The 81,457-nt window shown below is 63.3% G+C and carries 79 protein-coding genes and 1 pseudogene (1 of these 80 only partly in view); 46 read left to right on the forward strand and 34 right to left on the reverse strand.

All coding sequences use genetic code 11. The features are described 5' to 3' along the window. From NKI63_RS01710 to NKI63_RS01720, 3 genes are all read left to right on the forward strand, one after another. On the forward strand, positions 1-270 hold the 3' portion of the coding sequence (locus NKI63_RS01710) for a YeaH/YhbH family protein (RefSeq protein WP_352476946.1). 1,053 nt of this gene lie to the left of the window's left edge; 270 of the gene's 1,323 nt are visible here — the last part of the coding sequence; the start codon falls outside the window, past its left edge; the stop codon is at positions 268-270. Beyond that, positions 270-1,808 carry a SpoVR family protein gene (locus NKI63_RS01715; RefSeq protein ID WP_352686276.1) on the forward strand — a complete coding sequence of 513 codons (1,539 nt, stop codon included), beginning with the start codon at positions 270-272 and terminating at the stop codon, positions 1,806-1,808. The genes NKI63_RS01710 and NKI63_RS01715 overlap by 1 nt, the downstream gene beginning before the upstream one ends. 94 nt (positions 1,809-1,902) lie before the next feature. Next, on the forward strand, positions 1,903-2,394 hold the full coding sequence (locus NKI63_RS01720; protein WP_352820296.1) for a DUF1772 domain-containing protein: 492 nt from the start codon (positions 1,903-1,905) through the stop codon (positions 2,392-2,394). A 67-nt stretch (positions 2,395-2,461) separates the two neighbouring features. On the opposite strand, the gene NKI63_RS01725 is transcribed toward NKI63_RS01720, so the two are convergent. Then, the gene (locus NKI63_RS01725; protein ID WP_023720508.1) at positions 2,462-2,707 is read right to left on the reverse strand and encodes a hypothetical protein; all 246 of its coding nucleotides are present in this window, start codon (positions 2,705-2,707) and stop codon (positions 2,462-2,464) included. A gap of 49 nt (positions 2,708-2,756) precedes the next feature. Beyond that, entirely contained in the window at positions 2,757-4,757 is a 2,001-nt protein-coding gene (locus tag NKI63_RS01730; RefSeq protein WP_352820298.1) for a protein-L-isoaspartate(D-aspartate) O-methyltransferase, read from the reverse strand. A 305-nt stretch (positions 4,758-5,062) separates the two neighbouring features. On the opposite strand from NKI63_RS01730, the gene NKI63_RS01735 reads away from it, so the two are divergent. Both NKI63_RS01735 and NKI63_RS01740 read left to right on the forward strand, forming a co-directional pair. Then, complete coding sequence (locus NKI63_RS01735) at positions 5,063-7,474, forward strand: phosphoketolase family protein (protein WP_352820300.1); 2,412 nt, start codon at positions 5,063-5,065, stop codon at positions 7,472-7,474. Then, positions 7,474-8,655 carry an acetate/propionate family kinase gene (locus tag NKI63_RS01740; RefSeq protein WP_352820362.1) on the forward strand — a complete coding sequence of 394 codons (1,182 nt, stop codon included), beginning with the start codon at positions 7,474-7,476 and terminating at the stop codon, positions 8,653-8,655. The genes NKI63_RS01735 and NKI63_RS01740 overlap by 1 nt, the downstream gene beginning before the upstream one ends. Before the next feature lie 34 nt (positions 8,656-8,689). Here the strand turns inward: NKI63_RS01740 and NKI63_RS01745 are convergent, their stop codons facing one another. Both NKI63_RS01745 and NKI63_RS01750 read right to left on the reverse strand, forming a co-directional pair. After that, on the reverse strand, positions 8,690-9,772 hold the full coding sequence (locus tag NKI63_RS01745; RefSeq protein WP_352820302.1) for a sensor histidine kinase: 1,083 nt from the start codon (positions 9,770-9,772) through the stop codon (positions 8,690-8,692). A gap of 130 nt (positions 9,773-9,902) precedes the next feature. Further along, positions 9,903-10,118: a KTSC domain-containing protein gene (locus tag NKI63_RS01750; RefSeq protein ID WP_352476940.1), complete on the reverse strand. Its 216-nt coding sequence runs from the start codon at positions 10,116-10,118 to the stop codon at positions 9,903-9,905. A 128-nt stretch (positions 10,119-10,246) separates the two neighbouring features. Here NKI63_RS01750 and NKI63_RS01755 point away from each other — a divergent pair, with 128 nt between their 5' ends. Further along, the gene (locus NKI63_RS01755) at positions 10,247-10,864 is read left to right on the forward strand and encodes an alpha-ketoglutarate-dependent dioxygenase AlkB (RefSeq protein WP_352800983.1); all 618 of its coding nucleotides are present in this window, start codon (positions 10,247-10,249) and stop codon (positions 10,862-10,864) included. Between the two features lie 42 nt (positions 10,865-10,906). Here NKI63_RS01755 and NKI63_RS01760 read toward each other — a convergent pair whose 3' ends face one another. Further along, positions 10,907-11,371 carry an NUDIX hydrolase gene (locus tag NKI63_RS01760; protein ID WP_352820304.1) on the reverse strand — a complete coding sequence of 155 codons (465 nt, stop codon included), beginning with the start codon at positions 11,369-11,371 and terminating at the stop codon, positions 10,907-10,909. 125 nt (positions 11,372-11,496) lie between these two features. On the opposite strand from NKI63_RS01760, the gene ku reads away from it, so the two are divergent. The 4 genes from ku to NKI63_RS01780 all read left to right on the forward strand — a co-directional run bounded on the left by ku (position 11,497) and on the right by NKI63_RS01780 (position 14,818). Continuing rightward, entirely contained in the window at positions 11,497-12,330 is an 834-nt protein-coding gene (gene ku, locus NKI63_RS01765) for a non-homologous end joining protein Ku (protein WP_352820306.1), read from the forward strand. 93 nt (positions 12,331-12,423) lie between these two features. After that, positions 12,424-13,824, forward strand: coding sequence for a PAS domain-containing HWE histidine kinase family protein (locus NKI63_RS01770; RefSeq protein WP_352820307.1), 1,401 nt, complete (start codon positions 12,424-12,426; stop codon positions 13,822-13,824). A gap of 75 nt (positions 13,825-13,899) precedes the next feature. Further along, a complete protein-coding gene (locus NKI63_RS01775) occupies positions 13,900-14,271 on the forward strand; it encodes an avidin/streptavidin family protein (protein ID WP_352820309.1) in 372 nt (123 codons plus the stop codon). A gap of 130 nt (positions 14,272-14,401) precedes the next feature. Beyond that, positions 14,402-14,818, forward strand: a complete 417-nt coding sequence (locus NKI63_RS01780) for an HD domain-containing protein (RefSeq protein ID WP_254815772.1) — start codon at positions 14,402-14,404, stop codon at positions 14,816-14,818. A gap of 31 nt (positions 14,819-14,849) precedes the next feature. Here the strand turns inward: NKI63_RS01780 and NKI63_RS01785 are convergent, their stop codons facing one another. Continuing rightward, the gene (locus NKI63_RS01785) at positions 14,850-15,260 is read right to left on the reverse strand and encodes a DUF427 domain-containing protein (RefSeq protein ID WP_352820311.1); all 411 of its coding nucleotides are present in this window, start codon (positions 15,258-15,260) and stop codon (positions 14,850-14,852) included. Between the two features lie 180 nt (positions 15,261-15,440). On the opposite strand from NKI63_RS01785, the gene NKI63_RS01790 reads away from it, so the two are divergent. From NKI63_RS01790 to NKI63_RS01820, 7 genes are all read left to right on the forward strand, one after another. Further along, positions 15,441-16,256: an endonuclease/exonuclease/phosphatase family protein gene (locus tag NKI63_RS01790; RefSeq protein WP_302893445.1), complete on the forward strand. Its 816-nt coding sequence runs from the start codon at positions 15,441-15,443 to the stop codon at positions 16,254-16,256. 63 nt (positions 16,257-16,319) lie between these two features. Continuing rightward, the gene (locus NKI63_RS01795) at positions 16,320-17,720 is read left to right on the forward strand and encodes a phospholipase D family protein (RefSeq protein WP_352820313.1); all 1,401 of its coding nucleotides are present in this window, start codon (positions 16,320-16,322) and stop codon (positions 17,718-17,720) included. 472 nt (positions 17,721-18,192) lie between these two features. Then, positions 18,193-18,495, forward strand: coding sequence for a hypothetical protein (locus tag NKI63_RS01800; RefSeq protein WP_352507049.1), 303 nt, complete (start codon positions 18,193-18,195; stop codon positions 18,493-18,495). A 190-nt stretch (positions 18,496-18,685) separates the two neighbouring features. After that, positions 18,686-19,657 (forward strand): SDR family oxidoreductase, encoded by a 972-nt coding sequence (locus NKI63_RS01805; RefSeq protein WP_352820314.1) that lies wholly within the window; start codon positions 18,686-18,688, stop codon positions 19,655-19,657. A 4-nt stretch (positions 19,658-19,661) separates the two neighbouring features. Then, a complete protein-coding gene (locus NKI63_RS01810) occupies positions 19,662-21,377 on the forward strand; it encodes an HAD family hydrolase (RefSeq protein ID WP_352820315.1) in 1,716 nt (571 codons plus the stop codon). A 107-nt stretch (positions 21,378-21,484) separates the two neighbouring features. After that, positions 21,485-21,637 carry a peptide ABC transporter permease gene (locus tag NKI63_RS01815; RefSeq protein ID WP_254815765.1) on the forward strand — a complete coding sequence of 51 codons (153 nt, stop codon included), beginning with the start codon at positions 21,485-21,487 and terminating at the stop codon, positions 21,635-21,637. A 24-nt stretch (positions 21,638-21,661) separates the two neighbouring features. Then, positions 21,662-22,105 (forward strand): PPC domain-containing DNA-binding protein, encoded by a 444-nt coding sequence (locus NKI63_RS01820; protein ID WP_352507051.1) that lies wholly within the window; start codon positions 21,662-21,664, stop codon positions 22,103-22,105. Between the two features lie 10 nt (positions 22,106-22,115). Here NKI63_RS01820 and NKI63_RS01825 read toward each other — a convergent pair whose 3' ends face one another. Together NKI63_RS01825 and NKI63_RS01830 are read right to left on the reverse strand one after the other, a co-directional pair. Beyond that, a complete protein-coding gene (locus tag NKI63_RS01825; protein ID WP_352507052.1) occupies positions 22,116-23,378 on the reverse strand; it encodes a DUF763 domain-containing protein in 1,263 nt (420 codons plus the stop codon). A 103-nt stretch (positions 23,379-23,481) separates the two neighbouring features. Next, positions 23,482-24,186: an MgtC/SapB family protein gene (locus NKI63_RS01830; RefSeq protein WP_352476927.1), complete on the reverse strand. Its 705-nt coding sequence runs from the start codon at positions 24,184-24,186 to the stop codon at positions 23,482-23,484. A 225-nt stretch (positions 24,187-24,411) separates the two neighbouring features. On the opposite strand from NKI63_RS01830, the gene NKI63_RS01835 reads away from it, so the two are divergent. After that, a complete protein-coding gene (locus NKI63_RS01835) occupies positions 24,412-24,579 on the forward strand; it encodes a hypothetical protein (RefSeq protein WP_352507053.1) in 168 nt (55 codons plus the stop codon). Between the two features lie 30 nt (positions 24,580-24,609). Further along, positions 24,610-25,608 (forward strand): ATP-dependent DNA ligase, encoded by a 999-nt coding sequence (locus NKI63_RS01840; protein ID WP_352507054.1) that lies wholly within the window; start codon positions 24,610-24,612, stop codon positions 25,606-25,608. A gap of 135 nt (positions 25,609-25,743) precedes the next feature. On the opposite strand, the gene NKI63_RS01845 is transcribed toward NKI63_RS01840, so the two are convergent. Together NKI63_RS01845 and NKI63_RS01850 are read right to left on the reverse strand one after the other, a co-directional pair. After that, complete coding sequence (locus tag NKI63_RS01845) at positions 25,744-26,271, reverse strand: YciE/YciF ferroxidase family protein (RefSeq protein ID WP_254815759.1); 528 nt, start codon at positions 26,269-26,271, stop codon at positions 25,744-25,746. A 166-nt stretch (positions 26,272-26,437) separates the two neighbouring features. Further along, entirely contained in the window at positions 26,438-27,187 is a 750-nt protein-coding gene (locus NKI63_RS01850) for a Crp/Fnr family transcriptional regulator (RefSeq protein WP_502896173.1), read from the reverse strand. 498 nt (positions 27,188-27,685) lie between these two features. On the opposite strand from NKI63_RS01850, the gene NKI63_RS01855 reads away from it, so the two are divergent. Continuing rightward, positions 27,686-27,883: a hypothetical protein gene (locus NKI63_RS01855; protein WP_254815757.1), complete on the forward strand. Its 198-nt coding sequence runs from the start codon at positions 27,686-27,688 to the stop codon at positions 27,881-27,883. A gap of 291 nt (positions 27,884-28,174) precedes the next feature. On the opposite strand, the gene NKI63_RS01860 is transcribed toward NKI63_RS01855, so the two are convergent. Further along, positions 28,175-28,339: a DUF3309 family protein gene (locus NKI63_RS01860; RefSeq protein ID WP_023677107.1), complete on the reverse strand. Its 165-nt coding sequence runs from the start codon at positions 28,337-28,339 to the stop codon at positions 28,175-28,177. Positions 28,340-28,648: 309 nt separating this feature from the next. On the opposite strand from NKI63_RS01860, the gene NKI63_RS01865 reads away from it, so the two are divergent. Continuing rightward, complete coding sequence (locus tag NKI63_RS01865) at positions 28,649-28,960, forward strand: hypothetical protein (RefSeq protein ID WP_352820319.1); 312 nt, start codon at positions 28,649-28,651, stop codon at positions 28,958-28,960. A gap of 74 nt (positions 28,961-29,034) precedes the next feature. Here the strand turns inward: NKI63_RS01865 and NKI63_RS01870 are convergent, their stop codons facing one another. After that, entirely contained in the window at positions 29,035-29,271 is a 237-nt protein-coding gene (locus NKI63_RS01870) for a hypothetical protein (protein ID WP_352686251.1), read from the reverse strand. Between the two features lie 231 nt (positions 29,272-29,502). Here NKI63_RS01870 and NKI63_RS01875 point away from each other — a divergent pair, with 231 nt between their 5' ends. Further along, positions 29,503-30,057 carry a DUF4142 domain-containing protein gene (locus NKI63_RS01875; RefSeq protein WP_352820321.1) on the forward strand — a complete coding sequence of 185 codons (555 nt, stop codon included), beginning with the start codon at positions 29,503-29,505 and terminating at the stop codon, positions 30,055-30,057. Between the two features lie 233 nt (positions 30,058-30,290). Next, a complete protein-coding gene (locus tag NKI63_RS01880; protein ID WP_254815753.1) occupies positions 30,291-30,533 on the forward strand; it encodes a polymerase in 243 nt (80 codons plus the stop codon). A 117-nt stretch (positions 30,534-30,650) separates the two neighbouring features. Here the strand turns inward: NKI63_RS01880 and NKI63_RS01885 are convergent, their stop codons facing one another. Continuing rightward, on the reverse strand, positions 30,651-31,439 hold the full coding sequence (locus NKI63_RS01885) for a DUF1236 domain-containing protein (protein WP_352820322.1): 789 nt from the start codon (positions 31,437-31,439) through the stop codon (positions 30,651-30,653). A gap of 202 nt (positions 31,440-31,641) precedes the next feature. Between NKI63_RS01885 and NKI63_RS01890 the strand changes: the two genes are divergently transcribed. The 4 genes from NKI63_RS01890 to NKI63_RS01905 all read left to right on the forward strand — a co-directional run bounded on the left by NKI63_RS01890 (position 31,642) and on the right by NKI63_RS01905 (position 34,932). Then, positions 31,642-31,941, forward strand: coding sequence for a DUF1236 domain-containing protein (locus NKI63_RS01890; protein ID WP_352473090.1), 300 nt, complete (start codon positions 31,642-31,644; stop codon positions 31,939-31,941). Between the two features lie 307 nt (positions 31,942-32,248). After that, the gene (locus NKI63_RS01895; protein WP_352736901.1) at positions 32,249-33,097 is read left to right on the forward strand and encodes a MetQ/NlpA family lipoprotein; all 849 of its coding nucleotides are present in this window, start codon (positions 32,249-32,251) and stop codon (positions 33,095-33,097) included. Between the two features lie 100 nt (positions 33,098-33,197). Then, positions 33,198-34,295 carry a methionine ABC transporter ATP-binding protein gene (locus NKI63_RS01900; protein WP_352820324.1) on the forward strand — a complete coding sequence of 366 codons (1,098 nt, stop codon included), beginning with the start codon at positions 33,198-33,200 and terminating at the stop codon, positions 34,293-34,295. Continuing rightward, the gene (locus NKI63_RS01905) at positions 34,276-34,932 is read left to right on the forward strand and encodes a methionine ABC transporter permease (protein ID WP_352820326.1); all 657 of its coding nucleotides are present in this window, start codon (positions 34,276-34,278) and stop codon (positions 34,930-34,932) included. The genes NKI63_RS01900 and NKI63_RS01905 overlap by 20 nt, the downstream gene beginning before the upstream one ends. 37 nt (positions 34,933-34,969) lie before the next feature. Here NKI63_RS01905 and NKI63_RS01910 read toward each other — a convergent pair whose 3' ends face one another. Next, positions 34,970-36,712: a hydantoinase B/oxoprolinase family protein gene (locus NKI63_RS01910; RefSeq protein WP_352820328.1), complete on the reverse strand. Its 1,743-nt coding sequence runs from the start codon at positions 36,710-36,712 to the stop codon at positions 34,970-34,972. 1 nt (position 36,713) lies between these two features. After that, a complete protein-coding gene (locus tag NKI63_RS01915; RefSeq protein WP_352820329.1) occupies positions 36,714-38,798 on the reverse strand; it encodes a hydantoinase/oxoprolinase family protein in 2,085 nt (694 codons plus the stop codon). A 218-nt stretch (positions 38,799-39,016) separates the two neighbouring features. Here NKI63_RS01915 and NKI63_RS01920 point away from each other — a divergent pair, with 218 nt between their 5' ends. The 5 genes from NKI63_RS01920 (at position 39,017) to NKI63_RS01940 (ending at position 45,227) form a co-directional block, all read left to right on the forward strand. Continuing rightward, complete coding sequence (locus NKI63_RS01920; protein WP_352820331.1) at positions 39,017-39,844, forward strand: ferredoxin--NADP reductase; 828 nt, start codon at positions 39,017-39,019, stop codon at positions 39,842-39,844. A 163-nt stretch (positions 39,845-40,007) separates the two neighbouring features. Further along, a complete protein-coding gene (gene deoC / locus NKI63_RS01925; protein WP_352820333.1) occupies positions 40,008-41,057 on the forward strand; it encodes a deoxyribose-phosphate aldolase in 1,050 nt (349 codons plus the stop codon). Positions 41,058-41,070: 13 nt separating this feature from the next. Then, a complete protein-coding gene (locus tag NKI63_RS01930; RefSeq protein ID WP_352820334.1) occupies positions 41,071-43,443 on the forward strand; it encodes an aldehyde dehydrogenase family protein in 2,373 nt (790 codons plus the stop codon). Positions 43,444-43,620: 177 nt separating this feature from the next. After that, a complete protein-coding gene (locus tag NKI63_RS01935) occupies positions 43,621-44,352 on the forward strand; it encodes an SDR family oxidoreductase (protein WP_352507066.1) in 732 nt (243 codons plus the stop codon). A 29-nt stretch (positions 44,353-44,381) separates the two neighbouring features. Then, positions 44,382-45,227 carry a fumarylacetoacetate hydrolase family protein gene (locus NKI63_RS01940; RefSeq protein ID WP_352507067.1) on the forward strand — a complete coding sequence of 282 codons (846 nt, stop codon included), beginning with the start codon at positions 44,382-44,384 and terminating at the stop codon, positions 45,225-45,227. 41 nt (positions 45,228-45,268) lie between these two features. Here the strand turns inward: NKI63_RS01940 and NKI63_RS01945 are convergent, their stop codons facing one another. The 6 genes from NKI63_RS01945 to NKI63_RS01970 all read right to left on the reverse strand — a co-directional run bounded on the left by NKI63_RS01945 (position 45,269) and on the right by NKI63_RS01970 (position 51,572). Continuing rightward, positions 45,269-46,267, reverse strand: a complete 999-nt coding sequence (locus tag NKI63_RS01945) for an ABC transporter ATP-binding protein (RefSeq protein WP_352476910.1) — start codon at positions 46,265-46,267, stop codon at positions 45,269-45,271. A 15-nt stretch (positions 46,268-46,282) separates the two neighbouring features. Beyond that, positions 46,283-47,344, reverse strand: a complete 1,062-nt coding sequence (locus NKI63_RS01950; protein ID WP_352507068.1) for a Gfo/Idh/MocA family protein — start codon at positions 47,342-47,344, stop codon at positions 46,283-46,285. After that, the gene (locus tag NKI63_RS01955) at positions 47,341-48,180 is read right to left on the reverse strand and encodes a carbohydrate ABC transporter permease (protein WP_352507069.1); all 840 of its coding nucleotides are present in this window, start codon (positions 48,178-48,180) and stop codon (positions 47,341-47,343) included. The genes NKI63_RS01950 and NKI63_RS01955 overlap by 4 nt, the downstream gene beginning before the upstream one ends. 8 nt (positions 48,181-48,188) lie before the next feature. After that, positions 48,189-49,112 (reverse strand): carbohydrate ABC transporter permease, encoded by a 924-nt coding sequence (locus NKI63_RS01960; RefSeq protein ID WP_352507070.1) that lies wholly within the window; start codon positions 49,110-49,112, stop codon positions 48,189-48,191. Between the two features lie 238 nt (positions 49,113-49,350). Then, the gene (locus NKI63_RS01965; RefSeq protein ID WP_352686225.1) at positions 49,351-50,610 is read right to left on the reverse strand and encodes an ABC transporter substrate-binding protein; all 1,260 of its coding nucleotides are present in this window, start codon (positions 50,608-50,610) and stop codon (positions 49,351-49,353) included. A 2-nt stretch (positions 50,611-50,612) separates the two neighbouring features. Continuing rightward, positions 50,613-51,572: an N-acetylmuramic acid 6-phosphate etherase gene (locus tag NKI63_RS01970; RefSeq protein WP_352686222.1), complete on the reverse strand. Its 960-nt coding sequence runs from the start codon at positions 51,570-51,572 to the stop codon at positions 50,613-50,615. 199 nt (positions 51,573-51,771) lie between these two features. Between NKI63_RS01970 and NKI63_RS01975 the strand changes: the two genes are divergently transcribed. From NKI63_RS01975 to nagA, 4 genes are read left to right on the forward strand one after another with little or no spacing between them, the layout of a single operon-like run. Beyond that, positions 51,772-52,653, forward strand: coding sequence for a glucosamine kinase nucleotide-binding domain-containing protein (locus NKI63_RS01975; protein ID WP_352476905.1), 882 nt, complete (start codon positions 51,772-51,774; stop codon positions 52,651-52,653). After that, positions 52,650-53,432 (forward strand): GntR family transcriptional regulator, encoded by a 783-nt coding sequence (locus NKI63_RS01980; RefSeq protein ID WP_352507073.1) that lies wholly within the window; start codon positions 52,650-52,652, stop codon positions 53,430-53,432. Before NKI63_RS01975 ends, NKI63_RS01980 begins: the two co-directional genes overlap by 4 nt. Then, a complete protein-coding gene (locus tag NKI63_RS01985) occupies positions 53,429-54,460 on the forward strand; it encodes an SIS domain-containing protein (RefSeq protein ID WP_352686219.1) in 1,032 nt (343 codons plus the stop codon). Before NKI63_RS01980 ends, NKI63_RS01985 begins: the two co-directional genes overlap by 4 nt. Continuing rightward, the gene (gene nagA, locus NKI63_RS01990) at positions 54,457-55,629 is read left to right on the forward strand and encodes an N-acetylglucosamine-6-phosphate deacetylase (protein WP_352686216.1); all 1,173 of its coding nucleotides are present in this window, start codon (positions 54,457-54,459) and stop codon (positions 55,627-55,629) included. Before NKI63_RS01985 ends, nagA begins: the two co-directional genes overlap by 4 nt. Before the next feature lie 2 nt (positions 55,630-55,631). Here the strand turns inward: nagA and NKI63_RS01995 are convergent, their stop codons facing one another. The 3 genes from NKI63_RS01995 to NKI63_RS02005 form a co-directional block, all read right to left on the reverse strand. Beyond that, positions 55,632-57,155, reverse strand: a complete 1,524-nt coding sequence (locus tag NKI63_RS01995; RefSeq protein ID WP_352507076.1) for a malonate--CoA ligase — start codon at positions 57,153-57,155, stop codon at positions 55,632-55,634. A gap of 38 nt (positions 57,156-57,193) precedes the next feature. After that, positions 57,194-57,871: a ribulose-phosphate 3-epimerase gene (gene rpe / locus NKI63_RS02000; RefSeq protein ID WP_352686213.1), complete on the reverse strand. Its 678-nt coding sequence runs from the start codon at positions 57,869-57,871 to the stop codon at positions 57,194-57,196. 159 nt (positions 57,872-58,030) lie between these two features. Further along, positions 58,031-58,222: a hypothetical protein gene (locus NKI63_RS02005; protein WP_352507078.1), complete on the reverse strand. Its 192-nt coding sequence runs from the start codon at positions 58,220-58,222 to the stop codon at positions 58,031-58,033. A gap of 411 nt (positions 58,223-58,633) precedes the next feature. Here NKI63_RS02005 and dnaK point away from each other — a divergent pair, with 411 nt between their 5' ends. The 3 genes from dnaK to pmtA all read left to right on the forward strand — a co-directional run bounded on the left by dnaK (position 58,634) and on the right by pmtA (position 62,610). After that, entirely contained in the window at positions 58,634-60,550 is a 1,917-nt protein-coding gene (gene dnaK, locus NKI63_RS02010) for a molecular chaperone DnaK (RefSeq protein WP_023679851.1), read from the forward strand. A gap of 212 nt (positions 60,551-60,762) precedes the next feature. Then, entirely contained in the window at positions 60,763-61,899 is a 1,137-nt protein-coding gene (dnaJ, locus tag NKI63_RS02015; protein ID WP_254815727.1) for a molecular chaperone DnaJ, read from the forward strand. 111 nt (positions 61,900-62,010) lie between these two features. After that, positions 62,011-62,610, forward strand: a complete 600-nt coding sequence (pmtA, locus tag NKI63_RS02020; RefSeq protein ID WP_352686209.1) for a phospholipid N-methyltransferase PmtA — start codon at positions 62,011-62,013, stop codon at positions 62,608-62,610. 26 nt (positions 62,611-62,636) lie between these two features. Here the strand turns inward: pmtA and NKI63_RS02025 are convergent, their stop codons facing one another. Then, on the reverse strand, positions 62,637-63,632 hold the full coding sequence (locus NKI63_RS02025; protein ID WP_352686206.1) for an alpha/beta hydrolase: 996 nt from the start codon (positions 63,630-63,632) through the stop codon (positions 62,637-62,639). A gap of 128 nt (positions 63,633-63,760) precedes the next feature. On the opposite strand from NKI63_RS02025, the gene NKI63_RS02030 reads away from it, so the two are divergent. Genes NKI63_RS02030 through NKI63_RS02040 form a run of 3 tightly spaced genes read left to right on the forward strand, consistent with a single transcriptional unit; the run spans position 63,761 to position 65,382 of the window. Beyond that, on the forward strand, positions 63,761-64,357 hold the full coding sequence (locus NKI63_RS02030; protein ID WP_352507080.1) for an NADPH-dependent FMN reductase: 597 nt from the start codon (positions 63,761-63,763) through the stop codon (positions 64,355-64,357). Then, complete coding sequence (gene pyrF, locus NKI63_RS02035; RefSeq protein WP_352686202.1) at positions 64,354-65,067, forward strand: orotidine-5'-phosphate decarboxylase; 714 nt, start codon at positions 64,354-64,356, stop codon at positions 65,065-65,067. The genes NKI63_RS02030 and pyrF overlap by 4 nt, the downstream gene beginning before the upstream one ends. A 27-nt stretch (positions 65,068-65,094) precedes the next feature. Beyond that, positions 65,095-65,382, forward strand: coding sequence for a DUF1330 domain-containing protein (locus tag NKI63_RS02040; RefSeq protein WP_254815722.1), 288 nt, complete (start codon positions 65,095-65,097; stop codon positions 65,380-65,382). Here the strand turns inward: NKI63_RS02040 and NKI63_RS02045 are convergent. From NKI63_RS02045 to NKI63_RS02070, 6 genes are all read right to left on the reverse strand, one after another. After that, positions 65,379-66,437 carry a D-alanine--D-alanine ligase family protein gene (locus NKI63_RS02045; protein ID WP_352507081.1) on the reverse strand — a complete coding sequence of 353 codons (1,059 nt, stop codon included), beginning with the start codon at positions 66,435-66,437 and terminating at the stop codon, positions 65,379-65,381. The genes NKI63_RS02040 and NKI63_RS02045 overlap by 4 nt on opposite strands. Before the next feature lie 106 nt (positions 66,438-66,543). Beyond that, complete coding sequence (locus tag NKI63_RS02050) at positions 66,544-67,425, reverse strand: SMP-30/gluconolactonase/LRE family protein (protein ID WP_352686199.1); 882 nt, start codon at positions 67,423-67,425, stop codon at positions 66,544-66,546. Beyond that, positions 67,425-68,063 (reverse strand): 2-dehydro-3-deoxy-6-phosphogalactonate aldolase, encoded by a 639-nt coding sequence (locus NKI63_RS02055; RefSeq protein WP_352507083.1) that lies wholly within the window; start codon positions 68,061-68,063, stop codon positions 67,425-67,427. The genes NKI63_RS02050 and NKI63_RS02055 overlap by 1 nt, the downstream gene beginning before the upstream one ends. Then, entirely contained in the window at positions 68,060-69,010 is a 951-nt protein-coding gene (locus tag NKI63_RS02060; RefSeq protein ID WP_352507090.1) for a 2-dehydro-3-deoxygalactonokinase, read from the reverse strand. The genes NKI63_RS02055 and NKI63_RS02060 overlap by 4 nt, the downstream gene beginning before the upstream one ends. After that, positions 69,010-69,777 carry an SDR family NAD(P)-dependent oxidoreductase gene (locus NKI63_RS02065; RefSeq protein WP_254815718.1) on the reverse strand — a complete coding sequence of 256 codons (768 nt, stop codon included), beginning with the start codon at positions 69,775-69,777 and terminating at the stop codon, positions 69,010-69,012. The genes NKI63_RS02060 and NKI63_RS02065 overlap by 1 nt, the downstream gene beginning before the upstream one ends. A 132-nt stretch (positions 69,778-69,909) precedes the next feature. Then, positions 69,910-71,712 carry a GtrA family protein gene (locus NKI63_RS02070; RefSeq protein ID WP_352507084.1) on the reverse strand — a complete coding sequence of 601 codons (1,803 nt, stop codon included), beginning with the start codon at positions 71,710-71,712 and terminating at the stop codon, positions 69,910-69,912. A gap of 127 nt (positions 71,713-71,839) precedes the next feature. Here NKI63_RS02070 and NKI63_RS02075 point away from each other — a divergent pair, with 127 nt between their 5' ends. The 4 genes from NKI63_RS02075 (at position 71,840) to NKI63_RS02090 (ending at position 76,088) form a co-directional block, all read left to right on the forward strand. Next, positions 71,840-72,847, forward strand: coding sequence for a glycosyltransferase (locus NKI63_RS02075; RefSeq protein ID WP_352507085.1), 1,008 nt, complete (start codon positions 71,840-71,842; stop codon positions 72,845-72,847). Between the two features lie 8 nt (positions 72,848-72,855). Continuing rightward, the gene (locus NKI63_RS02080) at positions 72,856-73,230 is read left to right on the forward strand and encodes a GtrA family protein (RefSeq protein ID WP_352507086.1); all 375 of its coding nucleotides are present in this window, start codon (positions 72,856-72,858) and stop codon (positions 73,228-73,230) included. Positions 73,231-73,450: 220 nt separating this feature from the next. Next, positions 73,451-74,392, forward strand: coding sequence for a glutathione synthase (gene gshB / locus NKI63_RS02085; protein ID WP_352507087.1), 942 nt, complete (start codon positions 73,451-73,453; stop codon positions 74,390-74,392). A gap of 163 nt (positions 74,393-74,555) precedes the next feature. After that, positions 74,556-76,088 carry a YifB family Mg chelatase-like AAA ATPase gene (locus NKI63_RS02090; RefSeq protein WP_352686193.1) on the forward strand — a complete coding sequence of 511 codons (1,533 nt, stop codon included), beginning with the start codon at positions 74,556-74,558 and terminating at the stop codon, positions 76,086-76,088. A 223-nt stretch (positions 76,089-76,311) separates the two neighbouring features. Here the strand turns inward: NKI63_RS02090 and NKI63_RS02095 are convergent, their stop codons facing one another. From NKI63_RS02095 to NKI63_RS02105, 3 genes and pseudogenes are all read right to left on the reverse strand, one after another. Beyond that, the gene (locus tag NKI63_RS02095; RefSeq protein WP_352691908.1) at positions 76,312-78,486 is read right to left on the reverse strand and encodes a malate synthase G; all 2,175 of its coding nucleotides are present in this window, start codon (positions 78,484-78,486) and stop codon (positions 76,312-76,314) included. Between the two features lie 254 nt (positions 78,487-78,740). Beyond that, positions 78,741-80,768 (reverse strand): hydantoinase/oxoprolinase N-terminal domain-containing protein, encoded by a 2,028-nt coding sequence (locus tag NKI63_RS02100; RefSeq protein ID WP_352820343.1) that lies wholly within the window; start codon positions 80,766-80,768, stop codon positions 78,741-78,743. A gap of 168 nt (positions 80,769-80,936) precedes the next feature. Further along, positions 80,937-81,308 (reverse strand): annotated as a pseudogene (locus tag NKI63_RS02105) (endonuclease domain-containing protein). Positions 81,309-81,457 lie beyond the last annotated feature (149 nt).

Genomic DNA, 81,457 nt, shown 5'->3' on the forward strand with positions numbered 1-81,457 from the left:
TCCGAGCGCTGCATCGCCCTGCTCGACGAACAGATCATGCGGCTGTGCCAGTATTTCGCCTATGTCGAGATCCTCGACGAGCGCGAGAGCCACATCTTCGGCGCTACCGACAACGGCACGTCGCTATGGCGTGCCTACAGTGCGGTCAAGCTGAGATGGTCGAACTTCCAGATGAGCCGCATCGCCACCGCGGCCGACATCTACCCGGTTTTCCGCCAGCTCTTCGCCAGACAGCCGGGCTATCAAAAGAGCGGTGAAAGAGGGGGCTGATGGCGAGCAGATCCGGGCTGCTGTTTTCCGGTTCCGACTGGGATTTCAGGACGCTGTCGCGCGCCTACGAGACCATCGAGGCGATCGCCACCGAAGAGCTCCACCTCGACACCTATCCGGTACAGATGGAGATCATCTCGTCCGAACAGATGCTCGACGCCTATTCCTCGGTCGGCATGCCGCTGATGTACCGGCACTGGTCCTTCGGCAAGCACTACCTCTACCAGGAACTGCTCTATCGCAAAGGCGGGCGAGGGCTCGCCTATGAACTCGTCATCAATTCGAATCCCTGCATCGTCTATCTGATGGAGGAAAACACCATGGCCCTCCAGGCCCTGGTGACGGCGCACGCAGCACTCGGGCATAACCATTTCTTCAAGAACAATTATCTTTTCCGGCAGTGGACGGACGCCGGCGCCATCCTCAGCTATCTCGACTTCGCCAAGGGCTATATTGCCCGCTGCGAAGAGCGGCATGGCGTCGATGCGGTGGAAGAGATCCTCGATGCCGCACACGCGCTGATGGAACAGGGCGTGTTCAGATATCACCGGCCGCCGAAGCTGTCGTCGGAAAAGCAGCGCGAGGGCCTTCGCGAGCGCCTGGAATACGAGGAGCGCTCCTACAACGATCTGTGGCGCACGCTGCCGCCGTCCAAGGACGGCACCAAGGTTCGCGAGACGGACACCATGGCGGAGCGCAAGAAATCGCTCAACCTGCCCGAGGAGAACCTGCTTTATTTCCTGGAGAAGAACAGCCTGATCCTGGAACCGTGGCAGCGTGAGGTTATCCGGATTGTCCGCGTTATCGCGCAGTATTTCTATCCACAGCGCCAAACGCAGGTGATGAACGAGGGTTGCGCCACCTTCGTGCATTACACGCTGATGAACCTTTTGTTCGACCGCGGGCTGATCGGCGAAGGTGCCATGCTGGAGATCCTGCGCAACCATTCGAACGTGATCTTCCAGCCGGGCTTCGACGATCCGCGCTTTTCCGGTATCAACCCTTACGCGCTGGGTCTTGACATGATGCAGGACATCCAGCGCATCTCGACCGCGCCGACGGCCGAGGACCGCGACTGGTTCCCCGATATCGCCGGCAACGGCGACTGGCGCCAGACCTTGCTGGACGCCTGGGCCAACCATCGCGACGAGTCCTTCATCCGCCAATATCTGAGCCCTACCCTGATACGGAAATGGCGGTTCTTTGTGCTTGCCGACGCTGCCAACGACCCCCATTACGAAGTCGCCTCGATACACAATGAGCGCGGCTACGAGAGTATCCGCAGCGCACTCGCCCACAGCTACGACATCGGCGCCAGCCGGCCGGACATCCAGGTGGTGGATGTGGACCTGCTCGGCGACCGGCATCTGCGCCTGCAGCACAAGGTCAAGGACGGCATCGTGCTGGAAGGCGGCAGCCGCGACGCCACGCTGCGGCATATCCGCAAGCTCTGGGGCTACGAGGTCAGCATGGTCGCGGTCGACGCGCAGACCGGCGCCAGGCTCCACGAACGCTCGACCAGCCAGATCGGGGAATGACCGAACAGCCTGCCGGCGAAGTCGGGCGCCTTTTCAGGATCACCAACCACCCTATCTACGCGCGCACCACGAGCGCATGGTCGGGAGCAGGAACATGCGCGCATTGACGATCGCCACGCTTCTGTTGGTCGCCGTCTCGATGGCGCTCTCGCTCGCGCACGCTTTGGAATTGCCCGGCAAGTTGCGCCTCAAGGAGGCCACCTACAGATCAGTGCAGGCGATCTACTATCCCGGCTTCACGATCGGCGGGTTCGCCGAGATCGGCGGCCTCATTGCACTCGCCGTCCTGCTTTACCTGACGCCCTATCCAAGCGCCCGATTCTGGTGGACCTTGGCGGCGCTTGTCTTCCTGCTGGCGGAGCACGCGACCTATTGGTTGGTCACCCACCCCGTCAATAATTTCTGGGTGCAAGACACTGTCCTGCCGAAATCCGCCGCGACGTTTTTTTCAATGTTCTCTCGAAAGCAGACCGGCGACTGGAGAGATTTGCGCAACGTCTGGGAGGCTTCGCATGTGGTCAGGGCAGGCCTGGCAATGCTGAGCCTCGTCTCAATTGCTGTCGCCGCGACATTTTTTGCCGAATAGCCCCAGGGATTAAGGTCAAGGTACGGACCCGGCATCGTATTGTCTTAACGTCAAGCGATCCGGCCGTTCAGCGGTCGGCGCGATGCTTGTTGTGGGCGCTTTCCTGGTGCTCGCCGCGGATGATGTTGCGATCGTCGGGATCGGCAATATCCTTCGGGTCCGATCTGAGCTCGGCACCGCGCCGGAACGCCTCGCGCTCTTGCCTGGTCTTTTTCAAATCCGCTTCCGCGTCGAAATCCTTGCCGGCGTTTTTCGTGTTCTCGCGCTCTTCGATGATGCGCAATTGCTGCTCATGAGTCTTCTTTCCGGCCATTGGTGACCTCCTTCCTTTCGATTTTCCGCTTCCCCAAGTTCCAGATTCGCTACAGCCCGAAAGGATAAGTCTCGGGAAGGCCTGTCCCCGCATGCTCCGGCCCAAGCGGCGTCACGGCATTGGTCTCATCGAACCAGACGAAAGCATCGAACTGGCGGGCGAGCGAGGCGTCGGCATAGTGGCTGTGGAGCTCGGTCTCGGGCCGGTAGATGACGCCGATAAAGCGTTCCAGCCGGCGCTCCAGAAGCCGTTGGCGCAGCGTGTCGTCGCGCTCGAAATCGAGCAGGAAAGGCGAGACGCCGCTGTCGTGGCAAAGCCGCTCATAGCTGTCGTTGTGGGAAGGCCGAACCGGTTTCACTTCCATGTCGCCGTCCCAGTCGGTGGCAGCGGCCACCATCCCGGAATGCGTACTGAGCCCAATCAAGGCAACCTCGTCGCCAAGACGCTGGCGGCAGAGCTGGCCGATGTTCAATTCGTCCCTGACGATCCCCATCTCGGTATAGCGGGCATCGCCAATATGGGAATTATGCGCCCACACCACCGCCTTGGCGTTCGGGCCGCGGGCCTGCAGCAGGTGCTCCAGCGTTTCGAACATGTGGGTGTCGCGCAGGTTCCAGGATTGCGCGCCGCCATAATACATGGTGCGGTAATAGCGCTCGGCGGAGGCGACCAGGCGGGCGTTCTGGGTGGCGTCGAGGAAATCGAACCCGTCCTGCTGCGCATAGTCGAGCTCTCTGGCAAGCAGTTCCCGGCATTGCTCGAGCACGGCCTTCTCGCATTTCTGGTAGCCGGAGGTGAGTGCGACACGGCCATAGGTGGCCGGGTCGTTCTGCCACGGCGTCAGGCAGCCGTAGCGTTCGCGTGCGATCCTCGCCGCCTGCGGATCGACCCGGTCGAGATATTGCAGGACCGCCGCGATCGACCCGCCCATATTGTAGATGTCGAGGCCATAGAACCCGGCCCGCCGGGAGGATATCCTGATCCGCTCGTTATGCTCTCGCATCCAGTCGACGAACGCAGCGACGTCGGTGTTGCGCCACATCCAGGTGGGAAAGCGCTGGAACGGCGGATCGGCGCCCGGCCGTGGTGGCCGGTGGCGCACGTAACGGTCGATCGCCGCGGCATCGGGCCAGTCGGCCTCGACCGCGACGATGGTGAAGCCATGCTTCTCGATCAGCCTGCGAGTGATCGCCGCGCGCGCACGGTAGAACTCCGACGTGCCGTGGCTGGCTTCGCCGAGCAAGACGACGCGGCGGTCGGCAAACCGGTCGAACAGCGCACCGAAGGCCGGATCGTCGAAATCCGGAAGCGGTTCGGCGGCGGCCGCTATCATCTGCGGCAGGCTGCTCCTGCGCTGATGCCGGTGCGGAAGATCGGCCGCTATCTGGCTGTCGCTGCCTGGCTCGCCCCAGCCTTGCTCGCCGATCAGCGGAACAAACCGCACGCCGCCGAAATCCTCCTCGGTGTAAGTTGCTGCGCCGGTCCGGGTGACCTTGAGCAGGCGCTGCGCGTCGAATTCGTCGCCGACCGGGATGATAAGCCGGCCGGCGACGTCGAGCTGTTCCTGCAGCGCGAGCGGTGCGCCGGGTCCAGCGGCGGCAACCAGGATAGCATCGAAGGGTGCAGCCTCTGGCCAGCCCTTGGTGCCGTCGCCAGTGCGGACTTCAATATTGTCGTAGCCAAGCTTTTTAAACCGCTGCCTTGCCGCTTCAGCCAACGCGGCGTGGCGCTCGATGGTGTAGACACGTTCGACGATCCGGCTCATTACGGCAGCCGCATAGCCCGAGCCGGTGCCGACCTCGAGAACATGGTCACCGGCTCCGACTTCGGCCATTTCGATCATCAACGCAACGATATAGGGCTGCGATATCGTCTGACCTTCGGCGATCGGCAGCGGCCCGTCTTCATAGGCAAATTCTTCAAAACCGGGCTCGACGAAAGCCTCGCGCGGGACCTCGCGCATCGCCTGAAGGACATTGCGGTCGCGAACGCCACGGCGGCTTAGGTGAATGTCGACCATTTGGTTGCGGGCATGGGAGAGATCGAGCATTTTTTGCTCCTCCTACGGGCCTCCGCCACAATCGCCCAAGCTGCTCAAACGGCACTTTGGCCAGTCGATGTCCCCGGGGCCTCGGCAGTCCCCTTGGATTCATGCAATACGGTGCATCTTCCTAACCGTTGGCAAGCCCCGAGGTTCCTCAAAAGACCGATCCGCTTTTTATCGGGCGAGGCGGATTGCAGGATCGGCGAGCGGGAGCTGGCCGTGCCCGCCCAAACTTATTTCGAGGCAAATCCTTTCTCCGAGGCGACGCCACTCCAGATAACGACGGACGAGGGTATTCCGGAGGCATTTCCATGAACGACGAGGCCCGCACCACTGCGCAAACAACCGGCCTTGACCAGATGGATCTGATGGACCGCTACTGGCGCGCCGCGAACTACATTTCGGTTGGCCAGATCTATCTGCTCGACAATCCGCTCTTGCGCGAGCCCTTGCGGCCCGAGCACATCAAGCCACGGCTGCTCGGCCATTGGGGCACGACGCCCGGCCTCAATTTCATCTATGTGCATCTGAACCGGATCATCCGTGGACGTGGTCTCGATGTTCTGTTCATCTGCGGGCCGGGTCACGGCGGCCCGGCAATGGTCGCGAACACCTGGCTCGAGGGCACCTACAGCGAAATTTATCCCGAGATCGGCAGGGACGAAGACGGCCTGCGAAAGCTGTTCCGGCAGTTCTCGTTCCCCGGCGGAGTGCCGAGCCACGCGGCCCCGGAGACACCCGGCTCGATCCACGAAGGCGGAGAGCTCGGCTATGCGCTGGTCCATGCCTTCGGCGCCGCCTTCGACAATCCGAACCTTGTGGTTGCCTGCGTCGTCGGCGACGGCGAAGCCGAGACCGGCCCGCTCGCCGCGGCCTGGCATTCCAACAAGTTCCTGAACCCGGCATCCGACGGTGCCGTCCTGCCGATCCTGCATCTCAACGGCTACAAGATCGCCAGCCCGACGATCCTCGGCCGTATGGAAGACGAGGCGTTGCGCAGCCTGTTCCTCGGCTATGGCTACGAAACCTTTTTCGTGGAAGGCCACGAGCCTGCCCCGATGCATCGGGAGATGGCCCGCACGCTCGATACCGTGCTCGACCGGATCCACTCCATCCAGGAGCCTGCACGAGCCGCGGGCTGGAAGGGAGAGCGGCCGCTGTGGCCGATGATCGTGCTGCGCAGCCCAAAGGGCTGGACCGGGCCGAAAGAGGTCGACGGCAGACGAGTCGAGGATTCCTGGCGTTCGCACCAGGTGCCGGTGTCGAACGCGCGCGGCGACGCGGCGCACCGCCAGATCCTCGAAGACTGGATGCGCAGCTACGAACCGAAGACGCTGTTCGATGAAGGCGGGCATCTCCTGGCGGAGATCGCGGCGCTGGCGCCCATAGGGCCAAGACGCATGGGCGCAATCCCCTACGCCAATGGCGGCCTGCTGAAGCAAGACCTCGTGCTTCCCGACTGGAAAGGCCTGGCGCTCGACGTACCGCGTCCGGGCGGCACTGTTGGGGAGGCGACGCGGACCGTGGGGAGCTATCTTCGCGACGTGATCCGCTTGAACGCCGAGGCCAGGAATTTCCGGCTGATGGGACCCGACGAGACGTCCTCGAACCGCCTCGACGACGTGTTCGAGGTTACGGACCGGGTCTGGATGGAGCGGATCGAGCCTTACGACGTTCATCTTTCCCGCGGCGGCCGCGTCATGGAAGTGCTCAGCGAGCACCTTTGCCAGGGCTGGCTGGAGGGCTATCTGCTGACCGGCCGCCACGGCCTGTTCTCGTGCTACGAGGCGTTCGTCCACATCGTCGATTCCATGGTCAACCAGCATGCCAAATGGCTGAAGACCTCCGGCGAACTTGCCTGGCGCAAGCCGATCGCCTCGCTAAACTACCTGCTGACCTCGCATGTCTGGCGGCAGGATCACAACGGCTTCAGCCATCAGGATCCAGGCTTTGCCGATTTCGTCGCCAACAAGAAGGCCGACACGGTAAGGCTCTATTTCCCGCCGGATGCAAACACGCTACTGTGGATAACCGACCATTGCCTGAAAACCTACAACCGCATCAACGTCATCGTCGCCGGCAAGCAGCCGGCGCCGCAATGGCTGTCCGCCGAGGACGCGGAAGCGCACTGCAAGGCCGGCGCGGGCATCTGGGAATGGGCCGGGACGGTTGCCAAGGGCGAAGATCCGGATGTGGTCCTGGCTTGCGCCGGCGACGTGCCGACGCTGGAGACGCTTGCCGCAGCCGACATCCTGCGCTCGGGCGTTCCGGACCTGAAGATCCGCGTCGTCAATGTCGTCGACCTGATGATTTTGCAGTCGAATTCCGAGCATCCGCATGGCTTTGCCGACCATAGATTCGACGCGCTGTTCACCAAGGCCAAGCCGGTCATCTTCGCCTATCACGGCTACCCCTATCTCATTCACCGTCTGACCTACCGGCGCGCCAACCACGACAACATGCATGTGCATGGCTTTCGCGAGGAAGGCACGACGACGACGCCGTTCGATATGGTCGTGCTCAACCAGCTCGACCGCTATCATCTGGCGCTCGCCGCGATCGCGCGCGTGCCGGGGCTGGCCGAGCGGGCGAAGGAGCTTGCCGCGGCGCTGCATGGGAAATTAGCCGAGCACAAAGCCTATGTCCGCGAACATGGCGAGGACATGCCCGAGATCCAGAAATGGTCCTGGCCGCAGGACGGCGCGACAAGGGCCGGCGATTGATGCGACGATCGATCCTTGCGTTGAATGCCGGCTCGTCGAGCATCAAGTTCGGACTTTACGACCTTGCAGCATCCGCCGAGCTGGATCTTGCCTCGCGCGGCTCGCTGGATCTGGGCGATGCGCCAAGGCTGACCGCGAAAGCCGCCGATGGCGAGTTGCAGTGCGATCGGCCACTTGCCGCTGACGCATCACGCGACATGGGCCTCGGCCAGATGCTGCAATGGATCGAGAACGAACTTGGCGGAAGGAAACTGATCGCCGGCGGCCATCGCATCGTCCATGGCGGGCGCGAGTTCGTCGAACCTGTTCGCCTGACGCCGACAGTTATCGAGGCTCTCGACAGACTGACGCCGCTTGCGCCATTGCACCAGCCGCGCAGCCTCACACCAATCCGGGCGCTTGCCACGCTGCGGCCCGACCTGCCGCAGGTCGGATGCTTCGACACGGCCTTCCATAGGACCATCGAGCCTCTGGTCAGCCGTTTTGCGCTGCCGCGCCGCTATGAGGCAGACGGCATCCACCGCTACGGCTTTCACGGGCTTTCCTACGAATATGTCACGGGCCGGCTCAAGCAGATATCGCCCGATCTGGCGGCGAAAAGAACCATCGTCGCCCATCTCGGCAACGGGGCGAGCCTGTGCGCCATGCGCGACGGGAGAAGCGTCGATACGACGATGGGCTTTTCGGCGCTTGACGGCCTGGTCATGGGCACACGCTGCGGCGCCATCGATCCGGGCGTGCTTTTGTACCTGCTGCTGGAAAGAGGTGTTTCGGGAGAGGCGCTGCAAGACATGCTCTACGAGGAATCCGGCCTGCTCGGCGTGTCCGGCATTTCCGGCGACATGCGCACGCTGGAGGCCAGCGACGACCGCCGGGCGCGCGAAGCGGTGGAGCTTTTCGCCTTCCGCGCCGCCAGGGAAGTTGCCGCCCTCGCCAACACGCTGGGCGGGCTGGAATGCCTGGTGTTCACCGGCGGCATCGGCGAGCACTCTGCCGCGGCCCGCAAAGCGATTTGCGGCAGGCTTGGCTGGCTCGGCGTGGCGATCGACGAAGCCGACAACAACTCCCATGAAGCGCTCATAAGCCAGGCGGACAGCAAGGTCGAAGTCCGCGTCATCGCGACCGACGAAGAAGGTGTCATCGCCCGCCACACGCGCAAGGTGATCGACGGGCCTGGCTGATGCGGATGGCCTTGAATGGCGCTTGCTCGGCCGGCTACGTCGCGACGGCGGCCGATCTGTTGAACACGATGGTCACCCGCGTTCCTTTGCCGGGGGCACAATCCACCTCGAACCGGGCTTTGGCATTTTCAATCAGCGATTGAGCGATCAACGCGCCGAGCTTGCCGGGTTTCGGCCAGGTCTCGCCTTCGGGCAGGCCGATGCCGTCATCGGCGACTACGATGCGAAAACCGTCTCCGTCGACGACGCTGCGCAGCGTGATCGCCCCGCCTTCGCGACCCAGAAAGGCGTGTTTCAGCGCGTTCGTCAAAAGCTCATTGACCACCAGACCCGTTGGCATCGCCACGTTGATGGACACGGGATAGGTATCGACCTTCATGTCCAGCCGGATGCCCTGCATGGCGTGCGACGTCATCACGGCGGAAGCGATCTGGCTGAGATAGACGCCAAGGTCCACTTCGGCCTTCTGTTCGTCGACCGACAGCGTCTGGTAGAGAATTGCGAGCGCATCGACGCGGCCGGCGAGGCGCTCGAAGCGTTTCTGATCGGGTGACGCCGCACTGCGGGCCTCCAATCTGATGAGAGCCGTGATCATCTGGAGATTGTTCTTCATCCGATGCTGCAACTCGCGCAGCAGCATGTCCTTTTCCCGAATGCGTTGTTCGATGGCCTCGCTGTCGCTTGCCTTGTGCGCGGTAACGTCGACAAGGGCGACCAGTCGAAAGGACCGTCGCCCGCGCTCGTCCTCGATCAGGTTCGAATAGACATCGACGATGGCTGGCGCTGCGGCAGCACGTTGTATCCTGAATGTTCCCGCACGATCGATATCCTCGACGATGGCCCGGGCCAGCGGCCGGTCCTTGTATTCGCTCAAGCCTTCTCCGCTCAGTGCGGCCCAGTTCCAGCGCTCGAGCTCGGCGACGGATACGCCTGACAATTTCTGGAACTCGGAATTGACATAGACGACACGTTCGTCGCCGCTGAGATTGGAAATTGCGATCGCGATCGGCAGCTGGTCGAGAAATCTCTTGAATTGTTCGCTATCCAGCACGCCCGCCAGATGCGGGGTATCGAGCAATTGCTGGAGCTGCTCGGTTTTTTCGACTTCGGCGGGCATTCCAGGCTTTCGATGTTTCCGGTGAAACCATGATCAATATCAGGTCGCTCACCAACTGCGAAGTCCGCTCATTGCCGCGCGGCTACGAATGGCGGAGAGCCGAGATCATGGTTGAGAAGCGTCGGAAGACTCAGCTCGAATGGCTCTGCTCGACCAGATGGTATTTATACCGGTCGCGAATATGTTCGTTGAAGAACCGGCCCTTCGACGAAGCCTTGCGGAACGCGGCGTGGACCTGCGGCGGAACGTCCTCGTAATCATAGCGGTTTCCGCTCGGGACGAACCACACCGAGAGTACCCTCGTCGCCGGCTGGTAGTCGATGTTTCTGATCGCAGTTGAAGGCATCTCGACAGCTCCAATGCTCGGCAGTGCTCCAATCCACGCCATCGTGTGAATAACCCTGCACGGAGAGCGAGGTTCCTTGCTGCCGAAGCAGCCTTGCCGCTACGGGCCGGCTTCACCAAGTACAGTTGATGCCACCGCTCAAGACATCGGCTGCAGCCCGTCAGGGCGATCTCTTTGCCGCCACCGACGACCTGCCGGAAGGATTCCGCTACCGGCCCGAACTGATCACGCCGGACGAGGAAGCAGCGTTGGCAAGCCAGCTCGACGGCCTGCCTTTTCAGCCCTTCGACTTTCACGGCCATCTGGCAAACCGGCGGGTGGTCGGCTTCGGGCTGCGTTACGACTACGACCGGCGCGAAGTCGTCGAAGCACCGCCGATACCCGGCTTTCTGCTGCCGCTCAGGGACAAAGTTGCAGCCTTTGCCCGCCTGCCGGCCGAAACGTTCGTGCAGGTGCTGATCAACGAGTACCGGCCGGGCGCCGGTATCGGCTGGCATCGCGACAAGCCTCATTTCGAAGTGGTCGCCGGCGTTTCGCTGCTGGCCGCCTGCAGCTTCCGCCTGCGCCGGAAAAACGGCACGCGATGGGATCGCAAGACGGTCACCGTCGAGCCAAGATCAGCCTATTTGATGACGGGTGCTGCGCGCAACGAATGGGAGCACAGCATTCCGCCGGTCGCCGAGCACCGCTATTCGATCACATTACGCACGCTGCGCGCTCAAAATTCGCTTGGGATAGCGCCGTAAGGCAAGCCAGGCGCCGCCCTGAAGTACTGAGCCGATACGATTTCATGGGTCGCCATGCCGACCGGCCAAATCCGCCAGCATGGCGCGCTGGCCTTTCAGTATCTTGAGGTTGGCTTCAGGCACGGAGAACCAGCCCGCTCTGTCGACTTCGGCAAATTCCTTCATCGAGCCGGACCTTGGCGGCCATTCCATGACGAAGGTGTTGCTGCTTATGGCGTCGCTGTCGAAGTCCGCTTCGACGCACCATGCGACGACGAGCTTGCCGCCCGGCTGCCGGTAGCTGCCAAGGTGTTCGAAAACTCCATCGATGGCGACCCCGAGCTCCTCTTCGGCTTCGCGTTTTGCCGCCGCTAGTTCGTCCTCGTTCTCGTCGACCAGGCCCTTCGGGATCGACCATGCGCCGTCGTCCTTCTTCGCCCAGAATGGGCCGCCGGGATGCACCAGCAGCACCTGAAGTGAACCTCGGCTTTGGCGATAAATGAGCAACCCTGCGCTGCGTTTGGCCATTCCGCTATTCCCCTGACGAAAATGAACCGAATGTTCTCGTCCGGGCCGGCGTATGGACCAACCTGCCACGGCGGAACGATTTCGGCTCGCAGCCGTTCCGTCCGTTCGGCAAATGAGTGATTGACATGGCGACGCCGCGAGCTGCCTGGAAGGGCTTTATGAAAGTCGGATCGGTTTCCTGTGGCGTCAAGATCATCGGCGCCGTCAGCGAGGCCGAGAAAGTGCATTTCAGGATCCTGAACCGCAAGGACGGTCTCCCGGTCAAGAGCGCTTATATCGACGAGGAGACCGGCGATACGGTGGAGGCTGCCGACCAGGTAAAGGGCTATGAAGTCGAGAAGGGCGAATTCATCCGCATAGAGCCGGACGAAATCAAGAAACTAAAGATGGTATCGCAGCACACGCTCGAGATCGGCGAGTTTGTGCCCACCGCCGAAATCGACGCACGCTACCTCGAAAAGCCCTATTATCTGGTTCCGGCCGACGCGCCCTCCACTGAGGCCTTCGCGGTGATCCGGGACGCCATGGCCAGGAAGAAAGTGGCAGCCCGCTCCTGCGTCGTGCTGTACCAGCGAGGCCGAGAGGTGCTGATCCAGCCGCTGGGCAAGGGCATGGTGATGACGGAATTACGCAACCACAATGAAGTGGTCGCAACGGACGCGGTGTTCGAAGGACTGAAGGCTCGCAAGGTCGATCCCGAGATGCTGGAAATCGCGCAATTGCTGATCGACAAGAAGCCCACCAAATTCGACCCGTCAAAGTTCGAAGACACTTATGAACAGGCGCTGGTTGCGATGATCGAAGCCAAGCGCAAGGGCAAGAAACCGCCCAAGCCGGCACCTGCGCCGAGGACGAATGTCGTCAACCTCGCCGATATTCTGCGCAGAAGCCTGGCGCAGGAAGGCGGCAAGGCTCCTAACAAAGGTCCGGGAACGGCCGCGAAACGCAGATCAGCCTGAATGTCCGAAAGCGGATCGAACGGAACCGAAAACGCTCGCGCGCATTTAGATGACGTAGCAATCCGTCGGCAAGCCAAGCGGAGCGGGGGACTGGTGGACGTCGTTGATCTAAAGACTGGCGGAATCCCGCAAGTTTCCTCCGCCGATCTGATGCAGGCGTTGCCTGTGGCTGTCTACACCACCGACAGACAAGGCTACATCTCGTTCTTCAACGAAGCCGCTGCCGATCTCTGGGGATATCGTCCGGTTATCGGCCAGGACCGCTGGTGCGGATCATGGAAGCTTCGCCACCTCGACGGACGGCCGATGGCGCACGACGAATGTCCGATGGCCGTTGCCTTGCTGGAGGAGCGGGACGTTCCTGGGGGCCGGGCGATCGCCGAGCGGCCGGACGGCCAGTTCATCCCGTTCAGCGCGCATCCGGTCCTGCTTCGCGATGCGAACGGCGAGGTCGTCGGCGCCATCAACACCTTGCTCGACCTGCGCACCCAGGCGCTGGCTGACGACGCCAACATAAGGCTCGCTGCCATCGTCGAATCCTCGATGGACGCGATCGTGTCGAAAGACCTGAACGGCATTATTACCAGCTGGAACGACGCGGCACAACGCCTGTTCGGCTACACGCCCGCGGAGGCGATCGGTCGCCCGGTGACGATGCTCATCCCGCCCGACCACCTGGATGAGGAAGCCATGATCATCAGCCGCATTCGCGCCGGCGAACGGATTCCTTCATATGAGACTATCCGGCAGCGCAAGGACGGCACCCTGGTTCCGGTTTCGCTCACCATCTCGCCGATACGCGACGGCATTGGGCGTATCGTCGGCGCTTCCAAGATCGCGCGCGACATCAGCCCGCACAAGGACAGCGAACGGCGTATCCGCACACTCATGCGCGAAGTCAACCATCGCGTTAAAAACCAGTATTCGGTGATCGTCTCGATGATCCGCGAGACCAGCAAGCTGGCGGGTACGCCAGAGGCTTTCCTTTCCCAAGTCCGGGAACGCATCATGGCACTTTCGGAATCACACGACCTGCTGGTCGATGCCGAATGGCGTGGCGCGACTATCAGCGAACTAATCCATGCCCAGACCAAGGCCTTCGCGACACAGGACAGGCTGTCGATGAGCGGGCCGATGATCATGCTGCAGCCGAATGCGGTGCAATATCTCGGCATTGCCTTTCACGAGCTGGCCACCAATTCGGTAAAGCACGGAGCGCTGTCGCGCCTTGACGGGCGGGTCGAGGTCGAATGGACCGTGACGCCAGCCGCCGATGGCAGCGACGGCTTCCGCCTTGTCTGGCGGGAACTGGACGGACCATTGGTCGATGAAAACACGCGACGCGGTTTCGGAACGGTCGTGCTCAAACGCGTCACCCCGCAGGCGCTCAGCGGCACCGGCCGCCTGGAATTTGAGAGGCACGGCATCACCTGGACGCTGGAAGCGCCGCTGCGCTTCGTTCAGATGTCGATGGCTGGCATTGCGGCTGATTGAAAGCCGCTATCTCGGCCGCGGCTTGGAGGCCGTGTGGCAACGCAATCGCTATGGCAGCAATCAGGAGGAGCAGCGATGAGTTGGCTGGGCACCTGGCGGAACCAGTACGGGTCGGTCGTCGAACTGACCAGCGAAGAGGGCGGACGGATCAGCGGAACCTTCAGGACAGCGCTAGAGGACAGCGCCTTCTTCGGCACGACGGTGCCGCTGTTCGGAGCCTGCCATGGAGATGTCATCGGATTCACCTGCGCGGCCGAAGGGCGTGTCGGAGCCGCAGCGGTGAGCTATACCGGCATCCTCAGGGAGGGGAAGCTGGAGATGCTATGGCACACCGTTGCGGATGCCGCTTTGTCGGCGGAAAAGGAAGGCGCGCCGGCCCGAGCCAGGAAACTCCCCGCCTGGCGTGCCTTTGGAACCAGCCTCGACAGTTTTGAACGCGTCTCCTGATTATCGCGCCCGCCACCGCGGCATTCAGCTCGCAAGCGAGGCAGCAGGATCCCGCGGCGCGTAGGAACTCGCACTGACAATGGCGCGTTGGTGCGCCAGGACATGCGCTGTTCGTTACGGGATCGACCCAATGAGCGTGCTTTATCGCGCAGCGAAAATCGCCGAACAGGCTCATGCCGGGCAGACGGACAAGACAGGGCGGCCTTATATCGAACATTGCCGCCGGGTCGTCGATGCCGTCGAAACGCTCGACCAGAAAGCCATCGCCTATCTTCACGACGTCATCGAAAAAGGCGACGGTTGGAATCGCGACCGGCTTGAGGCGGCCGGGTTCGGGCCGTCCATCGTATCGGCCGTCGACGCACTGACACGGCGGCCGAACGAGGACGATGCCGTGTTCGTTCGCAGGGCTGCGGCCAACCCGCTGGCGTTGCCGGTCAAGCGCGCCGATCTCGCCGACAATCTATGGCAGGCACGGCAGATCGGTGCCTCGACAGCGAAATACGAAGCCGGCTTGCGCATTCTCAGAGAAGAGTTCGCGAGCTGACGGAAAGCTGACGGCTGTCGCCGATGTGGGTCTATTCGGTGACGTGCGGCGTATGCCGCTTGTCCTCCGCGGGATCGGCCTCAATCCGCGCCCGGCCGGGATCAAACGCACCGTGGCGGGCGATCGCCAGTGCCGCGGTGTCGGGCGTCTCGTAGGCCCACATGAAGTCTTCTGCCGACGAGCCGACCGCATGAACACGCCAATAACTTGCCGTGCCCTTCAGCGGGCTGTGGCTCGTTGTGTTTGTCTTCTCCAGAAGGTCGAAATAGATGTCCTCGAAGGGTATGTAGAAGACAGGATCATGACCGTCTTCGTAGAGCAGCTTTGCCCGCGCGCTCGACGCAATAATGGCGTCGGAGAACCGAACGGTTACGGTTCCATCGAACGGGACAATCCTGAGCGGGCCTGAGCGGGGGGCGGAATTTGCGGCTAAGGGCTGCATTCGACTTCTCCGTAGACTGCGCTGCCCTCCCGAAACGTGTTGTTGCCCGTCAGGGTTCCAGACTCGGGCGCGCCGACGCCGGCGGTGGAACGGTTTTACAAGGTCGTCGTTGTTTCAGACCTCCGCACGCGCCATAATCGCAATGGCCGCCACTCGCCGACTCAACAGCAAATGGATCACATGCTGGATCGATCGCCTACCCTTCCAAGGTCGCTTGGCGCTGCGCTGCGAAGGGAAGTGCCGCGGTTTACGGCGCCCGGCAATGAAATTTCGTGCACCACGGTTGCATCCTACAATGTGCATAAATGCGTCGGCACCGACGGCAGGTTCGATCCGGAGCGGGTCGCGGCCGTGGTCAAGGAACTCGACGCCGATATCATTGCCTTGCAGGAGGCCGACGAAAGAACCGGAAGCAGGCAGGGTTTGCTCGATCTCGCAGCGCTCGAGCGGGACAGCGACCTCGTCCCCACACATGTCCCGGAAAACCGCCGCAGCCATGGCTGGCACGGAAATCTGATCCTGGCGCGCCGCGGCGTGGTCGAAAGCGTGAACCAGATCCGGCTGCCCGGCCTTGAGCCGCGCGGTGCGGTCATCGCGGATCTGGAGCTGAAGGGCGTCTCGCTCAGGATCATAGCCGCACATTTTGGCCTGCTGCGGCGGTCGCGCTCGCAGCAGGCCAACGCGCTGGTCGAAGCCACGCACCCGGTTCTGCGGCCGACAATCCTGCTTGGCGACCTCAACGAATGGCGCGTCCGCAACAGGTCTTCGCTGCTGGCCTTGCTGCCGCATTTCGGTCCGATCGATGCGGTTCTGCCGAGCTTTCCGTCGCGCTTTCCACTGTTTGCGCTCGACCGCATCCTGGCCAGGCCGCCCCACCTGATTTCCAGCATCGAGGTGCACAAGACGCCGCTGGCGCAGCGCGCTTCCGATCATCTGCCGATCAAGGCCCGACTGAACCTGGACGCGATACGGCAGCCGCGACTGCAACCAGAATGAACCTGAAGGGTTGTTAGTCAGATTTCAGATCGTTTGCTTCGCTGATGTTTGCCGGTGCACTTGATGGATACAGCCATTTCGCGGTTTGCCCGGGACAAGATCGCGGCCGGCAATAGCGGGTTGCTGCTGATCGCCGACAATTATGACGCGTTTGCCGCGCGAATCCTTGCTGCGCGCAGTGCCACAAGCAGCCTCGACCTGATGTACTATCTCTGGCACGACGACCATAGCGGCCGGCTGCTGATGCAGGAGGTCGTCAAGGCGGCGGAGCGCGGTGTCCGCGTCCGCATGCTGCTGGACGATATCAATCCGCGCAACAGCGACGCCGCTTACCTGGCGCTCAACAGCTACAAGAACATCGAGCTGAGGCTGTTCAACCCCAGCGGCATGAGGAACGGCAGCATCTTTCGCTCGCTGGAGATGGTCGCCCGGCTGTTTGCGATGACCCGCCGCATGCACAACAAGGCCTGGATCGCCGATGAGGGCCTGGCCATTGTCGGAGGAAGAAACATCGGCGATGCCTATTTCGACGCTGCGGAGACGAATTTTCGCGATCTCGACCTGTTGCTTCTCGGTCCTGCCGTAGGGCAGACGATGCGTATCTTCGAGGCGTTCTGGAATTGCGAGGCGGCAAAGCCGATTCAGCTGCTCAACCCGGCTGCGGTGGGTTCGCGCGCCGATTTCCTCAACAATCTCGATGCGACCACGGATGGCCAGCTTCTGAACAGCCTCAGTGCCTGGCGCACGATCACGGAGTTCGTTGCGGCGCATAGCGACGTCTGCTGGACGAAAGGGGTTCGCGTCATTTCCGATCCGCCGGAAAAGGTGCGCGGCAAGAGGCGCAGGAATTGGCTGACAAAGGAGCTGCTTCCCGCTATCGCGGCGACCAGGCAGCGCCTCGAAATTGTCTCGCCCTATTTCATCCCCAGCCGCACCGGGTTGGCCATCCTGTCGAAGCTGGTGGACCGTGGCGCCGAGGTTGCAATCCTGACCAACTCGCTCGCCGCGACGGACGTCGCCGCCGTGCACGGCGCCTATGCCAAATACCGCCGCAAGCTGCTTAAAAAAGGTATCCAGCTTTTCGAATTGCAGCCCTTCGACCGCCAGGCCAACATCTCCGTTTTCGGCTCAAAGGGAGCCAGCCTGCATACCAAGGCCTTTACGGTCGACGACACGCTGGGGTTTGTCGGTTCCTTCAATTTCGATCCGCGTTCGGTGTCGTTGAATGCGGAAATGGGGGTGCTTTTCCACGATACCAATCTGGTGAGGGAGTTGCGCCGGCTGTTCGAGCACGAAAAGTCACCGCAGACGAGCTACCAGCTGGTCCTGGACAAAGGCGCCTTGCGGTGGCTCGGCTTGGCGGATGGCGAGATGCGGCAATATTCGCGTGAACCGGAGGCCAGTCTCTATCGGCGCATCGTTGCAGCGCTGGTTGGGTGCCTGCCGATCGAATCGCAATTGTAGAAGCGACGGATTTGTCGGAACGCAACTCTTTGCTGGAACGGAACTCCGGGATGACGAGTTGTAACCGTTGTCCGGAGCATGCCGATGAAGACCACGCTATACAGTTTTCTTGCTGAGCTCTTGCCGTTCTGGATGGCGCATAAACGCAAAATGCGCGCCGACCGTGTCGCTGAGCGGCCGACACGATCTGCCGCAGGTGACGATGTTCGGCCGTCAGGCGACCCGAACCGCGCAACACCGGCGCGACGGCGCAACGCGTCTTAGGGCGGGATGCCTGCAAATTACACCCCGCCCCAAATGTCTGGTTAGCGACATTCTGCGACGCCAAATGATTTCGCTTGACTGCAAAGCTCTAGCTCTTTGGCGATCACGCTATCGTTAAGTATCGCTGTTTGAAATTCGGCGTTGCCAAGCATCCATTTTGCAGCACGTACGTTAATGACACTACAGTTTGCCGTTACAGGTGAGCACCATGAGTGCTAATGCGATAGAATTCTTGCAGGACTGGATTCACGAAAACGTTCATGTGCCGCCGCCTCCGATCAGGCTTGAAAAGGAGGCGGAAATCCTCGCCAAGGAATGCAAGCAAGAGGCGGCCAACGCCGGGGTACCCATCGAAGACATCGAGGAAGAGGTTGGCGACCTCAAGGATCTGCTCGTCGCCAAGCTCGAAGACGCAGCCGAGGACGAGGCCAGGCAACTCAATGGCAAGGGCAGCGACATGAATAGAACGGCTGAAGCCAGCGGTCGGGCGACACTGCAGAACAATCTGTGATTCAGGGCGGGCCGAACAAATGCGCCGCTGAGGACGCCGCAATCTCCTGGGCATTTTCAGCGGGTTCGTACTGCAGCGGGTTGCCGTGGCTCAGACTTCGCACGATCCGCTCCGGACTGAAGGAATGACGCCATGGCATAAACCTTTTCGCCGGACATGCGTTGTTGGGTTTCAAGCCAGGGAGATGACCATGCAGATGAAATCGGAAATCGCCGGCGAGGCCGCCAAGCAGCGGCATATCCAGCGCCGTATCGACGAGAAGGACAAGTCCAAATCCAATGGCAAGCAAAAAGGCGCTATGCAGGCCGGCGCCCGCAAATATCCCGAGCCGCCCTTCCCCGAGCAGCACCAGCCCAAGCCGGGGCATGAATGGGCGATCGAGCCGGCGCCGCTTTATGATGCGCCATTTTATATCGGATCGAAAAAGCTCGACGGCAAAGTGGCCGTCATTACCGGCGGCGATTCAGGCATCGGCCGTGCGGTGGCCGTGCTCTATGCGCGTGAAGGCGCCGATGTGGCGATCGTCTATCTCTCGGAGGACAAGGACGCCGAAGAGACCAAAAGGGCCGTCGAAGCCGAAGGCCGGCGCTGCATCCTGATCAAGGCCGATGTCAGCGAACGCGACCACTGCCACAACGCGGTGGCTGAGATCGTGCAGGAGTTTGGGCGCATCGACGTGCTGGTCAACAACGCCGCTTTCCAGATCCACTCCAGCGATTTCAGCGAGCTGACCGAGGAGCATTTCGACACGACGCTGAAGACCAACCTCTACGGCTATTTCCACATGGCGCAGGAAGCGGTACCGCACATGAAGCCCGGTTCGGCAATCATCAATACCGGTTCAGTGACCGGCATCGAGGGCTCGAAGCAACTGGTCGACTACTCCATGACCAAGGGCGGCATTCATGCCTTCACCCGCGCGCTCTCGGGCAACCTTGTCGACAAGGGCATAAGGGTCAACGCCGTGGCGCCGGGGCCGGTTTGGACGCCGCTCAACCCCTCGGACAAGGAAGCCGGCGATGTTTCGAAATTTGGCGCCGATACGCCGATGAAACGGCCCGCCCAGCCGGAGGAGATCGCGCCGGCCTACGTGTTCCTCGCCTCGCCGCACTGCTCGAGCTATATCTCCGGCGAGATATTGCCGATCGTGGGCGGCTACTGACGGCATGTATTTCATTGCCCTGGCCACTGACTATGACGGCACGCTGGCGCATGAGGGGATCGTTGCCGAGAAGACGCTTGCGGCGCTTGAACGCTTCAAGAAGAGCGGCCGCAAACTCATTCTCGTCACCGGGCGCGAGCTGCCCGACCTCAAACGCGTCTTTCCCGAAGTCGCGATCTTCGACAAGGTCGTCGCCGAAAACGGCGCGTTGATCTACACGCCGGCCAGCGAGGAGGAGCGGACGATATCTCCGCCGCCCGCCCCCGAGCTCATCGCCAAACTCAGGAAACGCGGTGTCAAACCGCTTTCGGTCGGACGCTCGATCGTCGCAACCTGGGAACCGCATCAGGCTACCGCGCTCGAGGTCATCAAGAAATTGGGGCTGGAGCTGGAAATCATCTTCAACAAGGGCGCGGTGATGATCCTGCCCAGCGGCATCAACAAGGCGACCGGCCTGACAGCCGCGCTTCAGGACCTCAGATTGTCGCCGCACAACGTCGTCGGCGTCGGCGACGCCGAAAACGACCACGCCTTCCTGCGCGCCTGCGGCTTCAGCGTCGCCGTCGACAACGCACTGCCGGCAGTCAAGGAAACGGCGGATCTCGTGACACGCGGCGCGCGCGGAAAGGGCGTCGAGGAACTGATCGCCAAGGTGGTGGAGCGCGATCGCGAGCTTGTGCCGAGCCGCGACGGCATTGTGCTTGGCTCGGAGGACGGCAAGGAGGTGTATCTGTCGCCAACCGATACGGTGCTGATCGCCGGGAGCTCCGGCATCGGCAAATCGACCCTGGCGACCGCACTGACGGAGCGCTTCGTCGAGAGAAAGTTCCAGTTCTGCATCTTCGATCCGGAAGGCGACTACGATGGCCTCGAAGGCGCAGTCCGGCTGGGCGACGGCTCGAACGCGCCGACGAAAACGCAATTGCTCGATCTCCTGGAGAAGCCTGACAACAATCTTGTCGTGAATGGCCTGGCGCTGCGCGTCAACGAGCGGCCGGACTTCTTTGCCGACCTGCTGCCGGGCCTCGGCAGTCTTCGTTTCCGTACGGCACGACCGCACTGGCTGATCATCGACGAGGCGCATCACCTCCTGCCGAAGCGGCGCGACGATACTCCAATGGTGCTGGCGATGGAATTGCCGGGCACGATCCTGATCACGGTTCATCCGGACGCGATCTCAACCGAGGCATTGCGGCTGGTCACCGCCGTCATCGCACTCGGCCCCAAGGCGAAAAAGGTCATCAAGACGTTCTGCCGCGAGACCGGCACCGAACCGCCAAAGGACAAGGATCTGAGCTCTCCAAAAGACCAGCGCGTGCTGTTCTGGCGGCCGCAGGCGCACAAGAAACCCGCCATGGTCGAGCCAATCGAGCCGCGGCAGTCGCTCAAGCGCCACAGCCGCAAATATGCCGAGGGCCAGCTCGACGAGAAGGGCAGCTTCTATTTCCGCGGTCCCGACAATGCAATGAATCTCCGCGCCCATAATCTGATGATTTTCGCCCAGATCGCCGAGGGCATCGACGACAGGACCTGGGAACATCATCTGCGCGCCGGCGACTATTCCGAATGGTTTCGCCACCAGATCAGGGACAAGGAACTGGCGCGCGAGACCGCGGAGGCGGAGAAAGACGGCACACTTTCGGCGCTGGAGAGCCGCAACCACATCCTGGACGCAGTGCGCCGCCGCTATACCGCGCCCGCCACCGCGCCAAAGGAATAGATGCAAACGGCGCCCAGCCGTGGAACCTCATCCGCCAAACGAAATTGTGTTCTATCGGGCGCCAGATCCAATCAATGCCGAATAATTGCCCCGGAAAGAGACGATGGATGAGCAGCGACCCGGACAAGAATGGTCCTGTCTTTTCGGCGGAGCAGGCGCGGCAGGGCGAGATCATCCTGCGGACGCGGGCGCGCCGGATCATTTTCATCGCCGGCCTGGTGGGTCTCGTCTTTCTGGCATTGCTGGTGTGGTGGGTTTGAATTCCTGACGGCTGGAGCGAAATCATGAAATCACAACTTGTTGCCGAAAGCGCCGGGCAGAGAACGTTTGTGGTTGTGCTTGATCCCGGCGAAGAGGCGTTTGCGCAGCTGACGTCGTTTGCGGTCGAGCGTGGCGTCGGCGGCGCGTCGCTGACTGCGCTCGGCGCTTTCGAAAGGGCAACCGTCGGCTGGTTCGACCCTGGAGAAAGAACCTACCGGAAGATCCCCGTTCGAGAACAGTGTGAAGTGCTGAGCGCGATCGGCGATGTTGCCATCGGCGACGACGGCAGGCCCAGCCTGCACGTCCACGCAGTCCTTGGATTGAGTGACGGCACCACGAGGGGTGGTCATCTGCTGGACGGAATCGTGCGGCCGACGCTCGAGGTCACATTGGTGGAGACGCCTGGCCATCTGCGCCGCAGGCATCATCCCGAACTCGGCGTCGCCCTGATCGACCTGGAGCCTTGATCCGAGCCGATCACTTCGTTGATTTGACTGCGGCCGTTTCGGGTACACCCTCCCAACCGAAGGCGCTGCGGCCGCCGAGCAGATGCGATTGCTCGAACTCCCCGGCGACGATTTCCTTCAGGCTTGGGCCGGTGACATAGCGCTCGACCTGCCGCGACTGGTCGTCCAGCCGCCGCAAGGCGCCGATCTCTTCGTCACGGCCGAGCCTGGCCTTGTGGACAGCCGACTTCAGCACGCCGATCGTCTCGTCATAGACTTTCAGCGGCACAGGGAACGGGTGCCTGTCCTTGCCGCCATGCGCCAGCGAGAAGCGTCCTGGATCGGAAAAACGGCACGGCGCGCCATGCACGACTTCGGCGACCAACGCCAGCGCCCGCACCGTGCGCGCGCCGACATTGGGCACGAGGAGAAGCTCGGCGAAATCCGTCGGACCGCGCTCAGCCGCCGCGGCGATATTGCCGTGCAGGCGGCGCATGACGACATCACTTTCGCGCACATCGTGGTGCGCCGGCATGACCAGATGCGGCAGCAGCTTTTGTGCCGGGTCCGGCGCTGGCGCCGAACCCCGCTCCAAAGCGGCAAGTTCCCTCACGATGCGATCCGGTCCAAGGTCGTGCAGAAGGTCCAGTTGTCCCTGGCGCGACGCTTCGGCGCGGCGGTCGGTCAGGTTGACGATCTCGCCCTGATTGGCGCCCTCGATGGCAGCATGCGGCTGGTCGACAAAGCTCTTCAGGCCCTCGGACAGCCAGTGATAGCGGCGCGCCACCTTGCTGTCGCCGTTCATGCCTTGCTGCACCACCACCCACTTGCCGTCGTCGGTGACGATAAAGCCGTGCAGATAGAGATCGAAACCGTCCTGGACCGCGGCGCTGTCCACCTTGGCGACAAGCCGGCTGGCAGTCGCGAGGCCTTGCCCGTCGAGACCGACACGCTCGCCGATCAGGGCGAGCTCATGCGGGGTCTTGCGCGAATGCGCGCCGCGGCCGCCGCAAACGTGGATGCCGAGTTCGCCGGAAAGCGGCGACAGACCGCGCTTCAACGCTCCGACGACGCTGGTGGTGATGCCGGAGGAATGCCAGTCCATCCCCATCACGGCGCCAAAAGACTGGAACCAGAACGGATGCGCCAGCCGGCGCAGCAATTCATCGCGGCCGTAATGGTGGATGATCGCCTCGCACATGACCGCGCCAAGCCGCGTCATGCGGTCGCCAAGCCATTTCGGTACGCGCCCGCCGTGAAGTGGGAGATCAGCACTTCCCGATCGCTGTGCCACGGTCTTTTGCTTGCTCCTTGAGTCCTGCCTCGACAGATAGGTATCGAAAGGGGTGTGGAGAAGCTATGGCCTGATTCAGGCCGCGATCGTTGCAAGCCGCCAGCTACCGGGCAGGTTCGCTGAGGAGATCAAACTTCTGGATCTCGCAATGCTCGCCCACCGATTCCAGCAGATCTATTGGCGGTGCGCCAGTGTCCGGCCGCCTCCAACTGATCTCGAACGAGAAAACAGGGTCTTTGATATCCGGGCGCCTCTCTATCGCGACGAGGCGTGCCCGGTAACCAAGCGGCCCGATCATCGTATCGAGTTCCTGTCGGGCTGCGGCCTTCCAGGTCACTGCCAACTGGGCGTGGTGTTCGCGCGAAATTCGAAGATCCACCCATTTCAGGACGAGCAAGGTGGCCAGCGTCAGTGCCGTGCCGGCCGCGCCCAAGCCGTATTGGCCACCACCGAAAGCCAATCCGATCGCCGTCATCACCCACAATGTGGCCGCCGTGGTGACGCCGCTGACAAGACTGCCACGGCGAAGAATGGCGCCACCGCCGATAAAGCCGACCCCGGTCAGCACGCCCAGCGGAAAGCGCAAGACGTCCATCGATGCAAACGAATCCGGGTGCTTGCCAACGGTTCCCAGCAGAATGCTGGCCTGGACCATTGCGATGGCAGCCGCCAACCCTACCAGCACGGTGGTGCGTAGCCCCGCCGCGTGCCCGCGCGCCTCCCGATTGAGGCCTATCAACAGGCCGGCGAGTGCGGTCAGAAGCAGTCGTGCCGCGATGTCCTGCCAAACCGGAACAACGAGGAGCATCGCGGTCACCCGTCGGGCCAGGCGCTGCTGGCCAGGAATAGCGCCATGGTCAAAGCGAACAAGGGCAAGAGCGTCTTCATCGCAAATTCTTTTTGTCGATAAGCAACAAACGATGCGCCTGGATTTTGGTTGCGCCGCCGACGATTCACCCGGCGATGGGCAGCGGCGGAACAAAACCTTCGGCCTGCGGGTTGGTGGGTTCACGCCAACGAAGGATTTGCAGTCATGGTCCGCTTGCTGCTTGCTGGAGCCGTCGCTTATCTGGCCTATCGCATCACCAAGGAGATCGGTGGGTCTGGCGAGGTCGATCCGCTGTCGCCTTCAGCCGACCAAGCCGGCCGCAAGGCGCCGAGGCAGCAAAGCGGGGCACAGAGGAATGGCCGACGGCGGTAGCGAATGCCGTAGCGGCGGCGCGGGCCAGCCATGACCGCATTTCCGTTGCCGCTCGACCTTCGTCCGATGGAAGCCAAAGCCGCCGATGCAATTCCTGGCGACGACGGGCTTTGGCAATACGAGCCGAAATGGGACGGGTTTCGCTGCCTCGTGTTCAAGGGCGACGATGCCGTCGATCTGCGTGCAAAATCGGGCAAGCCGCTCGGCCGCTATTTTCCCGAGCTCGTCGGGGTGCTGCGCGATGTGCGCTCGCGACGGTTTGTTGCCGACGGCGAGATCGTCATCGAGGTCGACGGATCGTCCTCGTTCGAGGCCCTGCAAATGCGCCTTCATCCCGCCGAAAGCAGGATCCGCAAGTTGAGCCTTGAGACGCCCGCCAGGCTGGTCCTGTTCGATATGCTGGCCGAACCCGGCGGCAGGATCATCATCGAAGAGCCTCTCACCACCAGGAGGCAGGCGATTGAGGCCTTTGTCGCGACGGCGGCACGGCCCGAACTGCACCTGTCCAAATATACGCACGACGCCGCCACCGCCGAGCGCTGGCTGCAGGGCGCCGGCCACGGCTCCACCGACGGTGTTGTTACAAAACTGATAGCCGGGCCATACCGGCCCGGCGAGCGCGCCATGGTCAAGGTCAAGCGACTGCGCACTGCGGATTGCGTGGTCGGCGGCTTTCGCTATCTCGCCGGCAGCAACGAAGTCGGATCCCTGCTGCTTGGCCTCTACAATAACGAAGGCAGGCTGGACCATGTCGGGTTCACCTCGACCATCGGCAAGGACGACAGGGCAGCATTGACCAGACGGCTGGAAAAACTGCGGGCCAAACCGGGTTTCACCGGCAAGGCGCCGGGCGGACCAAGCCGCTGGAGCACGGAGCGGAGCGGACAATGGGAACCGATAAAGCCTGAACTGGTGGTCGAGGTTCGGTTCGACCATGTGACAGGGGACCGGTTCCGGCACGGGACAAAGCTGTTGCGCTGGCGGCCGGACAAGGAGCCCCGGCAATGCACGTTCGAGCAGATCGAGTAAGTCCGCTCCGAGGCACCGCTTCAAGGCTCTAGCTGCCCGCTCTATCGTTCATGACGGACCAATGCAAAATTCACCGGTTCGCCGCGGCCAACCGAGCCTTGGCAACATTTCCGAGGCTCGGTTGCGGTTTTGAAATCAAGCGGCTTCTTGCATTGCGCGTTCGTTGACACCGCTTTCGCCGAGCTTGGAAAGCGCTTCGTCGGTCGCGACCTCTTCCTTGAGAGTTGCCCTGAGCAGCTCGACAACGTCGCTCTTGCCAAGTTCTTCCGCCCACGCGATCAAAGTGCCGTAGCGAGCGATCTCGTAATGTTCGACAGCTTGCGCCGCACCGACAAGCCCGGCGTCGAGCGCGGGAGCACCATTATACTCCTCGAGCATTTCCGAGCCCTCTTCGATGATGCCGTCAATCGCCGGACAGGTTTTGCCGCGGGCCGGCTTGCCGAATTTCTCGAACACCTCCTCGAGGCGGTCGACATGTCCTTCGGTTTCCATGCGGTGTTTCTCGAAAGCGGCGGTCACTTCTTCCGACTCCGCGCCCTTGGCCATTTTGGGCAGCGCTTTCAGTATCTTCTTCTCGGCGTAGTAGAGGTCTTTGAGCCCGTCGAGGAACAGATCCTCAAGGCCCTTGCTTGCCGCCTTCGCGGCCTTTTTCGTGGTCGCCATGATCCTCTCCCGAATGGTTGGTGCCGCCTCGCAAAGTGGAGGCGTCCGATAACCCTCCGACGGGAAACAAGTTCCCTGAAGCGACGGGAGCTTTGAAAATTTTTCCGACCCGCGTGTGGTGTCGCAAGGGCTCGACCTGCGGCAGCAATCGGCCAGGAAAGCGCCGTCAGCGCTCGCCGATATGCTCGAACAGGCGGGTGTATTCGGCCTCGGCCAAGCCGTAGCCGCCATCTGCCAGTGCGACGAGACCATCGCGGTCGCGGATGATAATTTCGCCGCGGCGGGACCGGATGAGCCCTCGCCCCTCAAGCAGCTGCAGCGCGACCGTGACACCCGGGCGCCTTACGCCAAGCATGATCGACAGGAATTCGTGAGTGATCGTCAGCCGGCCGCCGTCCACCCGATCGTCACACATGAGCAGCCAGCGCGCCAGCCGGTCTTCAAGTTTCGATCGCGCGTTGACCAGCGCGGTAAAGCCAGTCTGTACATGCAGATATTGCACGTAGCGCAGCAAGAACAGCCGCAGCGTCGGGCTTTGTGTCAGCGCCGCTTTGAACGGCTCGGCGTCGATCTTGGCGGCTTCTCCCGCCAGCTGCACATAGCAATCATGGACCGTACGGTCGTCGCCCATTATCAGGGCCGAGCCGGTCATACCTTCCAAGCCGACAAGGCCAACTTCCGCATCGCTGCCGTTCGGCATTTTCGCAACCACGGAACCGATACCCTCCTCGAGGAAATAGATGGCCTCGATCGGCGATCCGGACACTTCGAGCGATTGCCGTAACTCCAGCGAACAGCGCTCGATGTGCGGCTCGAGAGATGCGAAATCGCCGGCGCTCATTCGGCGCAACAGCTTGTTTTTGTATGGATTTCTATTGGAATATGGATTCTTATTCGAAGTTGCTGGATCAGACATAGCTGGGCCCAAAACAGGGCAAGAGCTTTTTTATCTCCCAGCCGTCCGCGCCCGGTATAACCTGCGAACGATAGCGCTTATATAAGCACTGAAAGGTATGGAGCCTACTAAATAAAAAAATGAATCGATGCACGGCAGTTCTCCTGCCGCTTGCCTACGAAAACATCCGACTGAAAGTTAGAGTCGGAAACGTACCAAAGACGGTTTGGTACGAAAACGACAATTGAGATCGCCGGGCGCAAAAGAGCCCGTCGCGAGGGATGCAACGGGCTCCATTCGGGCGTCGTGGGCTACGCCCAGTGATCCAAATGAGGGTGGGTTGGATCGCAGCAACAATGCAGGTGCGAGACAGTCGTTCCCAAACTGTCTGCTTGGTAATTTCTGTACATTGAGTTTGGACGAGAGCGGCGCTAATTGAATTGGAGTCGTCCACACAGGCATGGCGAGTGGACGCTAGAAAGACGCTTCGCGCTTTCGCCCTTTTCAAGGGAGGATGGCATGTCGATGCAAGGTGCAGCAACTCCAGCCGAACTGAGCGTGCTGAGAAAAGCGCTCGACGACTGCTGCCGCGAGTTGGGTGTTGCGGACGACAGTCCTGTCCGCGAGCGGTTGGCAGCCCGTATCATGTCGCTGTTCAACGAGGGTGTGCTCAGCGCCGATCTGAAAGAAGCGCTGGCCGCCGATCGCCAACACTAAGCTGCTGCTATGGTGGCGTCCTCGGCGCCGAAAGGTTCGGCACCGAGTCGCCCTTTCTGGCCAGGGCCCCGGTTTGCCAAGGATACTTGGAATCTTGTCTTTTCACGACAAAACGCCCGGCGCTTATTACCAGGCGGCAGGCGTTTTTGTCGCGAGCGTGACACTAACGCGTGTCGCGCTTGACCGGCCTCATGCGATGCACTTTAGGTTCCTGTTTTATGCATGTCGTTATCACAAAACCGCTGCACACCCTCGGGTCAAGCCCGGGGGCATGCTTTTGCGCGACATGCCTCAAATGCGCCCAAGCAGGACCAGGATAATGACGATAAGCAGCACCAGGCCGAGGCCGCCACCACCGTAATAGCCGGTGCCATAGAACGGTCCGCCGCCCAAGCCGCTGAAGCCGCCAAGCAAGGCAAGGACCAAGATGATGATGAGAATGGTTCCAAGGCCCATGATGTCTGCTCTCCTTGTTTGCGCTGCCGCCATTCGCATCAGCGCGTCGCATTGTACAAAGGTATGAACTCGCAAGGAGCATTCCTGTTCCGGCGGGACGGTAAGGCGTACACTCATGCGGCAAGCAAAATGCCGGGCCGTGCCGTCAGAAAAGTCCACAGATGCATGCCTGCAGAGAATGGCATGGCGGCCGCCTTGAACACCTGAGAACATGCTGAAATTCATGGGGAATTTGTCGGAACCTTCGCCCGCCCGAACGGTTGTTTTCTTAGTCGCAACGCGACGACCCTCGTAAAAAGGAGAAGCATCATGTTCACGAAAATTCTCGCAGCTTCCGCGCTTACGATCGGTCTGGCCACGTCAGCGATGGCCCAGAACGTCGGCGATCCCTCCGGAGACGCTACCGACGGCAGCGGGCGGACGATCGTGGTCCCGGATAATGGCGGCCCTGACAGGGGCACGGATTCGACCATCACCAACAGCATTCGCGATTTCTCAACGACGAATTCGAATGCCGACCGGAATTGCCCGCCAGGCCCGCAGGGGGCTCTGCCCGATGCGACCGGCAAGGCTCCTGGCACGATGGCCCCGACGCTGAACGACAACCACTGCGGCAAGTAAGCGCCCGGTGATCACAGCACCAGGCCGCGGAGCATAGGCTCCGCGGCCTGTTGGTTTTTGCCGCAAATTAGCGCCTAACGGCCGCGGTGGTCAAAACTGACCGCGATCTCCCGACCGTCCAACGCGCGAACGATGAAGCCAACCAGCTCCTCGTCGGTTTGCCGGAACCAGGGAAAGCGTCTGCGCAAATCGGCTATGACGACGGTGGTCGAGAGAATATCGCCGGAATGGTAGTCGGCCATGACGGTATGAATGGCTTTGTCGGTATCCATACCAAGCGGCGACTTGATCTGCCCCACGGAAGCCTCCACCCATCTCTCCCGGCCAACGATAGCAAGACCGCGGCAAAGCGAAAGAGCTTGTACGATTGCGTACGATCTCGCCGCGTGCGTTGCAATTTGCGGGACGCAGCCGGCGTCCTTTGTTTTGCGTTTCCAAACTATTGTCTGGCGTCGCGGCGGCTCTGGCGCCACGACCAGGCAACCTCGCTGCAGCTTCCGCGTTGAGCCATCGAGGGATGACATCAGCCTCGGAGAGCTCCCATGAAAACACTTCTATCCATCACTGCGGCAGCGATGATGGCCGGCGCGCCTTTGGTTGCTTTTGCCCAATCGGCGACGCTGACGCCTCTAACGACCGACACCATGAGCAAGGTTGACACCGCGACGTTCGTCAAGACCGTGCCCATCGCCAATACATTCGAAATCGAATCGAGCCGACTTGCGCAGACGCAGGCGACTGCCGACGACGTGAAGGCATTCGCGGCGCAAATGGTCACGGACCACACCAAGGCCGGCGAGGACTTCAAGGCGGCGCTCAGCAAGGGTCAGACGACTTCGGCCACCGCGCCGGCCGGCCCGTCGCTGGACACCAAGCACCAGGCGCTGCTCGACCAACTCAAGGAGGCCAGCGGGGACAGCTTCCAATCGAAATATATCGACATGCAGACCCAGGCGCATAAGGAAGCGGTGGCGCTGTTTTCCGCTTACGCGAATTCCGGCGACGATCCGGCGATGAAGGAATTTGCCAAAAAGACGCTGCCGGTGCTGCAAATGCACGAACGTCACGTGAAGGATCTCGCTGCCGCGCATCAATGAGGGCGACGACCGCCAGCGGTTTCGCCAACGGAGACGCCGGGCTTGAAGGGAGCGGCTGTCGTCGGCCCCGGGAACAAAGTACCGAGAGTGCCGTTATTCACTTGGCCTATTCCCGGGAGGATCCAATGGGAGGCGGCATTCGCGAGGCGCCGAGGGCAGTAGAGCTGGGTTTCGGCGCCGTTCCGATTGCCGCTGTCACAGGCTGAATCGATTTCCGGCCGGGACAGGTTACCATGCGCTACGGCGAGATATTTGCAAACGCAACGGCGCTCTTGTTGCTGGCGCTGATGGTTGGCGGCATCTTCATCTTGTTTGGAGAACCGCTGTGGCCGCGGCACTACGCGAGAATGGTGCTGGTCCCGAATATTGATGCCATGGCCACCGCGTCATTCCGAACAAGGTGCGCTCCAAGTCCATGCCTGCCCGACACCATCGATCAGACCATGCTGGCTCCTCGCCCCGAGGACGGACCGTGATCTGCGATTTGCAGACGCTGCAACGCTGTGGAGCGGGATGCGGTAAGGCCCGCCGCGCAAGTCGCGCCGCGGGCTTACCGGTGCAATCAAACGGTCTTGCAAACCGTCCGGCTACAACTAGGTCAGGATAAGCACGATCTTGTAGGTATTCGGATCGACGATGACGATCCGGCCATCGGCCAGCACGAAATATTCATAGGATTCGTAAGCCGGAACGATCTTGACGATGCGCGCCGGCAGACGATGCAGCCGGACCTTCTTTCGCGGAACCTCGACGCCGACAGAGATGTCGAAATCGACATTGGAAACCGGTTGGACATTCGTTTCCTTGATGACCTGGGTAATTTCTGTCTTCTGTTCAACGGTCACATTGCTGATGGAAGCGGTCGAACTCTGGTCCTGCGTCTGCGTAGAGGCGTTGCCCTGAGTCTGCTCGTTGGTCGTGGTCCCAGTCTTGCTCTGAGCCTGCTCCTCGGTCTTCATTTTCGTGTTGCCTTGGGCCTGCTCGGTAGTGGTGGTTCCGGTTTTGCCCTGGGCCTGCTCGTCGGTTTTCATTTTGGTGTTGCCCGTGGCCTGCTGGTCAGTCGTGGCGCCAGCCTTGCCCTGAGCTTGCTCGTCGGTCTTCATTTTCGGCTTGCCCTGAGCCTGCTGGTCAGTCGTAGCGCCAGCCTTGCCCTGGGCTTGCTCGTCGGTCTTCAGCTTTTTGTTGCCCTGCGCCTGTTGTTCAGTCGTAGCGCCGGCCTTGCCCTGGGCCTGCTCGCCCATCTTTGCGCCATTTGGACAGTTGGCAGTGCCGGCTGCGCAATTGGCGCCGGACTGGTCGTCGGTCGACTGCTGCGTCTGGGCAAGTGCCGCTCCGCAGCTGACGCTGATTGCTAGCATGCTGGTAATCAGAACGCCTTTCATGAGAGATCTCCTTGGAAAATGCGTCCCTTCACCGCGTAAAACTGCGGCTAAAAAACTTTGTTCCAAATTAACCGAGCGAAACGGCAAGCGATCCGAGCGGCGGAACAAGCTTTGCCCGGTGACGTTACCGACCTAGCGACCCCGCTGCGAACGGCATGACGCGGCGCAGCGCAGAGGTGGCTCACGACGAAAGGAGACGATCATGAGAATGCATCTTTCCGCGGCTGCGGCTGGGTTCTTGCTGCTTGCGGGTGTTGGCGCCGCTGCGGCCCAGGACGTGGTCATCGAACCGCAGCAGGAGACGATCGTACGCGAGTATGTGAAAAAGCAGCCTCTGGCGTCCGTCCAGCTTCCCGGCGTGGAGCTCAATGTCGGCTCGACACTGCCCGACACCGTCGAGCTTCATGAGGTTCCCGACGTCAAATACCGCTACGTCGTCGTCGACAATCGGACCGTCCTGGTCGATCCTGGCACGCGCAGGATCGTGAAGGTCATCGAGTGAACAAGCGCGTCGCTTTGAAGGGACATGCGGCGCGTCCAGCATTGTCGACATCCCAGACTGCTGCCCTTGTTGGGCATTCCGACGCAGAAAGGCCCGCCGTTCCGACGCACGGCGGGCCACATAGCGAGTCACCACGCCAGGCGGCAGGGTCCTGTGCTCGCCAGGCCAGAAACTTTGAGAGAATATTCCCGGCTCCTCATCTGGTGTGAAATACGGTTCTTTGATCTGGCGATCAGCATTTCCGATGATGCCCGCAAGGCTTCGCATTCCGCCTGGCCGCAACGATTGCAAACCGATGAGATTGACCATGCCTGGGAACACCAACACTTTGCTTCAATTCTTCTCGGCAACTATAAGCCGGCGCGCCGGCTTCGCTGTACTTCTTGCATCAGCGGTTGCGATTGTCAGCCTTGCTGCGCCGTCGTTCGCCGAGGACAAGACGGCGGTCAAGGTCGGCATCATGAGCGGCGAGGACGAGGACGTCTGGCGCGTCGTCACCGCCCAGGCGGCGGAGAGGGGCCTGACGATCGAGACCGTGGTGTTCAACGACTATACCCAGCCGAATGAAGCGCTCGAGCGTGGCGAAATCGACGCCAACGCCTTCCAGCACAAGCCCTATCTCGACAACCAGATCAAGACGCAGGGCTATCACATCGTCCCGGTCGGCTATACCGGGGTCTGGCCGATCGGCCTTTATTCCAAGAAGTACGCGAATATTGCCGACCTGCCCGAAGGCGCGGTCATTGGCGTGCCGAACGACCCGTCCAATGAGGGCCGCGCACTGCGCGTCCTGCAGAGCGAACATCTGATCAAGCTCAGGGAGGGCACCGGCATTCTGGCGACGACCGCCGACATCGCCGAAAACCCGAAGCACTTGGTCATCAAGGAGCTGGACGCAGGCATCGTCGGGCGCTCGGTGGAAGACCTCGACGGGGCCGTAGTCAACACGGATTGGGCGCTTAAAAGCGGCCTCACACCGGAGAACCGCATCGCCCAGGAGGCGGTGGCCGACAATCCCTATCGCAATTTCATCGCGGTCAAGGCCGGCAATGAAAACCAGCCCTGGGTAAAGACATTGGTCGCCTCCTATCAGAACGAAAAGGTGAAGGCCGAATTCGACCGGGTCTACAAGGGAACCGGCATCAGCGCCTATTGATGCCGAGCTCGACTGGGCGCTGAAGCCCGGCATGATAAAGCGGTCCGCGCTTCAACGCGGACCGCGATCGCGTTTGCGGGACACCAATACAGGAACTTTTATGAACCAGCATTTCGCCTCGGTCACCGAAGTCACGCATCCCGTCGGCGGCCGCTCCGCGGGACCGAACGACGTCGTGCGCCTCATCGAGCTGAAGCGCCGTTTCGGCGCGACAGCGGCGCTGGACGGCGTGTCGCTCAGCGTGCGCCAGGGCGAGATCCTCGGCATCATTGGCCGTAGCGGCGCCGGTAAGTCGACGCTGATACGCTGCCTGAACGGCCTGGAGCGGCCGGATTCAGGACAGGTCTTCATCGAAGGCCGCGACATCAGCCGGCTCGGCGAGCGCGAATTGCAGCCGCTGCGCCGGCGCATCGGCATGATCTTCCAGCATTTCAACCTGCTGTCCGCCAAGACGGTCGAAGACAATGTAGCGCTGCCGCTCAAGATCGAAGGCCGGCCCAGGGCCGAACGCCTGGCGCGCGCCGCCGAGCTGCTCGAGCTTGTCGGCCTGTCGGAGAAGGCGAAAGCCTATCCGGCGTCTCTGTCGGGCGGGCAGAAGCAGCGCGTCGGCATTGCCCGGGCGCTTGCGGCGCGCCCGGTGCTGCTGCTGTCGGACGAAGCGACCTCGGCGTTGGACCCGGAGACGACGCGCTCCATCCTTGCCTTGCTCAGAGACATCAACCGGCAGCTCGGCCTGACCATCCTGCTGATCACGCACGAGATGGAGGTGATCCGTTCGATCGCCGATCGTGTCGCGGTGATCGACGCTGGGCGGATCGTCGAGCAAGGCCCGGTCTGGTCGATTTTTGCGGACCCCAAGTCGGCGATCACGCAGAGCCTGCTCGGCGGCATCCGGCCGCAATTGCCGGCGGAGATCGCAAGCCGGCTAACGCAGAACGCCGGTGTGGAGGCGATCCTCAGGATCGACGTGGCCGGTGAGGCCGCGCGAAGCCCGCTTTTGTCCGATCTTGCCTCGGCAGTTCCCGGCTCGTTCCGCCTCGTGCATGGCGGCATCGATCACGTCCAGCAGCAGCCTGTCGGGACACTGTTCGTTGCGGTCGCCGGCAGCAATGAAGCTCACCTAGCAGAGGTGATCGCGTTCTTGAAAGCCCGCCAAGCGCGGGTGGAGGTGCTTGGCCATGTCGCCGGTTCTGTTTGAGCTTCTCGTCCGTTCGATCTGGGAAACGATCCTGATGACGGCCGCCTCCGGCCTCATCTCGCTGGTTTTCGGGCTCCCGCTTGGCCTGGCGCTGATCGCCACCGACCGCGGCGGCATCGCCGAAAACCTGTGGGTGAACCGCGCGCTTGGCGCTGTCGTCAACGGCTTCCGCTCTGTGCCTTTCATCATCCTGCTGGTTGCGCTGATCCCGGTGACGCGGCTGATCGTCGGCACCTCGATCGGCACCTGGGCAGCGATCGTTCCGCTGTCGATCGCGGCGACGCCCTACTATGCCCGGATCGCCGAAGTGTCGCTGCGTAAGGTCGACCACGGGCTGATCGAAGCGGCGCGCGCCATGGGCGGCAACCGCTGGACGATCATTCGCGAGGTGCTGGTGCCGGAAGCGCTGCCCGGCATCGTCGCCGGCTTCACGGTGACGCTGGTGACACTGATCGGCGCCTCGGCGATGGCCGGCGCCATCGGCGCTGGCGGGCTCGGCGACCTCGCCATCCGCTACGGTTACCAGCGCTTCGAAACGTCAGTCATGATCGCCGTGGTCATCGTCCTGATCGTCCTGGTCTGCGGCATCCAGTGGGCCGGCGACCGGCTGGTCGCGAGGCTGGATCACCGCAACTGATCGTTGGCCGCAAATGAGGGAATCCGAGGCCGCGCCGTCATCCGGCGCGCCTCTTTTCCGTGGCCGCCCGGTCGATCCCCAATCCATCCGCCGAGAGAGCGACCCCGAACTTTTCGGCGGCTTCTGCGGGCGTGTAATAGCCCAGCGCGACATCCCTCGCCACCAGATCGGCGTCCCGCTGCAAGGGATCACCATAGCCGCCGCCGCCCGGCGTGCCGACGCGCACGCGGTCGCCGGCTTTCAACGCGATGTCCTGCTCCTTGGACAGGTGCGGCGGCACATGTTCCTTGCCGTCGTGGAACACGGTCACCGTGTTGACCGCGCCGCCCTTGCCGCCGAGCGCGCCTTGCGGGCCGAAGCGGCCGTGGTCCATGACGAAAGAGGCACGTGCATCGCCGCGCAGGATTTCCACCTCATAGGCAAGCCCAAAACCGCCGCGATGCTTGCCGGCGCCACCGGAGCCTTCGCGCAGCGCATAGTGGCGGTAGAGCACCGGAAAGGCCTGCTCCATGATTTCGACCGGCGGCGACTTGGAGATGCCTATGGTCGAGCAGCCATTGGTCAGTCCGTCGTGATCGGCGTTGCCGCCATAGCCGCCGCCGGAAATCTGGTACATGACGTAGTCGCGGCCGCGCGCCGGGTCGTTGCCGCCGAGTGCGAAATTGCCGCTGGAGCCGGCCGGAGCCGCCGTCACCCTGTCCGGCAGAGCCTGCACCATCGCCGCGAACACCGCCTCGGCGATGCGCTGCGAAACCTCGGCTGCGCAGCCCGATACAGGGCGCGGATATTTGGCGTCGAGGAAGGTGCCTTCCGGCCGCTTGACGATTAGCGGTTCGAAAGCGCCGGCGCTGATCGGCACATCCGGGAAAATATGGCGCATGGCGAGATAGACCGAGGACAAGGTCGTCGCCAGAACGCTGTTCATCGGCCCGGCGCAGGGTTTTGATGAGCCCGAGAAGTCGAAGCTGAGCGTGTCGCCTTTTTTCTCGACTGCCAGCGCGATGATCAGCGGCTCGTTTACCACGCCGTCTGAATCGACGAAGGCCTGCGAACGATAGATTCCGTCGGGAATGGCCGATATGTTGACGCGCATCTGTTCAGCAGCGCGGCGCCGCAATTCGGCGATCGCTTCGACAACCGTTTCATCTCCGTAACGATCCAGGATTCCGTTGAGCCTGTCCTGGCCGATCAGCAGTGCCGCCGCCTGCGCGCGAATATCGCCAATGCGCTGGTCGGCGACACGGATGTTGGAAGAGATGATGGCGTAGATCTCCGGGTCGAGCACGCCCTTCTTGAACAGTTTCACCGGCGGCAACCGCAAGCCTTCCTGCTCGACCGCCGTTGCCGAGGCGGAGAAGCCGCCCGGCACCGAACCGCCAATGTCGGGCCAATGGCCGGTGTTCGACAGCCAGCAGAAGATCTTCCCGTCCCGGTAGACCGGCATGGCGAAGCGCACATCCATCAGATGGGTGCCGCCGAGATAAGGATCGTTGACGATGTAGATATCGCCCGGCTCGGGCGGCAGGCAGCGGCCGTCGGCGATCATCTCGATCACCGTTTTGGTCGAATACTGCATAACGCCGACGAACACCGGCAGGCCCTGGCTGCCTTGCGCGATCAGCGAACCATCGAGCGCCGAATAGATGCCATCCGAACGGTCATTGGCCTCGGCGATAACAGGCGAGAACGCGGCGCGCGAAAACGTCAGGTCCATTTCGTCGCAGACCTGCTGCAGGGCCGCCTGGAGGACCGAAAGCGTAATAGTGTCAAGCTGCGCCATCTCAGGCCTCGCCGATATCGATGATGATGTTGCCGTCGGCATCCGACCGCGCCCGGTCGCCGGGCTCGAGCACTGTGGTGGCGTCCATCTGTTCGAGGATCGCCGGCCCCATGATGACTGCGTCGAGCGGCAGCTTTTCCCTGCTGTAGACCGGCGTATCGTACCAGCGCCCGCCATACCAGACCGGCCGGATTTCGCGCCGCGCCTCTTCGAGCGTTTTGGCGCGCCCAGCCGGGTCGATCAGCCGGGACAGATCGATCGTCGGCCGCACGCCGGTGACCGACGTGTTGAGGTTGACCAGATTGGCGCGGATTTCCGGTAGCTCGACCTTGAAGCGGGCGAAATAGGCACTCTCGAACAGTTGCTGCAGTACCTGACGTGTCACGGCAGACGACGGCAGCGGCACGTTGATGATATGCGTCTGGCCGACGAACTGCATGTCGGCGGAATGCGTGACGCGGATTGCTTCCGGCTTCGCCGCTTCCTTGCCGATCAGCTCCTCGCCTTCGTTTCGGTGCCGTTCCAATATCTCGTGGAGTTGGGTTTCAGCGAGACCGGCCACCGGCTGGTTGACCGTGTTGACGAAATCATGGCGCAGATCGGCGACGACGCAGCCGAGAGCATTGGTGATGCCCGGCCGCGCCGGCACCAGCACTTTCGGCAGGCCTAGTTCGCGCGCCAATGCCGTCGCATGCAGCGGACCGGCGCCGCCGAAGGCGAACAGCGCGAAATCGCGCGGGTCGTGGCCGCGCGACACCGAGACCATGCGGATGGCGCCGGCCATCTTCACGTTGCCGAGCCGCAGCACCGCACCCGCCGCCTCGACGCCGGACAAGCCTGTGGCGCGGCCGATCCTGTCCTCGAATATGCCGGTGACCCGTTCGACGGTGACCGGGTTTTCCACCGCGAGCAGCTTCTTCGGCGCCAGCCTGCCGAGCACCAGATTGGCGTCGGTGATGGTCGGCTCCAAGCCGCCGCGTCCGTAGCAGATTGGCCCGGGATTGGCGCCGGCGCTTTCCGGGCCGATTTGGATCAGGCCGGCCGCATCGACGCGGGCGATCGAGCCGCCGCCGGCGCCGACCGTATGCACCGCCACCATCGGCACGTGGATCGGCATCGCATATTCGATCTCGATCTCGTTCGACACTGCCGGCTCGGCGTTGCGGATCAGCGCCACGTCGGTCGAGGTGCCGCCCATGTCGTAGGTGACCAGGTTTTCGAAGCCGGCGCGCTTGCCGGTATAGGCGGCAGCAATGACGCCGGAAGCGGGGCCGGACATGACGGTCTTGGCCGACTCACGTGTGACAAAGCGGGCCGAGATCATGCCGCCATTGCCGTTCATGATCAGGAAGTCGCGGGCGTAGCCTTTTGACGCCAGCTCCTTGCGCAGCCGCTCGACATAGCGTTCGAGGATCGGTTGCACCGAAGCGTTGACCGAAGCGGTCACGCCGCGCTCGAATTCGCGCGCTTCCGAAAGCAGGGCGTGGCCTGTCGTGATGTAGCCGTTCGGCCAAAGCTCGGCCGCTATCTCGGCGGCGCGTCGCTCATGCGCCGGGTTGGCGTAGGAATGCAGGAAATGGATGACCAGGGATTCGCAGCCGGCTGCGATCAGTTGTGAAACCGCTGTCCGCATCTCGGCCTCGTCGAGCGGGATGCGCACCGCGCCTGAGGCCTCGACCCGCTCCGACACTTCGAGCCGCAGATTGCGCGGAACGATCGGGACGAAGGTGCCCGTCATTCCATAGGCCTGCGGCCGTGTCCGCCGGCCAAGCTCGATGACGTCGCGAAAGCCGCGCGTGGTGATCATGCCGGTCTTGGCCAGCCGGCGCTCCAGGACCGCGTTGGTGGTCGTCGTCGTGCCGTGCACAATGAGGTCGATGCCGTCGACCGGAAATCCGGTGGCGCCAAGTGCCGAAACGACGCCGAACGCCTGGTTGTCGACTGTCGTCGGGGTCTTGGCGATGTGGACCCGGCCACCGTCACGGCCGTCGATCAGAAGGAGGTCGGTAAAAGTTCCGCCGACATCGATGCCGGCGACGACGCTGCCAGTCGAATCCAGCGCTTGCGCCGAAAAATTCTGTCCCATTGTCGAAACCCGAAATGCCCGAACTGCCTACATGCCTTAGTTTGGAAAGCTGTTTTACGGCGGCGTCTTGACGCAAATATCGTTTGTATACTAATAAATTCCGGACACAAGAGCTTACCGCTTCGGAGTGTGCAAACGGCACGCTGGAACCTGACCGGTTCGGGCGCGCAGGTGGAGATTTGGCGCCGGCGCTGAGCCGGCCCAGAAGGTTAGGTTTGATGAACACCACATCCGCGTTCAACACAGCCGGCGCCCGGCCGTTGCAGTTCCCGATACCGGCCAATGTCCATGCCGAAACCGTGGTCTCGGTGAAGCATTATACCGACCGGCTGTTTTCGTTCCGCATCACCCGGCCGCAGTCGCTGCGCTTTCGCTCCGGCGAATTCGTCATGATCGGCCTGCCCAATGCCGAGAAGCCAGTGTTCCGCGCCTATTCGATCGCCAGCCCGTCCTGGGACGACGAACTCGAATTCTTCTCGATCAAGGTGCCGGACGGCCCGCTTACCTCGGAGCTGCAGAAAATCGAGATCGGCGATACCGTCATCATGCGGCAGAAGTCGACGGGCACGCTGGTGGTCGACGCGCTGACGCCGGCCAAGCGCCTGTTCATGATCTCGACCGGCACCGGCATCGCTCCCTTCGCCAGCCTGCTGCGCGATCCCGATACCTATGAGAAGTTCGAGCAGGTTATCCTGACCCATACCTGCCGCGACAATGCCGAGCTCACCTACGGCCAGGAACTGGTGGCCGCACTGGAGAACGATCCGCTGATCGGCGAGCTGACCGGCGGCCGCGTCACGCTGTATAATTCGACGACGCGCGAGACCTCCGAGCGCATGGGCCGCATCACCGCGCTGATCGGCTCGGGCAAATTCTACACCGATCTCGGCATCGACAAGCTCAATCCCGAGACCGACCGCATCATGATCTGCGGCTCGATGCATATGCTCAAGGACGTCAAGGAGCTGGCTGAAAGCCACGGCTTCCAGGAAGGCTCGCTGCATCATCCGGCAAGCTTCGTCGTCGAGCGCGCCTTCGTCGGCTGAGGGCCGGCAGTTCAGAGTCTACTGGTTTGCGACCCTGATTTTGACCATACGGTCAAAAGTCGGCTGCCTCGACCGTCTTTTTCCGCTATGACCGCTTGAAGGACTCGTGAAGCGCTGCTTCACGGTCTATCTTCGGCATAATTCGCTGAACAAGGGGCAGGAGATGAGCAGCACAATCCGCGACACCGATCTCGGCACGTCCAAGATCACGCCGCTGCCGGCGCGCGCCGCCGCCAATGTGCCGATGCCGCAAGCCCATGGCATTGCCCGCAATCCCGGCATGAGGCTCGATCTCGGCTTCATGGAATCGATGCGCAGCGTCAACCGCTCGGCGCTGGAACGCCGCGTCGCCAGCCTGACCAAAAGACGGTCGATCAAGGCCGATAACCAGGCGGCCTGGCTGCTGCGCGCCGTCGCCTGCATGGACCTGACGACGCTGAACTCGAATGACACGGAAGAGCGCGTGCGCCGGCTCTGTGCCAAGGCGGTCAACCCGTTCCGTCGCGACATCGTCGAAGGGCTCGGCATTACTGGTGAAAAGATCCGCCCGGCGGCGGTCTGCGTCTATCATCCCTTCGTCGCCACCGCCGTCGAAGCGCTGCGCGGCAGCGGCGTCCATGTCGCCGCCGTTTCGACCGCCTTCCCGCATGGACTTGCACCGCTTTCGACGCGCCTGCAAGAGATCGAAGCATCGGTCCGCGACGGCGCCGACGAGATCGACGTCGTCATCCCGCGCGGCCTGGTATTCGGGGCGAAATGGCAGGAGCTCTATAACGAGATCGTCTCGATGCGCGCCGCTTGCGGCGAGGCGCATCTGAAGGTGATCCTCGGCACCGGCGACCTCGCCACGCTGCGCAACGTCATGCTCGCCTCGATGGTGGCGATGATGGCGGGTGCAGATTTCATCAAGACCTCGACCGGCAAGGAAAGCGTCAACGCGACGTTGCCGGTCGGCCTTGCCATGGTGCGCGCCATCCGCGCCTATTTCGAGGAAACCGGCTATCTCATCGGCTTCAAGCCGGCCGGTGGCATTTCCACGGCAAAAGCTTCGCTCGATTGGCTGGTGCTAATCAAAGAAGAACTGGGGCGGCCGTGGCTGGAGCCGGAGCTGTTCCGCTTCGGAGCATCGAGCCTTTTGACCGATATCGAGCGCCAGCTCGAGCATCATCTGACCGGCCACTACTCGGCCAATCATCGCCACGCGATGGCGTGATTCGGAGCGCTTCATGAACATTCTCGAACGCTATCACGCCATGGATTACGGGCTGGCGCCGGAAGCCCGCAACGAGGCCGATGCCTGGCTGGCCGCGCGGGATTTCGGCAAGGCGCTGTTCATCGGCGGCGACTGGAAGGCAGCCAGCGAAGGCAAAACCTTCGACACCAGCGATCCGTCCTCGGGAAAGCTGCTGGCCAAGGTGTCGGACGCTGGTGCCGCCGACATCGACGCGGCGGTGTCGGCCGCCACAAAAGCGCTGCCGAAATGGAGCGCCAGCACCGGCTACAGCCGAGCCAAAGTGCTCTATGCCATCGGCCGCGCCATGCAGCGCCACCAACGGCTGTTCGCGGTGCTTGAGACAATCGACAATGGCAAGCCGATCCGCGAGAGCCGCGACATCGACGTGCCGCTGGCGATCCGCCATTTTATCCATCATGCCGGCTGGGCGCAGGCGCTGGACCGGGATTTTCCCGGCCACAAGGGTGTCGGCGTCGTCGGCCAGATTATCCCGTGGAACTTCCCACTCTTGATGCTCGCCTGGAAGATCGCGCCGGCGCTCGCCGCGGGCTGCACCGTGGTGCTCAAACCCGCGGAATTCACGCCACTCACCGCGATCCTGTTTGCCGAGATCTGCGCACGCGCCGGCGTGCCGAAGGGCGTCGTCAACATCGTCCAGGGCGGGCCGGAGGCGGGCGCGGCAATCGTCAACCATCCCGGCGTCCAGAAGATAGCCTTCACCGGTTCGTCCGAGGTCGGCAAGATCATCCGCAAGGCCACTGCCGGCTCGGGCAAGAAACTGTCGCTGGAGCTTGGCGGCAAGTCGGCATTCGTCGTTTTCGAGGATGCCGACCTCGACAGCGCCGTCGAGGGTCTAGTCGATGGTATCTGGTTCAACCAGGGCCAGGTGTGCTGTGCCGGCTCGCGCCTTCTGGTGCAGGAAGGGATCGCCGACGCCTTCATCGCCAAGGTCAAGACGCGGATGAGCCGGCTGCGCGTCGGCAGCCCGCTCGACAAGAACACCGATATCGGCCCGCTGGTCGATTTGACTCAGCTCGATCGCGTCAAGGGCCTGATTGCCGAAGGTGCCAAGCAGGGCGCGATCTGCTGGCAGCCGGACTCGGCACTGCCCGCCGCGGGCTATTACCATCTGCCAACGCTGGCGACCGGTGTTTCGCCGGCTAACGTCTTGGCACAGGAAGAGGTGTTCGGGCCGGTGCTCGCCACTATGACCTTCCGCAACACCGAGGAAGCGATCGAGCTCGCCAACAACACACGCTATGGCCTGGCCGCTTCGGTGTGGAGCGAGAACATCAATCTTGCCCTGCACATCGCGCCGCAATTGAAGGCCGGCGTCGTCTGGATCAACGGCACCAATATGTTCGACGCCTCCTGCGGTTTCGGCGGCTATCGCGAGAGCGGCTTTGGCCGCGAAGGCGGGCGCGAGGGCATGTTCGAATATCTCTCGGCAAAACTGCCGCTTGGCCCGATCATCAAACCGGCAACGTCTTCTGCCCAACCTGTCGAGCAGGCGGAAGGTGGCGCCATCGACCGCACGGCAAAGCTGTTCATCGGCGGCAAGCAGGTCCGGCCGGACGGCAATTATTCCTTGGCCATCGCCAGCGCCAAGGGCAAGCTTGCCGGCGAGGTCGGTCTCGGCAACCGCAAGGATATCCGCGACGCCGTCGCGGCCGCGCGCGCCTGCAAGGCCTGGCCGGAGGCGACCGCCTACAACCGCAGCCAGGTACTCTACTACGTGGCCGAAAATCTTTCCGGCCGCGCCGACGAGTTGGCCGCCCGTTTGACCCAGCTCACCGGCGCGACCGCCAAGGCGGCGCGCGAAGAGGTCGAGCTGTCGATCGAGCGCCTGTTCCTCTACGCCGGCCTGGCCGACAAATTCGAGGCCCGCGTCCACCAGCCGCCGGCCCGCGCCGTCACGCTGGCGCTGCACGAGCCAGTCGGCGTCGTCGGCATCATCGCACCGGACAATGCGCCTCTGCTTGGCCTGATCTCGCTGATGGCACCGGCGCTCGCCATGGGAAACACCGTGGTCGCCGTGCCGTCCGAAAAATACCCGCTGCTTGCCACCGACCTCTACCAGGTCATCGAATATTCCGACGTTCCGGCGGGCGCCATCAACATCGTCACCGGCCGTAGCGCCGAGCTGGCCGGCGTGCTGGCCAAGCACGACGATGTCGACGGGCTCTGGATGTTCGCCGATGCCGAGACCTGTGCCAAGGCGGAGGCCGAGTCCATCGGCAATCTCAAGCGTGTCTGGACCGGCAACGGCCACAGCCTCGACTGGGCATCGAGCGAAGCAGCCGGCGATGCCTTGCTGCGCCGTGCGATCGAGGTCAAGAACGTCTGGGTGCCCTACGGCGACTGAGTGTCCCGGAGGGGACGTCCGGGCTTGACGGGCCAACAGATGTTCTTTACCGAGAAAAAACATTTGGGCGGCAGGCGAATACCGAAACAGGCGGGATGGTACTGTCCGCCTGGCACATTGCGCCCGGCCTTGTGCCGGTAAAAAGCCGAACGATTAAAGACGGGCGAGGAGAAAAGCATGGCAGATCTGACTGGCAAGATCGTTGTCGTCACGGCGGCGGCGCAAGGCATCGGCCGGGCAAGTGCGCTGGCGTTCGCCAAGGCCGGCGCCATCGTCCATGCCACCGACATCAACGAGGTGGTGCTCGCTGATCTCGGCAAGACGCCCGGTATCAAGACCCGCAAGCTCGACGTGCTGAACGACGAGGCGGTGAATGCCGCTTTTGCCGAGATCGGCACCGTCGACGTGCTGTTCAATTGCGCCGGCTTCGTCCATTCCGGCTCAATCCTCGAGATGAAGGACGGCGATCTCGACTTCGCCTATGATCTCAATGTCCGCTCGATGATCCGCACCATCCGCGCCGTGCTGCCCGGCATGCTGGAACGCGGCGACGGCTCGATCATCAACATGGCGTCGCTGGCCAGTTCGACCAAGGGCGTGCCGAACCGCTTCGTTTACGGGCTGACCAAGGCAGCCGTCATCGGTCTGACCAAATCGGTCGCCGCCGACTATGTCGGCAAGGGCATACGCTGCAATGCGATCTGTCCGGGCACGGTCGAAAGCCCGTCGCTGCAGGATCGCATGCATGCGCAGGGCGACTACGAAGCAGCTCGCGCCGCCTTCATCGCCCGCCAGCCGATGGGCCGCCTCGGCACGCCCGAGGAAATCGCCGATCTCGCCGTCTATCTGGCCGGCGCCACCTATACGTCGGGGCAGGCTTATAATATCGACGGTGGCTGGTCGATCTAAGCTCATCTCAAATCAAGGAGAGGAATTCTATGAAACTGCTGCGCTATGGCGAGGCGGGGAACGAACGCCCCGGCCTGCTCGATGCCGATGGAACGATCCGCGACCTCTCCGCCTATGTCACCGACATTGCCGGCAAGACGCTTGACCCGGCATCGCTCGAGACATTGTCGAAGCTCGATCCGAAATCGCTGCCGGCAGTTTCCGGCAAGCCGCGGATCGGCGCCTGCGTCGCCGGCACCGGCAAATTCATCTGCATCGGTCTCAACTATTCCGACCACGCCGCCGAAACCGGCGCTACCGTGCCGCCGGAACCGATCATCTTCATGAAGGCAAGCTCGGCTATTGTCGGGCCGAATGACGACGTGCTGATCCCGCGCGGCTCGGTCAAGACCGACTGGGAGGTCGAGCTCGGCGTGGTCATCGGCAGAAAAGCGAAGTATGTCACCGAGGCCGAGGCGCTGGATTATGTCGCCGGCTATTGCGTCGCGCATGACGTCTCCGAGCGCGCCTTCCAGGCTGAGCGCCAGGGCCAGTGGACCAAGGGCAAGAGCTGCGACACGTTCGGGCCGATCGGTCCGTGGCTGGTGACCAAGGACGAGGTCAATGACCCGCAGAACATTCCGATGTGGCTGACGGTCAACGGCAAGACGATGCAAAACGGCTCGACCAAGACCATGGTCTTCGGCGTCGCTTATCTCGTGTCCTATCTCAGCCAGTTCATGTCGCTGCACCCCGGCGACATCATCTCGACCGGCACGCCGCCCGGCGTCGGCCTCGGCATGAAGCCGCCGGTGTTCCTGAAGCCCGGCGACGTCGTCGAGCTCGGCATCGAAGGGCTGGGCATCCAGAAGCAGACGTTCAGGGCTGACGTGTAGCGCACCCTCCCTTCTCTCCTTGTGGGAGAAGGAAAAGAGGGCTACTTCAGCACCCTCCCATCGGCCCCAAACCGGTACGTCTTCGCCGGATCCGGCGTCGCGTACAGCGTGGCGCCAGGTTCGGCGTTATAGACGCCAAAAATGCGCACGGTGATCAAGCCAGCCTTCTCGCAGTCGAGATAGAGATTGGTGTCGGCGCCAAGATGTTCGGCATGGACAACCGTGCCTTTCCAGGCACCGGATTTCGCATCGACGGTCAGGTGCTCGGGACGGACACCGATGGTCTTGGCCGTCTCGCCAAGCCTGGCCCCGTCGACGAAGTTCATCTTCGGTGAGCCGATGAAGCCGGCGACGAATTCATTTGCCGGCGAATTGTAAAGCTCCATCGGTCCGCCGATCTGCTCGATCTTTCCCGCGTTCAGCACGACGATCTTGTCGGCCAGTGTCATCGCCTCGACCTGGTCGTGGGTGACATAGATCATCGTGGCCTTCAGCCGACGGTGCAGCTGGGCGATCTCCAGCCTGGTGTTGACGCGCAGCGCGGCATCGAGGTTGGACAGCGGCTCGTCGAACAGAAAAAGCTTGGGCTCGCGCACCACGGCGCGGCCGATGGCGACGCGCTGGCGCTGACCACCGGAAAGCTCGGCCGGCCGCCTCTCGAGGTAGGGCTCCAGCGACAGCATCGACGAGGCGATGCCGATGCGGCGGTCGATCTCGGCCGCCGGTGTGCCCGCCTGCTTGAGGCCGAGGCCCATGTTGTTCTTCACCGTCAGATGCGGATAGAGCGCATAGGTCTGGAACACCATGGCGATGCCGCGTTTGGCCGGCGGGGTGGCGGAGACGTCCGCCCCGTCGATCACCACGCGGCCCGAGGTCGAGTCCTCCAGCCCGGCAATGACCCTGAGCAGCGTCGACTTTCCGCAGCCGGATGGACCGACGAAGACGACGAACTCGCCATCCGTCACCTCGAGGTTGATGCCCTTCAGCACCTCTACCGGCCCGAAGGCCTTTTTGACATTCTCGATGTTCAGCGAGCCCACGGCTTCGTCCCTGTTCTAGAGTTTCACGGCGAGGCCGCTGCGTACGCTCTCGTCGGCGGCAAGGCAGACGGCGAGCGACTTCACCGCGTCGTCCATATGGCGGGTCAAGTCGAGATCCTCGCGGATCGCCTTGAGCACAAATGCCTGTTCGAGATCGCAGAGATCCTGATGGCCAGGCTCGCCCTCCATCGACAGCATCTCGTCCGGTTTGGCGAACTTGCCGTCCGCGCCGGTCGCCGCACTGTGCAGGCGGATGGTCGAGGTCTTGGTGTGGGTGTCGATGTCGTCGGACCTGACGCCCTCCTTCATGACGATCGACACGCAGCCATTGGGCGAGATCACGTCCTTCACGAAGAAGGCCGTCTCCGAGATCATCGGCCCCCAGCCGGCCTCGTACCAGCCGACCGAACCATCGTCGAACAGCACCTGCAGGTGGCCGTAATTATACATCGTGGGCGCAATCTCGTCGGTCAGCCGCAGCCCCATGCCGCGCACCTCGACCGGCCTGGCGTCGGTGATCTGCAGCATCACGTCGAGATAATGCACGCCGCAATCGACGATCGGCGACGTCGTCTGCATCAGCTGCTTGTGCGTCTCCCAGCTATGGCCGGAGGATTGCTGGTTGAGGTTCATTCGGAACACGTAAGGGCCGCCGAGCTTGCGCGCCTCGGCGATCAGCCGGATCCAGGACGGGTGATGGCGCAGGATGTAGCCGATCACCAGTTTTTTGCCGTTGGCCTTGGCTGCCGCGACCACGCGCTTTGCATCGGCGACGGTGGTTGCCAGCGGCTTTTCGACGAAGACATGGCAGCCGGCCTCGAACGCCCTCACCGCATAGTCGGCATGGCTGTCGGAATAGGTGGCGATGCAGGCGACGTCAGGACTCTCGTCGCGCAACGCCTGGTCAAAGGAGCGCCTGATGCCATAACTGGCGAGCCCGCCCGGCAACGGCACGTCGGAGCGATTGACCAGTGCTGCGATCTCGAAGCCCGGATTGGTATGGTAGGCCAGCGCATGGCTGCGGCCCATATTGCCGAGACCGGCGACGACGACGCGCAGAGGTTGTTGCGAACTCACTTGACCGCTCCCGAAGTGATGCCGCGGATCAGCTGCCGCGAGAAGATGACGTAGAGGATCAGCACCGGCATGATCGCCAGCGACAGTGCCGCCAGAATGGCGTTCCAGTTGGTGACGAACTGGCCGAGGAACAGCTGGGCGCCGAGCGTCACTGTCTTGGTCTCCTCCGACGGCGCCAGGATCAGCGGGAACCACAGATCGTTCCAGATCGGGATCATGGTGAAGACCGCGACCGTCGCCATCGATGGGCGCACCAGCGGCAGCACCAGCCGGAAAAAGATGGTGTATTCAGACAGGCCGTCGATCCTGCCCGCATTCTTCAGATCGTCCGAGACCTGCTTCATGAATTCCGACAGGATGAAGACGGCAAGCGGCAGGCCCTGCGCCGTGTAGACCAGGATCAGCGCCGTCAGCGTGTTAACCAGCCCGCTCGCCACCATCAGCTGCAGGATGGCGACGGTGCCGAGGCGGATCGGGATCATGATGCCGAGCGCCAGATAGAGCCCCATCAGCGAATTGCCGCGGAAGCGGTATTCCGACAGTGCGAACGCAGCCATGGCGCCGAACAGAAGCACGAAGAACAGCGAGGCGACGGTGACGACTAGGCTGTTCTGGAAATAGTGGATGAAGTCGCCCTGGCCGATCACCGTGGCGTAGCCGATCAGGTCGAAGGTCCCTGGCGTTGGCGGCGTCAGCGGCGCGCCGAAAATCCCTGCGCGCGATTTGAACGAATTCATGATGACGAGGATGACCGGAAACAGCGCGATGGCGGTGTAGGTCAACAGGATCGCGTGGGCGCCAATGATGCGGGGCAGCGAGCGGGTTGCGGTGCTCATGTCGCGCCTCAGAACTGGTAGCGACGCAAGCGCGTCTGCACGAGGAACAGGTAGACGCAGACGCCGCCGAGGATGATCAGGAACATCATCGTGGCGATCGCCGCGCCCATGTTGGGATCGCCGACCTGCAGCTGGAAACCGAAGAAGGCGCGGTAGAGGAAGGTGCCGAGAATATCCGTTGAATAGTTCGGCCCGGCCAGCGCGCCTTGCGCGGTGTAGATCAGGTCGAAAGCGTTGAAATTGCCGACGAAGGTCAGGATCGAGATGATGCCGATCGACGGCAGGATAAGCGGCAGCTTGATCTTCCAGAACTGCGCCATCCCGGTAATGCCGTCGCATTCGGCCGCTTCGATCACCTCTTCGGGAATGGACAGCAGTGCCGCATAGATCAGCATCATCGGGATGCCGACGAACTGCCACACCGAGATCAGGCTGAGCGCGGTCAGCGCATATTGTGCCTTGCCGAGCCAGGGCGTGAACAGGCTTTTCAGGCCGACAAGGTCCATCATATGCGGCGCCACGCCCCATAGCGGCGACAGGATCAGCTTCCAGGCGAAGCCGACAATGACGAAGGACAGGATCGTCGGCACGAAGATCGCCGTGCGGTAGAAGGCGGAAAACCGCAGCCTGGGGCTGGACAGAAGTGCGGCCAATAGGACGCCGATCGGGTTCTGCACCAGCATATGGATGACGAAGAACCAGACATTGTTCCTGAGGGCGTTCCAGAAATTGACCGACCAGTTGGGATCACCGAACAGCATGCGGAAATTTTCCAGTCCGACGAAGACCTGCGACTGATTGATGTTGCGGAACAAGGAAAGCTGCAGCGTGCCGGCCAGAGGCAGGATCATGATCGCCGTATAGACCAGCAACGCCGGCGCCAGGAAAACGCCGATATGCCAACGGAACGGTCTTTTCGGTGCTGCGGCCATGCATTCGGTCCCCGGATCAGGTCTTGCAATTGCCGTCAAAGGGCGCGGCGCCTCCTCTCCCTCGAGGGGAGGGTGCCTCGCACAGCGAGGCGGGTGGGGTCGGCCGATGCGGCCCGCCATCGTGGTTTCGACCGTGCTTTCCAGCAGCGATCAAGCCGCAGCCTGCCTCGACCGACCCTCTCTGTCGCCTTCGGCGACATCTCCCCATCGAGGGGGGAGACAACGCTTCGCCGCGCTCTTACTTCGCCGGCTTATACCAGCTGTCGAGGCCGTCCTGCAGCTTCTTGGCGGCAGCTTCCGGCGTGTCGGTGCCGTTGATGACGTTGGCCGATTCAACCCACGTCTCGTTTTCGAGGTTCGGCGTGCCGCGCGACAGGATCTGGTAGGTCGAGCGGATCGTCGACTTGCACTTGCCGCGCCAGGAGACGAATTCCTGGGCCAGCGGGTCTTCCATCTTCACCGGGGTGTTGTTCAGGCTGAAGAAGCCCGGCAGCGCGTTGGCGTAGATGGTGGCGAAATCCGGCGAGGCCACCCAGGACAGGAAGGTCTTGGCCGCATCCGCATTCTTCGAGGCCGCATTGAGGCCCATGCCGATGTCGGTGTGGTCGGAGATGTAGCAGGTGTCGCCGGCCTTCTGCACCGGCGGCGGGAAGGCGCCCATCTTGAACTGCGCCTGCGTGTTGAACAGGCCGATCTCCCACGAGCCGGCCGGGTAGATGGCGGCGCGGCCGAGCGTGAACAGGTTCTGGCTGTCCGGATAGGTCTGCGCCTCGAAGCCGTCGCCGAGATAGTCCTTCCACCTGGCCAGTTCCTTGAAGGGCTCGACCCACTGCGGATCAGTCAGCTTCTGCTCGCCCTTGATCAGCGCCAGGCGGCCTTCCTCGCCCTTCCAGTAGTTCGGGCCGATGTTCTGGTAGCCCATGGTCGCCGCTTCCCAGAGGTCCTTGGTGCCCATCGCCATCGGGATGTAGGTGCCGTCGGCCTTGATCTTGTCGAGCGCGGCGAAGAATTCGTCGCGCGTCTCCGGCACCTTGATGCCGAGCTTGTCGAAGGCGTCCTTGTTGTAGATGAAGCCATGGATGACGGAGGCCATCGGCACGCAGAAACTCGACTTGCCGTCGTCGGTCTGCCAGGCGGCCTTGGCGACGTCGGAAAAGTTATCCATGCCGGGCAGGGTCGAGATGTCGGCGAGGTTGCCCTTCTTGAAGAGCTCCAGCGACTTGTCGAACGGGCGGCAGGTGATCAGGTCGCCGGCCGAGCCGGCGGCGAGTTTGGCGCCGAGGGCGGCGTCATATTCGGTTGGCGCCGACGGCGCGAACACCACCTTGATGCCCGGGTTCTTGGCTTCGAAGGCCGGGATCAGCTTGTCCTTCCAGATGGCAAGGTCGTCGCCGCGCCAGCTCTCGATGTTGAGCGTTACGTCGTCGGCGTAAGCCACCCCGGCGGAGCCGAGAATGCTGGTGCCGAGAAGAAGTGCCGTCAGTAGCTTCGTTGTCATGCTCAGTCTCCCTGTTGACCTTTTTCAGGTTCGGTTTTGATGAGAACAGAGGCATTGCGCCCCTTGCTCCCCTCGATCGCGGAAAGGGCTGGCCGCAGCTTGTGGCCGGTCCCTTCCAGTATCTTCTCGGCCGCGTCGGCGCTGGTGGCGCCGGCGGCGAGCAGAATGGCGGTCTTGACGACGCCGCCGCTCTTTTCGAGCAGGCGCGCCGCCTCGTCCTTGTCGCGCCCGCTGACGGCGGCGACGATGCGTGCGGCGCGGTCGCGCAGCTTGATGTTGTCGGCCATGAGGTTGACCATGTAGCCGTCATGGACATGGCCGAGATGGATGGCGGCCAGCGTCGACAGCATGTTGAGCGCGATCTTCTGGGCGGTGCCGGCGCCCATGCGCGTCGAGCCGGCAATCAGCTCCGGCGGCGTTTCGAGCAGGATGGCGATGTCGGCCAGCCGCAGCAGCGGCGCATCCCTGTTGTTGGCGACGGCAATCGTCGCCGCACCGCGGCGCCTGGCTTCCTCGATCGCCCGGACAGCGTAAGGTGTCGAGCCGCTGGCCGAGACGGCGATCAGGCAATCGCTACTGCCGATGCCGGCGGCGGCGACCGCTGCCGAAGCTTCGTCAAGGTCATCCTCAGGCCCGCCGGCCAGTGTCCTGAAAGCTTCGTCGCCGCCGGCGATCAGGATGGCGATGCGGTCGCGCTGGATACCGAAAGTGCCCGGCAGTTCCAGCGCATCGGCCAATGCCATCAGGCCCGAGCTGCCGGCGGCCGCATAGGCGAGCTTGCCGCCGCTTTTCAGCCGGGTTGCGATAATTTCGGCGGCCGCGGCAATGGCAGGAATGGCGCCGCGTACGGCCTTGGCGGCCTCGATCTGTGCGTTGGCCAAAGAGGAAAGGATGGCGTCCGGGGCCTGGATGTCCAGTCCCTCGGCATTGCGGTGAAGCGCTTCGGTGCGCGTTTCGGCCATCCGCTGTCCTCCAATCCAGAAAACAATACCAAAAAAATACCACTTGTCCACACGCATTAATGAAATCCCTGCGTCGGGATAGGCCTGCAGACGAAATCCGCTGATTTCTCAACAAACTAGGCCTTAACTTTTTTGAAATGGAAATTAACCCTTGGCTATTGGTATTTTATTGGTATTATCCGCCCCGAGGAGAAATCGCGTGAAATTCGTGCTCGGCATCGATGGCGGCGGCACCAGCTGCAGGGCGGCCCTTGCAACGGCCGACGGCAGCGTCCTCGGCCGCGCCAAAAGCGGCGCCGCCAACATCCGCACCGATCTCACCGGCGCCAGGACGAACATCGTCGATGCGGCGCAGCAGGCCTTTGTCGCCGCGGGCAGGGATCCCGCACTGATCCCGCAAACGCCGGCCGTTCTCGGCCTGGCCGGCGCCAATGTCGGCACCTATAGGCAGCAGCTCGAAGCGATCCTGCCGTTCCGCATCAGCCGTGTCGAGACCGACGCCGAAATCGCGCTGGAAGGTGCGGTCGGCTCCGGCGACGGCGCCATGGCCATCCTCGGCACCGGCACCGCCTATATGGCGCGCAGACAAGGCAAGTCGCGCGCCATCGGCGGCTGGGGGTTCCAGGTCGGCGACCAGGGCAGCGGCGCCCGCATCGGCCGCGACCTGCTCGAGCAGACGCTGCTCGCCTATGACGGCATCCGCGAAGGCTCGCCGCTGACGCAGGCCATGCTCGCCATCTTCCGCAACAATCCCGAGGATGTGGTCGAATTCACCACCAACGCCAAGCCCGGCGATTTCGGCGGCTTCGCGCCCAAGGTGTTCGAACACGCCGAAAAAGGCGACGTCGTCGCTATCTGGATCCTCGACAAGGCGGTCGCCGATGTCGAGGCAGCGCTTGGCGTACTCGACCTGGGCGGCGACGATCCGCTCTGCCTGCTCGGCGGGCTGGCGCCGCTTTACGCGCCGCGCCTGTCGGCCCGCTACCGGGCGCTGCTGAAACCGCCGCTCGACGACGCGCTGGGCGGCGCGGTGCAGATGGCGGTTCGGATTTTCGCAAACACGGCGGAGACAGCGCGATGAGCGAGGCCGCCGACCAGATATTCACGGCGCTGAAACAATCGTCGCAAAGCGGCGCGCCGCTCTATCTGCAGCTGAGGAAGAGCATCGAGGATGCGGTCAAACGCGGGCTGATCGGACCGGGCGATGCGCTGCCTTCCGAGCGCGACATCGCCAGCAAGGCCGACATTTCGCGCGTCACCGTGCGCAAGGCGGTGCAGGACCTGGTCAAGGGCGGCATCCTCGTCCAGCGCCATGGTTCCGGCACCTTCGTTGCGCCGCGCATGGAGCGCGTCGAGCAGTCGCTGTCGATGCTGACCTCGTTTACCGAAGACATGGCGCGGCGCGGCATGGCGGTGCGTTCAGCCTGGCTCGACCGCGGCCTCTATCCGCCGTCGCCCGACGAGATGATGGTGCTCGGCCTGGCATCGAACGAATTGGTGGCGCGCGTGGCGCGCCTGCGCATTGCCAACGACACGCCGCTGGCGATCGAGCGCGCCTCGCTATCAACAAGCGTGCTGCCCGATCCGGCGGCGATCGGTTCGTCGCTCTACGCGGCGCTGGAACAGACCGGCAACAGACCGGTGCGGGCGGTGCAGCGCATTTCCGCCACCAATCTCGGCGATGGCGATGCGCATCTGCTCGAAGTGCCGCCAGGCATTGCCGGGCTGCATATCGAGCGTATCTCCTATCTGGCGAGCGGCAAGGTGATCGAGTTCACCCGCTCCATCTACAGAGGCGACGCCTATGATTTTGTCGCCGAACTCCGGCTAAGCGGGCCGGGCGAAGAGGGCCGGTCATGAGCGCAACAATTACCCATATGCGGCGCGAGATCGACGAGATCCCGGAGGCCACCGCGCGCCTGCTCGACGGCTCGGCCGCGGTGCTGACCGAGGCCGGGCGCGACATTCGCGAGCGCGACCCGAATTTCGTCGTCACCGTGGCGCGCGGTTCGTCCGACCATGCCGCGACCTTCATGAAATATGCCGTGGAGCTGACCGCCGGGCTGGCGGTTGCATCGGTCGGCCCGTCGATCGCCTCGATCTATGGCGCCAAGCTGAAGCTGGGCGGCTCGGCCTGCCTGGCGATCTCGCAGTCCGGCAAGAGCCCGGACATCGTCGCAATGGCGCAGGCGGCGCGGGCCGGCGGGTCGCTGACCGTCGCCATCACCAACACTGCCGATTCGCCGCTCGCGCGAGCCTCGGATTACGCGATCGACATCCTGGCCGGACCGGAGCGCAGCGTTGCGGCGACGAAGACCTTCGTCAATTCGGCCGTCGCAGGGCTCGCCTTGATGGCGCATTGCACCGGCGACGACAAACTTCTGGCAGCACTTGCCCGCCTGCCGGAGCATTTTCGCAAGGCGATCGCGTGCGACTGGATGGCGCTGGCTGCGGCACTCGAGACGCCGAAATCGCTGTTCATCCTTGGCCGTGGCCCGTCGGCGGCGATCGCCAACGAGGCGGCGCTGAAATTCAAGGAAACCTGCGCCATGCACGCGGAAGCCTATAGTGCCGCCGAGGTCATGCACGGCCCGCTGGCGCTGGTCGGTCCCGGCTTCCCGGTGCTGGCTCTGGCTGCTCGCGATGCGTCCGAACCGTCGGTGGCTGATGCCGCCGACAGCCTGGCCGGCAAGGGCGCCGCCGTCTTTGTGACGTCGAACAAGGCAAGGAGCGCACAGCCGCTGCCGCATGTCGCAACCGGTCATCCGCTGACCGATCCACTGACGCTGATCGTGTCGTTCTATGGTTTCGTCGAGGCTTTTGCCCGCCATCGCGGCCTCGACCCCGACACGCCGCCCAATCTGCGCAAGGTGACGGAAACGCTATGAGCGATCGCTTTGCCCTGACCGGCGCCCGGATTTTCGATGGCGACGACTGGCACGACAATGCGGCGCTTGTCGTGCGCGACGGCCTCGTCGAGGCCATCGTTGCCGCCGGGGCTATTCCACCCGGTGTTGCGCGTATCGAGACTGGTGGCGGCATGCTGGCGCCTGGCTTCGTCGATTTACAGGTCAATGGTGGCGGCGGCGTCATGCTCAACGACCATCCCGACGTCGCCACGATCGAGACCATCTGCCGGGCGCACGCACCCTTCGGCACGGCGGCGCTGTTGCCGACGCTGATCACCGACACGTCCGAGATCACCGCCGCCGCGGTTGCGGCCGGAGCCGAGGCGGCACGGAGGAAGATGCCAGGGTTCCTGGGCCTGCATCTTGAAGGGCCGCATCTTTCGATCGCCCGCAAGGGCGCGCATGACCCGGCCCTGATCCGGCCGATGCTAGGCCCCGACCAGGCGATGCTGATCGCCGCACGGAAAAACCTGCCCGTGCTGCTGACGACGGTGGCGCCCGAATCCGTCGAGCCCGGCCAGGTGTCGGCACTTAGCAAAGCCGGCATTGTCGTCAGCATCGGCCATTCCGATACCGGCTATGCCACGGCTCGCGCCTTTGCCGAGGCCGGCGCAACGGTGGTCACCCATCTGTTCAATGCGATGAGCCAGATCGGCAATCGCGAGCCAGGGCTGGCGGGCGCGGCAATCGATACCGGCACATTCTATGCCGGCATCATCGCCGACGGTATCCATGTCGATCCGGCCACCATGGCCATCGCCTTGCGTGCCAAGCAGGGGCCGGGCAAGATCCTGCTCGTCACCGACGCCATGGCGACGATCGGCACCGACATGACCTCGTTCACGCTGAACGGCCGCACCATCCACCGCAAGGATGGCAGGCTGACACTTGCCGACGGCACGCTGGCGGGCGCCGATCTCGACATGATTTCCGCGGTGCGCTTCATGCACCGCGTCGTCGGTCTCGACCTCGACGAGGCCTTGCGCATGGCCTCGCTCTATCCGGCGCAAGCGATCGGCCAGTCGCACTGGCTCGGGCGTTTCGCCAAAGGCACCGCCGCCAACATCGTTTCGCTGTCGGACGATGTGGACATTAAAAGCGTGTGGATCGATGGCGCCAGGGTTTTTGCAACCAGCCCTGCTCGTTAGGGTTAGCCGGCTTTGGACGTATAGAGGTCCTTGTAGGTTTCGCGCAGCAGGTTCTTCTGCACCTTGCCCATCGTGTTGCGTGGCAGCTCGTCGACGAAGATCACCCGTTTCGGATGCTTGTACCTGGCGAGGCGCCCGGCGATGGCCTCGATGAGCCCCGCGGCGCTGATGGTCGAGCCCGGCGCCCGCACCACGACCGCGGTGACGCCTTCGCCGAAATCCGGATGGGCGACGCCGATGACAGCGCTTTCGGCAACACCAGGCAGCGCGTCGATCTCGCTCTCGACTTCCTTTGGATAGATATTGTAGCCGCCCGAAATGATCAGGTCCTTGCCGCGACCGACGATGTGGACATAGCCGTCGGCATCGATCAGCCCCAGATCGCCGGTGATGAAGAAACCATCGTCACGGAATTCGGCCCTGGTCTTTTCCGGCATGCGCCAGTAGCCGCAAAAGACGTTCGGGCCCTTGACCTCGATCATGCCGACCTCGCCCCGGGCAAGTGTTTCGCCGCCGTCGGGATCGGCGATGCGCAGGGAGACGCCGGGCAACGGGAAGCCAACCGTGCCGGCACGCCGCTCGCCCTCGTAAGGGTTCGACGTGTTCATGTTGGTCTCGGTCATGCCGTAGCGCTCGAGGATGGCGTGGCCGGTGCGCTCTCGCCAGGCTCTGTGCGTCTCGGCCAAAAGCGGCGCCGATCCGGAAATGAACAAGCGGATGTTTTTCGCCGCTTGCCGGTTCAAACCGTCCTGCTGCAGCAGGCGGACGTAGAAGGTCGGCACGCCCATCAGGACGGTGGCGCGCGGCAGCAGCGAGACGATGCGGGCCGGGTCGAATTTGGTTTCGAACAGCATCGAGGCGCCGGCCATCAGGACGACATTGGTGGCGACGAAAAGGCCATGCGTGTGGAAAACCGGCAGCGCGTGAACCAGCACGTCTGCGGCGGTGAAGCGCCAGAGGTCGACCAGCACCCGCGCATTCGAGGCGAGGTTTTCGTGGCTGAGCATGGCGCCTTTCGAACGGCCGGTGGTGCCGGACGTGTAGAGGATCGCAGCAAGGTCGTCCGGCCCGCGCGCCACATCGTGAAAGTCCACGGCCGCCTCAGAGGCGCGATCGGTCAACGAACCCTCGCCCTGGCTGCCGAGTGTCGCGACCGCAGCGCCCGAGGCCTGCGCCAAAGCGCCGATCTCGGTCACTCGCGCCGGCTCGCAGACGACCAGTCGCGGCTCGGCATCCCTGAAAAAATAATCGAGCTCGGTCAGCGTATAGGCGGTGTTGAGCGGCAGGAAGATCGCGCCGGCACGCAGGCAGGCGAGGTAGAGGAAAATGGCCTGCGGGCTCTTCTCGACCTGAACGGCGACGCGGTCGCCGGCTTCGACGCCCAGCCGCGACAGCGCATGCGCCAGTTGAGCGGAGCGCGCCAGCATATCGCCATAGCTGATCGAGCGCCCGTCCTCTGCCTCCATCAAAAGGCGTCCGCGCGCGGGCATCCGGGCACGGAAAGCATCAAACAGATGGTTGCTCATGTTTAGCCCGAGCGGCGTCTCCGGCCGGACGGCGGCGGTCAGCCGGCCGCCTTGTCCGCCGCTATCCTGATTGCCTCGATGTTTGCCCGGTAGGCCTCGACGCTGCCGCCCTTGAAGATGGCCGCACCGGCGACCAGCACGCTGGCGCCGGCGGCAGTGACCAGGGGCGCAGTTTCGGGCGAGATGCCGCCGTCGATCTCGATCCTGATCGGCCTGCCGCCGATCAGCGCCTTCACCCGCTTCACCTTGTCGACGATCGCCGGAATGAAGGCCTGGCCGCCGAACCCCGGATTGACCGTCATGATCAGGATCAGATCAAGCCGGTCAAGCACGTATTCGATCATCGTCTCCGGTGTCGCGGGGTTGAGTGACACACCGGCCTTCTTGCCAAGGTTTTTGATCGTTTGCAGCGACCGGTCGAGATGTGGCCCGGCTTCGGCGTGCACCGTGATGCCGTCGCAGCCGGCGTCGGCGAAGGCGGCCAGATAAGGATCGGCCGGGGCGATCATCAGATGGCAGTCGAAGAAGGCCTTGGTGCGGTTGCGGATCGCCTTGATCACCGGTGGCCCGAAGGTGATGTTCGGGACGAAATGCCCGTCCATGACGTCGAGGTGGATCCAGTCGGCGCCGGCGGCCGTCACCGCCTCGACCTCGTCGCCGAGCTTCGAGAAATCGGACGCCAGCACCGATGGCGCGATCAGGGTTTTTTGAGCCATGTCCGCTTCCCGTTGTTGAGACCCCTTCGGCGTAATCATCTCGGCGCCGCTTGTCGACAGGAATCCGGCGTCCGCGCAGAAGGCGAGAAGCGGTGCGAGCCACTTCTCTTCTGGTGCAGACCTTTCCTCCAAGGCCTTTCCAGTGCACGGCCTTGGAGTTCAGTTCGAATGGCGCCGCGGCCTGGCCGTCCGTGGCAGGAAGAGCTTGCGGTTGCCTTGTTTCACCTTCTGCAGATCGGGCTTCTTCAGCCCAGCGGCGAGCGCCAAGATCGACAATCCGCTGGCAGCCTGGATGGCGCGGCGCAAACGGCCGCCACGAGAGCGCACGAACGCCCCGTGGCCGCAAGACATGGATCTCCCCCCACAGGTCATGGGAAGGCGAAGGTCGCGCTGAGCTCCTGCTGTTCCCTGAGACCATGGAGCCTCTGGATCTGTGGTCATGGGGCTTTACTTTCCGGGGCCGCACCGCGCGGCACCTGAGCGTCTGTCGCGGGGCGAGGCAGAAAGGTTCATGGGCCGGGGCCGGGCCGGCTGGATCACCGCCGGAAAATACGGGCCTGCCGGTCCCGGATCCGATCAACCGCGATGAATGGTGAAAGCCTTGCGCAGAATGCTTGCGCGCCACGCAGCCTGTTCTTATATACGCGCCAAGCCGTCCAGCGCCGAATGCCGGTTGCCGGAGCGGAATTTCTTGTGAACAGGGGCTTTCGTCGGAACGCCTGTACGGGTCCTGAGAGCCTGCTTAGCGGAGAGATTAGAACAATGGCAAAAGTAATCGGTATCGATCTGGGAACAACCAACTCCTGTGTCGCCATCATGGATGGCAAGGAATCCAAGGTCATCGAGAATGCGGAAGGCGCCCGTACGACCCCTTCCATCGTCGCCATCAACAGCGACGGCGAGCGCCTCGTCGGCCAGCCGGCCAAGCGCCAGGCGGTCACCAATCCTGAAAACACCATTTTCGCGGTCAAGCGCCTGATCGGCCGCCGCTACGACGATCCGGTGACGGAGAAGGACAAGAAGCTTGTCCCCTACAAGATCGTCAAGGGCGACAATGGCGATGCCTGGGTCGAGGCCGGCGGCAAGAAGCAGTCGCCCAGCCAGATCTCGGCGATGATCCTGCAGAAGATGAAGGAAACGGCGGAGGCCTATCTCGGCGAGAAGGTCGAGAAGGCGGTCATCACCGTTCCGGCCTATTTCAACGACGCCCAGCGCCAGGCGACCAAGGATGCCGGCAAGATCGCCGGCCTCGAAGTGCTGCGCATCATCAACGAGCCGACGGCGGCCGCACTTGCCTATGGACTGGACAAGAAGGAAGGCAAGACGATTGCCGTCTATGACCTTGGCGGCGGCACGTTCGACATTTCGGTGCTCGAAATCGGCGACGGCGTGTTCGAGGTGAAGTCGACCAATGGCGACACCTTCCTCGGCGGCGAGGATTTCGACATGCGCCTGGTCGAATATCTGGCGGCCGAGTTCAAGAAGGAACAGGGCATCGACCTGCGGAACGACAAGCTCGCCCTGCAGCGCCTCAAGGAAGCGGCTGAAAAGGCCAAGATCGAGCTGTCCTCCACCACGCAGACCGAAATCAACCTGCCCTTCATCACCGCCGATGCCACCGGCCCCAAGCACCTGACGCTGAAGCTGACGCGGGCGAAGTTCGAGAGCCTGGTCGAGGATCTCGTCCAGCGCACGATCGATCCCTGCAAGGCGGCGCTCAAGGATGCCGGCCTGAAGGCCGGCGAAATCGACGAAGTCGTCCTGGTCGGCGGCATGACCCGCATGCCCAAGATCCAGGAGATCGTGAAGCAGTTCTTCGGCAAGGAGCCGCACAAGGGCGTCAACCCGGATGAAGTTGTTGCATTGGGCGCCGCCATCCAGGCCGGCGTGCTGCAGGGCGACGTCAAGGACGTGCTGTTGCTCGACGTGACGCCGCTGTCGCTCGGCATCGAGACGCTGGGCGGCGTGTTTACGCGGCTGATCGAACGCAACACGACGATCCCGACGAAGAAGAGCCAGGTGTTTTCCACGGCCGAGGATTCGCAGTCGGCGGTGACCATCCGCGTCTTCCAGGGCGAGCGTGAAATGGCCGCCGACAACAAGGCGCTCGGCCAGTTCGATCTGGTCGGCATCCCGCCTGCGCCGCGCGGTGTGCCGCAGATCGAGGTCACCTTCGACATCGACGCCAACGGCATCGTCAACGTCTCGGCCAAGGACAAGGGCACCGGCAAGGAGCACCAGATCCGCATCCAGGCGTCTGGCGGCCTTTCGGACGCCGACATCGAGAAGATGGTCAAGGACGCCGAGGCTAATGCCGAAGCGGACAAGAAGCGGCGCGCGCTGGTCGAGGCCCGCAACCAGGCCGAGGCGCTGGTGCATTCCTCGGAGAAGTCGCTGAAGGAATATGGCGAGAAGGTTTCCGAGGCCGACCGCACGGCGATTGCCGATGCGATCGCGGCATTGAAGACCGCTGCCGAAGGCGACGATGTGACCGAGATCGAGGCCAAGACGCAGACGCTCGCCGAAGTCTCGATGAAACTCGGCCAGGCCATGTACGAGGCTTCGCAGAAGGAAGCCGCCGAGGCCGACGCCAAGGCTGACGCCGCCAAGGACAGCGACGTCGTCGATGCCGATTTCGAGGAAATCGACGAGGACGACGAGAAGAAGAAGTCGGCCTGAACCGCCTGACGGTAAAGGTAAGCAAAAAGCCCGGCGCGCAGCCGGGCTTTTTTGCAACCCTTTGCCAGAAAAACGCGGAGCTCCCCGAAAAAATGCGGACAAAGCCTCGTAGACACTGGCATCGCGGCTCCATCACACCTAAATCGGAACAGCGTGCCGGCAAACGACGCAACGATGCTTCAAGACGTTGACTATCCGGACTGCGGGAAAACATGAAAGCTGATTTTTACGAAACGCTGGGCGTGCAAAAGGGCGCCGACGAGAAGGAGCTCAAGAGCGCTTTCCGCAAGTTGGCCATGCAGTTCCATCCCGACCGCAACCCAGGCGACCATGCCTGCGAGCACAAGTTCAAGGAAATCAACGAAGCCTACGAAACGCTGAAGGACCCGCAAAAGCGTGCCGCCTATGATCGCTTCGGCCACGCGGCCTTCGAGCACGGCGGCATGAATGGCGGGGCGCAGGGCTTTGGCGCCGGCGGCTTCGCCGACATTTTCGAAGACATTTTCGGCGACATGATGGGCGGGCGCCAGCGCCGCTCGTCCGGCGGCCGCGAGCGCGGCGCCGACCTGCGCTACAATATGGAAATCACGCTGGAGGAGGCATTTTCCGGCAAGACCGCGCAGATTCGCGTGCCGGCCTCGATCTCGTGCTCGGAATGCTCCGGCAGCGGCGCCAAGCCCGGCACCCAGCCCGTCACCTGCTCGATGTGCAACGGCCACGGCAAGGTGCGCGCCACGCAAGGCTTCTTCTCGATCGAGCGCACCTGCCCGCAATGCCAGGGGCGCGGCCAGACCATCAAGGATCCGTGCCCGAAATGCGCCGGCCAGGGCCGTGTCACCGAGGAGCGCTCGCTGTCGGTAAACATCCCTGCCGGCATCGAGGACGGCACCCGCATCCGGCTGGCCAATGAGGGCGAGGCCGGCCTACGCGGCGGCCCGTCCGGCGATCTCTACATATTCCTCGCGGTCAAGCCGCACGAATTCTTCCAGCGCGACGGCGCCGATCTTTATTGCAAGGTGCCGATCTCGATGACAACGGCAGCGCTTGGCGGCTCGTTCGAGGTGACGACACTGGACGGTACCCAGACGAAGGTGAAGGTGCCGGAAGGCACCCAGAACGGTCGCCAGTTCCGCCTCAAGGGCAAGGGCATGCCGGTGCTGCGCCAGCCCAATATTGGCGACCTCTACATCCAGACCGTGGTTGAGACGCCGCAGAACCTTTCGCGCCGCCAGCGCGAATTGCTGGAAGAATTCGAGCAGCTTTCCTCAAAGGACAATTCGCCTCAGTCGAGCGGATTTTTCGCCCGCATGAAGGACTTTTTCGAAACGTTCGGCGAGCACCGAAGCTGATCCCTGGAAAACGCTTCCCGAGCGTCATCAACACCTTATCCGGGGATTCGCCTTGTCTTGCACCTCGTAGCTGTTAAGTAGCATGCGAGGGAGCGTTGAGGAGGACTTTCGATGACGCGTAGTCCCGGACTGCGAAAGACGCTGGCGGAAAAGTTCGACGACGAGTTGAAGTTCTTCAAGGGCTGGATCGACAAGCCGAAGGCGGTCGGTTCGATCGTCCCGACCAGTTCCGTCACCGCGCGCAAGATGGCCTCGATCGTCGATCCGAAATCCGGCCTGCCGGTGCTCGAGGTCGGGCCCGGCACAGGCGTCATCACACGCGCCATTCTCGCGCAGGGCATAAAGCCTGAGAATCTCTACGCAGTCGAATATGCCACTGATTTCGTGCGCCATCTGCGTCAGCTTTATCCAGGCGTCAACGTCATCGAGGGCGACGCCTTCAATCTCGACGCGACGCTTGGCGACAGGTGCGACCTGATCTTCGATTCTGTGATATCGGGCGTGCCTCTGCTCAATTTCCCGGTCGCCCAGCGCATCGCCTATGTCGAGAGCCTGCTCGACCGCATCCCGGCGGGCCGGCCGATCGTGCAACTGACTTACGGGCCGCTGTCGCCGATCCCGCCCGGCCGCGGCGACTATACGGTCGAGCATTTCCATTTCGTCATCCGCAACATTCCGCCGACGCAGCTTTGGATCTATCGGCGCGGCTGAACACATGTCGGAGTTCCGGATGCCGGTCATTGCGGCTGGTTGGCCAATCGGTCCAGGAATGCCGTCAGCCTTTCGAACGCCTGTTCTCCCGCCTTGCCGTCGAGATCGAACTGATATTCATGCGGCAGGGCCGGACTGTAGTCGTCCGGAAAGAACAGCGTGTCGACCGCGACGCCTTGCGCCGTGATCGCGCGCGCGATCTGACGCGACTGCGGCGCCAGCGGATCGGCATTGCCGACCGAGACGAATGCCGGCGGAAATTGCGGCGTCAGGTGTCTGTCGACTGAAAATTCGGCAATGCGCGGGTCATCGTCCAGCCGCTTCACGCCGAGATACGACCACATAACGGTCCTGTTGAAGCCGGCGAAAGGCCCTTCGGGCGAGATCATCGCGGGATCGTAAATGCCGCAGAACAGTGCAACGCCTTTCAGTTGCGCGCGCTCTATGCCCGGACCAACGTCCATCATGGCGGCATAGGTGGGATTGCTGATTGTGGCAGCCAGTTGAGCGACGATCTGCGAGCCGGCGGAGTCGCCGGCAAGAAAAAGCCTGTTGCGATCGATGTGGTAGCGGCCGGCATTACCGGAAAGAAAGGCAAGCGCCTTGTTGGCCTGGAGGACTGGCGTCGGATAGCGGGCGCCGGGGGCGACGGAATAGCCGACCGAGACAGTGACGTAGCCCCGACCGGCCAGTATTTTCATATATGCCGAGATGTCGGCCTTGTTTCCGGCAACGAAGCCGCCGCCATGCACCCAGACCACCGTAGGCAACGCCTTTGCCTGAGCGTCCACGGGAAAGAAGACGTCAAGGGTCTCGTCGGGGTCCTCGCCATAGCGCTCGTCGCGCAGTTCGCCGACATTGGCGGGCACGTGCTTTTCAAGCGCGCGGTTCTTTGCCACTGCATCCTTGTGAAAAGCGTAACGGATCAGAAGGACCGAAGGCCACGGGCTGAGGACGAAAGCGGCGTAGCCGGCGGCAGCAGCCACCGCGAGAGCGACAAGACCATAGCCTACCCATTTCAATCCCACGAGGTCCGCCCTATCCGCTGGCGCCGGTCGCCAAAACGGCCAGCTCTAAATGCGTGCCGCAATCTCGGCTATTGATTCGTCCCACGCATCGCCTATAGCTGCCGCCACAGCAAGGGATTGCGATGCCGATCATCCCGAAAATTCTCGTCGTCGCCGGTTCGGTGCGCAGCGGCGCCTATAGCGGCAGGACTGCCGACGTGGCGCAGAAGGAACTTGCCATGCAGGGCGCGGAGGTGACCCGCATCTCGCTCGCCGACTATCCGTTGCCAATCCTCGACCAGGATCTGGAAAAGGACGAAGGCATTCCCGAAAACGCCGTCAGGCTCGGCCGGATGATCGCCGCCCATGACGGCCTGCTGATCGCGACGCCCGAATATAACGGCTCCATTCCGCCGCTGCTCAAGAACACCATCGACTGGGTGAGCCAACTGCGCAAGGATGGGGGCCGGACGTTCAGGCCGCTTGCCGGCAAGGTCGCCGGCCTCTGCTCGTCTTCCAGCGGACCCTTTGCAGGGATACGTTGCATCAACCATCTGCGCGCCGTGCTGGTGCGCTGCCGGATGGAGGTGGTGACACCGGAGTGTTCGGTGCCGGAGGGCGGTAGCGCCTTCGACGACGAAGGCAACTTCCGGGACGAAAGACTACGCCAATCGATGGAGCACCTATGCCGAACGCTGATCGAAACCTCGCGCATGCTGTCGACGCGGATCGAGGCATGATCCCGGACGCCGCGCGTGCCGACACAATTCAGGAAAGGCTGATCGTCGGCCTCGACCTGCCGACGCTGAGGGAAGCCGAGAAGGCGGTGCGCGAGCTCGACGGGATCGTCTCCTTCTACAAGATCGGCTACCAGCTCGCCTTTGCCGGCGGGCTCGACTTCGCCCGCGAGCTGGCCAGCGGCGGCACCAGGATCTTTCTCGACATGAAGCTGCTCGACATCGATAACACCGTTGCCAAGGGGGTCGACAACATCGTCAGGATGGGCATGAGCATGCTGACCATCCACGCCTATCCGAAGACGATGAAGGCGGCGGTCGAGGCTGCCAGGGGCAGCGACCTTTGCCTGCTCGGGGTTACCGTGCTGACCTCGATGGACGAGCAAGACGTGATCGACGCCGGCTATGAATATGACCCGCATAGGCTGGTGCTGAGGCGCTCCGAGCAGGCGCTGCATGCCGGCATGGGCGGCATCGTCTGTTCGGCCGAGGAAGCGGAGGCGGTACGCCGCATCGTCGGCCCCGATCTGGCGGTAGTGACGCCGGGAATCCGACCGAAGGGCAGCGACCATGGCGACCAGAAACGCGTGGTGACGCCGGCGCAGGCGATCCGCAACGGCTCCAGCCATCTCGTCGTTGGCCGGCCGATCGTCGGCGCCACCGACAGGCGGGCGGCGGCGGAAGCCATTCTCGATGAAATGCGCTCGGCCTGATGCCAGGAATTAACCCGGAGAAATACCATGCCCAAGGGATACTGGATCGCTCGCGTCGATGTGCGCGATGCGGAAGGCTACAAGGACTATGTCGCAGCCGCCAAGCTGGCCTTCGACCGCTTCGGCGCCAAGTTCCTGGCGCGCGGCGGCGCGCATGAGAAGGCAGAGGGACCGGGCCGCGACCGCAACGTGATCATCGAGTTTCCGTCGCTTGCGGTGGCGCATGACTGCTACCACTCGCCTGAATACCAGCGCGCCGTCGCGATCCGCCAGAAGGTGGCCGATGGCGAGATCGTCCTGGTCGAGGGGATTTAGGCGCGAAGCCGGTTCGCCGCTGCCTCCGCCATCGCATCGGCGAGGCTCAGGCCCCATTGCTTGCGACAGTAATCGCGAAAATCGAAGCAAGGCAGGCCGGGGCAGACCTCGAACTCGATGAGATGCACGCTATCGTCGGCTTCGACCCGGAAGTCGATGGAAAAGACGTCCCGCAGGCCAAGCCCGACCATCAGGCTTTCGGCGATGCGACGGATTCTTGCATCGGCTCGAGGCTGGCTGGCGTCAACGGGAAGCAGCAACGGCTCGGCGTAATTTCCGGTGGCTTTGGCCGCTTCGCCGGTATTGCCGTAAAGCGCCAGGCTGTCCTGCATGGTTTGGAAATCGCCGCCGGAATCGACAAAGGCGACGCCGAGCGCCTCAATGCCGGTATCCGGCTTCAGGCCGAGAAAGCTCGCCCGCACATTGCGTCCGGCGACATAGGGCTGGACGACGACATCGTCGCGATAGGCGGCGAATACGCGCCGGCTAAGCTTCAGCGCATGGCCGAGATCGTGGCAGCGCGAATCCGGCCAGATGCCGATCTTGGCGCCGAGCCGGTTCGGCTTGACGAACCAGCCGGCGGGCGAGGCCGGCGGCGCGACCAGCCACGCCCCGTCACGGGCAAGGCCCGCCTGCGGCACCGGCAGGCCAAGCGCGCCGAGCACGGCGCCGGACCGGAACTTGTCTTGGCAGAGCGCGAACAACGCATCGTCGGCGCCGATCGCGTCGAAGCCATTCAGCCGTGCCAGAGCCGGTGCCGCGCCGCCGCGGAAATAGGCAATGCCATCGGTCAACGTCCAGACAAGCGAGGTCTTCGGAACTTCGCCGGCGAGAACGCTTGCGGCGTCGTCGAGCGCCACCGGCGCAAACGACAAGCCGCGCGTTTGGCAAGCGGCGGCAAGTGCGTCGAATTCAGCAGCGATGTCGGTCGATTGCGCTAGGTAGGAGGCGATTTCGGCGGCACGCTCCGGCACGTGGTTATCGGCGACCAGCCGATCGAAGCAGGCCTGTTCCGGCTCGTAGACAAGGATCAGCTTCGGCTTGCGGCTTGACATGGGTGGAACGGCTCCTGGCAGCACGATTGCCTACCATCGCACGGCGAACGTATTCGGCTTGCGCGCAACCGACGTCAGCCGGACGCCTGCACGACAGCAACTGTCCTCAGGCGATCAGCACGCGCGGCTCGAAGCGACCATTGACCGGAATGTCGAGCATAAACGTCATGCCGGCTTGCGGGTCGAGCAGGCGCTGCTTCTCGCTCTTGCCCGACCAGGCGGAGGTGACCGCGATCCGGTCGGCATTCCTGCCGAGGAAAGCCGGACAGGACGGCTGCGTCGTCGGCATCGCCACCGAACGGACAAGCTTGCCGTCGGGTCCATAGGCTTCGACGACGCTGCCGCCCCAGCAAGCGTTCCACAATATCCCGTCGCGGTCGAGCACCGAACCATCGATATAGCCCTTGGCCGAACGGTGATCGACGAAGACCTTCGGTTCGCCAACCGGGAGGCCGGTCGCCGGATCGCAGCCGACGCGCATCAACAGGCCGGTGCTGGTATCGGTGTAGTAGGCGATCGACCCATCCTCGGAAAAGCAGATAGAATTGGGCACCGTGATATCCGCATAGAGCCGGCGCAGCTCGCCCTTGAAGAACCAGTAGATCGAACCGGCGGCCTTCTCCTCGCCCTTGCCCATTGTGCCGACCCAGAGGGCGCCGCAAGGATGAACGCGCGAATCGTTCGAGCGGGTGACCGTATTATCGGCCTCGATCGGGGTGTGCAGCGTCAGCTTGCCGGTCGCGACGTCGCGGACATGCAGGCCGGTCTCGGTGGCGATCAGCTGACGCTGGTCGTCGATGACGGCAATGGCACTGGCCATCTGGCGGAGCTCGTGGATCTTGACCGCACCGCCGGACAAACGCTTTTCCAGGAGCTGGCCGTTGACGATGTCGAACCAGTAGAGCGTGTCGGTCGCAGGGTCATAGCTTGGTCCCTCGCCCAATTGGCAGACATGGTCGGAAAAAACCGAAACGATTGTCTCGCTCATCATGCCACTCCAAACGCCGCGTCCCAGGCCTGAACTGCGGCTTTCGCCCGTGCTGCCACTTCGTCGACGCTCATGCCCGGCTTGAACAGGCTGGAGCCAAGACCGAAGACGCTGACGCCGGCTGCCTTATAGCCGGCAAAATCCTTGTCTGAAACGCCGCCGACGGCGCCGACCAGCACATTGGCCGGCAGCACCGCGCGCATCGCCGAAATGCCTGCCGCGCCAAGCACGCTCGCCGGGAAGAATTTCAGTGCCGAAGCACCGAGCCGGATGGCCTGGAATGCCTCGGTCGGCGTGAACACGCCGGGCATTGTCACCATACCGTACTGCATGGCACGGCCCATGACCTCGGCATCGATATTGGGGCTGACCAGCAGCCGCCCGCCGGCCTTGTGCAGACCGTCGACATCGGCGGCGGTGAGCACCGTGCCGGCGCCGACCAGAGCTGTTGGAGGAAGCGCTTCGACAATGCTGGCTAGGGAGGCAAAGGGCTCGGGCGAGTTGAGCGGCACCTCGATCGCTTCGATGCCGGCGCCGAAGATCGCCTGGCCGATCGCCACCGCCTCGCTTGGCTTCAGGCCGCGCAGGATCGCGACCAGACCCCGCTCGAGCTTTGGAAAAGGTGCGGTTTCGGTCATGCGGCAACTCCATTTTTGGCGATCATGCCATTCTCGCGCGCGGCTTCGGCAAGGCCGGCACGCACCGCCTCGTCGGCGTCGACGGCCCTGAAAGCGAGCCCGGCAAGGCCGAGCGCCTCGGCATAGAGCGTGCCGAGTGCGCCCGACGCGATCAGCACGACGGGCACAGCGCTTGCTTCATAACGGCGATTTGCCGAAGCGATCTCGCCGCCGATCAGCAGGCCGGACAGGCAGGCGGCGGCATCTTCGGGCTTCAGGTCCTGCAACAGGCTAGCAGCGCGGATCGAGAACAAACTTGAAACGACGTCACCGCCTTCGGCCAACGCCTTCAGGCACCAGTCCCGAAAAAACGGACTTTCGGCGGCAACCGGCTGCGGCGGCTCGCCCAGCGAATGGCGCAGGATCGAGTGCGCGGCCAGCACCGAAAACAGCTCGCCGGTCGGCCAGGTGCCGAACCCGGCAACAGAGCCGTCCTCGACCAGCACCCATTTCGAATGGGTGCCGGGCATGCAGACGAGGTGACGTCCCTTTGCCGGCAAACCGGCTCCGGCAAGCTGCGTTTCCTCACCGCGCATGACGTCAGGTGCATCGGCGAGGCGCTGGGCAAGGCCGGGCACAATGCGGATATCGCGGCGCTGGCCGGGAATGCGGGCAGCTTCGGCCAGGATAGCGCCGATTGGCGTGGGAACGCTGACATAGGGCGCCTCCAGCCAGCCCTGGCGCGAGCCGGCCATGCCGCAAATGATGACCGGCAGGTTTTCGGGTGCGCCCATGGCGGCCAGATGCCCTTCGAGAATGGACGAAAACCCTTTAGCCTGAGCGGTGATCAGTCCGTCATCGCCGCGCCGCTCGGCGAGAACGTCGCCGGTGCCGTCGAGCAGCCATACCCTCATGCGGGTGGTGCCCCAGTCGACGGCTGCGACGGAAGCTGCCTTGCTCGGTGAGATCACAGGAACCCCCCGTCGACGATCAGCATCTGCGCGGTCAGCATGCGTGAAGCATCCGACGCCAGGAACAGCACGGTGCCGACAATGTCTTCCGGCTGCATCACACGCTTGATGCACTGCTTGGCGACGTGAGCGGCGAGCGCCTGTTCGGTGACCCAGAGCTTTCTCTGCCGCTCGGTGATTACCCAGCCGGGCGCGATCGCGTTGACGCGAATGCCGTCGGCACCGAGCTTGCCGGCGAGACCCTTGGTAAGGCCGACGATGCCGGCCTTGGCGGCGGTATAGGCCGGCATATCGGGATGGTTGATGAGAAACGAGGTCGAGGTGAAATTGATTATCGAGCCGCCACCGGCCCGCTTCATGCCCGGCGCCACCGCCTGTGCGCTGAAGAAATGCGGGCGCAGGTTGATGGCATGGTTGTTGTCCCAGAACTCGACCGTGACGTCTTCGACGGCATGACGGTCATCCTGAGCGGCATTGTTGACCAGCACGGTCACGTCGCCATGCGCCTCGGCGGCTTTGGCGATTGATACCCGCAATGCCTCGATGTCGCGTATGTCGGTCTTGAGATAGAACGGCCGCCGGCCGAGTTCCTTGTCCAACCGATCGGCCAGCGCCAGGCTCGGACGGTCGGCGATATCGATAAAGGCGACCTTTGCCCCCTGGCGGACAAAACCTTCGGTCAAGGCAGCACCAATGCCGGAGCCGCCGCCGGTGATCAGCACCGAAGCGCCTTCGAGGTCGGCAAAGCGTGCCGATGGCATCATGAAATTCTCTCCCGGTCCAATGATCTCGGTCGGCCGGCGCGCATCCTATCCAGCCGTGTCGGGCGGGCAAGGGCGAAAGAGTGGATTGGCGCGACTTATGTCCGACAAAAGGCCGCACGCGCCGCCGATCGATCAGCCGCCCACCCGGACGCGGTACAATTCGACGGCGGCTCCGCTGGTCCCGGCAACCGGCGCAAGCCATTCCGGCACGCTGCCGCGCATCAGCCCGGCAAGAAAGCCTGCCGGCGCCTTGGCTGCGAGGAGCTTGCTTTCGGCGCTGCCGGGGCACAGCGCGACGAGGCCGACGTTATGATCCGCGACGACCGTCCTGGCATCGGCATCGGACCCAAGGAAGGCATCGAGCGCCAGCAGGTTGCCGGCGACATTGCGATGATAAGGCCCGGCGAAGACGCGATGTCCGGAATAGGCCAGGATAGGCGATCCGAGATTGGAAATTGCCAGCACGGTGGTGCCGGGCAGGCGGCCGAGTGCCGCAAAGGAGGCCTTGCGCTGGCAAGCGACGTCGGTGCCGTCGCCATTATCCGCCGTGGTGTTGCTGTGGTCGAAGGCTACCGAGGTCGCCGCGGCAGCCCCAGTCCAGACCGCATTCACCGAAACCAGCCAGACGGCAGCCATGCGCAGCGCCACACCGCGCGACGCGCTGGCCTCGGCCCGTTGACGCCATTTGGCAATCCAGGCGGCAAGCGGAATGACGGCGAAGGCGATCGAGAATGTCGAACCGCGTACCTGCCAGGCGCTGACGATGAAGGCCACGACAAGCAGCGCGCCGACAAGGCTGTCCTGCCGCCGCCAGCCACCGCGGCCAAGGCGAAGCGCCATCAGCACGAGCGCAATGAGCGGCGTGGCATAGCGCGCCACCACCCCGGCCGGATCTTCAGCGAGCAGCTTGAACAGCGACTGCGCCTCGTCGATGTGATCAAGCCATAGCTCCTTGAGGCGCGGATCGAGATTGGCATAGGGCGCTGCCAGGCATTGTGGGAACAACAAGACGACGACAGCGCCCAATAGCATGGCGAGCAGGCCAAGTGAGGCGATGCGCCGTTGGCGCGTGCGGCCGGCCGGCTCGATCGACGCTGTCGCCGCAAGGCCGGTTCCGGCAATCGCTGCGACGACGAACTGCACGGTTGAGAATGCGTCGCATTGCGCCTGGTCCCAGGCGGATGGCGCAATGGTCGCGACAAAGACGAGAGCGGAAACGCCGGCAAAGCCGAGGCCGAAATCCTTGGCGATCAGCCTCTCGCCATTGGCGTCGAGGGCAAACAGCATGGCGACATAGGCGCCGATGGTGGCAACGTAGGGCGCGGTTTCCATACCGATGGCCAGCATCAGCCCGGCGCATAGGCCGGAGAGCAATGCCGCCGCCTTGCGCAATGGCGCTTCAAGCAACAAGCTCAGGCTGGCCATGCTCAGCATCAGCTGGATATTGTGGTGATCGAGCGCGCCAGGCGAAAAAATGCCGAGGAAATGCAGTGCGGCAGCGCCGACGATGACAGCCGGCAGCACAGCGCCGCACCCGGCAAAGCTGCGCGCGGCGCGAGCCGTGAAAAATACGGTCAGGCAGAAGAGCAGCGCCGGCCACAGCACTTGCGCGACATTCTCGGCAAGCGCCGCGCTGCCGGTCAGGGCCGATACGGCGATGATGATGGCGGCGATCGGCGCATCGACCAGGCGCGACCAGTGCATGACGAAGCCGCCTTGCAGGCCCATCCTGTACTGGTGGAGATCGAACCAGCTTTGGCCGGCGAGCATGTCGCGAACTTCGACGAGGCGCAGCAGATTGTCGTTGTCGCCGCCGGCATTGGTCAGTGCCGGGAAGCCGGCAAAGGCATTGACGGCAGTTGCCAGCACCGTGGCAAGCAGCGCCAGCGCGATATCGGACCTCCAAATGAAGGCGCCATCGTCGGCTGTGCTCATATCAGGACCTTTGGAGGAATACGGGGCGGCTTAAACCTAGCCTTAACAGCTTCAATAAATAGTAAAGCCGCCCGAGCGAGGCCAGCGTTTGAGCGGTCAGGGCCTCACGGGGCATCCGGAGACGAAAATGCCACAAGACGTGCGCCATGAGCCGAGCATCGCCGTGCTGCTGCCCTGCTACAATGAGGAGCTGACGATCGGCGAAGTGGTGCGGCGCTTTCGCGAAACGCTGCCTTCCGCCGCGATCTATGTCTACGACAACAATTCGCGCGACCTGACGGCGCTCCGAGCCCGCGCCGCCGGCGCCATCGTGGTGCGCGAGCCGCGCCAGGGCAAAGGCAATGTCGTGCGCCGCATGTTCGCCGACATCGAGGCCGACATCTACCTGATGGCCGACGGCGACGGCACCTATGCGCCGGAGGACGCGCCGCAACTGATCAACACGCTGCTGACCGAGCGCTCCGACATGGTGGTGGGCACAAGGCGCGGCGTCACCGACGATGGCGGCAGGACCGGTCATGCCTTCGGCAACCGCATCTTCAACAGCCTCTACAAGCGGCTGTTCGGCTCCGACTTCACCGATATCTTCTCCGGCTACCGCGCCTTCACTCGGCGCTTCGTCAAGAGCTTTCCTGCGGTTTCCGGCGGCTTCGAGATCGAGACGGAAATGTCGGTGCACGCCTCACAACTCAAACTGCCGGTCAGCGAGATCGGGCTCGACTATGGCCGACGGCCGGAAGGCTCCTCGTCGAAGCTATCGACCTTTCGCGACGGCGCGAAGATCCTGTGGATGTTCGCCATGCTGATGAAGGAGACGCAGCCGCTGCGTTTCTTCGGCGCTTTTTCAGTGTTCTTCCTGGCATCAAGCCTGTTTCTGATGGCGCCGGTGCTGATCGAGTTCGCCGAAACCGGGCTTGTGCCGCGCATGCCGACGTGGGTGCTGTCGGTCGGGCTGCTGCTGCTGTCGATGCTGGCGGCGGTGACCGGGGTAATCCTCGATTCGGTGTCGCGCGGCCGGGCCGAGCAGAAGCGCATCTTCTATCTGTCGATGCCTTCCGGCCGCGTCGAACGTGAACGCGCAAGCGCGCTCGCGACTTTGAAGGCCGGACCGCGCAAGACCCCGCGGGCGGCTTAGATCTCTAAATGGGACGCCTCGCCCGCTTCATTGTCGCCGGCGGCATCGGCTTGGTCGCCGACGCGGCGGCGCTTTGGCTGGTGTTGGCGATAGCGCCGCTTGGCCCCTTCGCGGCTCGCATCATCTCGATCGGTTTTGCCCTGTCCGTCACCTGGCTGATCAACCGCCATCTGACCTTCTCGCCTTCCAGCCGCGGCGTCGCGCAAGAGGGCGCACGCTATGGCGGCGTCGGCATTGCCACCAGCCTCGTCAATTATCTCGTCTATTGCGCCATGCTGTTCGCGCTGCCGATGGTGCCACCGCTCGTCGCCCTTGCGGTCGCCTCACTGGTTGCCATGGCGCTGTCCTTCCTCGGCTATTCCAAGCTGGTCTTCGACCGCTGAACGCACATCGCATTGGGGTCTGCGCCACGCGAAGCGCAGCCTCATCATGACCTTGGCCGATTGGCAGAGGCCGCCGATTTCCCTATATCGCTGTCGTCGATGCATCGGCCCGAAAAATCGGAATCGATTTTCGGAAAGCACGATGCATGGATTCAAGAATGTTGGAGCGTATGTGCGTCCAGGTGGACGTACGTCGCTCCAAGTGCGCCGGAGAGCACCCATGCCCCTGAAAGTCGCCGTCCAGATGGACCACATCTCCACCGTGTCGATTGCCGGCGATACGTCGTTTGCGCTGTCGCTGGAAGCGCAGCGGCGCGGGCACCAGTTGTTCCACTACACGCCCGACCGGCTGTCGCTGCGCGACGGCAAGGTGTTTGCCCGTATCGAGGCGATGCAGGTCCGCGACGAGAAGGGCAACCATTATTCGCTGGGCGAAGAAGTCCGCACCGATCTTTCGGAGATGGACGTCATCCTTTTGCGGCAGGATCCACCCTTCGACATGAACTACATCACCACCACGCATATCCTCGAGCGCATCCATCCGAAGACGCTGGTGGTCAACGACCCGGCCTGGGTGCGCAACAGCCCGGAAAAAATCTTCGTCACCGAATTTCCCGACCTGATGCCGGATACGCTGATCACCAAGGATCCGTTCGAGGTCGCCGCCTTCCGCAAGGAGTTCGGCGATATCATCGTCAAGCCGCTCTACGGCAATGGCGGCGCCGGCATTTTCCACCTGCATGAGGCCGACCGCAACCTCGCCTCGCTGCTCGAAATGTTCGGCCAGATGTTCCGCGAACCCTACATCGTGCAGCGCTACCTCAAGGAGGTGCGGGCTGGCGACAAGCGCATCATCCTGATCGACGGCGAGCCTGTCGGCGCCATCAACCGCGTGCCGGCCGAGCACGATTCGCGCTCCAACATGCATGTCGGCGGCCGCGCCGAAAAGACCGAGCTGACGGAACGCGAACGCGAGATCTGCGCCCGCATCGGCCCCTCGCTGAAGGAGCGCGGCTTCATCCTCGTCGGCATCGACGTCATCGGCGACTACATGACCGAGATCAACGTGACCTCACCGACCGGCATACGCGAAGTGCAGCGCTTCGGCGGCGCCGACATCGCCAGCCTGTTCTGGAATGCGGTGGAGGAGAAGCGGAGCTAGCCTCGCTTCGCGAGCGGCCGCGTTGCAAACCATCGCAGCCGTTGCGTTCAGCCGTTCCCCAAATGTTCTTGCCTTCGCCGGAAATCTGTGGTTGTCTCCGGTGACGCCGTTCGCGGCATGATCGCAAAGGCTTGGGGCAAAAGCCTGCATCCGGGGTGAAGACATGGTGGCGCGGGTTCGCACGGTTGCTTTCCAAGGCATCGAGGCCGTGCCGGTCGACGTGCAGGTGATGATCGCGCCGGGCAAGGTCAACATGCACATCGTCGGGCTGGCCGACAAGGCTGTAGCCGAAAGCCGCGAGCGGGTGCAGGCAGCACTTCATGCATCCGGCCTGTCGATGCCGTCGAAGAAGGTCACCGTCAATCTGGCACCCGCCGACCTGCCGAAGGAAGGCAGCCACTACGATTTGCCGATCGCGCTCGGGCTGATGGCGGCGCTCGGCGCCATTCCGGGCGACATGCTGGCCGGCTATGTCGTGCTTGGTGAATTATCGCTCGACGGCACCATTGCCGCGGTGGCCGGCGCGCTGCCGGCGGCGATAGGCGCCAATGCCGAAGGCAAGGGCCTGATCTGCCCGTTCGCCTGCGGGCCGGAAGCGGCCTGGGCCGGCAAGGATTTCGACATATTGGCGCCGCGCAGCCTGATTGCCATCGCCAATCATTTTCGCGGCACGCAGGTTCTGTCACGGCCGGAAGCCGGCATCCATGCCGCGGCGCGCGACCTGCCCGACCTTGCCGACATCAAGGGCCAGGAGACCGCCAAGCGGGCGCTGGAGGTGGCGGCCGCCGGCGGCCACAATCTTTTGATGGTCGGGCCGCCGGGGTCGGGAAAGTCGATGCTGGCGCAGCGGCTGCCGTCGATCCTGCCGCCGCTGGCGCCCAGGGAATTGCTCGAAGTCTCGATGATCGCCTCGGTGGCCGGCGAGCTCGGGGAAGGAAAGCTCACCGACCGGCGGCCGTTCCGCGCGCCACATCATTCGGCTTCGATGGCGGCGATGGTCGGTGGCGGGTTGCGCGTGCGGCCGGGCGAGGCCTCGCTCGCCCATCACGGCGTGCTGTTCCTCGACGAGTTTCCCGAATTCTCGCCGCAGGCGCTCGATGCGCTGCGCCAGCCGCTGGAGACCGGCGACTGCATGATCGCGCGCGCCAATCATCGCGTCACCTATCCGGCGCGCATCCAGCTGGTCGCGGCGATGAACCCGTGCCGCTGCGGCATGGCCGGCGAGCCGGGCTATCGCTGCCTGCGCGGCGACCGCTGCCGCACCGACTACCAGGCGCGCATTTCCGGCCCGCTGCTCGATCGCATCGATCTCAGGATCGAGGTGCCGGCGGTCTCGGCCAGCGATCTGATCCGGCCGGACCGGGCGGAGAAGAGCGCAGCTGTGGCACTACGCGTCGCCCGCGCCCGTACGATCCAGCGTGAGCGTTTCGAACGGCTCGGCGCGACCTCCGCCACCACCAACGCGCATTGCTCGCCGTCGGTCATCGAGGAGATCGCCATGCCGGATGCCGCCGGCCTGTCGCTGCTGAGGGATGCCAGCGAAAAGCTCGGCTTTTCCGCACGAGCCTACCACCGCGTCTTGAAGGTGGCGCGGACACTGGCCGATCTTGAGGCCAGCGAGACGGTCGGCCGCATCCATCTGGCCGAGGCGATTTCCTACCGCATGAGTTCGGAGCGGATGGCACAAGCGGCGTGAGGGACGCTCCCCTCCCCCTTGAGGGGAGGGTGGCCGCGAAGCGGCCGGGTGGGGTCAGTGGTGGGACCCTCGGCCTTGCTGTATTTCGAAACCGATCCGCGTGCGGAGCGTTGCCGTGCTCTTCCCGAGGCGCATCGTCAGAATGGGCGTCAGCGCACTGCACCCAGGACCCCTCCCGGCCCTTCGGGCCACCCTCCCCTTGAGGGGAGGGGGACGCTGGCGACTATCGCTCCTGCCCTTTCGCCTTCAATTCCAACCTCCGCGCGTGCAGCACTGGCTCGGTGTAGCCGTTGGGCTGGACGCGGCCTTTGAAGACGAGATCGCAGGCGGCGAGGAAGGCGATGGACTTGTCGAATTCCGGTGCCATCGGCCGGTAGAGCGGATCGCCTTCATTCTGGCGGTCGACGATAGCCGCCATGCGCTTCATCGTCTCCATGACCTGCTCGGGCGTGCAGACGCGGTGATGCAGCCAGTTGGCGATGTGCTGAGAGGAGATGCGCAGCGTGGCGCGGTCCTCCATCAGGCCGACGTCGTTTATATCTGGTACTTTCGAACAGCCGACGCCCTGGTCGATCCAGCGCACGACATAGCCCAGAATCCCCTGCGCGTTGTTGTCGAGCTCCTTCTGGATGTCTTCCTGAGACCAGTTCGGCAGCCTTGCCACCGGTACCGACAGGATGTCGTCGAGCCTGGCCTTGGGCCGGCTCTTCAGAGCCTGCTGCACGGCGTGGACGTCGACCTTGTGGTAGTGCGTGGCATGCAGGGTTGCTGCCGTCGGCGACGGCACCCAGGCGGTGTTGGCGCCGGCCTTGGGGTGCGCGATTTTCTCGGCCAGCATTGCCGCCATCAGGTCGGGCATCGCCCACATGCCCTTGCCGATCTGGGCGCGGCCGGCCAGCCCGCATTCGAGGCCGGTATCGACGTTCCAGGCTTCGTAGGCGGCAATCCAGGCGGCCTGTTTCATGTCGCCCTTGCGGATCATCGGGCCGGCTTCCATCGAGGTGTGGATCTCGTCGCCGGTGCGGTCGAGAAAGCCGGTGTTGATGAAGACGACGCGATCTTTCGCGGCGCGGATCGCCTCCTTGAGGTTGACGGTGGTGCGCCGCTCTTCGTCCATGATGCCCATCTTGATGGTGTTTTTCGCCATGCCGAGCAGCGCTTCGACGCGGTCGAAAATCTCGACCGCGAAGGCAACTTCGTCGGGCCCGTGCATCTTGGGCTTTACGATATACATTGAGCCGGCGCGAGAATTGGCGCGCCGCCCCTTCGGGCCGATGTCGTGCAGCGCGATCAGCACCGTCAGCGCCGCATCCATGATGCCTTCCGGCACCTCGTTGCCTTCGCGGTCTAATATCGCCGGATTGGTCATGAGGTGGCCGACATTCCTGACCAGCATCAGCGAGCGGCCGGACAAGGTCAGCGTGCCGCCATCCGGCGCGGTATAGGTGCGGTCGGGGTTGAGCCTGCGGACAAAGCTCTTGCCGGCCTTGGTGATCTCTTCCGCCAAGTCGCCCTTCATCAGGCCGAGCCAGTTGCGGTAGACCAGCACCTTGTCCTGCGCATCCACCGCGGCGACCGAATCCTCGCAGTCCTGGATGGTGGTCAGCGCAGATTCCAGCACGACATCGGCAATGCCGGCCGGATCGGTGCGGCCGATCTGGTTGTTGTGGTCGACAACGATTTCGATGTGCAGGCCGCTCTTGACCAGCAGGACGGCTTCGGGATTGGCGGCATCGCCGCGATAGCCGGCAAACTGCTTGAGGTCGGCAAGCGTGGTGGCGCCGGCACCCTCGCCGAGCCGCAACATGCCGTTGGCGACCGAAAGCCCGTTGACGCCGGCCCATTTGCCTGTGGTGAGCGGCGCCGCCTCGTCGAAGAAGCTTTTCACCCAGGCGACGACCTTGGCACCGCGCGCCGGATTGAATTTGTTGCCTCGCTCGGCGCCGTCCGTCTCCGGAATGGCATCGGTGCCGTAGAGCGCATCGTACAGCGAACCCCAGCGCGCATTGGCGGCGTTCAGCGCATAACGCGCGTTCATCACCGGCACCACCAGCTGCGGCCCGGCGACCGAAGCGATTTCAGGGTCGACATTTTCGGTGGTCACGCTGAACGCCGGCCCCTCGGGCAGGAGATAGCCGATCTCGCGGAGGAACGTCTTGTAGGCCTCCATGTCGACGGGCGCGCCATTGTCGCGGTACCAGCGGTCGAGCTTGTCCTGCATGGCGTCGCGCTTTTCGAGCAGCGCCCGATTTTTTGGCGAGAGATCATGGACGATGGCCGAAAAACCGTTCCAGAATGCCTCCGCCTCGATGCCGGTGCCCGGCAGCGCCTCGTTCACGACGAAATCATGAAGCTCGCGGGCAATCCGCAATCCGGCGATCTCGACGCGATCGGTCATCAGGGCTTCTCCAGACGAAGGCTAGGCCGGGCCTTTGACATGTCAGGGTGGCAGGGTCAATTCGGCTTAGGTGAAGGTAGGGCGTTTTCGCTGCCGATCTCCCCCCTCGAGGGGGAGATGGGCGCGAAGCGGCCAGAGGGGGTCGGTTCGACCGGGCTCGGCCTCCTGCGGCACAAGGAAGTCGCGCTTCATGCGAGGCGACCCCCTCTGTCGCCTTCGGCGACATCTCCCCCTCGAGGGGGGAGATTACGCGCTCACACCGCAATCCTTGGCCGTCCCGACGCGATCGCCACGACATGCGCCTCGATGAACATGCGCTGGCCCTCGACGGTCGAGACGCGGAACTCGCTTGCGATTTCGATCTCGGCGCTGTCGGTGCCGGCGTCCTTCGCGCGTCCAGCGGCAATCGCCCGCACATCTTTCTCCGCCGCCGCGATTGCCGCCGCCTCGTCGTTGAAGTCGCGCACGCTTTCGCCTGAGGCGACACGGAACAGCCCTTCCTTGGGCTGGCTGACCCGCGCCTCGGCCGAAACCCGGACCTGGCCGACGACGGCGCCGAGCGCATTGGCGACATCGGTATCCTCCGGCACCACGCATCGATTGCCGACCAGCTCAGCCAGCCCGGCATAGTGCAGCGGCGCCGAGGCGCCGAGGCCGATGACCGGACGGTCGAGCGCGACGCTGAGGCGGGCGATGCCTGGATGGGCGTCGACGGCACGCTGGACCAGCGCATGGGCGACGGTCGCCGCACCATCCAGCCCATCCTCGGCGAAGGCGGTCTCGAGGATGACTTCGGCCGACAGGCGGGTCAGCGCGGTCAGCACCCGTTCCGAGATCGCCTCCGGCGAGGCGGCGATGAACTGGCCGCGGCCGTCACGCCTGCGCGCGAACAGCTCGGCGCCGAGACGCGCCGCGGCCGCATCCCAATTGGCCTGCCTGCCCAGCACATGCGCGGCATCCGACGGCGTGAAGCCGGCGACATGCACCAGCCCGCGCGACACCAGCCGGTTCAAGGTGGCGTTCTGGGCATTCGAGGTCAGCAATCTGTCGAGAGCCTGCGGCACGGCACCGATCAGTTCGTAAAGCTTGGCTTCGGCACCGGTCAGTCCGGCTGCGAGCCGCTCCGGCACCCCGGTGCGCACCGCCAGGCGTCCGTCCATGCGGCCGGAATTGGGAGCCCGCAACTGGCGTTCCAGCTCTGATGTAACCGCCTCGCCATGTATCATGCCGGCCAGCGCCAGTGGCACCAGGCGGCGCGGCCCGAGCAGGATCTTCGGGCTGAGCACGCCGTCCTCCAGCGCCACTTCGGAATCGCCGCCCAGCCCAAAGGTGCGCATGGCGACGGCCTCGACCATGGTGCGGAAGCCGCCGACGGTGGCGCCTTCCGGATCGAGCCGCGGCCGGCCTTTGTCGAGCACGGCGACGTCGGTGGTGGTGCCGCCGATGTCGGAGACCACGGCATCGTCGAGGCCGGTCATGTGGCGGGCACCGACGAGGCTGGCGGCCGGGCCGGACAGGATGGTCTCGATCGGCCGCTGGCGGGCAAAGGCGGCCGAGACCAAAGCGCCGTCGCCGCGCACCACCATCAGCGGCGCGGCAATGTTGCGCGCGGCCAAAAAGCCTTCGGTCGCCGCGACCAGCCGGTCGATCATCGAGATCAGCCTGGCGTTGAGCAATGTCGTCAGCGCCCGGCGCGGGCCGCCGAGCTTGGCCGAAAGTTCGTGGCTGGCGGTGACCGGCAGGCCGGTCCTGTCGCGGATCAGGTTCCGCGCGCTTAGCTCGTGCGCCGGGTTGCGGGTAGCGAAATAGGCGCAGACGGCAAAGCCGGACACCGACTTTTCCAGTTCCGGCAAAGCTGCCTCCAGCCCGGACAGATCGAGCTTTGCCGCATTGCCGTGGACATCGTGGCCGCCGGGGCAGAACACCACGGGATCGGTGCCAAGTGCGGCCTTCAGCCCGTCGCGGGCAAGGTCGCCCTCGGCAAAGCCGATCATCACCAGCGCGACCCGGCCGCCCTGGCCCTCGACCAGCGCGTTGGTGGCAAGCGTCGTCGACATCGACACCAGTTTTATCGCAGTCGGGTCGGTGCCGGCTTTTTGCAGCACCGCATCGACCGCGCCCGATATGCCGACGGCGAGATCGTGGCGCGTCGTCAGCGCCTTGGCCTTGGCCAGAACTTTGCCGCTTGGGCCACCGGCCTCCGACCACAGCACCGCGTCGGTGTAGGTGCCGCCGGTGTCGATGCCGAGGAACAGGGGTGAGGGTTTGGGCCTGGCGGTCATATTTGCGTCCGGAGAATTCGTCTCCGCCCCTTAGCGGATACCGGCCGATCGATAAAGCCGTGATGGCTGGGCCACGGGCGATGATCGTGGTGACGGCCAATCTCCCCCCTCGTGGGGGAGATGTCCGGCAGGACAGAGGGGGCGCTGTCCCGCCGACCTTGCCACGATCTAAGGCACCTCGGCGAGCCCCGCCGCAATCACGATATGCTGGCAGACATTGTCGATGTCGCGGATGATGTCATCGTTCCAGAAACGCAGGACGGTCCAGCCGTCCTGTTCCAGGCGCACTGTCCTTGCTTCGTCTCTGGCAACAGCATCGGCTTCGGTATGCTAGGAGCCGTCGACTTCCACGATCAGCTTCTGCTCCGGGCAGGCGAAATCGACAATGTAACCGGCGACCGGAAGTTGTCGCCGAAAGCCAAGCCCCATCAGCCGGTGCGCGCGAAGCTCGTTCCAGAGCTTCAATTCAGCAGAGGTCATGACCTTACGCATCGATCGGGCATTTGCGCGGTGTTTTGGAGGCGATGGCGTATGAGGCATTGTACTGCTGAAATTGACGCTCTATGGCGCCCCCCTCTGTCCTGCCGGACATCTCCCCCACTTGGGGCCTGTTGCGCAGTAACCGGGGATGTTTGGATGGGGCGGGATCGCAGGGATTTCGCTCGTCTTTGTGAGCTCCGCCCCCTTGT

It is taken from the genome of Mesorhizobium sp. M0410, assembly GCF_040321435.1.
Taxonomy (GTDB): Bacteria; Pseudomonadota; Alphaproteobacteria; order Rhizobiales; family Rhizobiaceae; genus Mesorhizobium.

Bases quoted from the DNA above. Each gene is read 5' to 3' on its own strand.
- NKI63_RS01840 (WP_352507054.1), top strand. From the start codon at position 24,610: ATGACCGCATTTCCGTTGCCGCTCGACCTTCGTCCGATGGAAGCCAAA.
- NKI63_RS02075 (WP_352507085.1), top strand. From the start codon at position 71,840: ATGCCACAAGACGTGCGCCATGAGCCGAGCATCGCCGTGCTGCTGCCC.
- NKI63_RS01760 (WP_352820304.1), bottom strand. From the start codon at position 11,371: ATGGCCAAACGCAGCGCAGGGTTGCTCATTTATCGCCAAAGCCGAGGT.
- NKI63_RS01930 (WP_352820334.1), top strand. From the start codon at position 41,071: ATGAACATTCTCGAACGCTATCACGCCATGGATTACGGGCTGGCGCCG.
- NKI63_RS01995 (WP_352507076.1), bottom strand. From the start codon at position 57,155: ATGAGCAACCATCTGTTTGATGCTTTCCGTGCCCGGATGCCCGCGCGC.
- NKI63_RS01980 (WP_352507073.1), top strand. From the start codon at position 52,650: ATGAGCGAGGCCGCCGACCAGATATTCACGGCGCTGAAACAATCGTCG.
- NKI63_RS01820 (WP_352507051.1), top strand. From the start codon at position 21,662: ATGAAATCACAACTTGTTGCCGAAAGCGCCGGGCAGAGAACGTTTGTG.
- NKI63_RS01810 (WP_352820315.1), top strand. From the start codon at position 19,662: ATGTATTTCATTGCCCTGGCCACTGACTATGACGGCACGCTGGCGCAT.
- NKI63_RS02065 (WP_254815718.1), bottom strand. From the start codon at position 69,777: ATGATGCCATCGGCACGCTTTGCCGACCTCGAAGGCGCTTCGGTGCTG.
- NKI63_RS02050 (WP_352686199.1), bottom strand. From the start codon at position 67,425: ATGAGCGAGACAATCGTTTCGGTTTTTTCCGACCATGTCTGCCAATTG.
- NKI63_RS01750 (WP_352476940.1), bottom strand. From the start codon at position 10,118: ATGCCTTCAACTGCGATCAGAAACATCGACTACCAGCCGGCGACGAGG.
- NKI63_RS01725 (WP_023720508.1), bottom strand. From the start codon at position 2,707: ATGGCCGGAAAGAAGACTCATGAGCAGCAATTGCGCATCATCGAAGAG.
- NKI63_RS01795 (WP_352820313.1), top strand. From the start codon at position 16,320: ATGGATACAGCCATTTCGCGGTTTGCCCGGGACAAGATCGCGGCCGGC.
- NKI63_RS01875 (WP_352820321.1), top strand. From the start codon at position 29,503: ATGAAAACACTTCTATCCATCACTGCGGCAGCGATGATGGCCGGCGCG.
- pyrF (WP_352686202.1), top strand. From the start codon at position 64,354: ATGATCCCGGACGCCGCGCGTGCCGACACAATTCAGGAAAGGCTGATC.
- ku (WP_352820306.1), top strand. From the start codon at position 11,497: ATGGCGACGCCGCGAGCTGCCTGGAAGGGCTTTATGAAAGTCGGATCG.
- NKI63_RS01845 (WP_254815759.1), bottom strand. From the start codon at position 26,271: ATGGCGACCACGAAAAAGGCCGCGAAGGCGGCAAGCAAGGGCCTTGAG.
- NKI63_RS01735 (WP_352820300.1), top strand. From the start codon at position 5,063: ATGAACGACGAGGCCCGCACCACTGCGCAAACAACCGGCCTTGACCAG.
- NKI63_RS01785 (WP_352820311.1), bottom strand. From the start codon at position 15,260: ATGCAGCCCTTAGCCGCAAATTCCGCCCCCCGCTCAGGCCCGCTCAGG.
- NKI63_RS02040 (WP_254815722.1), top strand. From the start codon at position 65,095: ATGCCCAAGGGATACTGGATCGCTCGCGTCGATGTGCGCGATGCGGAA.
- NKI63_RS01865 (WP_352820319.1), top strand. From the start codon at position 28,649: ATGTTCACGAAAATTCTCGCAGCTTCCGCGCTTACGATCGGTCTGGCC.
- deoC (WP_352820333.1), top strand. From the start codon at position 40,008: ATGAGCAGCACAATCCGCGACACCGATCTCGGCACGTCCAAGATCACG.
- NKI63_RS01790 (WP_302893445.1), top strand. From the start codon at position 15,441: ATGCTGGATCGATCGCCTACCCTTCCAAGGTCGCTTGGCGCTGCGCTG.
- NKI63_RS01745 (WP_352820302.1), bottom strand. From the start codon at position 9,772: ATGCCCGCCGAAGTCGAAAAAACCGAGCAGCTCCAGCAATTGCTCGAT.
- NKI63_RS01880 (WP_254815753.1), top strand. From the start codon at position 30,291: ATGCGCTACGGCGAGATATTTGCAAACGCAACGGCGCTCTTGTTGCTG.
- NKI63_RS01850 (WP_502896173.1), bottom strand. From the start codon at position 27,187: ATGTCTGATCCAGCAACTTCGAATAAGAATCCATATTCCAATAGAAAT.
- NKI63_RS01855 (WP_254815757.1), top strand. From the start codon at position 27,686: ATGTCGATGCAAGGTGCAGCAACTCCAGCCGAACTGAGCGTGCTGAGA.
- NKI63_RS01905 (WP_352820326.1), top strand. From the start codon at position 34,276: ATGTCGCCGGTTCTGTTTGAGCTTCTCGTCCGTTCGATCTGGGAAACG.
- NKI63_RS01860 (WP_023677107.1), bottom strand. From the start codon at position 28,339: ATGGGCCTTGGAACCATTCTCATCATCATCTTGGTCCTTGCCTTGCTT.
- NKI63_RS01755 (WP_352800983.1), top strand. From the start codon at position 10,247: ATGCCACCGCTCAAGACATCGGCTGCAGCCCGTCAGGGCGATCTCTTT.
- NKI63_RS01970 (WP_352686222.1), bottom strand. From the start codon at position 51,572: ATGGCCGAAACGCGCACCGAAGCGCTTCACCGCAATGCCGAGGGACTG.
- NKI63_RS01805 (WP_352820314.1), top strand. From the start codon at position 18,686: ATGCAGATGAAATCGGAAATCGCCGGCGAGGCCGCCAAGCAGCGGCAT.
- NKI63_RS01955 (WP_352507069.1), bottom strand. From the start codon at position 48,180: ATGAGCACCGCAACCCGCTCGCTGCCCCGCATCATTGGCGCCCACGCG.
- NKI63_RS01960 (WP_352507070.1), bottom strand. From the start codon at position 49,112: ATGGCCGCAGCACCGAAAAGACCGTTCCGTTGGCATATCGGCGTTTTC.
- dnaJ (WP_254815727.1), top strand. From the start codon at position 60,763: ATGAAAGCTGATTTTTACGAAACGCTGGGCGTGCAAAAGGGCGCCGAC.
- NKI63_RS01830 (WP_352476927.1), bottom strand. From the start codon at position 24,186: ATGCTCCTCGTTGTTCCGGTTTGGCAGGACATCGCGGCACGACTGCTT.
- NKI63_RS01780 (WP_254815772.1), top strand. From the start codon at position 14,402: ATGAGCGTGCTTTATCGCGCAGCGAAAATCGCCGAACAGGCTCATGCC.
- NKI63_RS01730 (WP_352820298.1), bottom strand. From the start codon at position 4,757: ATGCTCGATCTCTCCCATGCCCGCAACCAAATGGTCGACATTCACCTA.
- NKI63_RS01740 (WP_352820362.1), top strand. From the start codon at position 7,474: ATGCGACGATCGATCCTTGCGTTGAATGCCGGCTCGTCGAGCATCAAG.
- NKI63_RS02070 (WP_352507084.1), bottom strand. From the start codon at position 71,712: ATGAGCACAGCCGACGATGGCGCCTTCATTTGGAGGTCCGATATCGCG.
- NKI63_RS02030 (WP_352507080.1), top strand. From the start codon at position 63,761: ATGCCGATCATCCCGAAAATTCTCGTCGTCGCCGGTTCGGTGCGCAGC.
- NKI63_RS01885 (WP_352820322.1), bottom strand. From the start codon at position 31,439: ATGAAAGGCGTTCTGATTACCAGCATGCTAGCAATCAGCGTCAGCTGC.
- NKI63_RS01895 (WP_352736901.1), top strand. From the start codon at position 32,249: ATGCCTGGGAACACCAACACTTTGCTTCAATTCTTCTCGGCAACTATA.
- NKI63_RS01965 (WP_352686225.1), bottom strand. From the start codon at position 50,610: ATGACAACGAAGCTACTGACGGCACTTCTTCTCGGCACCAGCATTCTC.
- pmtA (WP_352686209.1), top strand. From the start codon at position 62,011: ATGACGCGTAGTCCCGGACTGCGAAAGACGCTGGCGGAAAAGTTCGAC.
- NKI63_RS01890 (WP_352473090.1), top strand. From the start codon at position 31,642: ATGAGAATGCATCTTTCCGCGGCTGCGGCTGGGTTCTTGCTGCTTGCG.
- NKI63_RS01910 (WP_352820328.1), bottom strand. From the start codon at position 36,712: ATGGCGCAGCTTGACACTATTACGCTTTCGGTCCTCCAGGCGGCCCTG.
- NKI63_RS02005 (WP_352507078.1), bottom strand. From the start codon at position 58,222: ATGTCTTGCGGCCACGGGGCGTTCGTGCGCTCTCGTGGCGGCCGTTTG.
- NKI63_RS02055 (WP_352507083.1), bottom strand. From the start codon at position 68,063: ATGACCGAAACCGCACCTTTTCCAAAGCTCGAGCGGGGTCTGGTCGCG.
- NKI63_RS01920 (WP_352820331.1), top strand. From the start codon at position 39,017: ATGAACACCACATCCGCGTTCAACACAGCCGGCGCCCGGCCGTTGCAG.
- NKI63_RS01915 (WP_352820329.1), bottom strand. From the start codon at position 38,798: ATGGGACAGAATTTTTCGGCGCAAGCGCTGGATTCGACTGGCAGCGTC.
- rpe (WP_352686213.1), bottom strand. From the start codon at position 57,871: ATGGCTCAAAAAACCCTGATCGCGCCATCGGTGCTGGCGTCCGATTTC.
- NKI63_RS01815 (WP_254815765.1), top strand. From the start codon at position 21,485: ATGAGCAGCGACCCGGACAAGAATGGTCCTGTCTTTTCGGCGGAGCAG.
- nagA (WP_352686216.1), top strand. From the start codon at position 54,457: ATGAGCGATCGCTTTGCCCTGACCGGCGCCCGGATTTTCGATGGCGAC.
- NKI63_RS01835 (WP_352507053.1), top strand. From the start codon at position 24,412: ATGGTCCGCTTGCTGCTTGCTGGAGCCGTCGCTTATCTGGCCTATCGC.
- NKI63_RS02095 (WP_352691908.1), bottom strand. From the start codon at position 78,486: ATGACCGATCGCGTCGAGATCGCCGGATTGCGGATTGCCCGCGAGCTT.
- NKI63_RS01775 (WP_352820309.1), top strand. From the start codon at position 13,900: ATGAGTTGGCTGGGCACCTGGCGGAACCAGTACGGGTCGGTCGTCGAA.
- NKI63_RS02080 (WP_352507086.1), top strand. From the start codon at position 72,856: ATGGGACGCCTCGCCCGCTTCATTGTCGCCGGCGGCATCGGCTTGGTC.
- NKI63_RS01715 (WP_352686276.1), top strand. From the start codon at position 270: ATGGCGAGCAGATCCGGGCTGCTGTTTTCCGGTTCCGACTGGGATTTC.
- dnaK (WP_023679851.1), top strand. From the start codon at position 58,634: ATGGCAAAAGTAATCGGTATCGATCTGGGAACAACCAACTCCTGTGTC.
- NKI63_RS01720 (WP_352820296.1), top strand. From the start codon at position 1,903: ATGCGCGCATTGACGATCGCCACGCTTCTGTTGGTCGCCGTCTCGATG.
- NKI63_RS01940 (WP_352507067.1), top strand. From the start codon at position 44,382: ATGAAACTGCTGCGCTATGGCGAGGCGGGGAACGAACGCCCCGGCCTG.
- NKI63_RS02100 (WP_352820343.1), bottom strand. From the start codon at position 80,768: ATGACCGCCAGGCCCAAACCCTCACCCCTGTTCCTCGGCATCGACACC.
- NKI63_RS02090 (WP_352686193.1), top strand. From the start codon at position 74,556: ATGGTGGCGCGGGTTCGCACGGTTGCTTTCCAAGGCATCGAGGCCGTG.
- gshB (WP_352507087.1), top strand. From the start codon at position 73,451: ATGCCCCTGAAAGTCGCCGTCCAGATGGACCACATCTCCACCGTGTCG.
- NKI63_RS01985 (WP_352686219.1), top strand. From the start codon at position 53,429: ATGAGCGCAACAATTACCCATATGCGGCGCGAGATCGACGAGATCCCG.
- NKI63_RS01800 (WP_352507049.1), top strand. From the start codon at position 18,193: ATGAGTGCTAATGCGATAGAATTCTTGCAGGACTGGATTCACGAAAAC.
- NKI63_RS02045 (WP_352507081.1), bottom strand. From the start codon at position 66,437: ATGTCAAGCCGCAAGCCGAAGCTGATCCTTGTCTACGAGCCGGAACAG.
- NKI63_RS01935 (WP_352507066.1), top strand. From the start codon at position 43,621: ATGGCAGATCTGACTGGCAAGATCGTTGTCGTCACGGCGGCGGCGCAA.
- NKI63_RS01900 (WP_352820324.1), top strand. From the start codon at position 33,198: ATGAACCAGCATTTCGCCTCGGTCACCGAAGTCACGCATCCCGTCGGC.